Source organism: Pantoea sp. ANP04 (assembly GCF_041982285.1).
Taxonomy (GTDB): Bacteria; Pseudomonadota; Gammaproteobacteria; order Enterobacterales; family Enterobacteriaceae; genus Pantoea; species Pantoea eucalypti.
On sequence record NZ_JAUTYS010000001.1, the window covers coordinates 345,545 to 460,887 of the forward strand.

Consider the following 115,343-nt stretch of genomic DNA (forward strand, 5'->3'; position numbering starts at 1 on the left):
ATCACGCATAACCTGAATATTGTGCGTCAGCTGGCAGATAATGTCAGCGTGATGCGCAACGGTCACATCGTGGAGCAGAATCGCTGCCAGACCCTGATGAACCAGCCGCAGCATCCTTACAGCCAGCAGTTGCTGGCTGCGGAACCGGAGGGAAAAGCCGTTCCGCTGCCCGCAGCGTCGCCCATTCTTCTTCGTGTCGAGCAGCTTCAGGTGAGCTTTACACAGCGGCGCGGGCTGTTCCGTCGCCAGAACAGTGAAAAGCGGGTGCTTTCCGGATTGAGTTTTAGCCTGCGGCGTGGCGAAAGTCTGGGCCTGGTGGGTGAGTCCGGCTCGGGTAAAAGCACCACCGGGCTGGCACTGCTGCGGCTGATTGCCTCACGCGGCGAGATCTGGTTTGACGGTCAGCCGCTGCATCAACTGTCGCGTCAGCAACTGTTGCCGCTGCGTCAGCGTATTCAGGTGGTGTTTCAGGACCCTAACTCCTCACTCAATCCGCGCATGACGGTGCAGCAGATTATTGCTGAGGGTCTGGCGGTATATCAGCCTGAACTCGACAGTGTGCAGCAGACGCAGCGGGTTATCGCCGTCATGGAGGAAGTGGGGCTTGAAGCGGAAAGTCGCCATCGTTATCCGGCCGAATTTTCTGGCGGTCAGCGACAGCGTATTGCTATTGCGCGGGCATTGATTCTGGAGCCGGAGTTGCTGGTGCTGGATGAACCGACTTCATCGCTGGATCGCACGGTGCAAAAGCAAATTCTGACGCTGTTACGCCGTTTGCAGCAGCAGCGGCAGCTCAGTTATCTGTTTATCAGTCACGACCTGGATGTGGTTCGCGCGCTGTGCCACCAGCTTATCGTGCTGTGCCAGGGAGAGGTCGTGGAACAGGGCGAGTGTGAAAGGCTGTTTGCTTCACCCGTGGCAGATTATACCCGCGAGCTACTGCAGTCGGCGCAGCTTAACCTCCAATAAAGGTTTCTGCTATCGCCACGCCCTGATTTTTCAAACAGCAGTTAGTGGCACTTTCGTCACGACGCTGAATGAACAGGCAGGGCTGCCCTTCGCACTCAGCAACTTTGCAATCAACCTGAATATCCGCCAGAACCTCTTTTAACTGCTGCAGAATCTCCCACGCCGGAATGCCGTCATGGCTGATCAATCGCAGCGCCACGAAATCCTGCTCATCCAGCGTTGCATCATCGGAATCAATGGCGCTGTGGTGATCGCTGGCCCAGCGAAAATGCTGTGGCAGACGATGCACAATTGAAAGTTGCAGCATAGTTTACTTTCCCCGGATGAGTTTATGTCGCAACACCGACCTGCCCGCAGCCAGCGGGTCATTCACCGCAGAGTCCGGACAGGGAGGCCCATCCGTGCGGATTGCAGAAGCGCATTTTTGCGACTTACATCGCACTTCAGCCTATATGTACCGCGTTCACTCACCGTTAACAATCATTTTAGACGCATTGTGATTACTTTTTTAACTAAAAATTTTCACAATAAAGAAACAAAACCGTCGGGATATGCATCACTGCGGGCAATCGGGGAAGAAACCACTGCGCCCGGTTAACGGGTCGCAGTGCGGGGACGTGAAGCGTAGAAGAAGAGCAGCAGAGAAATTGTCGCGCACAGGGCAATTGTGCCGACCATCGGCCAGGCGCTGTTGAAACTCACCAGCGACAGCAGTGCACCGACAAAAGCACCCACGCCAAAACGCAGCGTGCCCGCCAGAGAGGATGCCGTTCCGGCCATATGCGGAAACTCATCCAGGATCACCGCCATCGCATTCGATGAGACCATCGACACGCAGCCGATAAACATCGCGATTCCCATCACCAGCGGCAAAAAGCCGAGGCTGAAGGCGCTGACAACCAGCAACCAGATGCCCATGCAGAACTGTATCAGCAGCCCCAGCCGGAACATCGCCACCGGGCCAAAGCGGCGCACGGCACGGCTGTTAATCAGCGTCAGGACAAACAGAAACACCACGTTGAGACCAAAGTAGTAGCCAAAGTTTTGCGGTGAGACGTGATTCAGCTCAATGTAAACAAAGGGGCCGGCATTGAGAAAAGTAAAGAGCCCGGCAAAGGAGAAGCCGCTCGACAGCATGTAACTGAACGCCCGTTTGTGGCGAAACAGCGTCACGAAGTTGCCGAGCGTGGTGCGCAAATGAAAACGCTGTCGCTGCTCCGGCTTCAGGGTTTCGCGGATTTGTGTGGTTACCAGCACAGTGGTCACTAATGCCGCACCCGCGAGCGCCCAGAAAATTGCGTGCCAGCTCCAGAGCACCAGCAGCCAGCCACCGATGATCGGCGCCAGCAGCGGCGCGATGGTGGTAATCAGCATCACAAAGGACATCATGCGCGAGAAGTCCTCTTTCGAGTAACTGTCACGCATCAGCGCGTTGATCACCACACTGGCTGCGGCGGCAGAAAGTCCGTGCAGGAAGCGCATCAGAATCAGCTGATCGATGGTCTGTGACAGTGCACAGGCCGCAGCGGCGCAGGCAAAGATCAGCGTGCCGAGTGCAATTACCGGCTTACGCCCATAGCTGTCTGCCAGCGGACCATAGATAAGCTGGCCAATCGCGAAGCCAAGGATGTAGAGGTTAAGCGACATCTGCACGCTACCGGCTGACACCCCGAACTCACGCGCAATCTGCGGCATGGCAGGCAGATACATGTCAATCGACAACGGCATCAGCATGGCTAACAGACCGAGGATGACGACCAGTCCTGTTGGCGAGTTCTTTTCCTTACGCACACCTTCTCCTGCACAAATGAGTCTGGGTCGGGCCGCCTGGCCCGCCCGGTTATTTTGTCTGCAGTTCTTTCGGCAGACCAATACTGGCGATCTCGTCTTCTGTCAGCGCACGGTATTCGCCCGGTTCCAGATCCTCGTCCAGCACGATGTCACCGATGCGTTCACGATGCAGCTCAATGACCCGATTGCCGACGGCTGCAAACATCCGTTTCACCTGGTGGTAACGACCTTCGCTCAGTGTCAGCCGCACATCTGTGGGGGTAATCACCTCCAGCTGTGCCGGTTTCGTCAGGCTCTTCTCATTGTGCAGCTGCACGCCCGCTGTAAACTGTGCGGCCGTATCGTCACTGACTGGCGATTCCAGTGTCACCCGATAGGTTTTCTCGCAGTGATGACGTGGCGAGGTAATGCGGTGTGACCACTGGCCATCATCTGTCAGCAGAACCAGTCCGGTGGTGTCGATATCCAGACGCCCTGCCGCATGCAGTTTGAATGACATCGGCTCTTCGATGAAATAGATGATGGTGGGATGATCGGGATCGTCGGTTGAGCAGACATAACCCTGCGGTTTGTTCAGCATAAAGTAGCGGGGACCGGTCTGCATCTGCAGTACGTTGCCGTCATAGACGACTTCATGGTCGGGCAGCAGTTTGAACGCGGTATCGCGGACAACTTCCCCGTTAACGGTGACACGCTGGCCACGGATCTCGCGATGAGCGATGGCGCGGCTGATTTCCAGTTGCTGAGAGATGAATTTGTCGAGTCGCATGAATTCGTTTTGCCTGTTACTGCGGAGGGAATCTGAAACGGCCTGGTTAACCGTTGAAAATGTGCGGGAAGTATAACGTGATCCGCGCCAGCCTGACAGCGCGTTTACCGCACTTTCATGGCATAATTGCCGCCAGTTATACAAAAGTGAGCAACATGTCTTTTACCTTACGCCCCTATCAACAGGATGCGGTGAATGCCACCGTGGCGCATTTCCGTCGCCATCAGGAACCTGCCGTCATTGTGCTGCCAACCGGTGCCGGCAAGAGTCTGGTGATTGCCGAGCTGGCCCGGCTGGCCCGTGGCCGGGTGCTGGTGCTGGCGCACGTCAAAGAGCTGGTGGCGCAGAACCACAGTAAATATCAGGCCTACGGGCTGGAGGCGGATATCTTTGCTGCCGGACTTCAGCGCAAAGAGAGTCAGCGCAAAGTGGTGTTTGGCAGCGTGCAGTCAGTGGCGCGTAACCTCGACCAGTTCGACAGCGCCTTCTCGCTGGTGATTGTCGATGAGTGTCACCGCATTGGCGATGATAAAGAGAGTCAGTATCAGCAGATCTTTAATCATCTGCGTCAGCACAATCCGCAACTGCGTTTACTGGGACTGACCGCTACACCGTTCCGTCTGGGTAAAGGCTGGATTTATCAGTTCCACTATCACGGCATGGTGCGTGGCGATGAAAAATCGCTGTTTCGCGACTGTATCTATGAACTGCCCCTGCGCTACATGATCAAGCATCAGTTTCTGGTGCCGCCGGAACGACTGGATATGCCGGTGGTGCAGTATGACTTCAGCCGTCTCACGGCACAGTCCAACGGCCTGTTCAGCGAAGCCGATCTGAACCGTGAACTGAAGCAGCAGCAGCGCGTGACGCCCCATATCATCCGCCAGATCGTGGAGTTCGCTGAAGATCGGCTGGGCGTGATGATTTTCGCCTCGACGGTGGAGCATGCGCGTGAAATCCTGCGACTGCTGCCAGAAAAAAGCGCGCTGGTCTCGGCCGAAACGCCAGCCAGAGAGCGCGATGCCCTGATTCTGGCGTTTAAGGCGCAGCAGCTGAAATTCCTGGTGAATGTGGCGGTGCTGACCACCGGGTTTGATGCGCCGCACGTTGACCTGATCGCAATCCTGCGCCCGACCGAGTCGGTCAGCCTCTATCAGCAGATCGTCGGACGCGGCCTGCGGCTCTCACCGGGTAAAACCGACTGCCTGATTCTCGATTACGCGGGTAATCCGCACGATCTCTTTACGCCCGAAGTTGGCGCCCCCAAAGGGGCCAGCGACAATCAGCCGGTTCAGGTTTTCTGTCCCGCCTGCGGTTTCGCCAACACCTTCTGGGGCAAGGCGACCGAAGATGGCATGGTGATCGAGCATTTTGGCCGGCGCTGTCAGGGCGTACTGGAAGATGACGAAGGTGAGCGCGAACAGTGTGATTTCCGCTTCCGGTTTAAAAGTTGTCCCGACTGCGGCGCAGAGAATGATATTGCCGCCCGACGTTGTCACCAGTGCGACAAAATTCTGGTCGATCCGGACGATATGCTGAAAGCGGCGCTGAAACTGAAAGACGCACTGGTGCTTCGCTGTGGTGGCATGACGCTGGAACAGGGCCATGACGCCAAAGGGGAATGGCTGAAGGCGACCTATTTTGATGAGGAAGGCACCAGCGTCAGCGAACGCTTTCGTCTGCAGACGCCGGCCCAGCGTAAGGCGTTTGAACAGCTCTTTATGCGTCCCCATCAGCGCGCCCCCGGCGTGCCGCTGGGCTGGCAGACCGCCGCTGACGTCCTGGCACTCCAGCCGCTGCTACGTCATCCCGATTTTGTCGTCGCACGGGCCAAAGGCCAGTTCTGGCAGATCCGCGAGAAAATGTTCGATTATCAGGGCCGCTATCGCCGCGCCAATGAGCTGCGTTAACAGGTGATGCCAGCGAGGGCTGACCGGATGCTGAACCCGGCGAGCGGGTATATCGTTTGCTACCACCCGGCATAACGGCTATACTGCCGCCCGCTTTTGCATGTGCATCAGCGGTATTGAATAACCTGCCTGTTACTGGGTCGCCTGTAGCAGGATTTAAATAAAGAGATATATTAATGCTCACTATCAATGCAGTAGAACGTAAAGAGCAGGGTAAGGGTGCGAGCCGCCGCCTGCGTACAGCAAACCGTTTCCCGGCCATCATCTACGGTGGTTCTGAAGCGGCTGTTGCCATCGATCTGGATCACGACTCAGTAATGAACCTGCAATCTAAGCCAGGTTTCTACGACGAAGTTCTGACCCTGTCAGTTGACGGCAAAGAAACTAAAGTGAAAGTTCAGGCTGTTCAGCGTCACCCGTTCAAGCCAAAACTGTTCCACATCGACTTCGTTCGCGCTTAATCGCGAATTACGTTGAAATGTAAAAGGGCCGGTTGAGAAACCGGCCCTTTTATTTTGTCCCTGATACACAGAGATAATCGACGTGTCAGAGAACAGAAGCCGGGCTAAGCCCGGCTTTTTTTATTTGCTGCTGGTACGGCGCTGAAGCTGGTCCCGCAGATTGGGTGGTGTGCCCTTAATCGTCAGGGTGTCCGTGGCCGGATCCCAGAAAATGCGCTCGCCCAGTAACATCGCATCAAAATTCAGGGTCAGTCCCCCGCCGCTGCCGGCAAACTTCGTCAGCTGACGCAGCGTACTGCGATCCGCCGGGAAGCTCTCTTCCAGCTCGTAGCCCTGCTCCTGGGTAAAGGCCTGGAAGGTTTTCTCGCCCAGTGGTGGCAGCTCGCTCGACAGATCTTCCAGTGCAATTTCCTCGCCCGCCTGCAACTGTTCGTTGCAGTAGCTGTAAACCTGCTGGCGATAGTTCTGCCGTTCCTGCTTATCCAGTTCGGATTCGTTGCAGTAATCATCAACGGCCTGCAACAGACCGCGGTTCTGCGCCTTCGTGTCTAATCCCACTTCGGCACCCAGGAAGTCCATAAAGAAGTCAGCCACTTTACGTCCGACGCGGCCGCGCAGGAAGGTCAGGTAACGGGTCGATTCCGGGTTGGTTTCCCATTCGGTTAAATCAATTCGCGCCACGATATCCGCATGATTGATGTCGAGATAGTGGGTGCTGCTGATATCCATCTGCTCATTGACGCGCATACTGGACTGGCTGTTCAGCACCGCAATCAGCAGATATTCCACCGCCAGATAGCGATAGTGAATAAACAGCACCACGCCGCCTTCAGCGAACGGATATTTGGCCAGCTCGTCGCGCAGACGACCTGTTGCAGCGCGGCTAAAAGCGAGAAAATCATCGTTGCCCTTACGACAATTACGCAGCGCTTCTGCCAGTTCACTTTCTGCATTGAACAGGCCATAGGCTTTGCTTTTTGCGCTGTAAACCCGGTGTAACTCCTCCACCATCGCGTTAACCGTGTTGGTGGCAGGCAGCAGTGAATCGCGCAGCGCCAGTTCAAGCTGGTTTTCATCGCGTTTGATTAACTGATGCAGGGCAATCTGGTCGATATCCAGACTCATGGTAGACTCTCCTTTTAGCACAGGCGCGTATTCAAACACCGCCAGCATCGGCTTTCAACTCTATGCGTGAAGCGAACGTACTGCTTTCGATAAAATTGCGGTAAAAAGTGCGCTATTCCGGTAATATATCGCCTTTTGAAATGAGCTTAGACGACGATATGGCACAATCATCCCGTTACAGTGACGAACGCGTGGAACAACTCCTCGCGGAAATGGCCCAAATCCTGCACAAGGACAAGGCCCCCACCGATCTCTCCCTGATGGTTCTGGGAAATATGGTGACCAACTTAATTAACAGCGATGTCGCTCCGGCGCAACGTCGTTCACTGGCACGTTCTTTCGCCGATGCCCTTCAGGCATCAGTGCGTGACGATAACGCCCATTAATTGGCTGATTTGATTTCATAATATGGTAACCAACCGGCAGCGCTACCGCGAAAAAGTCTCCCAGATGATCAGTTGGGGGCACTGGTTTGCTCTGTTTAACATCTTATTCGCGCTGATTTTAGGCAGTCGCTACCTGTTGGTCGCCGACTGGCCTTCTTCGCTGGCGGGGCGCATCTACGCCTATACCAGCTGGGTTGGCCACTTTAGTTTTGTCGTTTTCGCTGCCTATCTGCTGATTATCTTCCCGCTGACCTTTGTGGTGATGTCGCAACGGCTGATGCGGGTGTTATCCGCGGTGGTCGCCACTGCCGGACTGACGCTGATAATGGTCGACAGTGCAGTGTTCAGCCGTTTCCACCTGCACCTTAATCCTGTGGTGTGGGAGCTGGTCATTAACCCCGACCAGAGCGAGATGGCGCGCGACTGGCAACTGATGTTTATCAGCGTGCCGCTGATATTCCTGGTCGAGATGCTGTTTGCGACCTGGAGCTGGCAGAAGCTGCGTAGCCTGAATCGCCGCTCGTTTGGTAAACCTGTCGCCGCTCTGTTTATCAGCGCCTTCTTTGCCAGCCACCTGATGTATATCTGGGCCGATGCCAACTTCTATCGCCCGATTACCATGCAGCGCGCCAATCTGCCGCTCTCTTATCCGATGACGGCCCGTCGCTTCCTTGAACGTCACGGTCTGCTGGATGCGCAGGAGTATCAGCGCCGGTTGATTCAGCAGGGCGATCCGGAAGCGGTGGCGGTAGAGTATCCGCTGAGCGATATCACCTTCCGCGATGCTGGCACCCGTAACAACCTGCTGGTGCTGACTGTTGATGGTCTGAACAATGCTACGCTTGCCAAAGCGCTGCCGCAGCTTAATCAGTTCGCCAGCGAAAACGTGCGTTTTACCCAGCACTACAGCGCCGGTGATACACCTGAGAAAGGGTTGTTTGGCCTGTTCTATGGCATCTCCTCCAGTTACATGAACGGTATTCTGGCATCACGAACACCGTCGGCACTGCTGGGGGCACTGAGTACTCAGGGTTATCAGTTTGGCCTGTTCTCCTCGGAAGGCTTTAATCCGCCGCTCTACCGTCAGGCGCTGCTGACCGACTATTCACTGCCTGCGACAACCAGCCAGCCCAACGCCAGCACCGTGGCGCAATGGCAGAACTGGCTGGAGAAACAGAAAGCTTCGCAGGCGCCGTGGTTCTCATGGATTGCTCTGAACGGGCCTGATGTCACCGGCGACAACAGCAAAGCGCGTCAGCGCAGTTATCTCCGTCAGGCACCTGCTGTTGATGAACAGATTAGCGCCGTGCTAAGCAGCCTGCAGGCGCGTGATTTGCTGAAGAACACCGTCGTAGTGATTACGGCGCAGCGTGGTCTGGCACTGGATGGCGATCCTGACAGCGCCGGAAACCGTCAGACGCTGCAGGTGCCACTGGTGATTCACTGGCCTGATACACCGGCGCAAACTGTTGATCGGCTCTCTGATCATCAGGATGTAATGGCAACGCTGATGCAGCGACTGCTGCATGTGCGGACCAATCCGGTGAACTATTCACAGGGTGAAGATTTGTTTGCTGCACGTCGCCGTCATGACTGGGTGGCGAGCAGTGAAGAGAATAAGCTGGTGATTACCACGCCGCAGGTGACGCTGGTGCTCAACAACAACGGCAGCTATCGCGCTTATGATGCACAGGGCAACGCGCTGAAAGATCACAAGCCAGAGCTGGCGCTGCTGTTGCAGGTCCTGACTGAGGAGAAGCGGTTTATCGCTAACTGATTAATTATCAGGCAAATAGTCGGCAGGTATCTTGCATTAATGACGATAACCAGTAGACTAATCCTCCAGTGTTCGGCACGTAGCGCAGCCTGGTAGCGCACGGTCATGGGGTGTCCGGGGTCGGAGGTTCAAATCCTCTCGTGCCGACCAAATTCTCCCAACGTTTTGTCTGGTGAAGTCCAGAGAGAACCATAAAAAACAGTTTAAACAGTAGGTTGTTGAAATCTGCTGTTTTTCTGTTGTCTAGTGAAATCCTGATTGATACAGTGGAATCCACCTGATTTAGGCATACTCATGGGCATACGTTTCTAAGACTGCCTTTTGATATGCCTAAGCCTTCCGAGGAACAGAATGGAGACTGCTCATGGCAAGACAGACCAAACCCTTAAACAATACCGAAGTGAAGAACGCCAAAGCTGCTGAACAAGCATTGGTTCTTTATGACGGGGACGGTCTGGAACTGCAGGTAACTCCCGGAGGCTCAAAACTCTGGCGGTTTCGTTATTACAAACCCTTTACTCGTAAACGGGCCATGATCAGCTTTGGTTCATACCCTTCCGTTTCGCTTTCTGAAGCCCGCCAAAATCGTGAATCAGCCCGCGCTCTTCTCAGCAAAGACGTCGACCCTCAAGAGCACAAAAAAGCAGAGCAACTTCGTCAGAAGAGTGTGAGTGAAAGTACGTTTGAAAAAGTTGCAGCTGAGTGGTTTAAGACCAAAGAGGCAGCAGGATTAACAACTCACACTCTTAACGATATCTGGCGTTCAATGAGTAAATATGTGTTCCCACATATTGGCTCCATGCCTATTTCCAGCATTACAGCCCAACAGTTCATTGGATCCCTTAGCCCAACTCATGCGGCAGGCAAACTCGAAACGGTTAAAAGGTTGAGTCAGCGTATCAATGAGGTTATGGATTACGCTTTGAATTCTGGCTTAGTCACTTCAAACCCAGCGGCAAAAATCGGTAAGACGTTCCATAAGCCGAAAGTAAAACACCGCCCCGCCCTCTTACCTGAACAGCTACCTCTGCTTATGAAGAATCTCGCCTTTGCGAGTATTGGCAAACAGACGCGCTGTCTCATCGAATGGCAGCTCCTTACAATGACACGACCGGCAGAAGCGGCGATGACACGCTGGGATGAGATCAACTTCGAGACAAAGGAATGGCACATTCCTGCCGGGCGCATGAAAATGAAACGTATGCATATTGTACCGCTGTCTGAACAGGCACTTGCTGTGCTAGAAGTTATGAAGCCAATCAGCCAGCACAGATCATACGTTTTTCCCGGTTACCGCAATCCCCTGGAACCAATGAACAGTCAGACGGCAAACATGGCGCTGAAACGTATGGGCTTCAAAGATATCCTGGTTGCGCATGGTATGAGATCCATAGCCTCAACTGTTCTCAACGAGAAGGGATTTCAACCTGACGTCATTGAAGCAGCACTGGCTCACATTGATACCAATGAGGTCAGGAGAGCTTATAACCGTTCTCAGTATCTCGAACAACGAAGAGATATGATGGCTTGGTGGGGTAGGCATGTTGAACAATCAGCAAGTGGCAACTATAGCTTTTCATCAGGATTGGAAAATGATTCAGTAAATCATTACCATGATGTGAAAGTATGAAAAGTATTTGCATCTACTATTATACTCAACTAAAAGAGTAGCCACTAAACCTTAAGATCCAAAGACCGTGACTAAGCCTAATAATTTCAAAAGGAAATAGCCTAATGATTTATCAGTGTTACTCATGCAGCAAGACATCTTTCGAAATTATTTGTCCCTGGTGTTCTGGCGGAGTACCAACTGCAACGAATTCATGGGGCACAAAAACGCCTCCCCCTATCACCTCAGAACAAATGATTCCTCTTAATCCCTCTTTTTATCCAGAGTTTCAATATCAGTCAAAAGGAATCATAAAAGACTTATTCGGAAAAAAGAAAGAGCAATCCCAACTCAATAGTCTCCTGCAAAATGTCCTAGATAAATATGCAACATTTAAGGATCCTTACTTCACCAATTTCATCTACACGACAAAATTTTCACATGATAAGCGGTCAGAGAATAATCTGACTGAAGATAAAAGTACCTACTCTGATTTTGTTTTGTTTCGCGAAGTACTTGTTCGGAAGGGCTTTGATGAGTTAGAAGAGCTGCCAATGCTTTTGGACAAGCTTTTACTTACCACATCATTCAACGCTTTATATAGTGGATTTTCGAATGAGATCAAAAGGCATATCAAACCTACACTCACAGAATCTTTAAAATCATGGATTGAAGAAGCAGGAACAACCTTTAGAGCGGATCTATCTTTATTTCTATATTTTGTCTGGAACAATAAAATAACCTTCCCTGCATTAGATTTCAATGAGAATGCTCAAAACACTCCAGGCACACCATTAATGTCGATTGATAATGTTAGAAAATATATATCAATCTGTGAAACTATATACTTTGACATTTTAGTCGAAAGATTGGCTACACGCCTTGAGCACTTCAATCCCGATAAATATGTTAATATGTACTCAGTGGACTCAATGAATGGTTTTGAATTTGAAGACTTCTTAGTCAAAATTTTCCAGACTCTTGGGTATGATGTTAAAGAAACCAAGAGAACCCAAGATCAAGGTGCAGATCTATTTGTCACTCGCTTTGACAAAAATATTGTTATCCAGGCAAAAAACTACTCTGGCTCAGTTGGTAATTCAGCAGTACAACAAGCTATCTCCGCTAAAGCATTTTACTCATGTGACGAAGCAATGGTTATTACAAATTCATATTTCACTAATTCGGCTAAAGAACTTGCTGAATCAGCAAAAGTACGTTTGATTGACAGAAATGAATTACAAAAATACTTAGAAGACTACAATCAAAAAATAATAGAAGAATTTAAATGATTTTAAATCTTCAAATATTAAAAAATCGCTACTGTTAATTATGTATTGTGTTCTGATTTAAATCACGAAAATAGATTGACTAGATCAATAACATTTAAATTTAGACGTGCGAGAACAAAATGAATAGAGTTAATCAGATAGTTAGCATTCTTAGTAAAATGGAATCACACACTCCATTTGCGTTGATAAAATCCAAGAAAAAAACCTCAATAAAAATACAAAATTACTCTTTGCTTGGATGCCTTCTATGTCTTCTGCTGTTGGGGGCACTAATTATTCTATGCTTAACTTTTAATATTGATAAAAAGAGCGTAGAAATTTACGCTTTATTGCTACTTATAATGAATCATATCTTTGGAATTATATGCTTATCAACACCTATAGTCGCTGATATGAAATTCTTCTTTAATATGCGAAAGGAAGTATTAAACGACTTTCAAATAGAAATCAATCACGATGAGAAGAATGTTGAACAACTCGATCACTATTCTATTCCCGAGTTGGAATATGCAACATATTGGTTAAATCTTAAAATTGAACGATTTAAAGCACGTATATCAGATTTCTTTGGTACTAAAACTGCCATTATATCTATTTTAGGATTATCATACTCTGCTGTACAATCTCTAGGTGGATTTGAAAAAATAGGCAGTATTTTATTTAAAGGATTATTCGACACTGACGTTGCCAATATAATTTCGATATTAGGTTTGTTTTTTCTTCTTGGCATTTCCCTTGGAGCCATTGTAATGAAAAATATCATCAACCATTTTGAATACTTAAAAAACATTCTAGCACTGGCAAAACAGCGAAAAAAAGAGTTCTCCTAAAAAAATACATCGGTCTGAATAATGAATTATTATATCTTTAAGCCTCAATTAAAATTTAATAGTAGGAGAGTATTTAGAAGCATATCCAAGATAAAGACTATCATTTAGGAAACAATTGAAGTTACCATCTGTAATATGGTTCTGGGCTACTGCCTCATGAAAGCGGGTCAGGGAGATATCAGTTCCTGCCTGTCATGAGTGTCAGTGGGTATGACCATGCTATGCATAGGGGGCTATGCAATGAGCGCCGCTCCGGTGGTCTGGGTACTGTGTTCTGAAATACAACCTCTGAAATGCCGGGACTTCGGGATTACCTGCTCAACGACTACTAACTGGGTTGCCAACATGATAATCGGAGCAACCTTCCTGTCACTTCTGGGTAGTATTGGGCCTGCAGGAACGTTCTGGCTTTATACCGGCTTCAACCTGATCTTTATCGTGATAACTTTTCTTCTGATCCCTTAAACCAAAGGAGTCATTCTTGAGCATATCGAAAAGAATCTCATGTCTGGCAACAAGCTACGTGATTTAGGCCAATAAATTTCATTATTCAACAAAAAGCCAGCCAACTGGGTCTGGCTTTTTTCGTACTGGACTATGGCTTCCAGTGCATTGATTGAATCCGGGCTTTGGTCAAGAGACGCCGTACAGAGACAAATAAGCCATCAAGAGCGTAATAGCGTTAGAGCAGCTTACATTCATAAAGCACAGCATTTAGAAGAACGGAAGCTTATGTTGCAATGGTGGGCTGACTATCTGGAAGCCTGAAAGGTTAGAACTCTGACGCCTTACAACTTCTCTAAAAATTTGTAATGAATTTTAAGACAACTTGGGAGATAGCTATACTCACTTTATAAGCCTCAGAAGCCATAAATAAAATATCTTTATTATTAATATAGTGCAACTAATTTATTAAAATTCTAAATTAATTTTTATTAACCCCTACTCTATCATATAAATCATCCACATAAGAAATATTAAAAACCAGTATAAATATTAACTCACGAACTTTCTCTCTATAGCAAAGCAAAGAAGAAAACAGACGCTCATTCATTCCACCATGATTTATTATAAATCAAAAAAGTAAAAATTAAATTAATTCGATTTTATTTTTAAGCATTTTATTTATTGCCTCGTAACCTCGTCTAATTGTTACTGCCGAAAAATTTGATTTGTCAATTTTATAGTTAACTGTAAGCTCCTCTGATAAATTAGAATACAAATTATCCAGAGACAAGCCACCTTCATTTTCAAAGAGGTACCGATTTAAAATGATCAACCCGCAAAGATAGTTCTTTACAATGATTTCGCCTTTAATTTCAGGTAAATGTGACATATGTAACCTCTCAAAAACTATAATATTAGCTTTACTTATTTCAGGAATTTTAGAGGCCTCTTCTAATTCATTTAAATTTTTTGCCAAAACATATCTGGCATTTTTATTATCTTTTTGAACCGTAGATAACTCATATCTGATCATCTCCAAAAGTTTATCAACAACTAGGTTATCGAGCGAAATAGTAGTATCAATACCTATTCTGAGTTCTTTTGTTAAACTTACAGTTTCACTATCAGGCAATAAAGACGTATAGAAAAACTCTTGTATTAAGTCATCCTGAGTGTTAGAAAAATCTAAAACCCCATCACTTGCTTTCATTTTTTTTCTTAAACTTTCTTTTGGAACATATATTTCGACCTTTTCCTTTCGGGTTCGGTAAAGATCACGCCCATAACTCCTTCGTATTTGGAATGGTTCTCGGACAGAGGTAATCGTAACTTTTTTATTTTCTTGCTTTATCTTTGGCAGGTACTCTTTACCATAGTAATATAGCAATGCAAATACGTGATTATTGCAAAGACAAAAAACAAAGGGCGGAAACTCGTGAGAAAAATTAAAAGAATGACCTGTAGTTACTAGAGAAATATCCTCTAAAGAAATTAACATCCTTTTTTTCAGATTTTCTAAAACGTTAATAATCTCATCATCATGTTCATATTCATCGGCTGGATATATGTTATATAGCCAATTTATAACCACGTCTTTTTTAACATTATAACTAGCACAATGAACTACACTATTTAACATTGTTTCTATGAAATATTCAAATTCATTCGAGATAATATCATCATATTCAGTCTTAATATAACTAAATCCCTCTCTAAGTTTGAAATTAATTTTACATATATAATCGTATACAGAAGGATACTTCTTCCTTACAGCCATTATGTATACTTCTTGAGCAATAAAGTTTTTTATTCTTGTAAAAGCATAGCTCTCGTAATCCGTTGTCTTCATATGACATCTCCTGAAAAATTATTGTTCGATATTAGATGTGACATAAAAAATCAACTATATCAATAGGTTGACTAGTCCAGATCATTTCCTACAGAATTTTATGATCGTGTTTTAGTAATCAGGTTGAGTGATGATGAATTCCCATCCTAATTGGAGTTGATAAAATGTCCCATAAAAGGTTTTTTATATATATTCTAATTGCATTTTCTCACATATGTGAGCCAGAACATCCAGTTATAAACGTTCTTTCAGGAAATCAGACTACCATAAGTATCGAGCATAAAATAAATTAACACTAAAATTAATTAATTAACTCATTAGGGCTGCTAAAGCAGCCCTAATAGATGAGAATTTTATAATAATTATTTTCCCTTCTCCACCCTATAAGAAATATAAAAGAAACAAATAAAAAATAATGAAAACACATACTAAAATCTCAATAAACTCTCCCCAAAATAAAAACAGCAATGTTAGTTGAAGGCTTAAATCACATCCTCAAAAATAATATAATAAACATTAATATTTGACATATCTGTAAAATCTTTCACTACTTACTTATCACTTTTACGAACTTAAGCCCTGCTATTGTTGATGTTAATGTAACTATTTATAATCATTCAATTATTAATCGCGCTGAAACCAAACATCCAACTTGTGATTCAGGTTTAAAATTACCGGATGAAGAAATAAATATTAAAAATAGAAGCACCCTTGTTAAATTATGATACGTAATACGACATTACGAAATGACTGGTAAGGCTCAGCGTTAAGTGGTTCAACATGTTATTTTGATTAAAGCAAACAGAACATATTATTAAAATTATGTTAGCCCGTAAAACAACGCCGTGCATATTCATAGTATATATGGGTTACGTTGTAAATTAGGATCATGCTTAAGTTTTTGACTGAATCCACCAAAACTAATTCAACTAAATATGTAGAAGGCTACCAGAGAAAATATAAAAAACCAGATACCCCCCTTGACATATGATAGTAAATTTTGCACAGCATTAGTTACATCAGAAAAAATGTGTGATTTTCGAGAGTCAACATTTGCCACATCCCCTTCTGCTGTTAATAATGGCATCCAATATTGTTCAATAAAGTCATCTTTTTCAAAATAAACAGAATGACCACCTTTGAAATATCTATTGGTAAAACATTCGTCATTAGGTTCCTTAAATCCTTTTCGCCCCGCATCTCCCAGTCCTAAAACTAAAGAGTTACATGCTAATAAAATATAATCTTCGACAGCACAATCATTGACTATCCTTCTAGTAATTTTTTTTAATGGTTCCATAGAAACATCTCTTCTTAATACGCTACCTGAGAATATTACGCATTCAATTTTAACATCAGACCCATAAAACCTTCTTAAAGCATGGTATGTTAAATAAGTTCCGAAGCTATGGGATATGATAAAAATCCTCCTTTTAGAGTTATTTTTTACTACTAATTCCAAATCATTTATTATTTTTTTTGAGAACAGATAGCGAGTCGGAGGAAGCATAAAACAAACAACATTTAAAAAACCATAATTAAAATGAGTAAACTTAAAATTATTTGTTAAACTTTTTAATTTGGTTTCAATATCTTTTTGCCATGGTGCTAGCGTTCTGATTCCATGAACGGTAATTAATATATTATCTTCTTTTCTTAGATAGACAGCCGCGTCTGATTCGACATCTTTATGAATTATTTTTTTTAACGATTCAACCCAACTTATATCATTAATTCTTGCTTCAAAAATAATTGATGCATAATGCCTAAATTCAGCTTCATACTTAATTATATCTTTTAAGTGTGCGGTTATTCCAACTATTTTTTTTGGAGAATATGAATATTTATCAGAATTAATATACTTTAAAAGTTCCAATCCGTTTTTTTCATCTGGTGTGTATTTTTCTTTTTTTGGTAAAAAGACATCGAGTATTAAATAATCGTATTGCTTTAATCTGAGTGCGATTTTTGCTGAGTCGCTCGTAAAAGCTTCATCCACTTCTATAGCGTTTTTATCTAAAAGATCAGTTAATGCATTTTTAAATTTGTTGATTCTTGGGATGCTGTCATCAACAATAAGAATTTTAATCATATCAAACCCTGTACAATTTTGTTGAGTTCTTCTTTCCACTGCGGTTTAGTTGAATCATATTTTATGATCCCCAAAAACTTATCTCCTATTAATGCTTCAATTTCTTCTGAGAGCGTATCTGTAGTCTTTTGATCCCCAACTTCTCCAAATGTAGTATGCTGTGTTAAAATAACGATTCTCGGTATATCATTTTTCCGCAAAAGCTTACGAATAATATCTTTACCTCCATAAACCCTAAATCTGCCACCATTTTCATTAGGTCCTTTATCATAGGTAGGTATGCTCATATCGAGTATTATTAGTTCATATTTATTATCATTAGCCAAGTTCACAGCCGATGAAAAGGACTTTGCTACATCAATTACAATTCTTGAGGACATGTTAAATAAGGAGCTAATTACTTTCTCACGCTTATATTCAATATCCTCGACAATTAAGATATTCATTTTTTCACCATGATTCTTAAAATAAAATAATCTTTTTGTATTTCATGCTCAACACTGAATCTTTCTGGAATAGAATTCAGCAAATCATAAATTTTATAAATTCCAGCACCACCTTCTTTAGTGTTCAAGCTTGAATCACCTTTTTTGATTTTCTCTTCAATTTCAGACAAAATCCCTGAGTAACTCATACCTTTTTTTTCTACTATGATATTTTTTATATCTATAATACATCCATGGATAGTAGTAGTTATACCAATACAAATCTTTTTATCCCCATAAGACATAGCATTATTTAACGCAGTAATTATAGATGTTATCAGAGGTTTGGCTTCTTTATAAGATAATCTGGCATCATCTTCATCATGAGCAAAACTTATACTTATCGCGTCTTCTTCGCAATGATGAATGCTGAAAAAGGTTTTTTTGCAAGCAAGCATTACCGAAGATATTTTATATATTTTTTCTTCATTATATTCTAAAACATTTAGCCATTCGCACACTGTCGAAACTTCTTTATTGATGTCCTCTGCCAATGCATCTAATTTTTCCTGTATTTCTATCATTGGACTTCTGCGCCGGTAAATATCAACCTGATGCTTAAGAGTTAAGATTAAATCTAAAACATTATGCCTAAATTCAAAGTGCAAACGCTCTTTGATTAATTTCAATCGATTAAATGTTATATCCCACATGAAGGCTATACATGCATCAAAAAAATACTCAAAATTATTTGCTATAACGACTTTACTTTTGAATGTTTCAAACATATTAACCGAAATTATAAAATCAATCATTCCTTCTTCTGACTCACTTGCCAGTGTAGTTTTTACATTGAACCATGAATTTGCCTTAGATAGCTCAGTGTCAAACCGCTTTGAAAAATTTGCTATAGCATTTCCAATTTCATTACTTATAACTGAATTGATTAAAGGGTATGTTTCAGCAATCAAATTACTAATTAAGTAATTACCTTCACTATCCATGTCAGTTATTAATTGATTTTTTTCAGCACTAGACCGGAATTGATTTTCGAAAATACCATGCCGAATGTCCGCACTTAAATACTTATCGAGTCCATAGTTCTCATTTTTCACGAAGTCAGTAATGAGTTCTTTCAATAATTCAACTAATAAAGAGTTAGTATCTCCAGCTGGAATAGCTGTGACATTGCCTTCATCAGAAATTAAAGTAAATTCCTCTGGAGGCTTTAGTTCCAGTAATAACGAATCTTTGAGTGTGTCATAGTAGTATTTATATCTTTCTAGCTTTGACCTTTTTAGACTTTCAATATCAACAAATATCTTGCCAGTTTCATATCTTGTCTTTATGTCTTCAAAAGAAATCTCATCGATAATTTCATCTCGTTCTTTCTTAAGATCAATATCTTCTTTTTGAGAAAGTAGTAAATCTATAATGGCTATTCTTTCTTTTTTTAAATCTTCTGTCCCCGTAAAATTAGGATCAGAATCTAATACAGAGGGTATACAAACAAACTTTAAGAAATACTTTTCAAGTGAGTCTAATCCTTTATTAAGAAAGAATTCAGATGGCCTTTCAATCTGCATTTTATCAGCAAGGCTCTCATAACTCTCCAAAAGAAATTCGTTTGTCAAACAGTTTGTACGCTTAATATCAATATCAATAAGGATACATAATGCAATTGATGCATATTCATCTAAATTTTCTTTAACACGGCTTAAAACATTTTTGACGGGAAAAAAATAATAGCTTACTGGATTTAAAATGCAGTTAGTTGCAATAAATCTAATGCACAAATCAAGCAAATCTGAGTTTAATAAAAAAATCGAATAATCTTTTGCAAACTCTGATTCAATTACTACTTTTTTTGAATAATCTTCGTAATGGGCAATTAAACTTTTGCTATCAAAATTGACGATCTCTTTAAATTTCAGCCTTCGATATTCAGGTATATCCTTCTCATTAACGCTCAATATAGTCCATAACTCATTCATATCGAAATCAAGATGAGCAGATGTAACATTACAACCGTTTTTCTTCATATTCTTTTTTGAAATCTGAAGTTTATTATCATTATCACTAATCAGATTAAATAAAGTAAAAAGAAGAGCTGCAGATGAATCATTAAAATACAATTTAGCAGCTAAGAGTTCAAACTCATCGATATTTTTTATTGCTTTCCTGTCACATTTAATGATATCTATAAGAAGAGCGGCTATTTTTTCGAACAAACATTTATTTTTTGGCTCTAACCCTAAATACACATGGGATTTAGCATAGATTTCAATTAAAGAGAGTATGTCTTTCCTCCACTTTAGAGCATCTATTTGTTTTAGCGTTTTGTGGTAATCACCAACTGTGTAAGATTTAATTATTTCTTTGTATTCAGAATCGATGTCGACAATTTCAACATTCTTTTTATTTACTACTTGCTTCAAACTTTTATCATCTATCTCATTACAGATCTCCAACACTATATTCAATTCAGTTTTACTTAAACCACGCCCATGAATTTGAATATCTGTTATCATTCGATGGAAAAGCAAATACTGATCAATTAATGGTAAGACCGTAAAAGGAGAAAGACTGCGTTCATTAACATCAATTTTTTTATCAAACTCTAAGGGAATCAGATATGCAGAAATGCCATCTGCAAGAAACTTTGCATAACCATTGTCGTTAGTTGTGCGCATATCATCTAGGATTTTGTTAAGGTTTTTAGAAAAATCATCAAAGTTATTTACTTGATGTTTGAAGAGCAGCTGCTGTATTAAAAACTCAGATAATTTAAATTTATTTTCAGCCAAAATTGTTTTGATGTATTGTGTATTGCTTTCGTTGAGCAATACTTTATTAACTAAAAGACGACAATCCACGCTCCAAAAAGTAACTCCATACAATTTTTCTATTTCATCAATATGCTTAATGCATTCTTCTCCTGATGAATAGAGAATCATATTGTCGAGTGTTTTCTTTGACAGTAAAATCCCATTTAGGAATTTTTTATGCTTTAAAAAAAGGTGCTTATACCATATAAGTTGAGAATTAAAATTTTTGAATTTAATGTCATGTGATTGATCTAAATTAAATATGTTCCTCGCAGAAAAGTCGAGATTAACTGGATAATTGGGGTTACTTGTAGCTCTCATCAAAAACACATCCAAATCAAACCCACTTAATTGCTCTAATGTTTTGATGAAATTTGATGTTATAAAAGAGTGCGATTTACCTCCGTTGAGAGATTTTGCTGAAAAAACATTATGAAGTAATACGCTCAAAGAAACTTTTTTCATATAAAATCCTACTAAGTTCACGTCACCCGCTTCATATTGATAACTTGAAGCGATGCTTATGTCATTAAAACCAATCTCATCGATACTGTATATAGTATAATGGAAATTAATTTTTTACAATTCCCGCAGAATAGTGCTAACAATTTTGTTACTACTAAATTATCAGCAAATAATAATTGCATAAAAAAACAAGATATGCTAAAGATTAAAGCTATTTTAAGTTAATAAAAATAGTGAGAATATACTATGCCAAGTGCCACTAAGACAAAAACAAAACGATACCCTGTTCAAAAAAAAATTGATGCTAATATTCGCTCAGCTATTTATTATAAAATTGTCTTTGCTCCTCTTATAATTTTGACGTCGTTAATGTTTTTAATAATGAGCATGTTGATATTGGGCTATCCCCTTTCCATTTATTACATTTTTACATTCATAGCTCTTTTTATTGGTCTGCTTATATCATTCACTTGCATCCCAGAATTTAAAGATACATTAAAGCCGCTTGTTGATCTTTTAATTTATATCCCTGCATCGATCTCAGGGAGTATATTGATATTAACTTCTTTAAGAATACCAACAGATTCTCAAAAATTGATATTAACAAATAATGTATTTGCATATTTCATTTATACTGTCATAGCTACTGCGACTATCATTAAATGCTCTCTAACATATAATGAATATTTTGAAAAATATATATTGCAATGTAAAAAATCAACTCATTACAACTTTTCAGCATTAGTAGTCACTAAGGTAAAAATCTACTTCATGAAGAGACGCAAGAGTAAAACTGAAACGAAAAATTAAACATTAGCAAAATCTTTTTTATCATCGAAAAACAAAGCAGTATACAATGCCAGGGTACTTATTAAAAAACTTATTATGAAAGAAACGAAAGAAAAATTCAGTGCATAGCTGCCACTTAAACACTTGAATATTAAGTAAAAGAAAACAAAATTCACTGCCGTTACGACTATTAAAGTAGTCGAAAAGCAAGGCTTTTCTTTAATTAATTTAAACATAAAATATCTCCATTTTCAGTAACAGTAACAAACTAATTAGCACAATTTCATGGCATGTCAACTTTCTCTTAACAGCAAGGGCTAACTCAGCGAAGCTGAGTTGCCTTGCTTTTTCTGCCCTTCGGTTGAAAAAGGGAAGTCAAAACCCACATCGTTGACATAATTTAGCTATCGGTTATAAATAGATCAGGCATAAGGAATATGCTTATTTTTAGAAATGGAGCTTCTATGAGAGATATATACTACCCTCCCCTTGCAGAAAATCTACGTATTCATTGTGTCAGCGTCAGACTCAATAACTCAGAGCTAAATATTTTGGATCAAGAGCGTAAGCATCACGCTAAGGGCGAGTGGCTTCGCATGTGCCTTTTGAAGACCCAACCTTCTATCGTTCCTGAGATAAACAGAGCGGCATGGAAAATGTTTGGCGAGATAAATCACAGGCTCAATGAGATTGTTAACCACCTTAACTCAAAGCAGTCGTGTACCCCTCTTACTAAGACAGAATTGTTCGCAGTAAAGCGGCAAATCAGTGAGCTTCGCTCTCGCCTACTTACTGCTGATCTATGGAGTATCCCCTCTAATGAAGGGCATGCAGAAGATCAAGCGAGGTAAGAGCTTCGCAGGAGTTGTTCTATACGCGTTGAAACCTGGAACACATCATAAAACTGATCCCGTAGTCATAGGGGGGAACCTGCTGGGAGATTCAGCAGCTGAGTTGATAACTGAGTTCAACGCTTCTGCTTCACTTCGTTCAGACGCGGCGAAACCGGTGTGGCATAACTCGCTTCGCCTGCCACAGGGTGAATCCCTCACAGCGAAGCAGTGGGTTGTGTTTGCCGACGACTATATGACACGTATGGGATTCAGTGACACTCACCTACGTTGTTATGTCCTACATGACGATGAGGCCGGTCAGCACATTCATATCATTGCCAGTAGAGTAGACCTCATCAACGTAGGGAAGCTCTACCTGGGAAGGAATGAAAACCTAATCAGCACGCGAGTAATTCAGGAGCTTGAACTGACTCATGGCCAGACCAGAACCAAAGGTCCCTCTCCTTCACATAGCACTTCCCCTGTCAGAGAGCGCAAGAAGCTATCTCGTGGCGAGCAACAGAAGGAGAAGCGTGAAGGTCATCCAACTCCTAAAACGTTCCTGCAGAACACTATCGATGAGCTTCTTATAGCTGCCAATGATATTCCTCGCTTCATTGAAGCACTTCGCGAGCACGGCATAACGCCAGTTCCGAATATTGCCACTTCTGGCCGCATGAATGGTTTCTCATTCGAATACTCCGGTATAGCTTTCAAAGCTTCGCAACTGGGAAAGACGTACTCATGGGCCAACCTTCAGGAGAAGCTTCACTACGAACCTGAACGTGACAATCCTCTGCTCTTTGATTTGAAAGCTACGGCTATGGGAGGTAATAAGACGAGTGATCCAAAGATAGAAGCTACTAATGTAGTAATCATACCGTCATTACCAGTTGCTTTAGAATCCGAAAGTACGCCTCCTCCTGTGTATGAACATAGAGTTGAAGCGCCAGAGGCAACTGAAGCGCAGACACTGCTCGACATGACGCGTATGCCAAGCGAGCAAACCAGAAGTGCTGACTTCTTTATGACAAGGGTATTGAAATGGCTGCTGAGCATTCCTTACCTGGCCGCTTTCATAAACCTGCTCAAAAAGGCAGGTAAGACGTTTCTCCACGAAAAATCCTCATTTTCGACAATTCATAAAGTCCTCTCAGCTGAGCCTGAGTTATCTGAGCCACTAGTCAGCAGCGAAATACTGACTGAACGCACAGCAGTGCCCTTTCGATAACCGCCTGCCTCAACACAACTTTCAAGCCTAAGTCCTTATTTGAACAAATAATTGATCGTTTTTACAGATCGATAAATCATATACGATAGTCAATACCTATCAAAACAGGATCATCGATCGGTACAAGTGATTTGCTTAAGTTTTGAACTCGTTCAAAAATGCGTCGTAAAAGCAGTTACCAATCAGCTAGTTATGAGTCCCATAACGTCAAAGGTATATAAAATGGACACAGCGGCTTTGAATAGTCAGAAAGTACGTAAACCTTCTTTCTTTCGTTCTATCAGGTTATGGATTGTTGTATTGGTGATTGTCTGGATACTGACTGATTCAAACCCCAGGGACACTGCAGGGTTCCTGTTCATGTGGACATTACCTGCCTTCTTCTTACTCCTCACCGCATATGTGTCATACACACATAAAAGAGCTAACGCCTCGACGATTGATCTGTTGAACGTCAACAATAGCGGGATCTGGAGTCATGAATTCCAGGACAGTAAAATGACCATTGATACCAACCGAGAGCTGCTGACACTGGAAGCTGGCAAGCGCAAAAAAGCTTACAAGTTCAATGAGGTTAAAGGCTGGAGATACCACCTGGCTAATGGAGGGGAAATCGTAGCTCTTGATTTAGTCGGTATGGCGGGGGCTAAAGGTCACAACAACCTTACTCGCCTTAAAAACTTCGAGAACTCAGGGTTCTTCATCCAGGTGAGAGACATTGAATTACCGGAGTGGCAAATCAAATTTCACCCCCGTAAAGGCCGTTTCCACCATGAACGCGGGATCCGCGATACAGAAATGCAGTTGAAACAATGGTGCGAAATTTTCGACCAGACACTCAACACACCCACGACAAAACAATGATTATCAATATCTAATAAGGGATTAAGAAATGAATAAAATTTCAGCAATTGCAGTTGTTTTTTTGGCAGCATTACTCACAGGTTGCGATAGCGAACCTTCATCTGCAGAGATTCAAAAGGCTATGCAAGACAACATTGATCACACAAACCAGCAAGCCAGACAACGGTTCGGTGAGAACAGCAAAGACATGCTCACGACTCTGAACAAAGCTGAGAAGGTTTCCTGTAAGGAGTCAGAGGCAAAAGGTACATACCTATGCAAAGTGGATACTGACATAACACTACCATTCATGGGCGAGAAGCAAACTGTTGCTGAATTCAAATTCACGAAAAATAATGGGAACTGGAAAGTGTCACCTTAATTAAATCCAAAAAATGCTGAATGAGGCTACATAGTTTGAGTTAAGTAGCCATCATTATCTTTTTTCTAATGACCTAAAATCTCCTGCATCCCCCTACCTCATCTTAAAGATACATAATACTCAACAATGTGGCCCTAGCACTCATACTAAACTTTAGTTCCAGCAGAAAACCGATATCTTTTGCCTAAATCATTAGGTTTATTTACAATACATGGCAAGATTGGTTTAGGTATCAGTGGAGAAATAAGTTTATTTAGCTAAGTACTTGTTTCATTTGATAAAATCAAATACTACAGAATGTGGAATTCGAAGGGATACCTGGCCATTCAAGTTATGAATGTAATGCAGAGAAATCTGTAAAATTTTGAAATTAGATAGATACTTATGTTTATGATTTTCTTGTCAAATAATGTTAAAGATAACAATAAGTTGCATGACGTAGCTTAACATTAAAAAATAGAGAGAACACAATGTCTACTAGTAAAGCTTTCACAGCATTCCTCAATAATATTAAAGTTGTTAATTCTGGTCAAATCAACAAAAGATTTGGACGAATAACTCGTCAACTTAATAACTTTTTTTATGATTTAGACTCCAAAAACTCTAACTCCCTACAGGTCGGATCTTATGGTAGATATACAGGCATAAAGGATATTTCAGACCTTGATATGCTATTTATTCTGCCTAATGAATGCTGGGACACATACAAAGAAAATCAATCGTATCTACTTCAAAGGGTTAAAGATAAGTTAAAAGAAAATTTCAAATCAACAAATATCAGAGGTGATGGGCAAGTTGTTGTCATTAGTTTTGGCAACCAAGATTTTGAAGTCTGCCCTGTGTTCCAAAAAGAAGAAGGCACTTTCAAATACCCAGACACAAACAATGGTGGCAAATGGAAAAAATGTAATCCAAGAGATGAAATCGAGTCTTTCCGGGAATTAAACGCCACACGAAAGGGGCATTTGAGGAGACTTGCTAAGATGATGAGAGTCTGGAGGACACATAATGAAATTGAAATGAGCGGATTTTTAGTAGATACATTGTGTTATAATTTTTTTCTAGAAAATGATGACTATGATGATAAAAGCTATCGCAGCTATGATGAGTTGATTAGAGACTTTTTCCGCTTCCTTGAAGATGAAGGAGAGAGAGAGTTTTATTATGCCTTTGGTAGTAATTCCAAAATACCCGTAAAAGCACAATTTTATAAAAAGGTAAGAAAATCAAGAGAAGCATCCGAAAATGCAGTTGATGAAGAAAGCTTCAATGCAAAAATGAAGGAGTGGAAGAAAATATTCGGTCGTAGGTTCCCTAACAGTGATTTCTCAAAAGAGTCAGCGTCAACTTCTGAAATGCATATTGAAAACCTTTATGAGGTTAAAGAGAAATATCAAATAACTATCGATTGCAAATTAAAAGATGAAAATTTATTTGAAAAAATGCTTTCTAAAATAATAGGAAACTCTGAGAAAATAAATAAAAATGTCCAGTTAGAATTTTATTTAGAAGAATCTAATGTACCACACCCCTTTGTCCTTAAGTGGAAAGTAAAAAACTCGGGAAGTGAGGCACTAAAAAGGAACTGCATTCGTGGTCAGATTATTAATGATGATGGTAGCCATAAAATTCTCGAGAGGGCAGATTTTACAGGTGAGCATTATGTTGAATGCTATGCAATATATCAAAATGAGGTAGTGGCGAGAGATAGGATTCAGGTTCCAATTGATATAAAAAATGCATAAGGAGGACATGATGATTGATAAATACGAATACTTAGAAGCTCAAATAAGAGAGTGTTTCGGCAGAGTGGTTTATACTCATAAAACTCATGAGAAACTAGCTGAAATATTTCTTGATAGACTTAACTTATTCAAAAATGCACAGATAATTTTATTGACAATATCCACCGGTTCTTTTCTAACTTCTATTTTTGGAAACTCAAAGTGGGGTGCTATTGTAGGCTCTTTAATTTCAGCCATTCTTCTATTCATAAATACATACCTTAAAAATTATGATCTTGGCTCATTAACTCAGAAGCATAAACAAGCAGCTAATGAAATTTGGTGCGTCAGAGAAAAGTATTTATCTTTACTTACTGATATTAAGATAAAAGATAAAAGCATCGACGATTTACAAAAAGTGAGAGATGAACTTTTGGCAGAGTTATCTTCTATATATTCAAAAGCGCCTCCAACTAACAGTAAAGCATACACGCTTGCTAGTCGGGCTTTAAAGGAACTTGAAGAAATGACTTTTAATGATAGTGAAATAAATGCTTTCCTACCAGAGTCCCTTAAGAAAAAACAAAAAACTTAAATCAACCAAGGTCTAGTTATCATTTCCTCGGGTCACTTGGTAACTAAGACTAAAAAACAATTATTCAAGATTAATTATTGGCAATATGAATTAAATTCTCCTTTTTTTTCTCTTTCTTCTGGCAGCAACAACCTGATTCAGGAGTACAGCTTTCTCATATTTTACCCTTTCCTCACGATAAATATTTTCCGCCTCTTCTTCATTGTCAATGGCATAATGAATCATAAAGCGAAAGAAAAACGTAATCTCATGTTCATAGCCAAGGTGCTGAATGATTCTTGGAGAACTTGATTTTAGAGCGTTTGATAGCATAGATATGATAGTAAAACGATCAGCGAGATCTGTTTTAGATTGTGGAAGGTAGTACTTAATGTAGTAGCCGACACAGAATAGCCAGATATATCTAATTATCTTGTCCTGAGCAAAACCTGATTTTTTTAATCTCTCAATAAACATTTGCAAAAGCAAAAGTAACTTTTCTTCCCTTGAAAGAGCGTCTGTATTTTTCATAGATTGCGTCCTTGCAAAATTGATCAACCACTCCTTGGTTGTATATACAAGATAACATATAATTTAAATTGCGCAATATCTGCGCAACTAAATATTTAATCAGCATTCGTTTCCCTGTCTATCCTGGGCAATCCATTATTAAGTTGTTCAAAACTGATTCCGTGATTTATAGCATTAAACTGCCATACAACAAACCTCTCTTCCAGACTCCTTAGCTCTTCTGCCAATACTTTATTTTTGAATTCGAGATTACTGATACGCTGTGAGGCCATTTTTAAATTAGCTGGCCGTTTTTCTTCATTGTTTCCAGACTTAATATTTTCCTTCTTAATATTGAAAGCCATGACAATATCTTTGTGAAGCCCCAGTGACTGACGGGTTGGTCGCTTACCAATCAGAGGTTCAAGCCTGTCACAAAGATATTCCCATGAAAGCTTACCTGACTTCTCAATGTCCCAACCTGCTATTGTGTTTTTAATTATGCTGATATCTTTATTATCTAGATGTTTAGCCATATGACTCTCCTTTTAATTATGATTTATCCTTTCATTTCCAATCAGTTCATTTCTGCTCGCGCCTGTGAGATTTTTCATATGTGTAAAATCATCACCCTCCAGTCTTACCAGCGCCCCGTCCTCAAGATTTTTGCTTTTGAGTAACGCTATCAAATCCAGAAGTCTTGCTTGAGTTTTTTCGTGATAGGCCGCCCACTTGTCAGCCCCGTATTCCTCTTCCATATCAACCTTTGCCTTTTCAAGAAGCTGCTCTGTGTAGGCCGCAGTAGCTTCCAGCCTGCTTAGCGAGGCTTTGTCCCCTTTCACGCACACATGATTGCTGCAATTGATACAGTCCCTGAACTTCGTACACGGAGAGATTACGTAGTCATGAGTGCAGTAGCCAAACTCTGTCACGTGAATGGCTGCGTGGCCTGTATCTTTGACATCAATACGCCATGAAGGGTTTGCTATAGCTCTTGGGGTGGTGTTTTCTGGTTTAATGCCAATATTCTGCACACCACGCTTAACTGACTCCTGGACCTTCTCTTCCTGGCTGACGTGGTTATAGGTCCTGTTTTGTGTCTCCCTCACTCGTCCTGACCACTTGGCTAGTTCAAAATCTCCAAGCCCACCACGTTGTGCAATCGTATTAAGTAAGTGTCTTGCCTGATGACTTCTGAGTGAAAGGTTATTCCCCTTTGACCCTTTGTAGCCGTGCCTGTCAAAAATCGTAGAAATGGAGTGCGTCCTGCGATACTCAGTGCTTCCCAGATTGGCGCTGACCAGATTGGCGGTTGGTCTGAAAAGAGATCTTTGCGTCGTTAAACTTGCACTGAGCTGATACCGGAGCAGAAGACATAGTGCGTTGCTGTATCGAATGTTCTTTTCTTTATCGTACCAGGGGAAGTCTAGGTAAAGCTCACGGCCCTCACCAGAAATCTCAATCTCTCTGGCATATGTCCGGGCGTTTTCTGAAAGAGTTCTCAGCCTCCTGATAGCTATCTCAGCAACCGGGACCATGACTTCAGGTATCCATTTCACATTTCCACCAAAGCCTTTTTCAGAATAGAATCTCAGCCCATACCTCAGCTTTCCTTCCCTGTCCGCCTCACGGATTTCACAATCCGCAGGGAGCGTCAGGATTTCAGTTACTCTGGAAGGCGCACACATAAGCAACGCAAAGACAGAGCTTATGAACACGTCCATTTCTGAAAGCTGATCGTCTGGAAGTGCGAAGATTTCAGCGATAGCATTCAATGACTCTTCGTCAGGTAACTTTGCCTCACGAGCCTCTTGTGCAGTTTTAGTGAGCCTGTGGCTTGCTTCCGGCGCTTTAAGCGGGCTCTTCCAGAGCAGTGAATGCGTGATCAAGAATTCTTTTTCTCTGAGAAATGAAACCAGTCCTTCCAGTACTTTGCCGCAGGCGTGCGCTACTGCTTTGGTGTATGTGCTTTTTAAGGTGACAATGCACTGGTCCAGAACAGTGAGGTTAACGTACTGAATATGACTCCGCCCATTGACCTGCAATAGGGCTGCCTCAAGTGTCCTGAAAACGATATTAAGACGCTGATTGATTTTCTTGCCCCCATTCATGTAGTGGTAAAGGACATAGCTTTTAGCGAACTCAATAAAATTCTTGTCTAATAGCTCATTTACGATAACAGAACTTTTTTTAACGCCTTTGACAGGGGTTTTAGTGAAAAGGAAAACTTTTGGCCAGTTAACCTCCTCCCAGCTCACAAGGGCGTTTTTATTGAGAGTGAACCGACAGTAGCTCACAAAATCATCTATCTTCTGCGCGCAATATTTTTCCCTGCGCGTTTCGAGTACTCTAACTTTATCATTTTTGATATTATCCATTTGACACCTCCGGGTTTGATTTAATTTCTTTGCACTTATTTATCACCTCTGATACTGCAATAATTGTTCTGTCCAGTATTTGTGTAGTCATAGGATCAGCCACTATGCACTGAATCCTGTTACGCTCATTGAGTAAATATTCGAGTAATTTTTCATGCGGCCCTTCAACAAAAGGTCTGAAATGCATGCAGGTGTAACAGGGGATGGGCACACATGCTGTGCAGGATTTGCAACTGGCGCATTGCCCTGACTTTTCACCAGTATTAATTCTGATATTGCCGCCGGGATATTTATCCTCACTTTTGTTAATCAGCACTCCCTGAAACATCTTTGCATAGTAGCCAAGCTCAGCGGAGACGGCATCTTCGATTTTATTTAAACTATCTGGACCTGACTGAACATAAACGCCTGTATACATTAAAGTGGAATGATCAAGTAATTCGCCTATAACGACTTCTCCATAACCCTCTCTGGCAAGCCGGGTACCTAACGTATAGCGAAACCGCCTGGCATTCATATTTATTACTTCACCCGTCCTTTCTGAGATCACGTCCTCTGTTGTAGCTATTCTTTTGAGCGTTTGAGTGCACTTTATCGCATAGGCATGAAGTCTGTCTGAAGAAAGAATCTCATGTAAATTCTCACACTCAACAACCCCCTCAAGCCTTTCCTTACAGACAAACAATGGTAATTCAAACATTTCTTTCTCAGAGAGTTTTCTGCCGAGCTGCTTGCTAAAAGCCTCAGAGACAATACGTGCCTGCTTTTTAAATATATCGAATAGTTCATGTGTGATCCTGAATCGCCTGAATGAGGCTCTATACTTTTCACCTTGCTTTATTCTGGGGATATTTATATAGCATTCGTTTATAGCTCTTTCGTTTATGATGTCTTTAGTTTTTATCTGTGTAATTTGTAAACTTCTTCTTCCCGTATGAATGGTAATTAAGGCCATTGCCAGATCAGAATAGGATATCGTACCCTTCTGGTATGCACGTGAGACAGCATCGTAAAAATTATCAAATTCCATGTCTGTCAAAGGGCCCTGATAAGGGTCTCGTCTTTTAACAACTTCCCCCTTTTTGTTGTCTTTTATCGTCCAGTTATCAACGAGGTCTACACAATTTTTGGTAATCCCCTCAAAACCTAGTTCATACCATTTTTTGATTAGGATCCTGAGGCAAATGAGATCCTGATTCGAGAACTTATCACTTGATTTTGTTGTTAGCATTACAGCTTCGTCAATTGAATCAAAACTCATAAACGAAATGAATTTCATGAAAACCCTGTTAATTTGCTTAACAGAACCGGGGCTGATTTCTTCTGCGAAATATTTCAGTGTATTCACATAGCCGAACCTGAGGTTACCTGACAACCTTTTAGTGACCTCACCCACATTCAGTTTTATATTTCTACTTAACTCCCAGAATTCATCATCCAATCCAAATGTGTAACTTTCATTTTTTGCATGAAAGATATCTCGATGCGCGTCCAGAAAATTTAATTTATTCATAAGACACCCCACTCCGCTTTTGGAAAATAACTTTCTGAACTGCCAAGGCTGCTTCCTCTGATTTTGAAACGATAAACCGTCTGTTGTAGGTTTGTGCTGTTCCAGAACCCGGCTCCCAACCCATATGGTTGGAACGCATTTTCTCTTGCATCTCTTCACTCACATACTCGGTACTTTCATCCATCAGTTTCGAAAATAAATAGTTCCAGGTATGTCTGAACTTATGCCCAGTCAACTGGCTTAAACCTGAGTCAATGCCTCTGAGTCTGTAAATTATCTTATGGTATGAAGGAACAGACAAAGGATCGCCGCGTGTCTCTCCTTCTTTGTGCGTAATAAAAAGGTATCCATGCTTTTTCTTTTTGATGTTGGCTTTTCTTTCCCCTGTAATATAAGAATGGAGAAGTCTGGTAAGTTCGTCAGACATGGGTAAATTTCTTTCAAGCGTTTTTACGAGAGGCTGATTGACTCTTGTGTCCTCAATACTGTCAGCCCTCCTTCTTATGAAAAGCATTTGCGCTGCAAAATCAATATCTTCTACTCTCAGGTTCAATAACTCGCCACATCTTATTCCTAGCGAATGTAATATCATGACTATAAGCTGATTTCTTAGGCGAACTTTTTTGTCGAATGGATTGAATTCACATTGAGGATCAATAACAGAACGAAGGATATCCAGATCTTCTTCTTCAATTGTTTTATAGACATTACCTTCTGAATTCCTGTATTTTATCCTCGGTCTTCTGGCTTTTATCTTTTTCACAAAGTAGGAAATTTTCCTATATCCATCATCTATATTTTTGATAGTTAGCTGACACAACCATTCGAGATATTTTGCTATGGTCGTAAGCCGTATGTACTTTGTCGCACTGCATACCCCAGGATGAGGATCTTTGATACTAATCACTTTCGCAGTTCTCATCCTGTTACCGACAAAATCCCGCAGAAGATCAATTTCGTTGTTATCCAGGAATCTTGCTGTTTTAATTCGCTCTTCAATGTCTATGTTTCGTATAAAAAGAAACCGATAAAAAAGTGCGATACACCCTGCCTGAGTCTCAATTGTTTTTATCGATTCACTACTGTTTCTCAGTTGTGTAGTAATAAATAAACATGGATAAAATACCGGAATACCTGTTTTCTTGTTTTTTATAATGCAATAGCGCTCACCATTTTTCATTCTAAACGTTTTAATACCAAATCTTTCCATAAACTCTCCTTTTTTTCAGTTAAATTCTTTGCAAAACAGGTATAGGTTAAATATTCAAAAACAATGACCTACAATAATTTTGCAAGAATATTTTATTAATATACCGCTTAATAACTGTCAATAAAGGATGGTACTAAATATTCTTTCCAAATGTTAATAAGGTATATATTAGGAATGTTCTATTTACCTGATACCTTAAAAACACTCTGCGCAGCTTGATATAACTGACTTCGCATTATTACCGTAAAGAATTTTGCAAATTTTATCTTATTTTTACGCTTAATTCTTTCCATTTTTATCAACAACTTTCACAGCATTCACTCTAAATAACACAACTGTTTAACTAGTCAATAGTTGCTTTTATTTTATAATTAGTTATATATAAATAAAAAATTATGGAGAGCCTATGATTGACATTAAAAACAACCTGGAAATTATGTGGATATACTTTCTTGAAAATGAAAATGAAATCTTGCAAGAATTACATGAATCATCTTCCTTCGAGTTCTACGAACGCTACCTATTGGAGTTATCAGCAAGGGAGTTCCTTGATTTCTTCCAATATTTATTAGACTACAAAATCGATAATAATCTTGATGATAAACATTCAATATCTCAGCTCATTAGCTATGGCTTTGATCAAAAATCCACTCTCGACGGAGAACCACAATTCGAAAACTTTCTGTCTATTCAATCACGTGTTGCCGATCTTAGAAGCGAACATTTAACCCAAAGGATTAAAAATGAACAGCAACTATTGGGTTCCAATATTGAACAACTAGCAGAAACCATAAAAAAGCAAGATAGGTTGTAATTCATTTATATGAAGGGTCATGCATATGATACATGGCCCCATTCCTATCACTGCTAAATTAACCCTCTAAAAATACGATTTATTTAAAATAATTTCACAATTTAAAATCCTTGAATTCATGTTCAGATTTAAACAAAAGGATCATTTTGGCCAGATTCTCAACATCTTCTTTCTGCTTAAACAAAGTCATCCATATTGAAAAGACTGCGTACTGTAATTTAAACTCAAATTCAAAAATAGTAGATACTGCACCCTTTATATTTCCTGAGAGATATTCTCCCAACCAGAAAGCAATGCTTTTAGAAAATTCATCATTACACATGGCTGTAACTGCATCATGATCGAATTTTTTATCAAATGATTGTTTTTTCATAGACTTAAAATATTTATTAGTACTAATAAAATCGTTTAGCTTCATATTAAATTCCTCTTAAATGGTTTCGTTTCGTGATTTAGAAATTAACACCTCAATCCATTCATCAATCTCCCCCTCAATAAACGCCACCGCACGAGAGCCAATCTTGATAGGTTGAGGAAACTGCTTTTGATTGATCAACTCGTAGATCCAGGAACGGCTGTAGCCGGTTCTCTCAATCACGGTAGATAAACGGATTAGTTTCGTATTATGTCGGTTCATGGTGCTCTCCTCTGTTGGTTTCGATGAGAGCAACTGTAACTAGGACTGGAAGGCATGAGTTAGCGTGGTCCCTGACAGCAGGACCATTGAAGACTGGGTCAGTTAGAATCCGAGAGTTTCATGACCTCCGAAACTCTCATGTTTTTTAGGTGTTGGTTTCGATTTATGAAGAAGTTGAACTGCCTAATGAAATCTATGGTTGCAGCTTTCATCGCAAGGGGTCTGTCTGCGTCTTTAATATGGTAGTGCAGACGAATAACTGCCTCATCGTCTTCGTCTGTGTACAAAAGTCTCGACAACCTGTCGTCAGAAAGACGTAGATCATTCATTTTTGCCCACAAAAGCATGTCGAGCATGGCGATAAGCCTATAGGAGATAATCTTCTTTATCGTCCCATATCCGAAGCGTACCGCTCCTGACATGTCTGCTTTTATGCCTTTTACGCGCCGCCATTGCGGGAGTGCTGATTTGATAGACTCTGCAATTTCATCGTCTGTACCACTGGCAAGATCGATCTCTAGAAGAACTGTCTTCTCACTTATTGCTGACATGACAGTTGAAACATAAGCATCATGTTGAGGCAGATTAACGCCATATTCATCACTTCCCTGCTCCCATGAGATTAGATTAACTCTCAGTGCAGTTATGCTGAATTCAGCAAGCCTCGTTATATCTGTAATGAAGATATGAGGGGGACTCTGAAGGGTGTGGTCATCTTCCATGTAGTCGAGTTGATCAGATCTGAATAACATGGGCTTACCGTTGAAGATCTGTCGCATGTATCCCCCAAGACCGACCTTTTCCTCTTCAGTAGGCCATGGCTTGAAAAGAAGGGCTCTTGCCCATAACTCGTGATAAAGCGCATTGAGCGTTGTATCTTCAAAACTTTTATAGTTTTCTATGTTCATCCAAGCTTTGACTGCTCTTGTATCTTCAGTAGACCAATTTTTCATAATTTTCCTATTTGGTAACAAAGGTCGACTCACGATTAATGCCTATACTTATTAATAACCTGTCTACTGAGAATTCATATGAATATTTTCATAAGTTCGTTGATATCGGGTTTTGAAGATAAAAGAAAAGCTGTCAAGGATGCCGTTTGTGTTCTTGGGCATAAACCACTTATGGCAGAGGATTTTGGGGCTAGAGCAAATTCGCCACAAATCACTTGTCTTAACGGTGTTCGTGAATCTGATGCTGTAATCTTGATTTTAGGCTCTCGATATGGAGCGAAACAACAGTCAGGCCTGTCAGCAACCCACGAGGAAGTTATTGAAGCTCGTAATACCAAGCCATTGATTATCTTCATTGAAAGTGAAATCAGCGAAGCGGAACCTGAACAGGATAAACTGATAAAAGAAGTAAGTACTTGGGAAAAAGGTCTTTTTAGAGGAGAATTTTCTTCAGCTGAAGATCTAAAAGCTAAAGCTCTTAAAGCAATTCATGACCTTGTACTTGCCCGTGCAGTAGCACCTCTTGATCCAGTGGGCCTTAAAACTAGAGCAGTTGAGAATCTGCCGCGCAGTAACCAAACTTTTTCACAAAGCGCAATCAATCTGGATATCTCAATTGCTGCCGGCCCTGATTCAACCATTATCCGTCCTGCTCAAATGGACTCTAAAGAGCTTGAGGATAAGTTATCAAAAGAAGCTCTTTTCGGCAGGCATGCTATCTTCGACAAGCAATTTGGCACAAATGTATCGCTTGAAAACGGAGCGCTGTGTATATGTCAGACGCTAAACCGGGATCTTAAGAATCTTGTAAAGCTACATTCTAATGGCGATCTACTGATCTCATTACCTTTGTCTTCACCTTCAGGAGGCCTTCCCGCCATCATCGAAGAACAGGTAACTGAGCAGCTCTCAAAAGCTTTAGATTATGCTTTATGGATCTACTCTGACATCGATCCTACACAACGATTAACTCATCTCGTGCCTGCGCTAAGCATATCAGGTGGCTCCTCAGCCTCATGGAAAACTCAGGCTGAGTACCTGGCTAGTCCCAATACTATGTATTCATCATTCTCTATGGGACAAGATAAAGCTCCGGTCTTCTTGAACCCAGCTCATGTTGGAAGACAGGCATTTACCTTAGATAAGCTTTTATATGTCGAAGATTTCATAGCTCTCTTACGTCGACAATGGAAAAGTAAGTAAATTTCACAAGCATATGTTTTAGGCATATGCATAGGCATATTTAACATAAATATCATTCTAAAATACCATTAAACTCATAATGTTAAATGAACTATTCAAATCCTCTCGTGCCGACCAAATTCCCTGAAAAGCAGCCCAAAAGGCTGCTTTTTTCGTTTCTGTCATCAAAACATAACTTTCATCACATCTCCTGCAAAGCGTTCTATACTTAACAGCGTGTGGGTAACAAGAGGAGAGTTCATGACATTAATCGAAAAAGATGATCCATCCGAAGCACCCGAGTCCGGCGATAAGCAACCTTCCCCGCCAGACCAGAAGTAACCCACAGGGCCGCGTATGACGCGGCCTTTCTGTTTCTGTTATCTCTGCCCACTCTCCGGCTTAACATTCAGAATTGTCCGCTGAAGCAGTTAACATTTCTCTTACAATCAGCAGGTTAACGCGGGCGCCCGAAACTGATCTGCCTCACAAAATCGGCCATCAGTCGCGTCTTTTCATCAAACTGAAACAAAAATGTCACAAAAATTGCCTACTCTAAACTCCCCAGAAATTGACGGATAATTTTTATGGCGATCAAAGCGAAAAGCCTGAAAGATGCGGAGGCTTTACTGCATTCAGGCATTAGCAAAGTGGAACTGGCGTATGACATTGGTAGCGACGACTTCTTTCGTCTGGCGAGCCACTGGTGCGACCGGGGTGCACGCATCAGCAGGGGTCACCACCATTTTGTTGTTTCTCTGAAGAGTTTTGCCATTCCTCCCAACGACTGATTACGGCGGGCTGCTTGCCCTGATGCATCGTGCCTGATTTAATGCCTTTTTGGCTTAAATGGTTTCGCATGCGCTATCCCGACCTGCCGCTGCCGCCTGTTCCAGGCGGCTTTATTCTTTCCAGCCACCTGAACCACAGCGATTATTTGCTGGCGGTGAGTCGCTTTGACCCGCAAAAGTATCATGACGTGCTGGCTGTCGAATGGGGTATTCCCTTACCCGCCCGACTGCAGCAGGCTGTCACTAAACGGCGTGCTGAATACCTCGCCAGCCGTTTACTGGTCCGGTCGGTAATGAAAGAGCTGGGCATTGCCGATTTCATCCTGACCAACGCACCCGATCGCTCCCCCTGCTGGCCCGCTGGCGTTCAGGCGTCGCTGTCGCACAGTGCCGGTGTGGTCGTGGTAGCGGCAACCCGGCAACGCTGTGCGGTTGGCGTCGATGTTGAGCAGTTGATGTCAGAGACGACGGCGCAGGAAACGGCAGAGTTGTTGATGAATGCGCAGGAACAGCAACTTTTGCAGACGCTGCCCGTCTCCTTCAGCACTGCCGCGACGCTGCTCTTCTCTCTCAAAGAGAGCCTTTATAAAGCGCTGTGGCCACAACTGCATCAGCCGATGGATTTTCTGGATGCTGCACTGGTGTCGGTAGATTTCGCGCAGCAGCGCGCGACGCTGCAACTGGCTCAGGACTTCGGTGGCTGTTTTGCGATGGGGACGTTACTGGAGGCGGAGTTTATGTGGCGCGATAATCAGGTGATCACGCTGATTATGCATCGGCTTTAAAAGCGTTCTAAACAGAACGCCAGTATGTTTTTTCCTGGCCTGTCACCTTGTGATTTGCGACCACCACTAAATCAGAATTCACAATAAGCAGAGGCACAACAGGGTCGATGCGTTCCGCCAGCCACAGGCATATTTCACCACCAAAAAAGAGTAACACGCGATAATGGCTGGATTTGTGCTGTTTTGTGAGCCAGACATGAGTGGGTATTGCGACACTTCAGGTATAAGAAATATTTCCCTGGAACAAGGTACGCATGAAAAATTCTCTGTTCAGATTGTCCCCGACTTTTTTACTCTTTTTGCTTGCCTCATCAGCCACTGCACAAACGATCTCCCCTGAAATTACGACGCAGTCAGGCAAAGTCAAAGGCGCAGAGCATCAAAACACGCTGTCCTGGACCGGTATTCCTTATGCAAAAGCACCGGTCGGGGAACTGCGCTGGAAAAAACCGATTTCCCCTGACGCATGGCAAACCGTTTTCGATGCAACCCGGCCCGCTACAGACTGTATCCAGGTTTCCCCGGACGGAGCCAAAGGTGATGAGGATTGCCTGAATCTCAATATCTATCGCCCGACAGAGAGCAGCACACCGCTTCCGGTGCTGGTCTATATTCATGGTGGCAATAATCAGCTGGGCAGTTCCACTGAGTTCGCGCCGGCGTTTATCGCTGAAAAATACAATGCCGTGATTGTCACCGTAAACTACCGTCTTGGCGCACTCGGCTTTAATCCATTGAAAGCACTGAACGATGGCAACCCGCTGGATGACTCCGGGAATTACAGCTTACTCGACATCAAACAATCGCTGGCGTGGATCAAAGACAATATTTCGGCTTTTGGTGGTGACAGAAATAATATTACCGTTTCCGGATTTTCAGCGGGTGGCAGAGACGTGATGGCGATGCTTATATCGCCCCTTTTTAAAAATACTTTCAACAAAGCCATCGTTTTCAGTGGTGGCATGACCACCTCTGACAAACATGAAGCGGAAAGCATCTTCGCGCAAAGAATAGCGCCTCTGGTCGTTAAACAGGGCATTAAACCGGATGCCGGCGCAGCGAAAAGCTGGCTCCTGTCGGGCTCACCAGAGGTTCGTCATTTTCTCTATCAGCTTCCGGCAGCAGATCTGGCAATGCTTTTTGGCGATGCGGGAATTCGCATGAATCAATTCCCGCATCTCTACCGCGATGGTGTGGTGATCCCGAAGGATGGATTTGAGACCAAAAATTATAATGCCGTCCCCGCCATCATGGCCACAGGACAACAGGAGTTTTCTTTCTTCGCCCGTAACGACCCACTGTTTGCAACACAGGTGAAAGACGGTTCGCTTAAAAATGATACCGCGCTGCTGAATAAATACACCTTTGCAAATTATTATGGCGGGCTGCTATATAGCCTGTTTAATGTTAACCAGTCTGCTGAGCGCATGTATAAAAATTATAACGCGCCGCTGTATGGGATGGAGTTCCGTTATGGCACGGATGCGTTTGTCACAGGTGATAAACTATCGGCCATCGGTTCTTTCCACGGCGTGTTTATGCCTTTTTGGGATAAAAATAAGTATGCTGAATTTACGCAGGATGCGCTGAAGCTAAAAGGCTCTCAGGCATTAGGTGAATTTTTTAATTCCTACATTAAAAACTTCCTGGCAACAGGGTCACCCAACGATCAGACCCTGCCGGAATGGAAGAAATGGACACCGGAAAATGCCGCAGCGGGGGAATCGCTGCTGGTGATGGATGCTAACAAGCAGAAAGCCATTATCTACATGAGCAATAAGACTTATAGCTATAACGATATTCTCACCCGCATTGAACAGGACAACGCCCTGTCAGCGGCAGACAAAAATAGTGTTATCAAAAACGTGCTGAACAATCGCTGGTTCAGCGCACCGCTTGATCAACATTTCGCCCACTAATCCGCTGCCTCCTGCGCTGGCAGGAGGCAAACTTTAACGCATCGACTTCACTGCAGATGACCTGCCGTACAGGGCTGTTATCTGTGATTTACTGCGTATGAGGCACACCTGCCAATGGATTGTTCAGTCAGCACGGCTGCCTGCTGCTGACGCTTACAGAAGTGTTAACACCGTGTTCAGCGACCTGCACGGCAATTAACGCGGTAGCTGCTGAGTGTTGCCATCTGCCGTCAAAGCCCTGTATCGGTGCGTTTAACCGAGTCGAGCGTGGCGAGGTCGCGTTCATTACCGGTCAGCTCCGTCAACTGGCCTTCGCGCATCTCCAGCAGCCGATCGGCATGAATGAAGTAGTGATCGTCATGGCTGATAGCAAACACCGTTTTACCCGCCTGCTGCAACCACGGCAGCAGCTCACGATAGAAGATGCGTCGGAAATGTGGGTCCTGATCTGCCGCCCACTCATCCAGTAGCAGCACATCGCGTTCTTCTGCCACCGCCAGCAACAGCGCCAGTCGCTTACTCTGTCCTTTTGAGAGCCGCAGATTGAGCACTTTATTGCCTTCAATCTTCAGCTTGTCCTGCATCTTCAGCCTTTCCAGCCACTGCTGCACCAGCGCCGGATTGGCGGCAACGCCTTCCCGCCCGATTAACCGGTCAAACAGATGCAGGTCGGTAAAGACCGCGGAGAACTGACTGCGCCAGACATCCAGCTCGTCTGCCGTGATCGCTTTACCATCCAGCAGCAGCGTGCCGGACTGCGGTTGATACAGCCCGGTCAGCAGCATCGCCAGCGTCGATTTTCCGCTGCCGTTGCCACCAATCAGAAACACCAGTTCGCCCCGGCGCAGCGTCAGGTTAATCGGCCCGACCTGGAAGCCGTTGTCACCATAGTGAAAAGAGACGTCGCGCAGCTCCAGAGTTTGCCAGTCTGACGACGCCGAGGGCGCGTGAAACCCTGCCTGATAAGGCGCGAGGTCAAAGGCGTTGAGCTTACGGAATGCGACCTGGGCGCTGAGCAACGTGGGTAACGCGCCCACTGCAGAAAGCAGCGGCGTGCGTAAGAACAGCAGCGTCAGGGAGAAAGTCGCGGCCACAGCAGTATTGGCCCAGCCCAGGCTGTTAGCCATGAAAAAGACCATGCCGATAGCGCCCAGGGTCATGATATTTGACCAGTTGACCGCACTCAGATGATAAGTATCGGCACGCACAATATGGTGACGCCAGGCGCGGGCATCTTCCTGATAAACTGTGTCATAGACCTGTTGCGCACGTGAGCGGTTAAGCTGTAACTCTTTACGCCCCTCAATCACCGTCTGGTAATCACGATAGAGGTTGTCTTCGATTTCGCGCAACTTTGCCATGTGCTGGTAAACCCGCGAGACCAGCATCCAGCCGCCCACCAGCGTCACACCCAGCCAGAGACTGGTCACCAGCAGCATTTTTGGTGACAGCCACGCGAGATAGATGGCTGAGCCGAGGGTAATGATTACGCCCTGAAACAGCTCCGGCAGACGCACAAAAGCCAGCGTAATTGCCCGCACGTCGCTGGTCAGTCCCGCCAGCAGTTGTGCACTGCCGAGTTGCTCGATGCGTTCAACCCGGCTATCAAGGATTCGCTTGATGAACTCGCCACGCAGTCGCCAGACAAACTGATGCCCGAGCATCGTCAGTGCCAGCTGCGAAGCCAGCGTCACCGCCATCAGCACCACCAGCTGCAACAGGAACTGCGGCAGCACCGCGAATGAGGTGTTGATGGCGACAATCATTTCGCGGTTGATAAAGGCGATCATGCCGATACCCAGCACGGCGCTTAACAACGTCAGGGCAATGACCCCGATAAAAGGCCAGCGAAACTGGCGAAAAACAACGCTTAACAACGTCATGCAGGCAATCCATCAGCTAAAAAACAGCCTGCAGTTTAATGGGATGCCAAATGATAGCAATAGTTATTCTCACCACGCCGTGACTGCCGTAGTGGGTTAAAAGGCGCGACGAAATGTCAGGTTATAACGCCAGGCGCCGGCCAGCGGATGCACGCCTGGCTTAAGCGGCAAAATGCCGTGGTAACGCAGGCGCGACGGCCCGCCCCACACCACAATATCACCATGCTCAAGCAGCACACGCTGGGTGCTGTCGCCCCGTTCGAAGCCACCGAACTGAAACACGGCCGGCAGACCCAGCGACACCGAAACGATGGGCTGGTGCAGGTCTTTCTCATCTTTATCCTGATGCAGCGTCAGCTTCGCACCCGGTTCATAGCGATTAAGCAGACAGGCATCCGGATTAAAGCCAGGAAAGCCCGCCTCCGCCGCGGCCTGCTGCGCCAGCTCGCGAAACAGCGGTGGCATGGGCGGCCATTTGCGGCCATTGAGGTTATCCTGCTGCTGATAATTGTAGCCGCGTGAATCCACCGACCAGCCAAAATCGCCGCAGTTGGTCATCGCCACCGACATGCGATGGCCACCCGGCGTAATGCGATGGGCAAAGGGGTTCTGATCCGCAATCGCCAGTATCTGCTGATACAGCGCCTCTGCGTCATCACGTGCGCGGCGCCGCAGGATCACGGCCCCCTCCGCCAGCGGCTCCTGCCAGGGTTGCTCTTCACTAAAAAGATCTAACATCAGGGTTCTCCGGATTCAGCGGGAATCAGAAAAGCAGCAAACTGCGGCGACATCCAGCTGACAAATTTATCGCCCTGCTTGCTGATCAGATAGACCGCCAGATGCTGTTCAATTGCCAGCGCTTTGGCTTTCTCGGTGCCGAGCACCATCAGTCCGGTGTCCCAGCCATCGGCTTCCAGCGCCGTGGTGGCAATCACCGTGGCAGAAACCAGTTTATGCTCAATGGGTCGTCCGGTAACGGGATCGATCACATGAGAAATGCGCTTGCCGTCCAGTTCATAATAGTTGCGATAGCTGCCGGATGTACTGATACCGTGTCCCTGCAGACTCACGCGTGCCTGAACCGCATTCTCCTGATCGGTGGGTTTCTGGATCGCCACCCGCCACGGCTGCTGTTGCGCATTAAGACCCCGGCTCAGCACGGCACCGCCGACTGACACCAGATAGTTGTTGATACCGAGCTGCTCCATCAGCCGTGCCAGATGATCGGTGGCAAAGCCCTCACCCACCGTCGAGAGATCGACATAGAGCTCTGGCAAATCTTTCTGCAACCATTGTCCATCCGCACCCTGCAGCACTCTCAGATGCTGCAATCCGGTCTGCGCACGGGCGGCGGCAATTTGGGCTACATCCGGTGTATGGATGGGCTGTTTCGTCGGGCCAAAGCCCCATAAATTAACCAGTGGACCGACGGTAATGTCCATCGCCCCGCCGGTTTTACGGCCAATCCGCAGCGAGGTCGTGACAATGTCCGCCATGTTTTCACTCACCGGCTGCGGTGACAGGTCACGGCTCTGGTTAAAGCGCGATAACGCAGAGTCCGGCTTCCAGGTGGAGAGCTCGGCATCATCCGCGTCCAGCTGCTGCTGAATCCGCTGCTGTAAGGCCGCTTTACGCTTACTCTCAACACCCGCCAGGCTCACCCGCCAGACGGTGCCCATGGTTTTTCCTTCCAGCACCATCGCTGTTGTCGGTGCTGATTGATCACAGCCCGCCGCCGTCAGAATTAAAATCGACATAAACAGCAGATTAATCTTATAACTCATCATTCCTCGCCTGTAACACTTTATGAATAGCCACTACAAAGCATAAAGTTTGGGTAAATTCGCTTAAATAGAGTTGAATATTTCACTGAATCACGAGAGCATTCCCCGGTCATCTATCCTGATCCCGCCTCGCGACAGGGGATTAACATTAATCAAAGTAAGGAGCTACAGATGATCTATGCGATTCTGGTCGTTGCCCTGGGTCTGTTTGTTTACGGCAGTTATAAAGTTGTCGAACAGCGTCGTCATCGTCACATGACCCCTTCCCGGCCGCGCCAGTAACGGGCTTAACTGCACCTGATTGGGGCAATCGCTCCCTGACGTGCGCGGCAAGTGTATCAAAACGGGCGTAACGCCTGTGGCTGTGAGAGCGGTAAAGCTGGCATGAATTCTGCACTGTTGAAACAGTGTTTATCTCTGAGAGGTGCAGAATGAAAAATTCACAGAAGTGGCAGTCAGCATGGCATCACTGGTTGAGCTTTTCTGCTTTTACTCTGGCAGGCGTGGCATTTGAAGGCGCGCGGTTTGGCAGCGTTATGTCATCAGAAACAACGGCGCCGGAAGCAACGAAGTGGCCAAAGGCTGATGCGTTTAGCCCGGAAGATAACGCAGGAGCGCAGCCGTAACTGCGCTCCCTTATCACTTAGAACTGGTAAACCAGGCCTACACCCACCACGTCGTCGGTATTGATACCGGCCGCGTCGGTGAAGGCGTTGTCGTCCAGCAGGTTGATCTGGTAATCAACATAGGTAGACATGTTTTTGTTGAAGTAATACGTCGCGCCAACATCGATATATTTTTTCAGATTCTGTGTGCCCCAGTTCTGAACATCGGTGCCACGTGAGGTCACGTAGGCCAGAGATGGGCGCAGACCAAAGTCGAATTGATACTGCGCAACCAGTTCCCAGTTATCCGCTTTATCCGCATAACCAAACGCTGAAGAGTCGGTGCTGCCGAAGCGGGTTGCGTTGAAGGAGCGTGAGTACATCGCTGCCAGATAGACGTTGTTCGCGTCATATTTCAGACCGCCAGTATACACTGACGCTTTATCGCCATGGCCGAGGATACCTGATGTTTCGCTGTTCTGGTCGTTGGTACGGTCAGACTGGAAGGTTGCCGCACCAATGCCGAAGCCTGAACCCAGATCATAGGTCGTGCTCAGACCCCAGCCGTCGCCGTTCTGGCCCAGCACGTCACGACCATTCGGTGACTCGCTGCTGTTGCCATTCTTACCCTGATACTGGACTGCGAAGTTCCAGCCATCCACCAGACCGAAGAAATTGTTGTTACGGTAGGTCGCCATGCCGTTACCGCGCTGATACATGAAGTTATCCGCGCCATAGGTATCGCCGCCGAACTCAGGCAGCACGTCAGTCCATGCGCCGATGTCATAGGCTACGCCGTAGTTACGACCATAGTCGAAGGATCCCGCATCACCAAATTTCACACCGGCGAACCCAACACGGGTAAAGCTGTCTGCTGTCCCCTGGTCTTCAGAGTTGTTTAGTGCTGCCTGGTATTCCCACTGGCCGTAACCGGTCAGCTGATTGCTGATTTCTGTTTCGCCTTTGAAGCCGAAGCGAACGTATGACTGGTCGCCGTCGGAACTGCTGTTGTCAGAGAAGTAGTGCAGGCCGTCAACTTTACCGAAGAGATCTAATTTGTTGCCGTCTTTATTATAGATTTCAGCTGCGTTTGCTGATCCTGCTGCAACCAGCAGTGCAGGAATCATCAGGGAGAGAACGCGACGTTTCATTTTATTACCCTCTGTTATATGCCTTTATAATTTGCCACTGCTAACTGAATGATTAAAAATTCAGCCGGCAGGTCATTGTTGTTTTATAGCGGGTAATAATCCACCAGGAAAATGCTACTAAATTTCCAAAACTGTTTCATCCATCGAAACAGTTATTTCATAATGTAAATAGCGGGGAACTAATAACCAGCACAGATCGGTAAAAAAAACCGCACAAATTGATACACCCCTTCCGATATCTTTGTTATCAACAGTTTACATCAGAGCATTCTGAAGCACTGAATGATAAAACTTATACGACATCTGATAATAGAATAGACCCCGCTATCATCATTTATTCCATTATTACCTTCATTCTCCCCGAATGAGATGTACAACTTATTATTTCCCGCCGGACAATCTGTCCGGCATTTTTTTGCCTGTCATTCGCCGTCGCACTATATCTTCGTAAACATTTTTAACGTGGTTAAATTAACTTCACTCTGCTTCCGCACAGTTTGTTAAATTGCGCACACTTTGTGCCCGGATAGTCTGAATATCCGCCATGTTAATTTATCACCGTAATTAAGCAAATAAGCCTCTCAGCTGGACCGCATTTTCAGCGCTCGCGCAGCGATTCTTTGACTTTATTCAGTGGTTTAATCAGGTAATCCATGACGGATTTCTGACCGGTTTTAATCTCCACATTGGCCACCATTCCGGGCACAATCGGGAATTTTCGGCCAGTGCGGTTGGTCAGCTCGGCTTTCTGGGTACGAACGTAGACACGATAATAATATTGATCACGTTTCACCTCATCCTGCAGCGTGTCTGGCGACACCGTTTCCACTTCGCCGTGCAGATCGCCATAAATAGAGGAGTCATAGGCGGTGACTTTCACGGTGGCGGCCAGTCCGGGCCGAATCCAGGCGATATCGCGTGGATTGATACGCGTCTCAATCAGCAGTTGATCCTCCAGCGGCACAATTTCCATCAGTTTACCGCCCGGTTCCAGTACACCACCCACCGTGGTGACCTGAATATCTTTGACGATGCCGCGCACCGGCGAGTAGAGCGTCGCGCGCGTCAGCTGATCCTCTTTGCCTGCGGCAACCTGCAACTGCGCATCCAGTTCCGCATTGTTTTTCACCTGCTCTTCGTGAGCGCGCACCAGATAGTCATTGCGCGCTTCGTCGATTTTGCCACGTAGATCGCTGACCTGACGACGCAGACGGATCACCTCAACCTGCCCTGCCGCGCCTTTCGCCACCAGCGGTTCGGTGAGCCGCAGCTCATCCTGCACCAGTTTCAGCGACTGCTGCAGGTTACTGATGGTTTCAGTGAGATTACGACGTCGCGACTCATAGAGCTGCCGCTCGCGCGTAACCAGATTCGGCTCCTTCAGCGTTTCGGCACTGAACTTCAGCGGCGTGCCCGACAGCTCCGCTTCCAGCCGCTCGGACGAGGCACGCAGCGTGCGCACTTTAGCCTGCGCTTCACCGAAATTTGACTGAAAGCGCGTTGGATCGAGGGTCGCCAGCACCTGCCCTTTCTCAACAATGTCACCTTCATGCACATTAAGCTGTTTGACGATGCCGCCATCCAGGCTGTCGATCACCTGCGCGCGGCTGGAGGGCGTCACTTTACCGGTGCCCACTGTGACCTCATCCAGAATGGCAAAGTGCGCCCAGATCAGAAATATCGCCAGCGCGGCGGTGCAGAGCCAGATAATCGCTGATGTCCGGCGCTCATGACGGGCAAGATCTTTATCAACAATCACCAGACTCATGCCACATCTCCTTTACCTGCCGTAGCAGGTGCAGTCGCGCGGCGCAGGATCTCGTCGCGCGGACCATCAGCGACAATGCGCCCGTTATCCATCACCACAATACGATCGACCATTTTCAGCAGTGCCGGACGGTGCGTCACCAGCACCAGCGTCCGGCCGCTGATCCAGCCCTGCAGCTGACGAATCACATGCTCCTCCAGCTGTTCATCCATTGCCGCAGTGGGTTCATCCAGCAGCACCACCTGCGGCTGACGCAGGATCAATCGGCTCAGCATCACCATCTGACGTTGCCCGCCAGAGAGCCCGCGACCGCCTTCATTGATAATACGATCCAGGCTGGCGGCGTCCTGCTGGATCAGCGACAGTGCGCCGCTGATACGCAGTGCCTGCAGCATCTCCTGTTCGCTGGCATGGGGATTGCCCAGCATCAGGTTCTGCCGCAGCGTGCCAAAGAAGAGGCGGGAGTCATGCGACAGCCACCCGAGCTGACGGCGTAAATCAGTGGGATCGATACGCTCAATATCGACACCATCAACAATCACCTTGCCCTGACTGGCCTGTGCCTGACCGGCAAGAATCTTCAGCAAGGTCGACTTCCCTGCCCCGACCTTACCCAGAATGGCAATCTTCTCGCCGGGCTTGATCTGCAGCTGCTGCACGTTGAGCACATTTTTTTCATTCTCTTCGTCATAGCTGTAATGCACATTGCGCAGATCGTACTGGCCGGTGAGCGTCGGACAGTGCGCCAGCGTGGCGGCTTCAGGTTGATCGAGCGGCTTTTTCAGCAACTCATCCAGCCCTTTCATCGCCATTTTGGCGTGCTGCCAGCGTGAGAAGACCATGGTCAGCTGCATCAGTGGAGCGATAGTGCGGGATGAGAGCAGGCTACAGGCGACCAGCGTACCGGTGGTGATGTGTGAATCGAGCACCAGGTAAACCCCAAACACCAGCATCCCTGCATAGGTGAGCTGCTGCACCGTCGATGCCCAGCCGGTAAGGCGCGCGCCCCACAATCGCTGCTGATTGCTGATCGCGGCGCTGACTTCATGCGTCTGCTCCCACTGACGCTGGAAATAGGGTTCGGCCTGAAGCGCCTTGATATCCTCAATGCCTTCAATGGTCTCCACCAGCACGGCATTACGCAGCGCGCCCTCACGCAGCCCCTCTTTAGCCAGCCGCGCCATGGGAATCTGAACCAGCAGACCCGGAATGACGATCAGCGGGATCGCCGCCAGCGGAATCAGCACCAGCCAGCCGCCTATAAACGACATGATGAACAGGAACAGGATAACAAACGGCAGATCGGCCGCGGCACCAACCGTGGTCGAGGTCAGCAACTCGCGCACCTGGTCGATCTCACGCAGTTGCGAGATAAATGAGCCGGTCGATTTCGGCCGCGCCTCATTACGGATGCTCATCGCCCGGGCAAACAGCATGGCGGAAACTTTCAGGTCGATGCGTTTACCCATTAAATCTGAGACCTGGGTTCGCATCAGCCGGATAAGATATTCAATCGCCGCAGCAATCAGTACCCCGACAAACAGCACCCACAGCGTGGACTGTGACTGCGCCGGAATCACCCGATCGTAGACCTGCATCGAAAAGAGAATTCCGGCCAGTGCCAGCACATTACCGATCACCGACGCCAGTGAGATCTCGGTGATACGACGCCCCATGCCGCGAAAGTTTTTCCAGAACCAGTGTGGCTCATAAGGCTGAATGAATTCGTCGATGCGCGCATCACGGCCACGCGCCGCCACCCCAATCACGCCAACATCGCCCTGAGCACGTGTCAGCAGCTCCGATAAGGCGCTTTCACGCACCACATCGCCGCCTTCACTGAGCCAGTAACGCGCGCTGCCGTCCGCATCGATATTCTCCAGCACCGCTACGCTGGCATTTTCCAGCACCAGCACCACCGGCGTGATCTCCTGACGCCAGCGCAGTTTGTTCTGCGGCACCATGGTCAGATGCAGTCCCAGCAGGCCGGAGAGCCGCTCCAGCTGCTGTGACACCGGCAGATGTTCAAACCAGCGCATCTGCTGACGCAGGGTTTTGCCATCGGCAGGCTTACCGAATCGCGCGGCGACGCGCAGCATGGCGGCAATCCAGTTATCGGTGTTCAGGGTTAACGTACTCATGATTTTTGCCTTATCGCTATTGCAGCGAAGGAAGGAGATCGCCGCTGCTTTGCTGGCGATCGATACCCATGATATCGAGCAGATTGTCTACTGCGGCGGCATAGCGTACGGTGGCGTCCCAGCCATCGTAGAGCGCGGTGATACGTGAGCTGTCAGCCTGAAACACATCCTGTTCTACACTCAGCAGATCGTTCAGGCTGCGCTTGCTCAGACGATATTCATCGGCATAAACATTGCGGGTATGGTCGGCGCTGGCCAGCTGCACTTCCCCGGCAGCCTGCCGTTGCTGCGCGCCAATCATGTCGGCATAGGCGGTTGAGGCGTTCTGATTAATGGCGAGTTTGGCTTGCTGCACTGCAGCCTGCGCTGCCTCACGGTCGCCCTCCGCTGATTCAGTTTTGGCATTGACCATGCCACCCTGATAGAGCGGCGCTTCCACCTGCAGCTGCACTTCATCATCCCAGTAAGACTGGCGATCGTTTTCATAGCGGGTCCGGCCCGCCTGCACTTTGATGGTTGGCCAGTGACCGGACTGTGCCTGGCGTACCCGTTCACGGGCGGCCTCCTGTTTAGACTGTGCGCTGCGCACCGCCGCGCTGCTTTCATAGGCAATTTTGTCGAGGGTGATCTGCTGTTTCAGGAGTGCCTGGGGCAGTTCTGGCAGTGTGGCGGGCACCACGCCGGTCAGTACAGTGAGTTGGGCGGTAGCGGAGCGCAGCTGGGCGCGATACTGCTCAAGCGTGGCTTGCATTGCGGCGATGCGGGTTTCCGCCTGCAGCACGTCTGACTGTGAGTTGAGCCCCGCATCGGCGCGCAGTTTCGCGATATCCCGCACCCGCTGCAGTGAAGCGATATTAGTGTGCGCGATGTCTGCCAGCGCCTGGTAGCGTTTGACTTCGAGGTAGGCCTGCAGCGTATCTTCCGCCACGGTGGTCATGGAGTCGAACAGGCCGAAGCGATAAGCCTCTGACAGTGCATGCTGTTCATCGATGGCGCTGCCGGTACGCCCAAAGTCGTAGAGCAGCTGGCTAAGCGTGATACCGCCGGAGCCATTGTTGTTGAGGCTCCCGGCGGAGTCAGTCTGATGGGAGCGGCCCGCCGCACCCTGTAGTGAGATTTGCGGATACCAGGCGCTGCGGGCGGCATCAAGATCGCCCTCGCCAACGTGGATCTGTGCCGCCGCTTCCGAGATTTTCGGATTACGGGCGAAGGCCCGGAGAATGGCGTCGCGCAGCGTTAAGCTGGCAATCTGTTCTTCGGTCGGCGCTGCGCGCCAGTTAAATTCTGCTTTGGGTAAGGGTGCGGAAAAGACCGCATTCACTGACACGCCGCTCAGGGCGCACAATAAAAAAGTTAACTGCGCTTTGTTCATTATCCATACCAACAGGGGGTTTTATCATCATGATGTTTTTCCTGGTGAACAAAGCGAGCAAAAGGGATGACGATCAGATCCTGACAGAGTTATTGCATTATTTTATTTATGATTAACATCAGAGACACTAAATAACTATTAACATTATTAGATCATATTCTGTACTTATTCCTGTTAAATAGTGATGAAATCTTTAATATTCCGCCTGAATGAATGAAAATTAACCACCCAGCCACGCCTGACCACTCCAGACAGGCTTAACAGACCTGCCCGGAAATCAGTACTTTTACTAATGATTTAGCGTCACACTATCGACTGTGCTGCCGGATGCTGCAACAGGTGATCGGCAAGCGTATAAGGCACATCTGAGAAGAGATGGCTCTCCTGAGGGAGGACAGCAACAGATGCCTGTGCCACATGCCCGGTCTCTGCCTGCTGAGTCTGACTAACGGTTTCCAGCAGCTGATCCAGCGTCTGCCCCTCTGTCAGGCTCGCCGTTTCGGTATGCGATGCCACCTGCACCGTCTGGCTGGCCGTCGCGATATTACCGGCGCTGTCTTTGGCGCTGACCGTCATCGGATATTCCCCCTCATCCAGTGGAGCCAGTTGTCCGGCCAGAATGGTCAGGGACCAGCCACCATCCGCTTTGACACTGGCGCTGTAATGCTGATCGCCCAGCGTTAATTCCACCTGGCTCCCCGGTTGCAGATTGCTGGAACTGCCCTGAATCAGATGCCAGCTGTTCACATCGGCAGCATCGATTTTGTTGTCGCCAAAGGCGATGTCCAGCGTCAGGGTTGGCCGCTGATGTACGGCAACGGTAAATAGCGTGTCCCAGCTTTGGGTATCGCTGTTGCCATAGTCATCCTGGCGATGGAAAGTGGCGGTGACCGGACCATCCGGCAGCGCCATAAGCTCGCTGGAGGTCATCGTGACCATGCCTTTTGCGTCAGGCTGGTAGGTTATCCCATTGATTTCCAGTGTTCTGCAACCCTCAATATAGAAGCTCAGATCGTGCTGCGCTTCCTGATAGTTGAGGATCATGTCACCACCGATATCCATTTCGGTGTAGACCTGCTGTAAATCCGTGTGGATATTCAGTTCATGGGTGACGTCGGTGTAGTTTTTTGCCCCATCAATGGACCAGGCACGGATTTCCCCGGCGCTGATAAAGGCGTTCACCTCCGCTGCCGGGATGATCACCTGCCAGTGTCCTTCCTGGCCCAGGGTGGCGTTATAATCTTTTCCGTTGGCGCCGCTGATAACCAGCTGATGGCCCGGCATGACGGTGGTCAGCATGCCGCTCAGCAGCAGATCCTGCTGGCTTTCCGCAAGGTTAATCACATCGTCCGCAGTAATCTTATCGAAGGTTATCTGTGGCAGGCTGCTCTGATGAGTGATCAGCGTCAAATCGTGAGAGTCAGTTGCCGTTTTTCCGTTGGGATCGGTCGCCGTGACGTTGAGGCTGTAAACGCCATCCGGCAGCGCGGTTAAATCACTTTCAGCAAAAGAACCGTACCATTTGCCGTCACTTTCCATGTGCGCGGTGGTGGTTTGCGTGCCCAGCGTTAGTTTCAGCACCGACCCCACCGGCAGGTGTGTTGCGCTGCCGCTGATCTCAACACCATAAATGCTCTCGGCAATACTCACCGCGTTGTCACCACTGACCGTATCCACGGTCAGTGTCGGTTTGATGGTGCGATCAGCATAGAGACCAAAATCGACGTCGGTAGTGGTACTGTGGCCCGCTTTATTGGTGAGGGTCAATTGCAGGCTGTGATTGCCATCCGGCACCCCTTTTAGCGCCTCAGCGGGCATAGAGGCGTTCCAGTAGCCCCACTTATTGACCGTACTGTGCCAGCTCTGGTCGTTAAAAGTCAGTGTCACTGTTGAACCCGCTTCACCTTCAGCACGCCCCCGCAGATGTACTGGCTTATGCGCTTCCCAGCTGGCGATAACGCCGTCCATGGCGATGGGTTCGTAAGGCCGTAGTGCCGGGGGAGATGAACTCTTCACCGTGGACAGCGTGTTGTCATTAACCGGGCTGCTATGCAGCGATTCCGTGGAGAAAGTGCTGATTGGCAGGTTCAGGCTTTGCGCAGCCACCGGAAGGCTCAGGCTTTGCAGGGGAAGTGGCACGATGGCTGGCAGCGTGCTGTCGGTAACGGCAAAGTCGCTGACTGCCGTCTGGAAAATGGATTCAAGCCGGACAGAACGAAACGTATCACGTGTTGACATAGGTAACCTCAGTTCAGAACAGAAACGCAGACTAAAACGCCCGGATAAACCGGACGTTAAGGCTGTCGACAGGTGGTGGGTCAGCTGATGCTGCCCGTTTCCGCTGGTCGGAACTGGTTACCCGCAGGTAACAGGGATGGAGAAAGAGGACGCTGATAAAGCGACAAAGGGAGCCAGAATAATGATTCACGGCGTGACGCCGTTTGTTGCACCTACCCTAATCTTTCATTCTGCTAATGAATATTGGCGATTATCTGGAAAATAAATTATCACGTGACTAAATAAAAAAGCGGGTGCTTTCGCACCCGCTTCTCCGATCAGCCTGACCGACGTTATTATTGCTACACCACATGAACCTGCAGATTCTGCTGCACCAGCACATCACCCAGGGTGTTCTCACTGGTCAGCGCCGAGTTGTGGTAGATCTCAAAGACTCTGCCCTCTACCGTGCGCTCGCCAGTCACTTCCCAGATACCGCCGTTGCTGTTTGCCAGGGTGACCTGACTGCCATCCGCGCCTTTGATCATCAAATCGTCACTCTGTTTGTCCGTAATATTGAGTGCCTCATTGAGATCGAGTTTCACGGAGTTGGTGCCGGTTTTACCCAAATCGAGCACTTCAATGTGTTCAACTTTCAGGCCCAGCGCGGTGAGGTCCAGACTGAGGTACTCACCGTTAAGCACAAGTGTATCCGTGCCTGCGCCGCCATCAATATGGGTAAAGTTAAGGTCACTGACCGTCACGGTATCCGCGCCGCTGCTGCCGGTAACCGACGCCCCTTCTGCCGTCGTGCCATCAGCCAGCGTAATCACTACGCCGCCGATGGTATAGCCCGCCTCCTCTGCCGGTGCCGCTGCCACCGCGGTGTCACTCGCTGTGGCGGTTTCACTGCTGACCGGCGTTACGGTATCCGCTTCGGTAATCAGCGTCGAGGTCACTGCGACATGGGCGCTGTTATCGTCGCTGCTGGTGCTCGTATTGTGCTGCGTTTCCGTGCTGGCACTGGCGACCGTGGCGCTGTCATCCGCTATTGAGAACAGCGCAAGCGACTCGGATGCCGCCAGCGTGACCGGCAGCACAGCACCCAGCAACAGCGTGTTTGTGGTGGTGTAACTGTTACCGGCTGCGTCGGTAATCGAAACTTTTGCCAGCGTACTCAGCGACAGCAGCAGGCCACCCACCGACAGCAGTGACGGTGAGAAGTTAACCGCATAACGCCCCAGCGCATCGGTTGTGGTGTTCAGCGTCGGACCGTTGTTGCCGTTGGCCAGAAGCAACGTTACGCTGACTTTTGAGCCCTGCGCGGCATTCAGCGATCCGCCCTGCACCACCAGACCGCTGAGCAGAGAACCCACAATGCTGAGTACAGGATCAACACCCACCAGCGGCTGATTATGCGACAACGCGGTAAAGCTGCTGGTACTGGTCGCGGTGTTGCCACCAATATCCGCCACCGTCACGGTCAGCGGATGGCTGCCGTCCGGAATGCCTTTCAGCGTCGCTGATGGCACGCTGATGCTCCATGCGCCGTTCGCACCGATGGTGGTGGTGAGGATGTTGCCCGCCACGTTCACCGTTACCGTGCCACCCGCCGCGTTAGTGCTGGTTCCTCTGATGGTCTCAGGGGCATTGGCCTCTGAGATGTTGAGGTAGCCATCGCCACCAAAGAAGCTGTTCACGCTGACCGTCGGCGTGGTGTGACTCACTACGCCCAGCGACGCCGAAGTGGAACCACTGGTACCTGCACCGTTGATGACGCTGGCGGTGACAGTCTGTAGTCCATCTGCAATGGCGGCGAGGTTAGCTGCCGGAACAGAGAGACTCCAGTTGCCATTGCTGCTCACGGTAGTGCTGTATGTCTGCCCACCCAGCGTCACCCGCACCGCCGATCCCTCAGCATTGCTGGCGGTACCTGAGATAGTCTGTGCGGTTTTTACATCCACCGCGCTCAACGCACCGTCTCCAAACAGTGAGGTAATGGCGACCACTGGCGTCGACTGGCTGATGGCGTTCAGCGTTCCACTGCTGTTCACCACATTTCCGTAGGCATCGGTGCCAGTGACCGTCACGGTTTTAATGCCGTCAGTGATCAAGGCAAGGTCCGCTTTTGGCACGCTGATGCTCCAGTTGCCGCCACTCACTACTTTGGTGGTATAGGTCTGGCCATTCAGTGTGGCGCTGACGACAGAACCCGCTGAAAGGCTGGAGGTCCCGCTCAGGGTCTGGCTGGAAGCCAGATCCAGGGCGCTCAGCACACCGTCGCCAAACACCGTATTCACTGTCAGGGTTGGCTGGACCAGTCCCAGGGAGACGCCCGCGCTGGTGCTGCTGACGTTACCGACCGTGTCGGTGACAGACGCACTGACGGTGAAGTTACCGTTAAGCAGCGTCGAGAGCACCGCTGGCGAGATGGCAGTAGAGAACGTACCGTCGGCGTTGACCTGCGCGGTGACGTTGGTACTGCCAATCGCCAGCCTGACGCTGCTGCCCGCCGCCAGCCCGGAGACGGTGCCGCTGATAGTCTGCGTGACCAGCGATTCCGCCACGTTAAGCACGCCGTCACCAAACAGCGGATTGAGCGTCACTTTCGGCAGATTGTGAATACCCACCAGCGCCCCGGCAGTGGTGCTGGTGGTGTTACCGGCGCTGTCGGTGACACTGAATCCGACCGTCAGGTTACCATCGGCAATCCCCTGCAGCAGCGCAGGCGTCAGCGAGACGGTAAAGTTGCCATTCGCATCCGTTGCCGTCACAAACTGCTGTGCGCCCACCGACACCACCACACGCGACCCCGTTTCCGCACCGCCCACGACGCCGCTGATGATCTGCGTCGACAGCGCATCTGCCACGTTCAGCAGACCGTCGCCGAACAGCGGATTCACCGTGATGGTCGGCAGCAGCGTATCGACGCGGACACCGGCGCTGGTGCTGGCGGTATTGCCCGCTGCATCCGTGACCGAAGCCCCTACCGTCACGTTGCCCTGTGCCAGCGTGCCCAGAATATCCGGCGTTACCGTGGTGCTGAAGGCGCCGCCCGCACCCACGGTAGCGCTGAGCTGGCTGTTGCCCACCGAGAGTGTGACCACACTGCCCTGCGCAACGTTATTTACCACGCCGCTGATCACCTGTCCGGTGGCGATATCGGCCAGATTCAGTACCCCATCACCAAACAGTGACGTCAGCGAAATGGACGGTGTCTGGGTAAAGATACCAATTGAGGCGCTGTTAGAGGCAACGTTACCCACGGCATCCCTGACACTGACGCCCAGCGTCAGATTGCCATCCAGCAGTGAAGTCAGATCGCTGCCCGGCAGGTTAACGCTCCACCTTCCGCCCGCCTGCACCGTTGTACTGTACGTCTTGCTGCCAAAGGTCACAGTCACCTGTGAACCTGCAGCTGCATTGCTGATGACGCCACCGACCAGCTGTCCGGCTGCGGCTTCTGCAATGTTCAGCAGGTTATCGCCGCCAAACAAGCCGGTGAGCGGACCAACGACCGGCACCGCATCGACAATCGCCGTAGCGGTTTCACCCACCGTGCGGGTGTTGCCTGCGGCATCCGTCAGGGTGACGTCAATATCCAGCTGACCATCGGTGAGCAGACCCAGTACCGACGGTGGCACCACGATAGCCCATTTACCATCCTGACCCACTGAGGCAGAGAGCGTGGTCCCGCCCAGCACCACGGAAACTGTGGCACCGACGCCCGCGGAGAGTGCGGTCCCGGAGATCGTCTGCGCGACGGTGGTATCCAGCGCACTGAGCGTGCCGTCGCCGAACACCGAATCAACCACCAGCGTCAGCGCACTGTTGACCACTTTATTGACCGTTAGCGTGGCGTCGGTCTGGTTGCCTGCAAGGTCATTGATCCGCACGCCAAACACCAGCGCGCCGTCATTGAGGCTCGACAGGACGTTCGGCGCAAGATCGATGCTCCAGCGTCCGTCAGCCCCCACCGTCGCGGTGGCGATCGGGGCGGCATCGCCCAGATAGAGGCTGATGGTCTGGCCTTCGGCTCCCTGCGCGCTACCGGTCAGCACCTGACCGAGCACCAGGTCTGCGGCGTTGACCACGTTGTCGCCGAGGAATGCGTCCACCAGTACCAGTGGCGCGGCGGTATCGACCGTCACTGTCTGGGTAGCCGCCCCCACGTTGCCGGCGGCATCCGTCAGCTGCGCGGTGATTGGCGTGGTGCCATCGGTAAGTGCCTGCATTGCGCTGGCAGGAACGGTAGCAAACCAGGTGCCGTTGGTTTGCACCACCGCGTTGTAGGTCTGGCCATTGAAGGTCACAACGACCGTGCGGCCAGCCTCAGCGATATCGGCGGTGCCGGTAATCGCCTGGCTTAGGGTGCTTTCATTGCCATTAACCTGGTTATCACCCGCAAAGGTATTGATCGACAGGGTTGGTGCAGTCAGATCGATCAGCACGTTACCGCTGGTCGTCACCGGTGTTGTGCCATCTGTGGCCGTCACGGTGATGCCGACGCTGCCGTCCGCATTGCCAAAGGCGGTGACGGGCAAGGCCCCGGTCGACCAGTTGCCCGACGCATCCAGCGTGGTGGTGTAGGGAACACTATTGATCACCACCTCCACTGACCCGTTCGCGCCGAGGTTAGCCGAAGTACCACTTACCGCTACCCCACCCGCCACATCCTGGGTGCTGATAATGTTGTCGCCCGAGACTGTGTCCAGCGTTACCAGCGGGCCTGGTGGTGGCGTCAGATCGACGGTCAGCGAGACAGGCACGGTTGCGGTATTGCCAGCCAGATCGGTCACTGCCAGCGTCAGCGTGGTCGATGGCGTAAAGGTGGCCATCTGCTCTGGCGTCAGCGTCACGCTCCAGTTGCCGTTACCGTCAACAATTGCGGTGCCAAGGATGGTGGTATTCAGCGAAACCGTGACGACAGAACCGGTTTCTGCGCCGGTCGTGGTGCCGCTGAGTATCTGCGGCTGAATGCTCTCGGCGTAGTTAACGACGTTGTCGCCAGTGAAGTCGGTAAAGCTAAGCACCGGCGGGGTTTTGTCGAGCACCAGCGAACTGGTAATGGTGGTGCTGTTGCCCGCTGCATCGGTTGCTGTCACGCTGACCGGATAGGTGGCATCCGGCAGTGCTGAAAGCTGCGCCTGAGTCAGGGGCACCGTCCAGTTGCCATTCGCATCCACTGTTGCGGTATAGGTCGTGCCGTCAAGCGTGAGCCCCACCGTCTGATTCGCGCCCACCTCACCGGTGGTGCCGCTCAGGGTAATGCCCGCGGCAACATCGCTACTGTTTACATAGCTGCCGAGGAATTCCGGATTGACTGCAGGCTGTGGCGCGGTGAGATCAGCGGTGAATGGCAGTTGCGCTGATGCGCTATTGCCCGCTGCATCCACCACGTTGACCGTCAGCGTCTGCGGCCCGCTACCCAGTGAACTCAGGGCATCCGGCGGAATGTTTACGGTCCAGTTACCGTCGCCATCCACTGAGCCAGAATAGCGACTGCCGTTAACATCGACGGTGATGCTGACCGCCTGATTCGCCCCCACACTGCCGGTGGTGCCGGTCAGGGTCACGCCTGCCGCCGCTTCACTGATGTTCAGCAGATTATCTCCGCCAAATGCACCAGGGTTAAAGCCGGGTACCGGCACGGCCACTTCGGTGACCACATTCAGCGCCGTGTTATCGCTGTTACCCGCGATGTCGATTGCGGTCACGGTAATAGTGTGAGTGCCGCTGGTGAACGTGGCCAGCTGCGCTGGCGACAGGGCCAAAGACCAGCTGCCGTCGGTCTGCACCGTTGCAGCCAGCGGCTGATCATTATTGAAGCCGGAGATCAGGACCGATACAGTCTGACCGGCACCGCTAATGCCGGTGGTACCCGTCAGGATCTGTTCCGTTCCCGCCTCGGCAGCGTTCAGCGCACCGTCACCAAACGGCAGATTCAGGGTGACATCCGGCAGCGAGTTAATCGCCACCAGCACCGTACCGCCGAAGCTTCCGGTGTTGCCGTTCACATCGGTGACGGTCACCGTCACCGGCCAGTTGCCATCCGGCAGTGACTGCAATACAGCAGGTGGCAGGTCCAGTGACCAGCGGGAACCATCCTGACTGAGCGTTGCGGAATAAACAGTCCCATTGAGCGTGACGGTGACCCCCGCTGCGTTATCAACATTCACCGCACCGGTAAGCGATCCCCCTGCGGCCGCCTCTGCGGCGTTAATCCGCCCATCAATAAAGGGTGTATCCAGCGAGGGGTCAGCAATCGGTGTAATCGCAGAGATAAATGTTTTGGTCGCCTCGGTCGTGTTTCCTGCCCGATCCGTGGTTGTGAGGGTCAGGGTATGTTCCCCGCTCCCCAGGCTGGCGATTACCTCTGGCGTCAGGCTGGCCGTCCAGTTGCCACTGGCATCGACCGTGACGGATAACGGGATAGCGTCATCACCTGCCGTGACGCTCAGCGTCTGACCCGCCACGACGGTGGAGGTGCCGGTAACCTGCTGAACCGAGGCGGCTTCACTGATATTAATGACGTTGTCGCCGAACTGCGTAACAGCAAAGTCAGCGGAAACCGGTGGGGTTTGCAGGATCTCAACGCCTGCAGTGGCCTGCGCCGGATTTCCGGCAGCATCAACAGCAGTGACCACCACCTGTGTCAGTCCATCGTCAAGGCCTGTGAGCGCACCCGATGCCAGGTTCAGCGTCCAGCTGCCGCTGACATCCGTGGTGGTGCTGAACGTCAGCCCGCCAAGAGCGATGTTTACTACACTGCCTTCCGGCAGGTTGGTACTGTCACCACTCAGCGTTATCGGGCCTTCGGTTTCTGCCAGACTGAGCAGCGAATCGCCAAACGGTGTGTTCAGGGTCAGCGCTGGCAGGGTGTTAAACGCCACATCCAGTGAGGTGGTGGTGTCCGTGGTGATATTGCCCGCCGCGTCAGTGACAGAAACGATGATCGCATTGGGGCCATCCGCCAGTTGTTGCACGTCGGCCGTCGGAACAGTAATTGTCCAGTTTCCGTCGGCATCTGCCGTGGCGGTGTAGCTGACATTATTCAGCGTTACCGTCACGGGTATTGCGCCCGTGGTGGTGCCGCTGATGGTGAGATCCTGCAGCGACTCCGACAGGTTAAGGGTGTCGCCCGCACTGACCGTAATATCCGTCAGCACAGGGCGTGTGGTAATAAAATCAACCTCCTTCGTGGCGGTTGCCGGATTACCCGCGACATCCGTTGCGCTGACGGTAAAGGTCTGGCTGCTACCTGGCACCACATCGGCAAAGGCCGTGGACGGTACATTCACCGTCCAGATGCCGTTCGCATCGAGAGTGGTCGTCGTCGTGTAATCCGTGCCGCTCAATGACACCGTTACGACAGTACCCGCTGCCAGCAGCGTGCTGCTGCCGCTGACCGCAACCTCTGCAGTGGACTCGGTGGCATTGATCACATCGTCACCGGCGACCACGTTCATGGTCAGCGTCGGCTGAACCTGCGCGCTGGCCAGCACAACCAGACTGCCACTGGCACTGGCCGGGTTACCAGAGGCATCGGTTGCCACCACCTGCACCAGTTGATCGCCATCCGGCAGATTACCCAGCGCGGCGGCCGGAACGGTTACCGCCCAGCTGCCATTCGCGGTCACCGTGCCGCTGTACTGCAGGCCGTTCAGCGTCACCGCCACCAGCTGGCCCTCAGCCAGATTGGTGCTGGTGCCGCCGATGCTCAGATCCTGCTGCGACTCGGCCTGGTTAAGGAAGTTATCCTCACTGAGCGTCCCGAGGGTCAGGGTCGGCAGATTCAGACTGTCAGCATCGCGCGTCAGTGTGGTCTGAACCGCAACCGCCGGGTTGCCCGCTGCATCGGTCATTGAGACAACAACCGGGTAGGTGTTGTCCGCCAGCCCCTGCACAACGCTGGCAGGCAGCGTCACCTGCCAGGTGCCGTCAGAGAGCACCAGAGTGGTGTAATCGACATTCTGGAAACTGACCGTCACTGTCTGCCCGGCATCCGCCACCGTTGCCGACCCACTGATGGCGACCGCTTCCAGTACCTCCAGGGAATTGATGATGTTATCGCCGCCGATGGGGTTGACGCTCAATACCGGCGGTGTGAGATCAACGGTGACGGCGCTGGTCAGCAGACCGCTGTTACCGGCCGCATCGCTGGCATTGACCACCAGGGTATTGATCCCCTCGTCCAGCGTCTGCACCTGCGCAGGTGTTAAATTCAGCGTCCAGTTGCCCTGCGCATCCACCGTGGCCGGGTAATCATTCCCGCCTAGCGTCACGGTGACGGTCTGGCCGTCGCCCGGCACACCGGTGCTGCCGGTCAGTGTCTGGCCGACACCCTGCTCAGCCAGATTCAGATAACCATCACCAAACGGGGTGTTTATGCTGACCGACAATGCCCCGGTTGCCACGGTGATTTCACGCGTTTCCGTGACCGGGTTACCCGCCGCATCACTGACTGTCACAGTCAGGATGTAAGCGCCGGCCTGAATACCGGCCAGCGAACCGGCAGGCAGTGTCAGGCTCCAGTCGCCCTCCTGGGTAACGGTAGCCGTCCAGAGCTGATTGTTCAGGGTAATCGTGACCTGCTGCCCGGCTTCAGCATTGCTGCTGCCGCTGAGGACAATCGGAGCGAGGCTTTCGGCGATATTAACGCTGTTATCGCCCGCAACGGCGTTCAGGGTCAGCGTCGGTGGCGTCAGATCCACCGTTACGCTGCCCGGTGTGCTGCCGGTGTTACCCGCCGCATCCTGCACCGTGACGGTATAGCTAATAACATCTTCTGGCAGGTCAGCCAGCGCCGTAGCAGGCACGTTGATCTGCCAGTTGCCGTTGCTGTCGACCGTACCGTTATACGTGACGCCATTCAGCTGCACGCTGACGCGCTGTCCGTCACCTGTTACACCTGTGGTGCCGCTCAGGGTTTGTGCTGTGGCGATCTCGCTGCTGTTGAGCACTCCATCGCCAAAGGCAGAGAGGATTTGTGGTGCCGGCAGAGTGGTCGCCAGTACGTTAAGCGTCGCCTCACTGCTCAGGGTCGACCCGCCGCTGTCTGTCGCGGTGACGGTCACGGTGTAAGGCCCATCGGCGAGCGCCGTGAGTGCCTCAGCCGGCACGATCGCACTCCAGCGGCCAGTGGCCGAGACCTGCGCGGTATAGCTGATGTTGTTAAACAGCAGCGTCACCGTACTGCCCTCAGGCACATTCACCGAGGTGCCGGTCACGATCAGCGACTGACCCAGCTCCTGTGCATTCAGGTAGTTGTCCTGGCTGATGGCGTCCATCGCCAGGCCAGAGGCGTTGCTGTTCACGTCAAAGTTGAGATCACGGCTAGTGGTGTTGCCTGCCACATCGCTGACCGCCACAGTGAAACTGGCGCTACCGTCATTAATGGCCGCCAGCGCACCGGCTGGCACGGTCAGGCTCCACGCGCCGCTCGCCTGCACGGTGGCGCTGTAAACCGTCCCCTCAATGTTCACAGTGACCAGCTGGCCCGCTTCAACATTGGTGGTGGTGCCCGAGAGACGCTGATCGGTGAGGCGTTCCGCGCCATCAACCACGTTGTTACCAGCAAACGCATCCAGCGTCAGGGTTGGCAGTGTGCCGGGTTCCACTTTCAGCGCCAGGTCACGGCTGGTGGTGGTGGCATTGCCTGCCGCATCGCTGGCGGTCACGGTCAGTGGATAGCTACCGTTGCCCAGCCCGGTGTAAACCGTGGCAGGCAATGCCAGCGACCAGCTGCCATTAACGTCAGCGGTGGTGCTCAGCGTGGTGCCGTTGAAGCTGGCCACAATCAGCGCGTTTGCTTCGCTGCTGCCGGTCAGCGTGAGCGGCTGCTGACTTTCGGCAGCATTGATAATGCCATCGGATGGCGTGATGAAGTTCAGCACCGGAGGCACGGTATCCACCACAATGTTGCCATTCGCCTGGCTGGTGTTGCCTGCTACATCACTGACAACCACGGTGTAAGGCGCATTGCCCTGTGGCAGCGCAGCCAGAATATCGGCCGGAACCGCGACCTGCCAGTTGCCCGTGGCATCCACCGTACCGCTGTAGTTACTGCCGCCCAGCGTCACAACGACCGTCTGGCCGTCACCGGTTACGCCGGTGCTGCCGGTGATCACGCCACCTGCCGAGGCTTCCTCACCGTTGAGAATGCCATCATTGAATGCCACACCGGGAGTGGCCACTGGCAATGCGCTGGCGACAATCGTCAGCGTGGCGTCACTGGTCGCAAACTCTGTTCCGTTAGCGTCGCTGGCGGTGACCGTGATGATTTGCGGGCCATCCGCAGTGCCGGTAAAGGTGCCAGCCGGTAAGGTGAGGCTCCAGCTTCCCTCTGCCGCCACGGTGACACTGACCGGCGTCCCATTAGCCACGACGGTGACAATGCTGCCGTCCGGCAGACCACTGGTGCTGCCGCTCACGACGATGGCGCCATTCACTTCCTGTGCATTGAGGTAGTTGTCGTCGCTAATCGGTGCCAGCGCAATCGACGGCAGGGTGTTGTCCACGCTGAAGTTAAGCGGGCTGCTGGCCGTATTACCCACGACGTTAATCACACTGACGTTCAGTGTCTGATTACCCTCCCCCAATTCAGCCAGTGCACCTGCAGGCAGAATGATACTCCAGTTGCCACTGGCCGCGACCACGCCACTGTATTCGGTGCCATTCAGAGAGATGATGACCTGCTGGCCCGCTTCAACATTGCTGCTGCTGCCGCGGACCGTAATCGGCTGTAGCTGCTCTGCCGCCGTCACGATGCCATCACCGGCAAAGGTGCTGCTATCTATGGTCAGCGCAGGCTGTATCTCCGGCGAGGTAGCCACATTCAGATCAATCACCTGGCTGCTCTGATTACCGTTCGCACTGGTTTCCGTCACCGTTACCAGATTACTGCCTGACGGCAGTGCTGCTAGCGCTTCAGAGGCGATCTGCAGCGTCCACTGTCCATTTACGCCAACCGTGGTGCTGTAAATCTGGTCATTAAGCTGGACCGTGACAATATCGCCATTCTGACCGCTGCCACTGACGACCAGCGGCTCCGCCAGTTCACCTGTGTTCAGCGCATTGTCGCCGCTGATCGGTGCGACCACCAGCGGAGGCGGCGTTGTGGCAACTGTCAGCGCACTGTTCTGGCTGTTGCTGTTCCCCGCCTCGTCGGTGACGGTGATCACCACGGGATAGCTGATGCCGTTAGTCAGACCGGCCAGTGCCGCTGGCGGCACAGCCAGCGTCCAGTTTCCGCCCGCCTCAACGGTGCCTGTGTAGGTGACGCCATTCAGCGTGACACTCACGCTGTCGCCTTCAGTGCCTGCACCGCTGAAACTGAAGCCGTTGGCCTGTTCTGCAATGTTCAGCACGCCATCGCCAGCAGGCGTATCAAAGCTGAAGTCGGGTGGCGTGGTATCCACGGTAACCGGGAATGGCGTGGTGGCGACGTTGCCGCTCAGAGTCGTGACAGTCACGTTAAGATCGTAACGACCCTCTGGCAGCAGTTGCAGACTGGCAGCAGGCACGGTAGCCGTCCAGCTGCCGTCGGCGGCAACTACTGCCTCATAGGTCTGGTTATTCAGTACAAGGCTGACGCTGCCGCCGGGCGCAACGGTGCCGCTCAGGTTCAAATCCGTGGTCGTTTCAGTCGCATTGATAATGCCATCGATGGCAATCGGATTAACGGTCAGCGCGGGTAAGCCGGTATCAACAATCAGCGGTTCACTGATGCTGGTGCTGTTACCTGCCACATCGCTTACCGTCACGGTAACCGGATTGCTGCCCTGCGGCAGTGCCTGTAGCGCATCTGGCGGCAGCGTGACGCGCCATTCACCATTTGCTGCGACCGTTGCCGGATAACTTATGCCGCCCAGGGTCACGCTGACGGCCTGGCCTGGCTGGACTGAGCCGGTCAGCGTCTGCGCCACGCTGGCTTCATCCGTGTTGAGAATGCCGTCAGTGAAAGGCGTATTGATTTCCGGGTCTGCCAGCGGCGTAGTCGCCACCAGCAGCGGCTGATTGATCTGCACATCACCCGAAGAGACGGTAACCGTGGTGTTACCCTGCGGCAGATTTACCAGGTCAGCAGCGGGCACCGTCAGGGTCCAGCTGCCGTTTATATCGGTTGTGGTGGTGTAAACCGTGCCGTTGGGTTCCAGCGTCACGCTGATCGGACTGTTAGCCGGCAGGTTTGCCGAGCCGCCACTTACAGTGAGATCACTCTGTGCTTCCAGCCCATTCAGCGCATTGTCACCACTGATCGGGGTCACCGACAGCGACGGTTCGGGTAAGATAACCACGCTGAATTGCCCTTCAGCAGGCAGCGCCGGGTTACCGGCCTGATCAGTAATCGCTACGGTAAAGGTTTTTTCGCCCAAACCGCCCAGCGATCCGGCGGGCAGCGTCACACTCCAGCTACCGTTCGCCAGTACCTCACCGTCGTAAGACTGCCCGTTAATGGTCAATAATACCGGCGAACCGGCCGGTACGCCGGTGACATTGCCGGTGACCAGAATGTCGCTGAGCTGTTCCGCGCTATCGACCTGATTGTCGCTGGTGACGGGATCAATGGTCAGGGCGGGTGACGTGGCCGCCAGCACGGTAACGCTGGTCAACTGTGTGGTGGTGTTGCCATACGCATCGCTGATGGCAACGTTGATCGGATAGATCTCATCGCCCAGCTGGCTGACAATCGCGGCGGGAACCGTTACGCTCCACGCGCCGTTGGTATCCACGGTGGCGGTGTAGGTTTCATTATTGAACGTTACCGTGACCGTATCGCCCTGCGCACCGCCACGCCCGTCGAGAGTGAGATCCTGGGTGTGCTCAGCGATATTGATATAACCATCGCTGCCCGGCGTGGAGACTTCCAGCAGCGGCGGCGTGGTGGCGAAAATCAAGGGACTGCCGGTTTGTGTGGTGTTGCCATCGGCGTCCGTCGCCACCACCGTTACGGTCTGGGTGCCATTCGGCACATTCGCCAGATCAGAGGCAGGAATATTGACGCTCCAGTTGCCACCCTGCGCCACCACGGCGCTGTAAGTCACGTTATTCAGCGTGACGCGAATGATGTCGCCTTCGTCGCCAGTGCCGCTGACGATCAATGGCTGCTGCGCATCGCTGTTGTTGATCGCGCCATCATTAGTGAGATCGTTGATCGTCAGAGCCGGTACGGACGTGGCGACCCGCAAAGACGTATCCTGCGAGCTGCTGTTACCGGCCGGATCGGTCACCGTAACCGTTACCGGATAAGTCTGATTGGTCAGCGGGCCCAGATCGGCAACCGGAACGGAAGCACTCCAGGTTCCGTTTTCATCAACAACGGCGTTATAGGTCTTGCCGTTTAACCCCACCGTTACGGTGTCGCCCGTGGTGCCGGTGCCGCTGATCAGCAACGGCTGAGTCAGTTCGTTGCTGGTCAGAACCCCATCACCGCCCGGTGCGGTCACGGCCGCAACCGGAAGTTGTGTGTTGACTAACAGCGGTTGCGTCTGGGTGGCGATGTTCCCGCTGGCGTCGGTCAGCGTGACGGTCAGCGTATAGCTGCTGCCATCAGACAATGCCTGCAATGCTGCTGGCGGCAAATCAACCGTCCAGTTGCCCTGCTCATCGACTGTGGCGCTGTAACTCTGGTTGTTCAGCGAAACAGAAACCCGCTCGCCCGGCAGTGCACCTGAACCACTGATCGGCACACCCGCCGTCACTTCACTGCTGTTGAGAATGCCATCGCCACCTGCGACCTCAGCCACAATCAGCGTCGGTGGCAGCGTGTCGACGCTGAAATTCACCGTCTGGTCCGCGCGGTTGCCCGCCTCGTCAATGGCGGTAATGATCAGGCTGTTAGCGCCCTGCGCCAGTAAAGCGAGATCGCTGGCAGGCACTGGCAGGCTCCAGCTGCCGTCGGCATTGACAGTGGTGCTGTAAGTTTTGCCGTTAAGTTCCACTTCAACCTGCTGGCCCGCGACGGCCTTGCCGGTGCTGCCGCCGATCAGCAGATCGCTATCCGCGTCCGTCCGGTTGAGAACACCATCGGTGATCGCACTCTCGTCCAGCGTGATTTGCGGCAGCGCAGAGGCGACCACATTCAGCGGAGCGGAGGCGGTCAGCAGCGTATTGCTGGCATCGACGGTCGTCACTGAAATCTGTTTCACACCGTCGGTGATATCGGTGAGTGCACTTGCCGGAACGGTGACGCTCCAGACGCCATTGCTGCTCACCACTGCGCTGTAATTACCGCCGTTAAAATTAAGCTGCACCGTCTGGCCTGGATTAACACCCACCGCCGAACCGCTGATGATCAGATCGCTGCTCAGCTCCTGCAAATTGAGGAAGCCATCCGCGCTGACCGGTTCATTGATTGAGACGATGCCAGGTTCGCCTGCTGCTGGCGCGACGTTAATGTCACGGGTGTCAGTGGCCACAGCACCGGCTACCGTCGTGACGCTAACCGCAATGGCGGTGCTGCCCGCTGCCAGTGCGCTGAGCGCTGCAGACGGGATCTGTGTACTCCAGCTGCCATCAGGATTGACCGTGGCACTGTAATTCTGACCGCCCAGGGTGATGGTGACCGTCTGGCCCGCCTCCACATTGCTGGTGGTGCCGGAGAGCGTCTGATCCAGGGCTTTTTCGCTGTTATCCACCAGATCGTCACCGGCGAACAGGGCAATAGCCACTGTCGGCGTTTCCAGTTGCGCCGGGGTATCCACCACAATCGCCCGATCTTCGCTGGCGATTATGCCCGCCTGACTGGAAACCGTGGCCGCGATAGTTGCACTGCCCGCCGCCAGTGCTGCCAGTGCGCTGGCTGGGACATTCAGGCTCCAGCTGCCATCCGCGCCGACCGTGGCGCTGTAAGTCTGGTCGCCCAGCGTGACTGTGACGATTTGACCCACCTCGACATTGGTACTGCTGCCGCTCAGCAACTGGTCGCTGGTTTTCTCATCGTTGCTCAGGACGTCATCACCGGCGAACTGATTGATGATGAGGGTGGGCTGGCCCGGCTCAGTCACCGGTGGCTCGACGGTGATCGCCAGCGTGTCGCTAACGCTGGTGCCCGCTGCGTTGCTGACCGTCACCACCAGCGAGGCAGATCCTGCGGCCAGCGCACCGAGTGCATCGGCCGGAATCGCGATATTCCAGCTGCCGTCAGGATTGACCGTGCCGCTGTAGCGCTCTCCGCCCAGGGTTACGGTCACAACCTGGCCCGCTTCGATGTTGGTGGTGCTGCCTGAGACCGCCTGAGCCTCCAGCTTCTCATCGTTGCTCAGGATGTTGTCTTCAGCGAAGGCATTGACGGTTAACGTTGGGGCATTCGGTGAAGTGCCCGCTGACGCCACCAGGAAGTCACGGGTTTCACTGACGGCTGCGCCGAGCGTATCGGTGACTGTAGCGTTCAGGGTCGTGCTACCGGCGGCCAGCGCCGCCAGCGAACTGGCTGGGATCGAGACGCTCCAGTTGCCATCCGCGCCAACCGTGGCGGTAAAGGTCTCACCATTCAGGGTGATAGTGACCTGCTGGCCCTCAGCAATATTGGTGGTGGTGCCGCTCAGCAGCTGATCGGTGGCTTTCTCGCTGTTGCTGAGGATATCGTCACCGGCAAAGGCGTTGATGGTTACGGTGGCTTCACCCGGCTGCGTCGCCGGGGCTTCGACGGTGATCGACTCCGAAGTTGTCGCGGTGTCGCCCGCCGCATTGCTGACCGAGGCGGTCAGGGTAGTGGTGCCTGCTGCCAGTGCGTTCAGCGCGGCGGATGGCACGGTGACGCTCCAGCTGCCGTCACCCTGCACGCTGGCGCTGTAGGTCTGACCACCGAGGGTCACGGTGACGATCTGTCCGGCTTCAACGTTGGTGACCGTGCCGCTGACAGGCTGATCGGACGCTTTCTCGGCGTTGCTCAGGTCGTTATCGCCAGCAAATTCATTCAGGGTCAGCGCCGGCACGCCCGGCTCAGTCACAGGTGCCTCAACCGAGATATCGCGGGTTTCGCCTGCGCTCACACCATCGACGTTGCTGACGGTGGCGCTGATGACATTGGATCCCGCAGGCAGGTTGCCCAGCGCACCAGCCGGAACAGTCACGCTCCAGTTACCACTGCCATCCACGATGCCAGCGTAAGTCTGGCCACCAAAGGTGATCGTGACCGTCTGGCCCGCTTCGACGTTGGTGGTGGTGCCAGAAAGCGTCTGGGCGGTCCCTTTTTCGTCGTTGCTGAGGATGTCATCCCCGGCAAATTCATTGATGGTAACGGTCGGTTCGCCCGGTTGCGTCACCGGCGCTTCCACGCTGATGGGCAGGCTGCTGGTCACGGTGTTACCGGCCGCATTGCTGACCGAAACCGTCAGTGTCGTTTCACCTGCCGCCAGTGCGCTCAGGGCCGCTGAGGGTAGCGTGATGCTCCAGTTGCCCTGCGCATCTACGCTGCCGCTGTACGTCTGACCGCCCAGCGTGACCGTCACAACCTGACCCGGTTCGATATTGCTGGTGCTGCCGGTCACCGTCTGATCGGTGGTTTTCTCTGCGTTGCTCAGCTGGTTGTCACCGGTAAATTCATCCACCGTGACCGCAGGCGGACCCGTAACGACAGGCGTATCGACGCTGATTGCGCGGTTTTCACTGGCTTCAATGCCAGCCTGATTAGTGACGACCGCAGAAATCGCAAGTGAACCGGCATTGAGCGCATTCAGCGCCGCAGGTGAGAGCGTGACGCTCCAGTTGCCCTGCGCATCCACGACTGCGCTGAAGGTCTGATTGCCCAGCGTGATGGTGACAACCTGACCCGCTTCCACATTGCTGGTGGAGCCGCTCAGCAGCTGATCGGTGGCTTTCTCGCTGTTGCTGAGGACATCATCACCGGCAAACTGATTGATGGTGATAACCGGCGTTCCCGGCTCGGTCAGGGGCGGCTCGACGTTAAAGGTCAGGCTGCCACTGGCGGCGGTGCCTGCCTGGTTAGTGACGGTTGCTGTGAGGGTGGCGTTGCCGGTGGCCAGCGCGCTCAGCGCATCCACAGGCACAGTAATACTCCAGCTTCCGTCCGCGGCTACGCTACTGCTGTAGCTCTGACCGCCCAGTGTCACGGTGACCACCTGCCCGGCTTCAACGTTACTGGTGCTGCCGGACAGCGTTTGTGGCGTTGTTTTTTCGCTGTTATCCAGCAGGTTGTCGCCGGCAAAGGGATTCAGACTGATAACCGGTGTCGCGGGTGTACCGGGATCGGCGGCAGCGACGGTAACCGGCAGGCTGCCCGTAGCGCCTGTGCCCACCGCGTTACTGACGCTGACGTCGATGGTGGTGGTGCCTGCGGGAAGTCCCGCCAGCGCGGCGGCAGGGATCGTAACGCTCCAGCTGCCATCGGTGCCGACTGTGGTGTTGTAGGTCTGTCCGCCCAGCGTAACCGTGACAATCTGACCGGCTTCGACATTGCTGGTCGTGCCGCTCAGCACCTGATCGGTCGTTTTTTCCGCATTATCCAGCACATTATCGCCAGCGAAGGCATTCAGGGTAATGGCAGGTGTCCCGGGTGTGACCGGTGTTCCCGGATCGGTGCCACCGGCGTTGCCGCCGCCGTTACCTCCACCCCCTCCGCCACCGCCGCCGATGCCCACTGCCAGTCCGGCTAAACCGAGCACACCCAGACCGCCTGCGGTGATGACGCCCATTGACGTATTGGCGTTATCCGCCAGCAGCAGCGGCTCTACGCTGTCGAGTGATTCATAGGTCGGTGTGATCGAACGGGAAGCGAGTTCAGCCCCTTCTGCGGTCTGCGGGAAAAGTGCATGTTCCGGTGGATTGACGCCATCATCGAACACCAGTTCGCTGTGCTGACCATCGGCGTCATCAAGAAAGAATTTTTGGTAGCGTACTGTGCTGCCGTCACGCATTTTCAGCACCAGATCGTTACCCTGGCGCTCAAACTGCGTCACCATGTCTCGCGTGCCGCTGATACGTACAACGCTGGGTTCGGTGAGGTTAATGGACTGTGATGAACCGCCAGTGGTCTGTGAGAGGAGTGTACCGTTTTCGCGCGAGATGATATCTACACGGCTCTGTGTGAGTTCTGCCATTTATAACCTCTGTTACACCAGATTAGCTAATATACTGAATCCTTAAACATAAATTTATTTTATGCTTAAAGTCTTCACGCATCATTTCACCTTCTGAGATGAAGAAGGTGTCTTAACCTGGCGCAGGTAAAAATGGCGAAACTAAGCCGCGTCACTAACGCACATAAAATAGGCGCGCAGCGGTATTATTATTAGTTTTTGAGTGTTTTAAGCTGTACAGACTTTCACACAACATAAAGGTTGTGACTGATTAACTTTTAGCGTAACCATGTTAAAAATCAATTTCAATGTACAGATTTGGTTATGATTAAAACATTATTACATTAGCCATAACCGAAAATTCGTTTTCAGGTAATGCGCTTTGTCTTTGTTTTTTCATGTCAATTTATTGCTGACTGTTTCCATAAATGATGCGATGAGGCTTAAAACCACTGCGTCATTAACGTGAGGGCCATGACAGGAATTTTTTTAATTGTGTGATTCAGTCAGCATTTACAGGTGGTGCTGTTTTGCGTTTTTAACAGCAAGCCCTTGAAAAAAGGCAGGGAAATTTGAGTTAAGTACTCCCGGGTGAGCGGTGGTCATACCAGGAAAGTTCTGGAAAAAATTTGCGATGCAACAAAAGTCGGTAAACTGCCGGTTTTGCCATTTATGCGATGTGACTGCACCACTTTTGACAAGAGGCGCAACGGCCACTGACTCGCGGCCAGTGCTACACTTTTCCGCTTTAACATTGATGAATCCGACCTATGACCGCACTGGACGCTTCACAACAACATAAACATCAAAGCCGCCTTAACTGGGGTACACGCACTATCTTTTTAATTAATGGCTTAGGGATGTCAGCCTGGGCTCCGCTGGTGCCGTTTGCCCGGGATCGTCTGCAGCTCAGTGGCGCGTCCCTGGGCGCCTTGCTGCTCTGTCTGGGTATTGGTTCGCTGGCGGCGATGCCGGTGACCGGCACGCTGGTGGCGCGTTTTGGCTGCCGTCGCGTGATGTGCGTCTCCACCCTGTTAGTACTGATGATGATGCCGCTGCTGGCGACAGCAGACTCTCATCTGGTGATGGCGGCTGCGCTAATGCTTTTTGGTGCCGGGCTGGGCATGCTGGATGTGGCGATGAATTATCAGGCGGTTCAGGTTGAGCAGGCTGCAGATAAACCGATGATGTCGGGCTTTCATGGTTTCTTCAGTCTTGGTGGTATTCTGGGCGCAGGAACCGTCAGCCTGTTGCTGAGCCGGGATTTCACTCCACTGACCGCTACGCTGGTGGTAATGGCAATAATGCTCTTGCTGCTGCTGTGGCGATTGCCGGTCCTGATGAATGCGCGTCTGCATCAGCCCGATCAGCCCTGGCTGGTGATCCCACGTGGCTGGGTTGCGTTCCTTGGCCTGCTCTGCTTTATCCTTTTCCTGGCGGAAGGGGCCGTACTGGACTGGGGCGCGCTGCTGCTGCTGCAGAACCCGGCGATGTCACCCGCCTATGCCGGACTCGGCTATGCCGTCTTTTCCGTCGCGATGACGCTGGGCCGTTTTAGTGGCGACAAGATCATCCAGCGTTTTGGCCGCTATCCTGTGATGCTCTCCGGCGCCCTGACCGCCGCAGCGGGTATGTGTCTGGCCGTCTGGCTGCCGTGGCCGGAGATCGCTCTGCTGGCTTTCCTGCTGGTCGGCTTTGGTTTATCCAATACGGTGCCGATGTTGTTCAATGCTGCCGGGAATCAACAGGATATGCCTGCGAACCTGGCGATTTCTGCCATGACAACGCTGGGATATGCGGGTATTCTCTCAGGTCCGGCTTTAATCGGATTCATTTCGCAATGGATCAGCCTCAGCGGCGCATTTTTACTGATCGCCCTGTTGCTGTTAGCGGTAGCCGCCAGTGCGCGAAAAGTTGCGCGATAATTCAGGTACCTGACACGCTATGTTGTATAAGTTTCCACTGACCTCCGGCAATGTCACCCGCTTTTTTGTGGTTTTCAATCTGGTGCTCCTGCTGGCGCTGGGCTTTATGGTGCATAACTCGGTCAATGCCTGGCTGACCGGGAAACGCTATGCCATGGACGATCTGGCGCGTGACGTACAGAAACGTATTGATGCCTATCGCTTTGCCACCTGGCAGATATATGAAAACCTCTCAACCAGCGCAGCCGGTGCGCCACCTGGCAGTAACCTGCAGGAGACGCGGCTGCGTCCTGATGTCTATTATCTGGAAAAAACCCGGCGTAAAACGGAAGCACTGATTTTCGGCTCACATGACAGCAGTACGCTGGATATGACCATGCGGATGTCGAACTATCTCGACACGCTGTGGGGCGCGGAAAATCCCACGTGGTCGATGTACTTTTTAAATGGTCAGGACAACAGCCTGATTATGATTTCGACCCTGCCACTGAAAGATATGGCAACGCGCTATAAAGAGAGCGCCATCAGTTCAATGGTGGATAGCCGTCGCGCTGAGATGCTGCAGCAGGCCAATGCGCTGGATGAACGCGAGAGCTTCTCGCCACTGCGCCACCTCGCCTTCCAGAACGATCACTATTTCACGCTGCGCACCACCTTTAACCAGCCGGGCCATCTGGCCACTGTTGTCGCCTTTGATCTGCCGGTTAACGATATTGTTCCGCAGAACATGCCGCTGGAAAACTTCCAGCTGCGTCAGGACACCTCAATGCCTGCCAGCAGCAGTGAACAGCAGGATGTGGAAAATACCCGTGTCTCACTGGTTAATCCCAATATTGAGATTGCGGCCACCCTGCCAAGTACGCCGTTGCAGCTGGTTTATCAGGTGCCGATTACTCGCCTGATTATCGACAGCCTGCATAATCTGCTCTGGCCGCTCCTGATCAACCTGCTGCTGTTCCTGCTCTCGCTGGCGGGGATCGTGCTGCTGCGTCAGCAGTCACTGCGTCCCAGCGAAAACCAGAGCGCTGAACTCGATTCACTGCGGGTGCTGAATGAAGAGATTGTGGCCAGCCTTCCGGTCGGTCTGCTGGTGTATGACTTTGCCAGCAACCGTACTCTGCTGAGCAATAAGATTGCTGAACATCTTTTGCCTCACCTCAATCTGCAGAAGATCATTAATATGTCCGACCAGCATCAGGGCGTGCTGCAGGCCACCATCAACAACGAAGTGTATGAGATCCGTCACGCCCGCAGCGTGCTGTCGCCGCATACGCAGCTGTTTATGATGCGTGATCAGGATCGCGAACTGCTGGTTAACAAGAAATTGCAGAAAGCGCAGCAGGTGCTGGATCGCAATCATCAGATGCGCCAGCAGCTGCTGCATAATCTGGGCCATGCGCTGAATCAGCCACTGGAAAAAATGGTGGCGCAGCTGGTGCAGCTCAGCCAGCGTGATGCCGATGAAACCGTACTGGACCTGCTCGACGAGAGCCAGGGCCTGGCGCGACTGGTAGATGATATCGTGCTGCTGAACCGGCTTGAAGCACACGACTGGTCACCGGATGCGACCGTCTTCAACCTGCAGGAACTGCTGGATGAGATTGCGCTGGAAAGCCTGCCGTTGATGCGCCGCAAAGGGCTGTCGCTGGTGGTGAATAATCATCTGGCGAATGACGAGACGCGCTTTGGCGACCGTCGCGCCCTGCGCAAAGTCCTGACCACGTTGATGCACTACGCCCTGACCACGACCCGCTGGGGGAAAATTACCCTGGAAGTTAAGGCTGCGGAGAAGCAGGCCGACAGAGTGATCATCGAACTGGTGGATACCGGTGCGGGCCTGACGGTGGATGAACTGGCGAATGTCGACTTCCCGTTCCTGGGGGATACCAGCCAGGATCGTTACGGACAGGCCTCCGGCATGGCGTTCTTCCTGTGTAAGCAGCTCTGCAAGCAGATGGGTGGCAGTCTCGATATCGTGGCAAAAGCGGATATCGGCACGCGCTATAACATGCAACTGCCGCTGGTGCTGGAAGAGAAGCGTGAGGAAGAAGAGGAAAAAATTCTGGATGGCGTGACCGCGCTGGTGGAGATCACCGTGGAGGACGTACATAAAATCGTCTGCCGCCATCTGGAGAACTGGGGAGCGCGTTGTCTGACACCTGATGAGCGCATTTCCGGTCAGGATCACGATGTCATGGTGACCGACGATCCCTCGAAGCTTAGCGGCTGGGCACTGCTGCTGGCGGAAGATGAATTGGGTCATCATGCACTGAACGACCAGCAGTATCGGGTCAATTTCAATCTCAGTAATGCGATGCTGGATGCATTGCTGGCCCTGATTGAGAAACAACTGTCGCATGATGTGATGGATAACGACATGGAAGACGACGCGGCCACGCCATTAATGAGCGGCGGCTATTTCCAGCTGTTTACGGAGACAGTACCGGTTGATGTGAAGAGACTGTATACTGAGTCGGCGGAAAAGGACTACGCCTCGCTTGCTCAGACAGCGCATCGCCTAAAGGGCGTGTTTGCCATGCTCAATCTGACTCCCGGCAAACAGCTTTGTGAAGAGTTAGAACACCACATTAAAGCGTGTGACGATTCAAACATTACAAATACCACCAGTGATATTGACGCTTACGTCAATCAACTGCTGCAGCAAGGTAACCAATAAGATGAATAACTTAAACGTAATTATTGCCGATGACCATCCAATTGTCCTTTTCGGTATCCGAAAGTCTCTGGAACAAATTGAATGGGTCAACGTTGTAGGTGAGTTCGAAGACTCAACAGCACTGATCAATAATCTGTCCAAGCTTGATGCCAACGTCCTGATCACCGACCTCTCTATGCCAGGTGAGAAGTATGGCGATGGTATTACGCTGATTAAATATATTAAACGCCACTACCCGGATCTCTCGATTATTGTTCTGACCATGAACAATAACCCCGCGATTCTGAGTTCAGTCCTTGATCTCGATATCGAAGGGATTGTCCTGAAACAGGGCGCGCCTACCGATTTACCAAAAGCACTGGCTGCACTGCAGAAAGGCAAGAAATACACGCCAGAAAGCGTTGCGAAACTGCTGGAGAAGATCAGCGCGGGTGGTTATGGCGACAAGCGCCTGTCACCGAAAGAGAGTGAAGTGCTGCGTCTGTTTGCAGAAGGTTTCCTGGTAACCGAAATCGCCAAGAAACTGAACCGCAGTATCAAAACTATCAGTAGCCAGAAGAAATCAGCGATGATGAAACTGGGCGTGGATAACGATATCGCACTGCTGAACTACCTGTCCTCTGTCAGCCAGAGTCAGGTCGAAAGAGACTAAGTTCCTCCTGAAGCGGTGCAGCTGCACCGCTTCGCCTCTGCCCTTTCCTGCCCTATCCCCGCCGCGTTTTACGAACCCGTTCAGCATAGATTGCCAGCGTCACTTTCAGCACGTCTAACGTCACCGGCTTCGACAGACAGTTATCCATACCTGCATCCATACAACGCTGTTTCTCTTCTGCCAGCGCATTCGCCGTTACGCCCACAACCGGGAACAGATGGCCCAGCTGACGTAATCGCTGCGTCAGGCGATAACCATCCATGTTCGGCATATTCACGTCGGTGAGCACGATATCAATCTCATTACGACTCAGGACATTCAGGGCATCAACGCCATCCTGGGCCGTTTTCACCTGATAGCCCAGCGTGCCAAGCTGTTCAGACAGCAGCATGCGGTTAATAGGATGGTCATCGACGATCAGCACCATGATGTCATCGTTATGAACTTTCTCTTCTACCGGGGTGGCCAGCAGCAGCGCATCGGCGGCGTCATTGCCCAGTGCAATCCGGTAGATGCGTGCCAGCAGCGCCGGCACCTCGTGCAGTGTGGCGGTGGAGTGGATCCAGCGTCCGGGCTGACGTTCACGCGGCATATCGACATGGGATCCGTCAAACGTGACCAGTGCGCGAAGCGGTGCATCAGTCTCCAGTTCGTAATCCGTCATGACCACATCATCCGGGCCTGGCTTACCGTTATACTCCGCAACCTGAATACCCTGCTGCTGAATCTGACGCGTGATAAACGCCGCAAGATACTCATTGCGCATCGCCAGCCAGATTTTCTTATCCTGTAAGTCCTCCAGCAGCATCAGTGACGGCTTCTGTCCCTGGTAGATCGGAATACGCACAATAAACTGGCTGCCCATGCCTGGCTCTGAGTCGACCTCAATGTCGCCATCCATCATATTGATCAGCTTTTCACAGATCGCCAGTCCCAGTCCGGTCCCCTGGAAATTACGCTGTACGCCATTTCCCACCTGGAAGAAAGGATCAAACAGGCGTGGAAGCTCTTTCGCCGGAATGCCGACACCGGTATCACGAACGCGGAAAGCCAGATAGCCCTGTGCAACGTAGGCGTGCAGAATAATACAGCCGGTATGCGTAAACTTAATCGCGTTGTTAAGCAGGTTCGAGATCACCTGCTGCAGGCGCAACGGATCGCCGTCCAGCACCTGCGGAACGTCATGTTCGATAAAGCAGTAAAGCGTCAGCCGCTTCTTCACCACCAGCGACAGATAGTTGCCGACAATGTGCGTGACAATTTCGCGAGGGGCAAACGGACGTGGCTCAATTTTCAACTGCTCTGACTCGATTTTCGAGAAGTCGAGAATATCACTGATGATCTTCAGCAGCAGGCTGGAGGAGTTATTCATGGCCGTCACCAGCGAGTCGATACCGCTGGGTAGCTCTTTGGTCTGCAACAGATCGAGGTTACCGATAATGCCATAGAGCGGCGTGCGCAGTTCATGACTGACGGTGGCAAGGAACATCGATTTTGACTGGCTCGCCTGCTCTGCCGCGTGGGCCATCTCCTGCAGAGACTGCTCCATCCTTACGCGCGCCGAGACATCAACCAGCACACAAATCGCGACGTTCTCATTACGATAGCGCGAATGCACAAAGCTGATTTGCAGGTTGGTATTGCTGCCGGTCAGCACATCGACAAAGTTAACCTGCTGCCCGCCAATGATTTCATTCAGCCGAAGCCGGTCCTCCTGCGTCAGCAACGTCAGATAATTATGTGCCAGCTCATTACTCAGAATATTGGTGCCGTCGCTGGTGCGTAAGATACAGATCCCCACCGGCGCCGAGGCGACAATCTTACGGTTAAACTGCTCATGCTCTTCCAGACGATGTGCATTCTCCTCTGCCGGCAGGAACATCCGGCGCTCGAATACCCAGGCGAGAGTAAACAGGATAACGGCACTGAAAATATTGAGCAGCAGCGCATTGATGATCATCAGCTTGAGCTGATCCACCATGACATCGGTAGGTACTGACCACACCACATTCAGATCGGAGGGCGGAAGTGGCTTTTTCAGCACCAGCTGACGATACCCATTCAGGTAACCGAACCAGGTTTTATCATCAGGCAGATTGTCGAGCGAGAAGCCCAGGCCGCCGCGCCGCGAGTTAAGCAGTGGACGATAGTTCTCATCGGTAATCGACGCAATGATCGGCAGGCTGCCCGGCTGAATAAACTCATCCAGTCGGATATTTTGCTCAACACCCAGCAGTGCCTGTAACTTGTTCGCGACGTAAACCGGCACCACCATATAGAAAGTGCCGACGCCAGGCTGAGCACTGCTGTTGATCCAGTACATCGGATTTCGGCGCTCTTCTTCACTGCTGTTGCGATAACGCAGCACATTCTCACGCAGCGATTTCAGGCTGCGTTCCCGATCAGCGTTGCTGCTGCCAATCGTAAAGTCGGCCAGACACTGACTTTCTCCACCGATAAAGAACACCCGATTCAGTTCATACGACGAGGCGAAGTTACTTTTCCAGTAATTGATGTAGTAGCTGAGAGAATCGAGCGAGTTGCGCCAGGTATTGCTCATTGAGGTACAGTCGCCATCCGAAAAGAGTGGCGTAAACTGCGGCTGGGTTGTTTTGCCTGGCATCATGCCGGTCAGTACATCCAGGCCACTGCTGGCATTGGTTAAGCGGTTCTCGGTGATATATTTCAGTTCACGCACCATGTCCGCCGAATGGCGCACATACCACTGAATCGTGCCGTAGTTGCTGGCAAACTCCTGCCGAACCTGCGTCTCTTTATTATGCAGTACGCTGATAATATAAAACGCTGTCAGAACGGCGCCCAGCGTCCAGATTAGCAGCGCCAGCGCGCGGAAAAGGTAGCGCGAGATGCGAAGCGTAGTGCGGAAAGAGACAGGATATTTCAAAGGTGACTCGCAGTTGGCAAGGTTAGTCGCATCATCGATTTTTAATGCCCATACACTAGCTTTATCGGGCGAAAAAAGCCAGCCAGCCGCAGGTTTAGCGGAAAGTTTGGGAATCTTTTAAGACAGTGAAAGCGACACGTTAACTCCAGCATCCAGTGGCCGCTTCTGCGCACTCAAACAAACAGACGCTCACAACATTGAAAAGCGACGCCGCTGACTAAACAAGAAAGGCCCGCACTGCCCGAAGAGCAAAGCGTCCACGCCAGGGATGGCGTGGCCGATCCGCAGGGATGCGGGAATCCTTTGCGATCGGGCAGTGCGGGCCTTTCGACGGCTCCCCTCTCACAGCCACCAGCTCCCGCCCCTCTGCCACCTCTGTCCTGCAACCCACTTAACGCGACGCCGCTGCCTGAACAAGAAAGACCTGCACTTCCCGAAGAGCAAAGCGTCCACGCCAGGGATGGCGTGGCCGATCCGCAGGGATGCGGGATTCCTTTGCGATCGGGCAGTGCGGGTCTTTCGACGGCTCCGATTTCGCAGCCATAAGCTCCCTGCTCCCTGCAATCCTCCCCATCACATCAAAAAAAACGGCAGGCCGGGTTTCCCCTGACCTGCCGTTTCTGCAACGAACCTCAGCTCACATCAGACAAATTATTCTTCGTCTTCAGCCGCGTCGTCTTCGTCTTCTGCATCCGCTTCCGGTGCAATCTCTTCATCGTCGATCTCTGCTTCTGGCGCGATATCATCCTCGCCTTCCGCTACGCTACCGTCGATTGAATCCAGCTCTTCTTCTTCAACCGGCTCGGCAACACGCTGCAGACCGACCACGTTCTCATCCTCTGCGGTACGAATCAGAATCACACCCTGGGTATTACGACCCACGACGCTCACTTCTGACACGCGGGTACGCACCAGCGTACCAGCATCGGTGATCATCATAATCTGATCGCCATCGACAACCTGAACCGCGCCAATCACCGGACCATTACGTTCGGTCACTTTGATGGAAATAACACCCTGCGTCGCACGCGACTTGGTCGGGTATTCGCTGTTGGCAGTACGCTTACCGTAACCATTCTGGGTCACGGTCATAATTGCACCCTCTTCACGCGGTACAATTAGCGAGACCACACGATCGCCTTCAGCCAGCCTGATGCCGCGAACGCCAGAGGCGGTACGACCCATCGCACGAACTGCGGTTTCTGCAAAGCGCACCACTTTACCGGCCGCTGAGAACAGCATCGCTTCGTCATTACCATTGGTCAGCGCCACTCCGATCAGCTCATCATCGTCACGCAGGTTCACGGCAATTATACCGGCGCTGCGCGGACGGCTGAACTCTTTCAGCGCGGTCTTCTTCACGGTTCCCAGCGCGGTCGCCATAAAGATATTGAAGCCTTCGGTATACTCACGTACCGGCAGAATCGCTGTAATACGCTCGTTGGCTTCCAGCGGCAGCAGGTTCACGATCGGACGTCCCCGCGCACCACGACTCGCTTCCGGCAACTGATAAACCTTCATCCAGTAGAGACGACCACGGCTTGAGAAGCAGAGAATCGTGTCATGGGTATTGGCCACCAGCAGACGATCAATGAAGTCCTCTTCTTTAATACGTGCGGCTGACTTGCCTTTACCACCACGACGCTGCGCTTCATAGTCGGTCAGCGGCTGATACTTCACGTAGCCCTGATGCGACAATGTCACCACAACATCTTCCTGATTGATCAGGTCTTCGATATTAATATCAGCGGTATTGGCAGTAATCTCTGTGCGACGCTCATCGCCGAACTGATCACGCATCAGCTCCAGCTCTTCGCGAATCACTTCCATCAGACGATCGGCGTCAGACAGAATGCGCAACAGCTCTGCGATCTGCTCCAGCAGACCTTTATACTCATCCAGCAGCTTCTCGTGCTCAAGACCGGTCAGTTTCTGCAGACGCAGATCCAGAATCGCCTGAGCCTGCTGCTCGGTCAGATAGTACTGACCGTCACGGATGCCGTACTGCGGATCCAGCCACTCCGGACGAGCGGCATCGTCGCCCGCACGTTCCAGCATCGCTGACACATTACCCAGATCCCACGCCTGCGCAATCAGACCCGCTTTCGCTTCTGCCGGGTTAGGTGCACGACGAATCAGCTCAATAATCGGATCGATATTCGCCAGCGCAATCGCCAGACCTTCCAGAATATGCGCACGGTCACGGGCTTTACGCAGTTCGAAAATGGTACGACGCGTCACGACTTCACGACGATGGCGAACGAAGGCGTCCAGAATCTCCTTCAGTGCCATAATCTTTGGCTGGCCCTGATGCAGCGCCACCATATTGATACCAAAAGAGGTCTGCAGCTGGGTCAGTGAATAGAGATTATTCAGAACCACTTCGCCGACGGCATCGCGCTTGATCTCAATCACGATACGCATGCCGTCTTTATCAGACTCATCGCGCAGTGCGCTGATGCCTTCAACGCGCTTCTCTTTCACCAGCTCCGCAATCTTCTCAATCAGGCGTGCTTTGTTAACCTGATACGGAAGCTCATGAATGATGATGGTCTCGCGGCCCGTTTTCGCATCGGCTTCCACTTCGCCACGCGCACGGATATAAATTTTACCGCGACCGGTGCGGTACGCTTCTTCAATACCACGGCGACCATTGATGATGGCGGCTGTCGGGAAATCTGGCCCCGGAATGTGCTCCATCAGCTCTTCGATGCTGATGTCTTCATTTTCAATATATGCCAGGCAGCCGTTAATCACTTCACGCAGGTTATGCGGTGGAATGTTGGTTGCCATACCCACGGCGATACCGGAAGAACCGTTCACCAGCAGGTTAGGGATTTTGGTTGGCAGAACTTCAGGGATCTGCTCAGTGCCGTCATAGTTCGGGACGAAATCGACGGTCTCTTTTTCCAGGTCAGCTAACAGGTCGTGGGCAATTTTCGACATGCGAATTTCGGTATAACGCATCGCCGCGGCGGAGTCGCCGTCGATGGAACCGAAGTTGCCTTGTCCGTCCACCAGCATGTAACGCAGGGAGAAAGGCTGGGCCATACGTACAATGGTGTCGTAAACGGCGGAATCACCATGCGGGTGATATTTACCGATAACGTCACCGACGACGCGGGCAGATTTTTTATAGGGTTTGTTCCAGTCGTTACCCAGTACACTCATCGCAAAAAGAACGCGACGGTGAACCGGCTTCAGGCCATCACGCACATCGGGTAAAGCTCGGCCAACGATGACCGACATGGCGTAACCGAGGTAAGAATTTTTTAATTCTTCTTCGATATTGACCGGTGTAATTTCTCTCGCAAGGTCGCTCATGGAGCCGCTATCCCTCTACTTAATCCCGGATTTTAAAGGTGCGAAAGTATATCACACTGCAATGCTCTGGTGAACGTTAACCACCGATTTCCCCCGCTTTTCATTGTCCCTGAAAGGTGTGCCAACTGCGGTTAAGCGTTTATACTGTGGGCACATTTTGTCAGGAGTTACGATTCAATGAATGCACAACCGCAGAATCATCAGCATAACGTCGATGCGCAGGAAATTGCCAAGTTTGAGGCCGTTGCCTCGCGCTGGTGGGATCTGGAGGGTGAATTTAAACCGTTGCACCGTATCAACCCGCTACGCCTGGGCTACATCGCGCAGCACAGCAACGGTCTGTTCGGTAAAACCGTGCTCGACGTCGGATGCGGCGGCGGCATTTTATCCGAAAGCATGGCGCGTGAAGGCGCCGTCGTGACCGGTCTGGATATGGGTGCGGAACCGCTGGCCGTGGCGCGCCTGCATGCTCTGGAGAGCGGCGTGACGCTGGACTATGTGCAACAGACCGTTGAAGAGCATGCCGATCAGAACGCCGGAAAGTATGATGTGGTGACATGTATGGAGATGCTGGAGCACGTGCCGGATCCGCGCTCGGTGATTCACGCCTGTGCGAAGCTGGTCAAGCCCGGCGGCGAAGTCTTTTTCTCAACGCTGAACCGCAATCCAAAGGCCTGGCTGCTGGCGATTTTCGGCGCGGAATATGTGCTGCGCATGTTGCCGCGCGGCACCCATGATGTGAAGAAATTCATCCGCCCATCCGAACTGCTGGGCTGGGTCGATGAAACGCCCCTGCGTGAACGCCACATTATTGGCCTGCATTACAACCCGGTGACCAACCGCTTCAAACTGGCGCCCGGCACTGATGTGAATTATATGGTGCACACTCACCACGCGGGTTAAGTCATCTGCCCGCCTGAATCCGGGCGGGCACTTTTTCCTCTGCCTGCTCTTCCTGTCAGAGCGGTCACTGCCCTCGCCTGGTGGCAGGCATTCCGATGGCTGCCAATAGGTTACGTCAGCCATGCCCGCATCCGCTCAACGTCGCGGCCCCCTGCTAGCGGCTTTTATCCATTTTTCATCCCTTTTCTGGCTGAATCCTGAGGATTGAATAAGAAACACGCGCCCGATCATAATAAGAAAAAAAAGTGTGATCCGGTTGACATGTTGCCAGGCCTTACAAGGCGTGGGCTAAGAAATTTCGCAAGAATTACAACCCCTCCAGCCATCATTTTTTGCTCTTGTTAAGCGGCCGTAAAATACTAAAATATGCCCCCATGTAGTTATGACTTTTCTCTTCACCCCCTAGATGTAGTGTTTATCCACACATTATTCACAATGAATAGGCTGTGTATAAACCGGGATTTCTTTTAATTTTTGGATACTCACGCAAAGGTAAATACGCGACATGAACCAGAGTCTGCTCGTTACTAAACGCGATGGCCGCCAGGAGCGCATTGATCTCGATAAAATTCACCGTGTGCTGGACTGGGCAGCTGAAGGGCTGAACAACGTCTCAGTGTCACAGGTGGAACTGCGCTCTCACATTCAGTTCTATGATGGAATCAGAACGTCTGACATTCATGAGACTATCATCAAGGCCGCAGCAGACCTCATCTCTCGCGATGCCCCTGACTATCAGTACCTGGCTGCCCGCCTGGCGATCTTCCACCTGCGCAAAAAAGCGTATGGTCAGTTTGAGCCGCCGAAGCTTTATGATCAGGTCGTTAAGATGGTCGACATGGGCAAATATGATCGTCACCTGCTGGAAGATTACAGCCAGGAAGAGTTCGCGCAGATGGACGAGTTCCTCGACCACTGGCGTGACATGAACTTCTCCTATGCCGCCGTGAAGCAGCTTGAAGGCAAATATCTGGTGCAGAACCGCGTCTCGGGTGAAATCTACGAGAGCGCGCAGTTCCTTTACATTCTGGTCGCGGCCTGCCTCTTCTCTGGCTACCCGCGCGACACGCGTATGGATTACATCAAGCGTTTCTATGATGCGATCTCAACGTTTAAAATCTCGCTGCCGACGCCAATCATGTCAGGTGTGCGAACCCCGACGCGTCAGTTCAGCTCCTGTGTGCTGATCGAGTGCGGCGACAGCCTGGACTCCATCAACGCCACCTCAAGCGCGATTGTGAAATATGTTTCTCAGCGTGCTGGTATCGGCATCAACGCCGGTCGTATCCGTGCGCTGGGCAGCCCGATTCGCGGCGGTGAAGCGTTCCACACCGGCTGTATCCCGTTCTACAAGCATTTCCAGACTGCGGTGAAGTCCTGTTCTCAGGGCGGCGTGCGTGGCGGTGCAGCGACGCTGTTCTACCCGATGTGGCATCTGGAAATCGAAAGCCTGCTGGTGCTGAAAAACAACCGTGGTGTTGAAGGCAACCGCGTGCGTCACATGGACTACGGTGTACAGCTCAACAAGCTGATGTATCAGCGCCTGCTGAAAGGCGAAGATATCACCCTGTTCAGCCCGTCTGACGTGCCAGGCCTGTATGATGCGTTCTTCGCCGATCAGGATGAGTTCGAACGTCTCTACACCAAATATGAGCAGGATCAGAGCATCCGTAAGCAGCGTGTTAAAGCGGTCGATCTCTTCTCGCTGATGATGCAGGAACGTGCTTCAACCGGCCGTATCTACATTCAGAACGTCGACCACTGCAACACCCACAGCCCGTTTGATCCGCGCATCGCACCGGTTCGCCAGTCTAACCTCTGCCTGGAAATCGCCCTGCCGACCAAACCGCTGGAAGATGTTAACGACGAAAACGGTGAGATTGCCCTGTGTACGCTTTCTGCGTTCAACCTCGGCGCCATCGAAAGCCTCGACGATCTGGAAGAGCTGGCTACCCTGGCCGTTCGTGCGCTGGATGCGCTGCTCGATTATCAGGATTACCCGATTCCGGCTGCGCAGCGTGGCGCAATGGGTCGTCGTACCCTGGGTATTGGCGTGATCAACTACGCCTACTATCTGGCGAAGCACGGTGTGCGCTACTCCGATGGCAGCGCCAATGGCCTGACGCACAAAACCTTTGAAGCCATTCAGTACTACCTGCTGAAAGCGTCCAATGAGCTGGCGAAAGAGCAAGGTGCCTGCCCGTGGTTCAATGAAACCACCTATGCACAGGGCATCATGCCCATCGACACCTACAAGAAAGATCTGGACGCGATCAGCAACGAACCGCTGCATCTCGACTGGGAAAGCCTGCGTGAAGAGATCAAAACGCACGGCCTGCGCAACTCGACCCTGTCTGCGCTGATGCCGTCTGAGACCTCGTCGCAGATCTCCAATGCCACCAACGGCATCGAGCCACCACGCGGTCACATCAGCATCAAAGCATCGAAAGATGGCATCCTGCGTCAGGTGGTGCCGGAGTATGAGCGTCTGAAAGATCAGTACGAACTGCTGTGGGAAATGCCGAACAATGACGGTTACCTGCAACTGGTGGGTCTGATGCAGAAATTCATCGACCAGGCGATTTCGTCTAACACCAACTACGATCCATCACGCTTTACTAACGGTAAAGTGCCGATGAAACAGCTGCTGAAAGATCTGCTGACCGCGTACAAGTTTGGCGTGAAAACGCTCTACTATCAGAACACCCGTGACGGTGCGGAAGATGCGCAGGATGACCTGGCACCTTCTATCCAGGATGATGGCTGCGAGAGCGGCGCCTGTAAAATCTAATGGTCAGGCGGGAGATTCTCCCGCCTCATTCATTTCACGAGGCCTGGCTTCGTCTACTTTTGGACAACTTTTATGGCTTACTCCACTTTCTCACAGAACAAAAATGATCAGCTGAAAGAGCCGATGTTTTTCGGTCAGTCCGTAAACGTGGCGCGCTTCGATCAGCAAAAATATGACATCTTTGAAAAGCTGATCGAAAAGCAGCTCTCCTTCTTCTGGCGTCCGGAAGAGGTTGATGTCTCACGCGACCGAATTGACTACCAGGCGCTGCCGGACCACGAGAAGCATATCTTTATCAGCAACCTGAAGTATCAGACACTGCTGGATTCCATTCAGGGTCGCAGCCCGAACGTCGCCCTGCTTCCGCTGATCTCGATTCCTGAGCTGGAAACCTGGATTGAAACCTGGGCGTTCTCCGAGACGATCCACTCCCGTTCTTACACCCATATCATCCGTAATATCGTTAACGATCCGGCGGTGGTATTCGACGATATCGTCACCAATGAGCAGATTCTGGCGCGTGCCCAGGATATCTCACGCTATTACGACGATCTGATTGAGATGACTAACTACTGGCATCAGCTGGGCGAAGGCACGCATAAGGTCAACGACAAACAGGTTGTGGTCAGCCTGCGTGCCCTGAAGAAGCAGCTCTATATCTGCCTGATGAGCGTCAATGCGCTGGAAGCGATCCGTTTCTATGTCAGCTTCGCCTGTTCATTCGCGTTCGCCGAGCGTGAACTGATGGAAGGCAATGCCAAAATCATCAAACTGATCGCCCGCGATGAAGCGCTGCACCTGACCGGCACCCAGCATATGCTGAACCTGCTGCGCAGCGGCGAAGACGATCCGGAAATGAAAGAGATTGCGGCAGAGTGCCGTGAAGAGTGCTTCGAGCTGTTTAAGAAGGCAGCGCTGCAGGAGAAAGAGTGGGCGGAATATCTGTTCAGCGGCGGTTCAATGATCGGCCTGAACAAAGACATTCTCTGCCAGTACATTGAGTACATCACCAATATCCGTATGCAGGCAGTTGGCCTTGATCTGCCCTTCCAGACGCGCTCTAACCCGATCCCATGGATCAACTCCTGGCTGGTGTCTGACAACGTGCAGGTTGCGCCACAGGAAGTGGAAGTGAGCTCCTATCTGGTGGGTCAGATCGATTCTGAAGTGGGCGCTAACGACTTCGACGACTTCCAGCTTTAATCATGAGCCGCGACGTTGTTATTCTGCGCAGTTCCGGCGCCAGGCTGGAATGCGCAGAAGATCACCCCAATCTGCTCTCCCTGCTGGAAGCCAATAATCTCTGCGTGGAGTTTCAGTGCCGCGAAGGTTACTGCGGCTCCTGCCGGATGCGGCTGCTGAAAGGCGAAGTGCATTACCCACAGCGGCCGCTGGCCTTTGTGCAGCAGGATGAGATTCTGCCCTGCTGCTGCAAAGCTAAAGGCGAGATTGAGCTTGAGTTGTAGCTGAGGCTGAACAAGTCTGGCTTGATTTGCGGTTGGATCGAGTCAGCTTATTTATTGCTATGAGAATGCTCCTGCAAAGGGTCATTCACAGTCACATACAAAACGGGCGCCTCTGGCACCCGTTTTGTTTTCACTGAAATTACTGTCTGACAGTTTCAACCACATCAATCCAGCCGTGACCGGTGCTCACTTCGCTGCCGTGTAACCAGCGGCGCAGCATATTCATTGCCATCATCGCCACCACCTTCTGGCGCGTCTCCAGGTTATGACGACCGGTGCTGAATTTCACGCGCTGACCAAAGCCGCCATCCGGCGTATGTAACGCTACCGAAATCGTTTCCTGTTCCAGGCTGCCAACAGAAAGCGCCAGCGCTGCCTGCTGCTGTGCGGCAAGTTCGCGGGTGCGCGTCACCTGCTGCTCCAGCGTCTCCTGCGTTGATGGCAGAATGTCAGCGCCCCGCAACGGCACGCTGGCGGCAGCCAGCTGCCAGTAAAGCAGCCCGGCAGTATATTGCTCGCTGACCGCCAGTTGCTCACCACGCTGCGTCAGCTCGCCTGCCAGCAGAGCTGGTAAGCCTTCCGTGCCTTCAAAGATAGTGCACTCCGCCAGTAGCAGACGCACCTGCTGCCACACCTGCTCCATCGCGACACGCTGACTGGCCGGGCCGGTCAGTTTGATCTCAATGATCGGCATCGACGAGCGATAGCCCATCACCACACCTTCCGGCAGCGCCAGCGGCTCCAGCTCAGCGGCAATATCACTTTCACCGCGACCAAAGGTGGTCAGTCGCAGACAAATCGGCGGTTCGGGCGGCGAGAATTTTGCTTTCAGACGGGGAATGATCTGCTGCTCCACCATCACCTTAAATTCAGATGGCACGCCAGGCGTGAAGAATATCCAGCAGCGGTTGAGTTGCAGGGCAAAGCCACAGGCGGTTCCAACCGGATTATCAATCAGCTCCGCATTGGCCGGAATTTCAGCCTGCTTGCGATTGCTGGCGGCCATCACCCGGCCACGGCTGGCGAACCAGGCTTCCATTTGTGCCAGCCAGTCCTGCTGCATCTCCAGTTCAACCCCACAGGCGCGAGCGGCTGCCAGCGCGCTGAGATCGTCACTGGTGGGACCCAGGCCGCCATTCACAATCAACACGTCGGCCTCATGGCTTCGTGTCTGCAGGGTGTCGATGAGCGATTCCAGTGAATCCCCAACCGTGGTTCGGCTGGTCATGGGCAAACCTTGCTGGAATAAAATATCAGCCAGCCAGGCGGCATTGGTATCGACGATTTGGCCATGCAGCACCTCATCCCCGGTAGACAGCATCTCAATTCTAATCACGTCCGGTTCTCCTTTTCACGTTTATTTAACTGTATGAAGTCCACCTGCGAAACACAATCTGTGTGACCCGTGTTTGTTACTGGTTTATCTAAAGCAGCACGTTGCGCATAAAAATGAATGAGGGCGAAGCAGGCTCAACAGAAGTGAATCAATGAGGGGTTGAGAAAAGAATAAAAAACGGCGGGATTTCCCCGCCGCAGGTTTACTGCTGTCGTCTGTTACCGCGCTACATCAGCGAATCGCGATTAGCGACGCGCCAGCAGCAGGCCGAGAACCAGGCCCGCGGTTGCACCAATACCTACGCCCTGCCACGGTTTTTCGTGCACGTAATCGTCTGCACGGTATGCCGCTTGTTTAGCGCGATAGTAGTAACTGTCGGACGCCTGGCTGACACGGGATTTAACATCGTTCAGCGCCTGTTCAGCTTTGCTTTTAAGCTCAATGTATTTCTGATCGGCCGGATCGCCTGATGCCTTAAGCACTTCTTCCAGGGTTTCGGTCAGTAACGCAATATCGTCATCGAGGCCCGATTCGAATTGATTTGTCTGATTTACCATCATTTCCTCCGTGTGAATTGCAAAGCAGTTCATTAACTATAGCCATAATCTGGCGCTCTGCTGATTTCCTGCTCCAGGAATCACCTGATTTTTCATCTGTTAATCTTACTCAGTGCAGGCGGTGCGCCGCTTCGTTGCGCAAAGAAGTGTAAGACGCAGCGGCAACCGCCGAATTTCGCTTCGCTTCTTTGATTAATCTGATAAATTTTGTCGTGACTGAATTTTCCAGTAACCCTACTGTCGTACCTCTCTGTTGCCTGTGATTATCGGGCCATGAAAGTGCATGTTGCACAACAGTCACGACACCCTCGAACAGCTAAGGAATGATCTCTGGCATGAATCGAAGAATGTTTATGAAAGCGTCAATGGCCTTCTCTGCCGTCAGCGGCATGACCGGCCTGTCAACGCTGTTTGCGCAATCCGCATGGGCAGAAGATGGCATTGCTGACGGAACCGCCGTACGCTTCGATTTCGACGTATTGAAGAAAAACGCGGCTGCGCTGGCGAAGAAACCCTGGGGCGGTGCACCAGGTGCACTGCCGGAGACGCTGGCCACACTGACCCCACAGGCGTACAACGAAATTCAGTATGACGCCAACCACTCACTCTGGAATAACCTGCCCGATCGTCAGCTGGACGTGCAGTTCTTCCACGTCGGCATGGGCTTCAAGCGGCGCATCCGCATGTTCTCTGTTGACGGCGAGAGCCGTCAGGCACGCGAAATTCACTTCCGCCCTGAGCTGTTCAACTATAACGACGCGAAGGTTGATACTAAGCAGCTGGAGGGCAAAACTGACCTCGGCTTTGCCGGTTTCCGCGCCTTCAAAAAACCGGAACTGGCCCGTCGCGACATCGTATCCTTCCTGGGCGCAAGTTACTTCCGTGCGGTTGACGATACTTACCAGTACGGCCTCTCGGCCCGTGGTGTCGCCATCAACACCTTCAGTAATGGCCAGGAAGAGTTCCCCGATTTCACCGCTTTCTGGTTTGAAACGCCAAAAGCGGAAGATACCACCTTTACCTGCTATGCCCTGCTGGATGGCGCGAGTGTCACCGGTGCCTATAAGTTCATCATCCACTGCGAAGAGAAACGCGTGGTGATGGAGGTGGAAAACCACCTGTTCGCCCGTAAAGAGATCCGTCAGATTGGCATCTCGCCAATGACCAGTATGTTCAGCTGCGGCACCAACGAGCGCCGCATGTGCAACACCTACCATCCGCAGATCCACGACTCCGATCGTCTGGCGATGTGGACCGGTAAAGGCGAATGGATCGCCCGCCCACTGAATAATCCGCAGCGTCTGCAGTTCAATGCCTATGAAGATGAGAATCCGCGAGGCTTTGGCCTGCTGCAGTTAAATCACGACTTCAAAGATTATCAGGATGTGATTGGCTGGTATGACAAACGTCCGAGCCTGTGGGTGGAGCCGGTCGGCAACTGGGGCAAAGGCGCAATTAACCTGATGGAGATCCCGACGACCGGTGAAACGCTGGATAACGTAGTCTGCTTCTGGCAACCGGCTGAGCCGGTCAAAGCGGGCAGCGAGCTGAACTTCTCTTACAAGCTCTACTGGAGTGGTCTGCCGCCAGTACGTAGCGGTCTGGCACGTGTGGATGCGACCCGTACCGGTATCGGTGGTTTCCCGGAAGGCTGGGCGCCTGGCGAACACTTCCCGGAAACCTGGTGCCGCCGCTTCGCCATCGATTTTATTGGTGGGGATTTGCAGGCTGCTGCGCCGAAAGGCATTGAGCCGGTGATTACCGTTTCATCCGGCAGCGTGAAGCAAGTTGAAATTCTGTATGTCGATCCGCTCAAAGGATACCGCATCCTGTTTGACTGGTATCCGAACAGCGATTCCACCGAGCCAGTGGAGATGCGTCTGTTCCTGCGCAGCAAGGATGAAACGCTGAGTGAAACCTGGCTTTATCAGTATTTCCCGCCTGCGCCGGATCAGCGCAAATATGTCGATGACCGTCAGATGACGGTGGGTTGATAGAAAAAGGCGAGGCTCAGGCCTCGCTTTTTTTTATGGCGCATTCTTCAGCATATCGACGTGCGGAATGCCATCTTCCAGATAGTTCTCCCCCACCGCCACAAAGCCGTGCTGCCCATAGAAGTTTTCAAGATGCGCCTGCGCAGAGAGAAATATGTCACGGCCCGGCCAGTGCTGCTGACAACTGCTGATCGCCTGTTCCATCAGACGATTGCCCAGACGCGCACCGCGCACCCGATCTGAAACAATGACCCGTCCAATTTTCACCGGGCTGGTTTCATCTTCCGGGGAAAGAAGTCGCGCATAAGCCACCAGCTGATCATCCACCGTGCCCAGCAGATGCCTGTTTTCGGCCTGTAAATCTTTGCCATCCACATCAAGATAAGCACACTGTTGCTCCACCACAAACACCTCACTGCGCAACGCCAGCAGCGCATAGAGTTCCGGGGCGGTAAGTTCGCTATGGTGTTTATCCTGCCAGTCAATGTTCATGGTCTCTCCTTACTAAACCAGACACTCTACATCATCGCGAGGTCGTCAGCACCAGCTGGTCACCTCATCTGACAGACAAAAAAAATCAGGCCCGGAGGCCTGATTCATTATTCGCAGTTATCAGCTTACATCAGTGGCTGAGCCATCTGGACCAGTCTGATGAGCGGCTGCGGGTAAACCCCTAACAGCAGTACCAGAATGGCAGAAATCAGAACCACGACACCACCGGCGGTGAATGCCCAGTTAGCCGGGGTATCACGGGTGTGCAGTTCCGGCGGGCTGAGGTAGAGACTTACCGTTACGCGCAGATAGTAGTAAAGGCCAATCGCACTGCCCGCTACCACCGCACCGGTCAGCCACCAGAGATGCGCACTGACGCCTGAAGCAATCACGTAGAATTTACCGATAAAGCCCAGCGTCATCGGGATACCGGCCAGTGACAGCATCATCACTGTCATGACCGCTGACAGGATAGGACGATGCCAGAACAGACCACGATAAGAGTAGAGTGAATCTGCATCCGGGCCACGATACGGGCTGGACATCAGGCTCACCACACCAAAGGCACCCAGGCTGCTGAACAGATAACCGGCCAGGTAAACACCGGAAGTTTCCAGCGACAGCTGATGATCTTTCACTGCAATCAGCGCGACCAGCAGATAGCCGAGGTGGGCGATAGAGGAGTAACCCAGCAGACGCTTGATGTTGCTCTGCGAAATCGCCATCAGGTTACCGAACAGAATCGACACAAAGGCGATCATGGCCAGCACGGTGCGCACCGCTTCGCTGTCGGTCACCGGCGCGTACATAAACAGACGCATGATGACACCGAAGATCGCAATCTTGCTGGCCGTCGCCAGGAAGGTTGAAACCGGCGCAGGCGCACCCTGATACACATCGGGCGTCCAGAGATGGAACGGAACCAGTGAAAGTTTGAAGCCCAGGCCGATGATCATCATGCCCAGACCCACCAGCAGCAATGGCTCATGGATCATGCTGTCAGTCAGGCTCTGACCCAGCGCAACAAAGCTCAGATTACCGGAATCGGCGTAGATCAGCGCAATACCAAACAGCAGGAACGATGAGGCCGCCGCAGACAGAATGGTGTATTTCAGTGCGGCTTCCAGCGAACGTTTCTGGCGGAAAGCGTAGCCAATCAGACCAAACAGCGGCAGCGACAACAGCTCAATGCCGATGAACAGCGAGGCCAGATGGTTAGCACTGGCCAGCACGATGCCACCGAGGGCCGCAATCAGCACCAGCAGATAGAACTCATCTTTGTTGTCCGGGTAACCCGCCAGCCATGGATAGGCAAAGGTACAGGTCGCCAGACTCGCCAGCATCACCAGCGCGGTATAGAACATCGAATAGCCATCGACGCGCAGCAGCGGCGTGACATCCATCGCCCCGACCTGACCGACAAAGTAGAGCGAGAGCAGCGCCAGGTTCAGGCCAACTACCGTTAGCGTGGCGTTAACGAAGTGGTTGCGTCGCCAGGCAATGGACAGCATCACAACCACCACCGTCAATCCGACGATTAACAGCGGTAGTAACGCAATCAATTGGTGAGGAGTTATTGTCATGGCGAATTACGGCCTTGTAGTTGAAATTGAAGCGGTAAACCACTGCTGAATATTGCTCATGGCAGCGTGCGAAGTATCCAGAATCGGCTGTGGATAGACGCCCAGCAGTACCAGCAGCACCACCAGAACACCGATGGTCATGAACTCGCGCGGCGACATGCCTGGCAGCGGATCTTTCGATTTCGCTTCGCCATAGTAAGCGCGCTGCATCATCACCAGCGAGTAAATCGAGGCGAACACCAGACCAAAGGTCGCGATGATGATAATCATCGGCACCACCTGGAAGCTGCCGGTCAGAATCATAAATTCGCCGACGAAGTTACCAGTACCCGGCATACCGAGGTTGGCGACAGCAAAGAAGAGCGACAGACCCGGAATCCATTTGATGCGCGACCACAGACCACCCATCTGACGCATATCACGGGTATGCAGACGCTCATACAGCTGACCACACAGAATGAAGAGTGCCGCTGCGGACAGACCGTGTGCAATCATCTGAATCACCGCACCCTGCAGCGCCAGCTGGCTGCCGGTGTAGATAGCAATCAGCACAAAGCCCATGTGCGAAATCGAGGTATACGCGATCAGACGTTTGATATCGGTCTGCGAGAAGGCCATCCAGGCACCGTAGAAGATCCCAATGATGCCTAACCACATAGCGATTGGCGCAAACTCTGCTGACGCGTTCGGGAACAGCGGCAGACTGAAACGCAGTAAGCCATAAGCCGCGGTTTTCAGCAGGATACCTGCCAGGTCAACAGAACCCGCAGTCGGCGCCTGACTGTGCGCATCCGGCAGCCAGCCATGTAACGGCACGACCGGCATCTTCACCGCAAAGGCGATAAAGAAGCCCAGCATCAGCAGATATTCAACACCGCTCGACATTGGCGTCTTCAGAAGCTGTTCATAGTTGAACGTCCAGACACCGGTCGCGTTGTAGTGGACAAACACCAGGCCCAGAATCGCAATCAGCATCACCAGACCGGAAGCCTGGGTGTAGATGAAGAACTTGGTCGCAGCGGAGATACGGGTTTTGCCGTCAGACGCTTTGTGACCCCAGAGCGCGATGAGGAAGTACATCGGCACCAGCATCATTTCCCAGAAGAAGAAGAACAGGAACATGTCGATGGAGAGGAACACACCGATTACGCCGCCCAGGATCCACATCAGGTTCAGATGGAAGAAGCCCTGATACTTTGAAATCTCATTCCATGAACAGAGCACCGCCATCAGACCGAGCAGGCCTGTCAGCACTACCATCAGCAGCGACAGGCCATCAATGGCTAAATGGAAGCTGATGCCGAAGCGTGGGATCCACGGAACGGAGAAACTTGACTGCCACTGCGGAATGCCCGCTGCCTGCGTCAGTGAATAGCCTCCCTGCAACCAGAGTTGCAGCGAAAGCGCCAACGTCAGCCCCATGGTGATCAGCGCGATCCAGCGTGGCACCTTCGCGCCAAGGCGCTCAGTGAGCCAGCAGATCAGACCGCCGACGAAGGGTATGATAATTAGCCAAGGTAATAACACGGCACACTTCCCTTTTCTTTGTCTTAGTTCGGGCTATCTTACTTGCCAGTTTGATTCCCGGCAGTGCTCGCAATCCTCACATACCTCGGTATGCTCCGGTTGCTGCGCGCTGGCGGTAACCAGACTGGCTGCGACGATAACGCCCTTGCTCAGGACAATTTTTGACATTCTCAATGGGCAGATTAACTAACCTGCCCCGCTCATCAATCTTTAAATCACCAGCAGCAGAGCCAGCACCAGTACTGCACCCAGGCTCATTGACGCAACGTACCAGCGCAGGTAGCCGTTCTCACTGACAACCAGGCCTTTGTTGGCAATGCGTGACAGCAGCGCAGGCAGGTTCATCAGACCATTCAGTGGGTCGCGCTTCAGCAGCCACGCAATGCCCAGGTAGGGTTTAACGAACACTTTATCGTAGAGCCAGTCGAAGCCCCAGGCCGCAAACCACCAGGTGCCGAAGAAGCGGCCTGGCGCACTGTTTGCGATACGGGTAACCAGCTCACGTTTGCCCAGCCACAGCGCAGCAGCGATCAGAATGCCGACAATCGCTACGACGCCCGAGGTGATTTCCAGTCCCACTTTGCCCGCTTCACCAAACTCACTGGCTGGCAATACACCCGCCAGCGGTGGCGTAATCAGCGCACCAATGAAGGTAGAGAGCAGCAGCAGTACAATCAGCGGCAGATGATGGGTAATGCCTTTACCGGCGTGCGCATGAATTTTCTCTTCGCCGTGGAACACGATGAAGATCATGCGGAAGGTGTAGATAGAGGTCAGGAACGCCCCTACCAGACCCGCAAACATCAGGTTGATGTGACCGTTAGCCAGTGCGCCGAACAGAATCTCATCTTTACTGTAGAAGCCCGCCGTAATCAGCGGCAGTGCCGCCAGCGCCGCGCCGCCAACCAGGAAGCAGGTGTAGACCAGCGGAATGCTCTTGCGCAGGCCACCCATTTTGAAGATGTTCTGCTCGTGATGGCAGGCCAGAATCACTGAACCCGAAGAGAGGAACAGTAACGCTTTAAAGAAGGCGTGCGTCATCAGATGGAAAATCGCCGCATCCCACGCCTGAACACCCAACGCCAGGAACATGTAACCAATCTGGCTCATGGTGGAGTAAGCGAGAACACGTTTGATGTCGGTCTGTACCAGCGCGGCAAAGCCCGCCAGCACCAGGGTAATTGCCCCGACGATGCCGACCAGATGCAGCACTTCCGGCGTCAGCAGGAAGAGACCGTGGCTGCGGGCAATCAGGTAAACACCCGCTGTCACCATGGTCGCGGCGTGGATCAGTGCTGAAACCGGTGTCGGACCGGCCATCGCATCAGCCAGCCAGGTCTGCAACGGCAACTGTGCCGATTTACCGACCGCGCCACCCAGCAGCATCAGCGTTGCCCACTGCAGCATATGGTTGTCTGCGGCAAAGTGCGCCGGCGCCAGTTCCATCATCTCGCGGAAGTTCAACGTGCCCAGCTCGTTGTAGAGAATGAACAGGCCGAATGCCAGGAAGACGTCGCCCACGCGGGTGATGATAAAGGCTTTCATCGCCGCTTTGCCGTTTTCCGGATTGCTGTAGTAGAAGCCGATCAGCAGATAAGAGCAGAGCCCTACCCCTTCCCAGCCCAGATACATCAGCATCAGGTTATCGGCCAGCACCAGAACAACCATGCTGGCGATAAACAGGTTGGTATAGGCGAAGAAGCGGGAGTAGCCCTCTTCTCCACGCATATACCAGGAGGCGAACATATGAATGAAGAAGCCAACACCGGTGACGACTGACAGCATGGTCAGAGACAGGCCATCCAGCGTCAGGTTCACTTTCATGTCGAAGTTGCCGACATGCATCCAGGTCCAGAGTGACTGGGTATAGGCTTGCTGACCACTGGCGAAGAACTCGAATCCGAGCATCACTGTAGTCAATGCTGCCAGACCCACCGATCCCATACCTACCGTGGCCGACAGGTTCTCAGACCAGCGACCGCGGGAAAACGCTAACAGCAGAAAGCCGATCAGCGGAAACAAGACAGTTAAATAGAGAAGATTCATCCGCGCATCTCGCTCACAGTATCAATGTTCAGCGTCTGACGACGACGATAGAGCTGAAGCAGCAGCGCCAGACCAATACTGGCTTCCGCTGCCGCCAGGCTGATCGCCAGGATATACATCACCTGTCCATCGGCCTGACCCCAGTAGCTCCCGGCAACCACCAGAGCTAAGGCGGCGGCGTTGATCATGATTTCAAGGCCGATCAGCATAAACAGCAGATTGCGGCGTATCACCAGCGACGTCAGTCCAAGGACAAACAGCACGGCAGCAAGAATCAATCCATGTTGTAACGGGATCATGCGTTCTCCTTTTTCACCTGAGCGGCGTCAGCATTACGGTTACTCAGGACTTCGCCCTGACGCTCTTCACGACCGATATGGAACGCCACGACCAGACCTGCCAGCAGCAGCATAGAAGCCAGTTCAACCGCCAGCACATAAGGACCAAACAGGCTGATGCCGACCGCTTTGGCGTCGATGATGGTGCCATCAATGCCCTGGTCATTCGCCGTCAGGATGGCGTAAATCATCACCACCAGCAGCAGCAACGAGACGATGCCGGGACCAATCCACAATGACGGGCTGAGCCACTCACGCTCCTGCTTCTCCGTCTGCTTGCCCAGGTTCAGCATCATAACGACGAAGACGAACAGCACCATGATGGCGCCAGCGTAGACGATGATCTCCAGCGCACCCGCAAAATAGGCACCCATAGAGAAGAAGACGCCCGCGATCGATAACAGCGAAACGATCAGGTACAGCAACGCATGTACCGGATTGGTGTGGGTAATGACGCGCAACGTCGTCAGCACCGCCACCAGTCCGCAAAGATAAAACGCAAATTCCATGCCTTGCTCCTTAAGGTAATAAGCCTTTGACGTCGATAGGCTTGGCTTCGTTTTCCGCTTCGCCCTTATCTTTACCGTCAATCGCCATACCTGCCATGCGGTAGAAGTTGTACTCCGGATATTTACCCGGTCCCGAAATCAGCAGATCGTCCTTTTCATACACCAGATCCTGACGCTTAAACTCACCCAGTTCGAAATCCGGGGTAAGCTGAATCGCGGTGGTCGGACAGGCTTCTTCACACATGCCGCAGAAAATACAGCGTGAGAAGTTGATGCGGAAGAACTCCGGGTACCAGCGGCCATCTTTGGTCTCGGCTTTCTGTAGTGAAATACAGCCAACCGGACAGGCAACCGCACACAGGTTACAGGCGACGCAACGCTCCTGACCATCCGGATCGCGGGTTAACACGATACGGCCACGATAGCGTGGCGGCAGATAAACCGGCTCTTCCGGGTACATCTGCGTTTCACGTTTGGCAAAGGCGTGCAGCCCTATCAGCCAGATACTGCGAACTGTCGTGCCAAAGCCTACGACAATATCTTTCAAAGTCATTTGTTAACCCCTTACGGCGCTGTGTAGAGAATCACTGCGGCAGTCGCCAGCAGGTTCAACAGCGTCAACGGCAGACACACTTTCCAGCCGAATGACAGCACCTGGTCGTAGCGTGGACGCGGAAGCGCAGCACGAATCAGGATGAACATCATCATAAAGAACGCCGTTTTCAGGGCGAACCAGATGAACGGCGGCAGGAAAGGTCCGTGCCAGCCACCAAAGAACAGCGTTACGATCAGCGCTGAAACGGTGGTAATCGCCACATATTCGCCGACAAAGAACAGGCCAAACTTCATGCCGGCATATTCAATGTGATAACCATCTGCCAGTTCCTGCTCCGCTTCTGGCTGGTCAAAGGGATGACGGTGACACACCGCCACGCCAGCAATACAGAAGGTTACGAAACCAAAGAACTGCGGAATGATGTTCCACAGGTGCGTCTGGCTGTTGACGATATCGTTCATGTTGAACGAGCCCGCCTGCGCCACCACACCCATCAGCGACAGACCCAGGAACACTTCGTAGCTCAGCGTCTGCGCCGAGGCGCGCATCGCACCCAGCAGCGAGTATTTGTTGTTACTCGACCAGCCAGCAAACAGCACGGCGTAGACCGCAAGGCCCGCCATCATCAGGAAGAACAGCAGACCGATATTCAGGTCTGTCACCATCCAGGTTGGCGACACTGGCACGATAGCAAAGGCCAGCAGCAGAGAAACAAAGGCAATAACCGGCGCAAGGGTAAAGATAAAGCGGTCGGTAAATGGCGGAACCCAGTCCTCTTTAAAGAACATTTTGATCATGTCCGCAACCAGCTGGAGCGAGCCGCCCCAGCCGACGCGGTTAGGTCCGTAACGGTTCTGGAACAGGCCGAGCAGACGACGCTCGGCGAAGCTCATGAACGCGCCGCAGGCCACAACCACCAGCAGAATCACAATGGCTTTAACAATGGCCAGCAGAATGTCGATAACGTCCGGTGTTAACCAGCTCATTGCGCCGCCTCCTGCAGAGTGTCGATTTTACCGTTCGCCAGGAATGGCGGAACGCCCGGCATACCCAGCGGCAGACCAATCTGACCCGCCTGCAGTGACGCCGAGAAACGGACCGGCAGACGCACTGTCTCGCCGGCACAGCTGAATTCAACCGCCGCGCCATTGTTGACGCCCAGCTTCGCTGCATCCTCCGGGTTAATCACCAATGCAGGCTCTGTCATGCGCTGCTGGAAGACCGGTGAACGCTGTGACATCTCTTCGCTACCGAACAACCGGTGGAGAGGCGCCACACGCCACTTCGCATCACTGACAAACGCGGCAGGAACGGTTGTGAACCATGGCAGCTCACTGTTGCTGGCTTCAAACAGGCGTACGCCCGGATCGCCATGACGCAGTTTGCCGCCCACTTCAGCCTGGAACTTGTTCCACGCCTGCGGTGAGTTCCAGCCTGGAGCCCAGGCAAACGGAATCTGCGAACGCGGAGCTGATGGCTGGTTGTTCCCTTCCATAGAGAAGGCGAACATGGTGTCCTGGTCCTGCGGCTGACGCGGTTCATGAACGCTGATATTCGCGCGCATCGCAGTACGTCCACTGTTACGTATTGGAGAACGCGCCAGTTTCTGACCACGGATGCGGAAGCTGGCGTCAGGTGCCGCTTCTTTAATACCCGCGAGCTGTGGCAGACGGGTCACCACGGCATCGATCACGTGATCGAGCTGCGTCCAGTCCACGTGACGGCTTTCCAGCGTGCTGTGCAGCGAGTGCAGCCAGCGCCAGCTTTCCAGCATCACAACGTTGCTGTCGTAATAGGCAGGATCGTAAACCTGGAAGAAACGCTGGGCGCGGCCTTCATGGTTAATAGACGTCCCGTCGCTTTCAGCGAAGCTGGCGGTGGATAACACCAGGCCCGCTTTCTCCAGCGTGGCTGTACGCTGATGATCAACCACAATCACGTTCGTGGTCTGCGCCAGGGCTGCATCCACCACAGATTTTGGTGCGTGACGATAGAGGTCATTTTCCAGCACCACCAGCGCATCGGCTTCACCGTTGCTCAGTTGCTCCAGCGCATGCTCCAGTGGATTACCGCCGATCATGCCCAGACCGATGCTGTTGGCGTGACCCGCCAGCAGAGTAATGCCGACATCTGCGCCGCGTGCCTTCAGGGCTTTCGCCACGTTCGCTGCGGCTTCAATGACTGCGCTGCTGCCTGAGTGAGTACCGGAAATGATTAATGGCTTTTTCGCGCCGGCCAGCGCCTGAACGACAACGTCCATTTTCCCGTTGAGCTTGCTGTCGAAATCGGTCACTGCCGGAGCAGATTCATCCAGTGCACTGGCGATAGCGAAGCCGAGGCGCGCCTGATCTTCAACCGGCGCACGATAGCTCCATGCCGCGATATCATCCAGACGGGTTTCATCAACATGGGTAACGAACAGAGGATGTTTCGCGTTCTGACCGATGTTCATAATGGCGGCGATCTGCCAGTCTGCGACTTTCTGCGCAGCGGCCATATCACGCGCTTTGCCTTTTACCGCCTGACGGACAGAGAGTGCCACGCGAGCACCAACCTGTGTAAGGTCTTCACCCAGCACCAGCACCGCATCGTAGCTTTCAATTTCACGCAGCGATGGCGTATAGACACCGCTTTCGCGCAGGACTTTGAGCATCAGTTCAAGACGGGCCTGCTCGTCCGCTGGCATACCGGTTGAGAAGTTCTCTGCGCCCACCAGTTCACGCAGTGCAAAGTTACTTTCAACGCTGGCGCGCGGCGAGCCGATACCGATCACTTTCTTCGCCTGACGCAGCAAATCTGCACCGGCATTGACCGCCTGCTCTGCGTTCAGCGTAACCCAGTCATTGCCGCGCAGCAGCATCGGCTGGCGTGGACGATCTTTGCGGTTCACGTAGCCATAGCCAAAGCGGCCACGGTCACACAGGAAGTAGTGGTTTACGGTGCCGTTATAGCGGTTTTCAATACGACGCAACTCACCATAACGCTCACCCGGGCTGGTGTTACAGCCGACACTGCACTGCTGGCAGATGCTCGGCGCAAACTGCATATCCCATTTGCGGTTATAGCGTTCAGAGTGAGTTTTATCCGTGAAGACGCCGGTCGGGCAGATTTCAACCAGGTTGCCAGAGAACTCGCTTTCCAGCGTGCCATCTTCCGGGCGACCAAAGTAGACGTTGTCATGCGCGCCGTAGACTCCCAGATCTTTGCCATCGGCATAATCTTTGTAGTAACGCACACAGCGGTAACAGGCGATACAGCGGTTCATCTCGTGGGAGATGAACGGACCGAGATCCTGATTACGGTGAGTACGTTTGGTGAAGCGATAGCGGCGGAAGCTGTGGCCGGTCATTACTGTCATATCCTGCAGGTGACAGTTACCGCCCTCTTCGCACACCGGACAGTCGTGCGGGTGGTTGGTCATCAGCCACTCCACCACGCTTTCGCGGAACTCTTTCGCTTCGCCATCATCGATGGAGATGAATGTGCCGTCAGAGGCCGGTGTCATGCAGGACATGACAAGACGGCCGCGGGTATCTTCGGCATTCTGGAATTGCTTTACCGCACACTGGCGGCAGGCCCCAACGCTTCCCAGCGCCGGATGCCAGCAAAAGTAAGGAATATCAAGGCCCAGAGAGAGACATGCCTGTAGCAGGTTGTCCGCTCCGTTCACATCATACTCTTTACCGTCTACATGAATTGTAGCCATAGTGACATGCTTCCGTAAGGCTCGTCAGAGACGAGCGTTAATCATATTCTTGCCCCGACGCACGACATTGTCGGGGCGGCGGCACCAGGCCTGTTCCGTTTTTGGTGAATTACCAGCGCGCTTTCAGCAGGTTTGGCTGGATCCCGCCAATGGCACGGGTATTACCAAACACCTGCGGCGCCATGCCGGCTTCAAACTCTTCACGGAAATATTTAATCGCACTTTGCAGCGGCTCAACCGCACCTGGCGCATGCGCACAGAAGGTTTTGCCTGGGCCAAGCTGACGGCAGAGTTGCAGTAAGGTTTCAATATCGCCTGGCTGGCCCTGTTTCTGCTCCAGCGCACGCAGAATTTTCACGCTCCACGGCAGACCGTCACGACACGGAGTACACCAGCCGCACGACTCACGGGCAAAGAACTCTTCCAGGTTACGCACCAGGGAAACCATGTTGATCTCGTGATCAACGGCCATTGCCAGCGCCGTACCCAGACGACTGCCCGCTTTGCCAATGCTGGCAAATTCCATCGGCAGATCCAGGTGCTGGTCGGTCAGGAAGTCAGTCCCTGCGCCGCCGGGCTGCCAGGCCTTGAACTTCAGTCCGTCACGCATGCCGCCTGCATAATCTTCCAGGATCTCACGTGCGGTGATACCGAATGGCAGCTCCCAGACGCCGGGATTTTTAACCCGCCCGGAGAAGCCCATCATTTTGGTACCGGCATCTTCACTTTTAGAGATGTTTTTGTACCACTCCACACCGTTGGCCAGAATCGCCGGCACGTTCGAGAGGGTCTCTACGTTGTTCACGCAGGTTGGTTTGCCCCACGCGCCCGCACTCGCCGGGAATGGCGGCTTGGAACGCGGGTTAGCACGACGGCCTTCCAGTGAGTTAATCAGTGCCGTCTCTTCGCCGCAGATATAACGCCCTGCGCCGGTATGGACGATCAACTCAAAGTCGAAGCCGGTACCGAGAATATTTTTACCGAGATAGCCCGCTTCCGTGGCTTCAGCAATCGCACGGCGCAGATGCACCGCCGCTTCAATGTATTCGCCACGTAAGAAGATGTAGCCACGGTAGGCCTTTAGCGCAAAGGCGCTGATCAGCATTCCTTCCACCAGCTGGTGAGGCATCTGCTCCATCAGCAGGCGGTCTTTATAGGTGCCTGGCTCCATTTCATCGGCGTTACACAGCAGGTAACGGATGTTCATCGACTCATCTTTCGGCATCAGGCTCCACTTCAGACCGGTAGAGAAGCCTGCACCGCCGCGCCCTTTCAGGCCGGAGTCTTTGACTGCCGCGACAATTTCATCCTGTGACATGCTTTTCAGCGCTTTTTCCGCACCGGCATAGCCGTTCTTGCTGCGATATTCATCTAGCCAGACAGGTTGCTTGTCGTCACGCATCCGCCAGGTGAGCGGATGGGTTTCAGCAGTACGAATGATCTGTTTGATTGTCATTGATACTGCTCCAGCAAAGAGGGAATGCCTTCTGGCGTCAGATGAACATGCGTGTCTTCATCCACCATCATCGTTGGGCCCTTGTCACAGTTACCCAGGCAGCAGGTTGGCAGCAGCGTAAAGCGGCCATCAGCAGTGGTTTGACCCGGTTTGATATTCAGCTGCTGCTCCAGTGCGGACTGGATGCCCTGATAACCGGTGATGTGACAGACCACGCTGTCACAATAACGGATCACATGACGGCCAACCGGCTGACGGAAGATCTGGCTATAAAACGTCGCCACCCCTTCAACATCACTCGCCGGGATACCCAGTACGTCGGCAATCGCGTTGATTGCGCCGTCCGGCACCCAGCCGCGCTGTTTCTGCACGATCTTCAGCGCTTCAATGGAGGCTGCACGCGCATCTTCGTAGTGGTGTTTTTCGTGCTCAATAGCGTGATGCTCTTCCGCGCTCAGCACGAAGACCTCGTTAGGGTCGATCGTTTTAATGGCAATGTGTTGATCGTGCATAATTAGCGGTCCACGTCTGACATAACAAAATCGATACTACCCAGATATACGATCAGGTCGGATACCAGGCTGCCACGGATTACTGAAGGAATCTGCTGCAGATGCGGGAAGCTCGGCGTACGCACGCGGGTGCGGTAGCTCATGGTGCTGCCATCGCTGGTCAGGTAGTAGCTGTTGATCCCTTTCGTCGCTTCAATCATCTGGAACGATTCATTGGCTGGCATCACCGGTCCCCACGAAACCTGCAGGAAGTGGGTGATCAGCGTTTCGATGTGCTGCAGCGTACGCTCTTTCGGTGGTGGCGTGGTCAGCGGATGATCCGCTTTAAACGGCCCCTCTGGCATATTGTTGAGACACTGCTCAAGGATACGCAGGGACTGCCACATCTCTTCCATCTTCAGCTGAACACGGCTGTAAGCATCGCTGACGCCGTCGCCGACCGGGATTTCGAAATCGAAATTTTCGTAGCCTGAGTATGGACGCCATTTGCGCACGTCAAAGTCGAGACCCGTGGCACGCAGGCCGGCACCGGTCGTGCCCCACGCCAGCGCCTCTTCCATATTGTAAGCAGCAACGCCTTTTGAACGACCAATCAGCACGGTGTTACGCAGTGCCGCTTTGTCATATTCCTTCAGACGCTTCGGCATCCAGTCCAGGAAGTCACGCAGCAGACGTTCCCAGCCTCGCGGCAGGTCGTGTGCTACACCACCGATACGGAACCAGGCCGGGTGCATACGGAAACCGGTAATGGCTTCAACCACGTCATAGATTTTCTGGCGATCGGTAAAGGCAAAGAACACCGGCGTCATCGCGCCGACGTCCTGAATAAAGGTCGAGATATAAAGCAGATGGCTGTTAATGCGGAACAGCTCAGAGAGCATCACGCGGATCACGTTTACGCGATCGGGCACCACGATACCAGCCAGTTTTTCTACCGCCAGCACGTAAGGCATTTCGTTTACGCAGCCGCCGAGGTACTCGATACGGTCAGTGTAAGGAATGTAGCTGTGCCAGGACTGACGCTCACCCATCTTTTCGGCACCACGATGGTGATAACCGATGTCAGGTACGCAGTCGACAATCTCTTCACCGTCCAGCTGCAGGATGATGCGGAACGCACCGTGCGCCGACGGGTGGTTAGGCCCGAGGTTCAGGAACATGAAGTCTTCGTTGGTGGTGCTGCGCTTCATGCCCCAGTCTTCAGGCTTAAAGGTCAGCGCCTCCATCTCTAAATCTTCTTTCTGCTTAGTCAGCGTGAAAGGATCGAATTCGGTGGCGCGCGCCGGGTAATCTTTACGCAGCGGATGGCCTTCCCAGGTAGACGGCATCATGATGCGCGTCAGGTGCGGGTGACCATCAAAGGTAATACCAAACATCTCCCAGGTTTCACGCTCATACCAGTTGGCATTCGGGAAAAGACGGGTGATGGTCGGCAGATGCATGTCGTTTTCAGAGAGTGCCACCTTGAGCATGATGTCGCGGTTGCGTTCAATCGACAGCAGGTGGTAGAAAACGGAAAAATCCGCCGCAGGCAGGCCTGCACGGTGGGTACGTAAACGCTCATCCACGCCATGCAGGTCATACAGCATGACGTAAGGCTTCGTTAATTTACGCAGGAACTCGGTAATTTCCAGTATCTGTTCACGCTTAACCCAGACCACCGGAATGCCGGTGCGGGTTGGCTGTACAGTGAAGGCATCCGGCCCAAAACGGTTACGCAACTCGCCGATCACCGGGTCATCAAGGTGATCACGGGTTTGCCATGAAGGCTGAGCGAGATCTTGCGTGGTCAAATCTGTCATACGTTACTCACCATTCCGGCCTGGTCTCAGGCACTCAAATGAAGGCGTCAGGATGGGGCCATGCATTAAATTGTGATGTTCTGCTGCAGGCGCTCTTTTCCATCCATACGGTTTTAAACTTCGTCCGGGCTGCGCAGGTTTGTGACTGCGATGCGCTCGCCGCGTTTTCTTTCACGCTCTGAAGGCATGTTAGCGCGGTAAACGCCCTGGTCGCCGACAACCCATGAAAGCGGACGGCGCTCTTTGCCGATCGACTCCTGCAACAGCAGCAGTGCCTGCATGTAGGCTTCAGGACGTGGCGGGCAGCCAGGAATATAGACATCTACTGGCAGGAATTTATCGACGCCCTGCACCACCGAATAGATGTCATACATGCCGCCCGAATTTGCGCAGGCACCCATTGAGATCACCCATTTTGGCTCCAGCATCTGATCGTATAAACGCTGAATAACCGGAGCCATTTTGGTAAACGGCGTGCCGGCAATAACCATGAAATCCGCCTGGCGTGGCGAGGCGCGCATAACTTCAGCACCAAAACGTGCCACGTCATGGACCGCGGTAAACGATGTGGTCATCTCAACGTAACAACAGGACAGGCCAAAGTTATAAGGCCAGAGTGAGTTTTTACGTCCCCAGTTCACCATGTCATGCAGGGCATTTTCGAGTTTGCCCATATAAACGCTGCGATGAACGTGCTGCTCCAGCGGATCGCTGACGATTTCCTGCTTTTGCAGAGGATAACGGTCGTTCTCACCACCGTTCGGGTCTATGCGGGTGAGCGTATAGTCCATCTTATTGCCTCTCTTTTACTGCTTATGAGGATTGGTGTGGCTGACCGTAGTAGTTTTCACCACTACGCGACGGCGAGCTGGAGCCCAGTCCAGTGCGCCAATGCGTACCAGATAGACCAGACCCGCAAGGAGCACCAAAATGAAAATTGCGGCTTCCACAAAGCCGACCCAACCGCTTTCGCGGATTGAAGTCGCCCATGCGTATAAAAAGAGGGCTTCGACGTCAAAAATGACGAAAAACATCGCAACCAGATAAAATTTCGCCGACAGGCGGATATGGGTGTCACCAACGGATTCAATGCCCGATTCGAATGGCGTGTCTTTATAGCGGGCGCGCGCTCTGCCGCCAAGCAACCATCCTCCGGTCAGCATGAAAGCACACAAGCCAAAGGCAATAACGATAAATACGATAAACGCCCAGTGCTGAGCGATGATTTCGGTGGTAGTTGACATACTCATTGCTTACTCATCAAAAGTGGCGCTGGCATCCTGCACGCGTTTCCCGCAGCAAACTGACCACATCGATTCAAGGGAAGGGTAAAAACCTTTTAAATGTCACTGTTATTACGGAATAAACAGCAATTTAATGGGGTTTTTTACTCCTTTCTATAACCTTTTGTCAACTTTGACAAAAGTATCCAAACATTATTTCACACCTGCATCATATTATTAACAAATGATGCCCCGCTTTCCAGCTAAATCGCTTCAGTCTGTAGGGTTAATTTTAGTGTAGCGGGTAATCACACGCATGGATCGTGCGTTTAACAAACATATTTTGACAGGTATGACTCTTTTTTCCTTCCCCTTAGCAGGGGTATTTTCTTGATCCAGAACACACTTTTGCCCTTTTTGCGTTAATTTCCTCCACCTGAAGCCTTGATACGGAACAAAAGGTTCGTTTTTATGGATTGCAGATTTCAGTTTGTAATGGAGTGAAATACAGTGAGGGATTTACATCAGGGAGGTTATCGTCGGGGCGAGTCTGACAAGGGTCAGATCGTAAAAAAGCCCCTCGTTCTGTTCAAAAAATGAGAGGCTTATTTATAAGCGTTTGTTAAGGCAATGGCGCTGATGTTGAGTACAACACGTTAGCGCTATTACTCTTCGTCATCCAACAGCAACGCACCGTCTGGATTGTTGCTCAGATTGTACGGATCATTAGTAGACTGCATGGCATTAAAGATAGCCAGCGCCAGCTCATTATCACTGTCAGGATTACGGCACAGCAGATACTGCGTATCCGGGAGAACCGGCAGACCTTCAGCCGCACCCATAACACGCAGTTCCGGGCTCATCATCTCGACCGGGCGCGCTGTTACGCCAAGACCCGCTTTCACTGCAGCTCGTACGGCAGCCAGAGTAGAAGCGACGTAAGAGATACGCCATGGGATACCGGCTTCATTGAGATGATCAATGGCCATATCACGGTAAGGACTTGGCTCATCCAGCAGCACCAATGGAATCGCTTCGCCGCGCTGGAAGATATAGTCCGCTGCGCAGTACCACAAGGTGGGTGAAGTACGCAGTACCTGATAGGTAAAGTTGCCCGGGCTGGACGTTGTCACCACCAGGTCAACTTCACCCTGATTGAGCATTTCCATCATGAATGGATTACGTTTAACCCGCACATCAATGGCCAGTTTCGGATAAACCGAGGTCACCCGGTTTAACAGGAACGGCAGAATAGTGTCAGAGGTGTCATCAGAGGCACCAATAGTCAGTACGCCCTGAATGTTGCTGTACATCAGAGATGTGCAGGCTTCGTCGTTAAAACGAAGAATTTTTCTGGCATAGCCTAAAAGCTGGATCCCATGCTCTGTTAAAAGCTTATTACGTCCATGTCTGGCAAACAGCTCTTTACCTACCAATTGCTCCAGACGCTGCATCTGCTGACTGACTGCTGACTGGGTTCTGCAGACCGCTGCAGCGGCGGCTGCAAAGGTATTCAAATCCGCAACGGCAACGAAAGTTCTCAGCAGATCGAGGTCGAGATTCAGTATCGGACGATTTGCATTAGTCATGTTTTTTCTTCACTTATAAGATTTTTACGAACTACTACCCTGGTGTTATTACAAGCTTATCAAAGTGATAAGCGGTAATGGTGCTTAATGACAGTCCTGTGTGAAGACTGACATAAAAAATTTTATGTGGAACCTGCACCGTTGACTCACCCGAAGGGAGCACGATGCTTTAAGACAGAGACAACTTCTTCTGTACCGATGGCGCTGGGGTGCGCAAATGCAGGAAGCTGTTTAGTTGTCTTATTCCCACCGGAATGAATCGGGCGGGATAAAAACTACACTTAGCGGGCTATCAAGGCGAAGCGGCTAAATGCACTAAATAATAAATTATACTTAATCATTTTTGACTTCAAAATGGAAATGATTTTGTGAAAAGCGCTGTAAATTTTGTGACAAAGGCATTTCGTGACCCTTATGCCACATTATTGATCACTTTTTAAGCCTTCAACGTTCTGAAAGTTAGTGAGGAAGTGTTAAGTAGTGCTCACTATCCTGTATTTAAGGTGCCGAATGAAACGCCTTTTTTGGTACTTTTCCGGCGATCACAAGGCCTTAAACAGCACACTCTTAAGCAGTGTTAAGGCGTAAATAGTTCTCATGTTATAAAACTGGCCATAAAACGAACATTAATAAAATAAATTTTAACTATTCCTCAAAGTGTATATTTCAGCGGTAAAGAAAATATCTCTCCGTATTGAGTCCACAAACCTTTTTAAATTCCAGAGGCAGATGTTGGCTCGCTACGGTTTTGGGTGGATTAAAATTCTAAAAATTTCTTTATACATAGTTTTATTAACCACCCTCAGCGAGAGCTGTTACTTTTTACGCTACGCATTCTGCAAAAAGTTGTTGAACCCGCCAAAACGGGGCGGCACCCTTCTTTTGTGACCGTGAGGAGAGTACATTGTGCTGGTTCGATTTCTGTGGCAGCCACAAGGATTCTGCCCATCAAGGCGGTAACAATGACTTTTCAAATTGATAAATCCGGAAAACTCGATAACGTCTGCTATGACATCCGTGGACCGGTACTGAAAGAGGCTAAGCGCCTTGAAGAAGAAGGTAATAAAGTTCTCAAGCTGAACATTGGCAATCCGGCGCCGTTTGGTTTCGAAGCACCGGATGAGATCCTGGTTGATGTCATTCGTAACCTTCCCAGCGCTCAGGGTTATTGCGACTCCAAGGGCCTCTACTCCGCCCGTAAAGCAATCATGCAGCACTATCAGGCACGCGACATGCGCGATGTCACGGTAGAAGATATTTATATCGGTAACGGGGTATCAGAACTCATCGTGCAGGCGATGCAGGCGTTACTGAATAGCGGCGACGAAATGCTGGTGCCCGCGCCCGACTATCCCTTATGGACAGCCGCGGTTTCTCTCTCCAGCGGTAAAGCGGTGCACTATCTGTGTGATGAGTCTGCCGGCTGGTTCCCTGATCTGGATGATATCCGTAGCAAGATAACGCCTCGTACCCGTGGCATCGTGATCATCAACCCGAATAACCCTACCGGCGCGGTCTACAGTAAAGAACTGCTGTTAGAGGTGGTTGAAATTGCGCGTCAGCATAATCTGATCATTTTCGCCGACGAAATCTACGACAAGATCCTTTACGACGACGCCCAGCATCACTGCATTGCGGCCCTGGCGCCCGATCTGCTGACCGTGACGTTCAATGGCCTCTCCAAAACCTATCGCGTGGCCGGTTTCCGTCAGGGCTGGATGGTACTGAACGGGCCGAAGAAACATGCGAAAGGCTATATTGAAGGGCTGGAAATGCTCGCCTCAATGCGTCTGTGTGCCAACGTACCGGCGCAGCATGCGATTCAGACGGCACTGGGCGGCTATCAGAGCATCAGCGAATTTATCATGCCTGGTGGTCGTCTCTACGAGCAGCGCCAGCGTGCATGGGAGTTGATCAATGATATTCCTGGCGTCAGCTGTGTGAAGCCGCAGGGCGCGCTCTACATGTTCCCGAAAATCGATGCCAAAAAATTCAATATCTTCGACGATCAGAAGATGGTGCTGGATTTTCTGTTACAGGAAAAAGTGTTGCTGGTTCAGGGCAGTGCGTTCAACTGGCCATGGCCCGATCATCTTCGCATCGTTACGCTGCCACGCGTCGATGACCTGGAGATGGCGATTAATAAATTTGGGCGTTTCCTGCAAGGCTATCGTCAGTAATCACGCCCGCGTATACTGACGTTATTTGGGGAGAGCCGGTCTCTCCCCTGCCTGCCAACAGGAACGCGCATGACACAAAGCCACTTCTTTGCTCACCTCTCCCGTCTTAAGCTGATTAATCGCTGGCCGCTGATGCGCAATGTGCGCACCGAAAATGTCTCGGAACACAGTCTGCAGGTCGCTATGGTGGCGCACGCCCTGGCGGTGATCAAAAATCTCAGGTTCAGCGGGTCGCTTAATGCCGATCGTATTGCCATGCTGGCGCTTTATCACGATGCCAGTGAAGTGCTTACCGGCGATTTACCGACACCGGTGAAGTATTACAACGCGCAGATCGCCCACGAATATAAGAAAATCGAAAAGATTGCTCAGCAAAAGCTGATTGAGATGCTGCCGGAAGAGTTTCAGGAAATCTATCGCCCGCTGATCGATGAGCATCTGCATAGCGAAGAGGAGCAGGCCGTTGTGAAACAGGCGGATGCGCTCTGTGCCTATGTTAAGTGTCTTGAAGAGTTGTCTGCCGGGAATAATGAATTTTTACTGGCGAAAGCGCGGCTGGAAAAGACCCTGGCGCAGCGTCGTTCGCCGGAGATGGATTACTTCGTTGACGTGTTCATTCCGAGCTTCAGCCTGTCACTGGATGAAATCTCGCAGGATACGCCTTTGTAAGCCCGGCGAACTGGCCGCCGGGCGGACCCTTAAGCCTGCTGACTAAAGGTAAAACTGCCGTCAGACTCGCGGGAAACTACCAGCGATGCCAGCGATTCGAGCTTAAGCGCCACGTCATCCAGCCGGGGTGTCTCCGCCGCAGGATTAATAGCAATCACCGTGCAGCCCGCATTCAGGCCGGATAAAATTCCGGCGGGAGCATCTTCTGCCACTACGCACGATGTCGCCGCTAACCCCAGTTTCTCCGCACCCAGCAGGTAAGGATCGGGTTCAGGTTTACCTTTCGCCACCTGCTCAGCCGTAATGAACACAGCAGGCTTTGGTAACCCCGCGGCTTTGTGACGGGCATGAGCGACCGGCACCGAGCCTGAGGTGACAATTGCCCAGGGAATATTCAGTTCGTTCAGCCGGTTCAGCAACGCGACGGCACCGGGCAGCGCCTGCACACCGTCGGTGTCCGCCGCTTCAGCCTGCTCCAGCGCGGTAAACTCCGCCTGTATAGCCTCTTCCGACTGACCTGCCATAAAATGACGCAAAGAGGTGATCGCCTGTTTGCCATGGATAAAATCCAGAATCTCATCAGCGGCGATACCATGACGGGCACCCCACTGGCTCCAGGCTCGTTCAACCGCTGGCAGCGAATCCACCAGCGTGCCGTCTAAATCAAATAGAAAACCTCTGTAGGTCACGCGCTCCTCCTCTTCAGGCATTGATCACTTGTGCAATTTCATTTGCACTTAAATGGTACTGGCGCGGACAAGTCTGCCACAAAGCTAACATGCGTTGATACTTTTCCCACATTGGGGTCTGGGCATTGAAACCGTGAGTACCGGAATCGAAGTGGGTATACCGCCCTTCTGTATTCACCATAAAACGGACGTAGCCCAGCAGCCGCGCTTCAGTTGCCGCATCAAAGCCCAAAAAGGCGAGACGGCGCGCTTCAAGCTGACCTTTATCTTTAAGGTTCGACCAGGAAACATGGAGGGCATGATGCATCTCCATAATATCGATCACCGTCCGGCAGATCGCTTCGCTGAGTTCGCCAAACTCTTTGTCCAGCTCACGCATCTGCAGCGCATAGCCGCGTTCGATGATGGTCTGGTAACGGCGGAAGCGTTCAGCATTTTCAGGCTCAAGCATCGCCATGATTTTATACTGGTTAGTGAGAATCAAACGCTGTGCATGGGTCATTTCCATCATTGACTCCCGGTCAGAGACCGCTCAGTTAATCGACAATGGAGAAATGATTGCACAGCGTTAACGACACGGAAACCGCCGTCTCGCCTTTTTTTGATTTGGCCGCAGGTTAGCGGTAATTATTTTACCGCCAGCCTGGGTTTGCCTAGAGATCGTCGAGGAAGGTGCGGTCGAGCTGTTTAAACGCCCGCTTAAGCAGATCGGCCAGTGCCTGATAAGTCGGCTTGCCTTCAACCGGTGCTATCGCCTGCCCGGCTTCTTCCAGTCGGGTACGCACCTCATGAAACCAGTTAAGCAGCGTTGGCGGCAGTGGCGTCACTGAACGCTTGCCCAGCCACCACAGTCCCTGCATCGGCAGGCTGCAGGCAAACAGCGCAGTCGCCACGGCCGGGCCTAACTGACCGCCCATCGCAATCTGCCAGGTCAGCGTAAAAATCGCCAGAGGTGGCATAAAACGAATGGCAAAACGGGTTGCCGATGAAACCCGGTTTTCCGGGAACACGGGGGCCAGGCGCTTATCAGCAGGCCAGGTCTTCATATAGTGTTGGCCGCGCTGAAACATCCGAAACCAATTGGTACTGCCAGATTCATTCGCCATGGCTCACCTCAACTAATACTGCAAAGATTAAAAAATAGTTATAAAGACACAACTTTACGTAACAACCTTCAATTATTTTTGTCTTTAAAGATGACTCCAGCTATTCTGACGCCGTTTTAACACCTCTCCGGAAGCGGAATGCGCCTTTGGGAAGAGGCCTGAGCCAAGTTTCGACAAGGCAATCTTAAAATTTTCGCGTAAGATTACCGAAATTTTTTGCGGAATCGCAGATTTCTGTCTACCGCATGATGTTTGTCATTAATCTACCAGCTTTCATGGGCTACGCTGATAGTCTGATTGCGTTTAATTTAGCCACTCTCAAAAAATAGGTACTTCCATGTCGAGTAAGTTAGTTCTGGTTCTGAACTGTGGCAGCTCTTCCCTTAAGTTTGCCATTCTTAACCCTGCCAGCGGTGAAGAGTTCCTGTCAGGCCTGGCGGAATGTTTCCATCTTCCTGAAGCCCGTATCAAATGGAAGCTGGAAGGCGAAAAACAGGAAGCGCCTCTGGGTGCTGGCGCAGCGCACAGCGAAGCGCTGAACTTTATCGTTAAATCCATTCTGGCACAAAAACCTGAGCTTTCGGCACAAATTGCTGCAATCGGCCATCGTATCGTTCATGGCGGCGAAAAACTGACGCAGTCAGTCATCATTACTGAAGAAGTCGTACAGGGCATCAAAGACGCCTCCTCTTTCGCACCGCTGCACAATCCGGCTCATCTGATCGGTATTGATGAAGCGATGAAAAATTTCCCTCACCTGTCAGACAAGAATGTCGCGGTATTTGACACCGCTTTCCATCAGACAATGCCGGAAGAGTCCTATCTCTATGCGCTGCCGTACAAATTGTACAAAGAGCATGGCGTTCGTCGCTATGGCGCACATGGTACCAGCCACTTTTACGTGACTCACGAAGCGGCCAAAATGCTTAACAAGCCACTGGCGTCACTGAACATCATCACCTGTCACCTCGGCAACGGCGGTTCGGTCTCTGCGATTCGCAACGGCGAGTGCGTGGACACCTCAATGGGTCTGACCCCGCTGGAAGGCCTGGTGATGGGTACGCGCAGTGGCGACATCGACCCGGCGATAGTCTTCTTCCTCCACGATACGCTGGGTATGAGCGTTGATGCCATCAATAAACTGCTGACTAAAGAGTCTGGCCTGTTAGGTCTGACCGAAGTCACCAGCGACTGCCGCTACGTTGAAGATAACTACACCACCAAAGAAGATGCGAAGCGTGCAATGGATGTCTTCTGTCATCGTCTGGCGAAATATATCGGCAGTTACACCGCGCTGATGGATGGCCGTCTTGACGCCGTCGTGTTTACTGGCGGCATCGGCGAAAACGCCGCGATGGTGCGTGAACTCTCACTGAAAAAACTGGCGCTGCTGGGCTTTGAAGTTGACCACGATCGCAACCTGGCCGCCCGTTTCGGCAAATCTGGTTACATCAATAAAGAAGGCACTCGCCCGGCGCTGGTGATTCCGACCAACGAAGAACTGGTCATCGCCCAGGACGCCGCGCGGCTGACTGCGTAAAACACTTCTCTCCGTCAGCTCAGGCTGACGGAGTTGTTTTTGACACCCTGCCATTACTGAGAGGTTCAAACGTGTCACGTACAATTATGCTCATTCCGACCGGCACCAGCGTCGGCCTGACCAGCGTCAGCCTCGGCGTTATTCGCGCCATGGAGCGCAAAGGCGTCCGTCTCAGCGTCTTCAAGCCAATTGCTCAGCCGCGTAGCGGCGGCGATACGCCGGATCAAACCACCAC

Annotated in this window: 78 protein-coding genes, 1 tRNA gene and 2 pseudogenes (2 of these 81 running past the window's edge); 34 read left to right on the forward strand and 47 right to left on the reverse strand. The window is 51.0% G+C overall.

Annotated elements, in window-relative coordinates; translation table 11 throughout:
• Positions 1 to 969: the 3' portion of a microcin C ABC transporter ATP-binding protein YejF gene (gene yejF / locus Q7C21_RS01525; RefSeq protein ID WP_008926120.1), read on the forward strand. Its footprint begins 636 nt before the window's first position; the window shows 969 of its 1,605 coding nt (coding positions 637–1,605); its start codon lies off the left edge, out of view; its stop codon occupies positions 967 to 969.
• On the opposite strand, the gene Q7C21_RS01530 is transcribed toward yejF, so the two are convergent.
• From Q7C21_RS01530 to rsuA, 3 genes are all read right to left on the reverse strand, one after another.
• The gene (locus Q7C21_RS01530; RefSeq protein WP_003854157.1) at positions 956 to 1,276 is read right to left on the reverse strand and encodes a hypothetical protein; all 321 of its coding nucleotides are present in this window, start codon (positions 1,274 to 1,276) and stop codon (positions 956 to 958) included. The genes yejF and Q7C21_RS01530 overlap by 14 nt on opposite strands.
• Positions 1,277 to 1,563: 287 nt before the next feature.
• Positions 1,564 to 2,760: a Bcr/CflA family multidrug efflux MFS transporter gene (locus Q7C21_RS01535; protein WP_008926121.1), complete on the reverse strand. Its 1,197-nt coding sequence runs from the start codon at positions 2,758 to 2,760 to the stop codon at positions 1,564 to 1,566.
• Between the two features lie 49 nt (positions 2,761 to 2,809).
• The gene (gene rsuA, locus Q7C21_RS01540) at positions 2,810 to 3,529 is read right to left on the reverse strand and encodes a 16S rRNA pseudouridine(516) synthase RsuA (protein WP_105098965.1); all 720 of its coding nucleotides are present in this window, start codon (positions 3,527 to 3,529) and stop codon (positions 2,810 to 2,812) included.
• A 155-nt stretch (positions 3,530 to 3,684) separates the two neighbouring features.
• Between rsuA and Q7C21_RS01545 the strand changes: the two genes are divergently transcribed.
• Together Q7C21_RS01545 and rplY are read left to right on the forward strand one after the other, a co-directional pair.
• Entirely contained in the window at positions 3,685 to 5,439 is a 1,755-nt protein-coding gene (locus Q7C21_RS01545; protein ID WP_110411767.1) for a DEAD/DEAH box helicase, read from the forward strand.
• Between the two features lie 176 nt (positions 5,440 to 5,615).
• Positions 5,616 to 5,900, forward strand: a complete 285-nt coding sequence (rplY, locus tag Q7C21_RS01550) for a 50S ribosomal protein L25 (protein ID WP_003854168.1) — start codon at positions 5,616 to 5,618, stop codon at positions 5,898 to 5,900.
• A 120-nt stretch (positions 5,901 to 6,020) separates the two neighbouring features.
• Here rplY and yejK read toward each other — a convergent pair whose 3' ends face one another.
• The gene (yejK, locus tag Q7C21_RS01555) at positions 6,021 to 7,025 is read right to left on the reverse strand and encodes a nucleoid-associated protein YejK (protein ID WP_033743236.1); all 1,005 of its coding nucleotides are present in this window, start codon (positions 7,023 to 7,025) and stop codon (positions 6,021 to 6,023) included.
• 158 nt (positions 7,026 to 7,183) lie between these two features.
• On the opposite strand from yejK, the gene Q7C21_RS01560 reads away from it, so the two are divergent.
• The 8 genes and pseudogenes from Q7C21_RS01560 to Q7C21_RS01595 form a co-directional block, all read left to right on the forward strand.
• Entirely contained in the window at positions 7,184 to 7,411 is a 228-nt protein-coding gene (locus Q7C21_RS01560; RefSeq protein ID WP_010248348.1) for a YejL family protein, read from the forward strand.
• Between the two features lie 22 nt (positions 7,412 to 7,433).
• Positions 7,434 to 9,188 carry an LPS biosynthesis-modulating metalloenzyme YejM gene (yejM, locus tag Q7C21_RS01565; RefSeq protein ID WP_003854173.1) on the forward strand — a complete coding sequence of 585 codons (1,755 nt, stop codon included), beginning with the start codon at positions 7,434 to 7,436 and terminating at the stop codon, positions 9,186 to 9,188.
• A 73-nt stretch (positions 9,189 to 9,261) separates the two neighbouring features.
• Positions 9,262 to 9,338: transfer RNA gene (locus Q7C21_RS01570), tRNA-Pro, on the forward strand.
• A gap of 214 nt (positions 9,339 to 9,552) precedes the next feature.
• On the forward strand, positions 9,553 to 10,818 hold the full coding sequence (locus Q7C21_RS01575; protein ID WP_375150288.1) for an integrase domain-containing protein: 1,266 nt from the start codon (positions 9,553 to 9,555) through the stop codon (positions 10,816 to 10,818).
• Positions 10,819 to 10,922: 104 nt separating this feature from the next.
• The gene (locus Q7C21_RS01580) at positions 10,923 to 12,089 is read left to right on the forward strand and encodes a restriction endonuclease (protein ID WP_375150289.1); all 1,167 of its coding nucleotides are present in this window, start codon (positions 10,923 to 10,925) and stop codon (positions 12,087 to 12,089) included.
• A gap of 119 nt (positions 12,090 to 12,208) precedes the next feature.
• The gene (locus Q7C21_RS01585) at positions 12,209 to 12,919 is read left to right on the forward strand and encodes a hypothetical protein (RefSeq protein WP_375150290.1); all 711 of its coding nucleotides are present in this window, start codon (positions 12,209 to 12,211) and stop codon (positions 12,917 to 12,919) included.
• 135 nt (positions 12,920 to 13,054) lie between these two features.
• Positions 13,055 to 13,459 (forward strand): annotated as a pseudogene (locus tag Q7C21_RS01590) (MFS transporter); the annotation flags it as partial.
• A gap of 54 nt (positions 13,460 to 13,513) precedes the next feature.
• A pseudogene (locus Q7C21_RS01595) lies at positions 13,514 to 13,687 on the forward strand (integrase); the annotation flags it as partial.
• A 322-nt stretch (positions 13,688 to 14,009) separates the two neighbouring features.
• On the opposite strand, the gene Q7C21_RS01600 reads toward Q7C21_RS01595, so the two are convergent.
• The 4 genes from Q7C21_RS01600 to Q7C21_RS01615 all read right to left on the reverse strand — a co-directional run bounded on the left by Q7C21_RS01600 (position 14,010) and on the right by Q7C21_RS01615 (position 21,025).
• The gene (locus Q7C21_RS01600; RefSeq protein ID WP_375150291.1) at positions 14,010 to 15,215 is read right to left on the reverse strand and encodes a hypothetical protein; all 1,206 of its coding nucleotides are present in this window, start codon (positions 15,213 to 15,215) and stop codon (positions 14,010 to 14,012) included.
• Positions 15,216 to 16,140: 925 nt separating this feature from the next.
• On the reverse strand, positions 16,141 to 17,307 hold the full coding sequence (locus Q7C21_RS01605; RefSeq protein ID WP_375150292.1) for a hypothetical protein: 1,167 nt from the start codon (positions 17,305 to 17,307) through the stop codon (positions 16,141 to 16,143).
• Positions 17,304 to 17,753 carry a hypothetical protein gene (locus Q7C21_RS01610; protein ID WP_375150293.1) on the reverse strand — a complete coding sequence of 150 codons (450 nt, stop codon included), beginning with the start codon at positions 17,751 to 17,753 and terminating at the stop codon, positions 17,304 to 17,306. Before Q7C21_RS01610 ends, Q7C21_RS01605 begins: the two co-directional genes overlap by 4 nt.
• The gene (locus Q7C21_RS01615; protein ID WP_375150294.1) at positions 17,750 to 21,025 is read right to left on the reverse strand and encodes a hypothetical protein; all 3,276 of its coding nucleotides are present in this window, start codon (positions 21,023 to 21,025) and stop codon (positions 17,750 to 17,752) included. The genes Q7C21_RS01610 and Q7C21_RS01615 overlap by 4 nt, the downstream gene beginning before the upstream one ends.
• A gap of 1,617 nt (positions 21,026 to 22,642) precedes the next feature.
• Between Q7C21_RS01615 and Q7C21_RS01620 the strand changes: the two genes are divergently transcribed.
• The 5 genes from Q7C21_RS01620 to Q7C21_RS01640 all read left to right on the forward strand — a co-directional run bounded on the left by Q7C21_RS01620 (position 22,643) and on the right by Q7C21_RS01640 (position 27,422).
• Entirely contained in the window at positions 22,643 to 23,878 is a 1,236-nt protein-coding gene (locus Q7C21_RS01620; RefSeq protein WP_375150295.1) for a relaxase/mobilization nuclease domain-containing protein, read from the forward strand.
• Between the two features lie 222 nt (positions 23,879 to 24,100).
• Positions 24,101 to 24,742 (forward strand): DUF4755 domain-containing protein, encoded by a 642-nt coding sequence (locus Q7C21_RS01625; protein ID WP_375150296.1) that lies wholly within the window; start codon positions 24,101 to 24,103, stop codon positions 24,740 to 24,742.
• 28 nt (positions 24,743 to 24,770) lie between these two features.
• Entirely contained in the window at positions 24,771 to 25,103 is a 333-nt protein-coding gene (locus Q7C21_RS01630; protein WP_375150297.1) for a hypothetical protein, read from the forward strand.
• A gap of 470 nt (positions 25,104 to 25,573) precedes the next feature.
• Positions 25,574 to 26,848 carry a nucleotidyltransferase gene (locus Q7C21_RS01635; RefSeq protein ID WP_375150298.1) on the forward strand — a complete coding sequence of 425 codons (1,275 nt, stop codon included), beginning with the start codon at positions 25,574 to 25,576 and terminating at the stop codon, positions 26,846 to 26,848.
• 7 nt (positions 26,849 to 26,855) lie between these two features.
• On the forward strand, positions 26,856 to 27,422 hold the full coding sequence (locus Q7C21_RS01640) for an SLATT domain-containing protein (protein WP_375150299.1): 567 nt from the start codon (positions 26,856 to 26,858) through the stop codon (positions 27,420 to 27,422).
• Between the two features lie 90 nt (positions 27,423 to 27,512).
• Here the strand turns inward: Q7C21_RS01640 and Q7C21_RS01645 are convergent, their stop codons facing one another.
• From Q7C21_RS01645 to Q7C21_RS01665, 5 genes are all read right to left on the reverse strand, one after another.
• A complete protein-coding gene (locus tag Q7C21_RS01645) occupies positions 27,513 to 27,932 on the reverse strand; it encodes a hypothetical protein (RefSeq protein WP_375150300.1) in 420 nt (139 codons plus the stop codon).
• Positions 27,933 to 28,027: 95 nt separating this feature from the next.
• Positions 28,028 to 28,447, reverse strand: coding sequence for a hypothetical protein (locus Q7C21_RS01650; protein WP_375150301.1), 420 nt, complete (start codon positions 28,445 to 28,447; stop codon positions 28,028 to 28,030).
• Positions 28,448 to 28,459: 12 nt separating this feature from the next.
• The gene (locus tag Q7C21_RS01655) at positions 28,460 to 30,289 is read right to left on the reverse strand and encodes an integrase (protein ID WP_375150302.1); all 1,830 of its coding nucleotides are present in this window, start codon (positions 30,287 to 30,289) and stop codon (positions 28,460 to 28,462) included.
• Complete coding sequence (locus tag Q7C21_RS01660) at positions 30,282 to 31,802, reverse strand: site-specific integrase (protein ID WP_375150303.1); 1,521 nt, start codon at positions 31,800 to 31,802, stop codon at positions 30,282 to 30,284. Before Q7C21_RS01660 ends, Q7C21_RS01655 begins: the two co-directional genes overlap by 8 nt.
• Positions 31,795 to 33,012 carry a tyrosine-type recombinase/integrase gene (locus Q7C21_RS01665; RefSeq protein WP_375150304.1) on the reverse strand — a complete coding sequence of 406 codons (1,218 nt, stop codon included), beginning with the start codon at positions 33,010 to 33,012 and terminating at the stop codon, positions 31,795 to 31,797. The genes Q7C21_RS01660 and Q7C21_RS01665 overlap by 8 nt, the downstream gene beginning before the upstream one ends.
• A 406-nt stretch (positions 33,013 to 33,418) precedes the next feature.
• On the opposite strand from Q7C21_RS01665, the gene Q7C21_RS01670 reads away from it, so the two are divergent.
• Positions 33,419 to 33,826, forward strand: a complete 408-nt coding sequence (locus Q7C21_RS01670; RefSeq protein WP_375150305.1) for a hypothetical protein — start codon at positions 33,419 to 33,421, stop codon at positions 33,824 to 33,826.
• Positions 33,827 to 33,920: 94 nt separating this feature from the next.
• On the opposite strand, the gene Q7C21_RS01675 is transcribed toward Q7C21_RS01670, so the two are convergent.
• The 3 genes from Q7C21_RS01675 to Q7C21_RS01685 form a co-directional block, all read right to left on the reverse strand.
• Positions 33,921 to 34,244, reverse strand: coding sequence for a hypothetical protein (locus tag Q7C21_RS01675; protein ID WP_375150306.1), 324 nt, complete (start codon positions 34,242 to 34,244; stop codon positions 33,921 to 33,923).
• Between the two features lie 12 nt (positions 34,245 to 34,256).
• A complete protein-coding gene (locus Q7C21_RS01680; RefSeq protein ID WP_375150307.1) occupies positions 34,257 to 34,463 on the reverse strand; it encodes a helix-turn-helix transcriptional regulator in 207 nt (68 codons plus the stop codon).
• A gap of 98 nt (positions 34,464 to 34,561) precedes the next feature.
• Positions 34,562 to 35,416 (reverse strand): DUF6387 family protein, encoded by an 855-nt coding sequence (locus Q7C21_RS01685; RefSeq protein WP_375150308.1) that lies wholly within the window; start codon positions 35,414 to 35,416, stop codon positions 34,562 to 34,564.
• Positions 35,417 to 35,494: 78 nt separating this feature from the next.
• Here Q7C21_RS01685 and Q7C21_RS01690 point away from each other — a divergent pair, with 78 nt between their 5' ends.
• From Q7C21_RS01690 to Q7C21_RS01705, 4 genes are all read left to right on the forward strand, one after another.
• Positions 35,495 to 36,619: a DUF4062 domain-containing protein gene (locus tag Q7C21_RS01690; protein ID WP_375150309.1), complete on the forward strand. Its 1,125-nt coding sequence runs from the start codon at positions 35,495 to 35,497 to the stop codon at positions 36,617 to 36,619.
• 566 nt (positions 36,620 to 37,185) lie between these two features.
• Positions 37,186 to 37,389 (forward strand): hypothetical protein, encoded by a 204-nt coding sequence (locus tag Q7C21_RS01695; protein WP_003854174.1) that lies wholly within the window; start codon positions 37,186 to 37,188, stop codon positions 37,387 to 37,389.
• A gap of 68 nt (positions 37,390 to 37,457) precedes the next feature.
• Entirely contained in the window at positions 37,458 to 38,174 is a 717-nt protein-coding gene (locus Q7C21_RS01700; RefSeq protein ID WP_312544006.1) for a 4'-phosphopantetheinyl transferase superfamily protein, read from the forward strand.
• 254 nt (positions 38,175 to 38,428) lie between these two features.
• Positions 38,429 to 40,093, forward strand: a complete 1,665-nt coding sequence (locus Q7C21_RS01705; protein WP_375150310.1) for a carboxylesterase family protein — start codon at positions 38,429 to 38,431, stop codon at positions 40,091 to 40,093.
• A gap of 230 nt (positions 40,094 to 40,323) precedes the next feature.
• On the opposite strand, the gene Q7C21_RS01710 is transcribed toward Q7C21_RS01705, so the two are convergent.
• The 3 genes from Q7C21_RS01710 to apbE all read right to left on the reverse strand — a co-directional run bounded on the left by Q7C21_RS01710 (position 40,324) and on the right by apbE (position 43,763).
• Positions 40,324 to 41,976: a multidrug ABC transporter permease/ATP-binding protein gene (locus Q7C21_RS01710; RefSeq protein ID WP_003854180.1), complete on the reverse strand. Its 1,653-nt coding sequence runs from the start codon at positions 41,974 to 41,976 to the stop codon at positions 40,324 to 40,326.
• Between the two features lie 96 nt (positions 41,977 to 42,072).
• Positions 42,073 to 42,714 carry a DNA oxidative demethylase AlkB gene (gene alkB, locus Q7C21_RS01715; RefSeq protein WP_003854182.1) on the reverse strand — a complete coding sequence of 214 codons (642 nt, stop codon included), beginning with the start codon at positions 42,712 to 42,714 and terminating at the stop codon, positions 42,073 to 42,075.
• Positions 42,714 to 43,763 (reverse strand): FAD:protein FMN transferase ApbE, encoded by a 1,050-nt coding sequence (apbE, locus tag Q7C21_RS01720; RefSeq protein ID WP_003854184.1) that lies wholly within the window; start codon positions 43,761 to 43,763, stop codon positions 42,714 to 42,716. The genes alkB and apbE overlap by 1 nt, the downstream gene beginning before the upstream one ends.
• Positions 43,764 to 43,931: 168 nt before the next feature.
• On the opposite strand from apbE, the gene Q7C21_RS01725 reads away from it, so the two are divergent.
• Positions 43,932 to 44,042: a hypothetical protein gene (locus Q7C21_RS01725; RefSeq protein ID WP_008926126.1), complete on the forward strand. Its 111-nt coding sequence runs from the start codon at positions 43,932 to 43,934 to the stop codon at positions 44,040 to 44,042.
• A gap of 361 nt (positions 44,043 to 44,403) precedes the next feature.
• Here the strand turns inward: Q7C21_RS01725 and ompC are convergent, their stop codons facing one another.
• The 6 genes from ompC to Q7C21_RS01755 all read right to left on the reverse strand — a co-directional run bounded on the left by ompC (position 44,404) and on the right by Q7C21_RS01755 (position 71,076).
• Positions 44,404 to 45,516: a porin OmpC gene (gene ompC, locus Q7C21_RS01730; protein ID WP_039659746.1), complete on the reverse strand. Its 1,113-nt coding sequence runs from the start codon at positions 45,514 to 45,516 to the stop codon at positions 44,404 to 44,406.
• Positions 45,517 to 46,114: 598 nt separating this feature from the next.
• A complete protein-coding gene (locus Q7C21_RS01735; protein ID WP_039659744.1) occupies positions 46,115 to 47,284 on the reverse strand; it encodes an HlyD family efflux transporter periplasmic adaptor subunit in 1,170 nt (389 codons plus the stop codon).
• A complete protein-coding gene (locus Q7C21_RS01740) occupies positions 47,281 to 49,425 on the reverse strand; it encodes a type I secretion system permease/ATPase (RefSeq protein ID WP_140033193.1) in 2,145 nt (714 codons plus the stop codon). Before Q7C21_RS01740 ends, Q7C21_RS01735 begins: the two co-directional genes overlap by 4 nt.
• 16 nt (positions 49,426 to 49,441) lie before the next feature.
• Entirely contained in the window at positions 49,442 to 50,797 is a 1,356-nt protein-coding gene (locus Q7C21_RS01745) for a TolC family outer membrane protein (RefSeq protein WP_003854194.1), read from the reverse strand.
• Positions 50,798 to 51,100: 303 nt separating this feature from the next.
• Positions 51,101 to 53,035, reverse strand: a complete 1,935-nt coding sequence (locus Q7C21_RS01750; RefSeq protein ID WP_375150311.1) for an Ig-like domain-containing protein — start codon at positions 53,033 to 53,035, stop codon at positions 51,101 to 51,103.
• Positions 53,036 to 53,376: 341 nt separating this feature from the next.
• Positions 53,377 to 71,076: an Ig-like domain-containing protein gene (locus Q7C21_RS01755; protein WP_375150312.1), complete on the reverse strand. Its 17,700-nt coding sequence runs from the start codon at positions 71,074 to 71,076 to the stop codon at positions 53,377 to 53,379.
• A gap of 749 nt (positions 71,077 to 71,825) precedes the next feature.
• On the opposite strand from Q7C21_RS01755, the gene Q7C21_RS01760 reads away from it, so the two are divergent.
• The 3 genes from Q7C21_RS01760 to rcsB are packed head-to-tail and all read left to right on the forward strand — an operon-like array spanning position 71,826 to position 76,309.
• The gene (locus Q7C21_RS01760) at positions 71,826 to 72,980 is read left to right on the forward strand and encodes an MFS transporter (RefSeq protein WP_003854200.1); all 1,155 of its coding nucleotides are present in this window, start codon (positions 71,826 to 71,828) and stop codon (positions 72,978 to 72,980) included.
• 19 nt (positions 72,981 to 72,999) lie between these two features.
• Entirely contained in the window at positions 73,000 to 75,657 is a 2,658-nt protein-coding gene (gene rcsD, locus Q7C21_RS01765; RefSeq protein ID WP_008926131.1) for a phosphotransferase RcsD, read from the forward strand.
• A gap of 1 nt (position 75,658) precedes the next feature.
• Complete coding sequence (gene rcsB / locus Q7C21_RS01770) at positions 75,659 to 76,309, forward strand: response regulator transcription factor RcsB (protein WP_003854204.1); 651 nt, start codon at positions 75,659 to 75,661, stop codon at positions 76,307 to 76,309.
• 52 nt (positions 76,310 to 76,361) lie between these two features.
• Here the strand turns inward: rcsB and rcsC are convergent, their stop codons facing one another.
• Complete coding sequence (gene rcsC, locus Q7C21_RS01775; RefSeq protein ID WP_008926132.1) at positions 76,362 to 79,214, reverse strand: two-component system sensor histidine kinase RcsC; 2,853 nt, start codon at positions 79,212 to 79,214, stop codon at positions 76,362 to 76,364.
• Positions 79,215 to 79,865: 651 nt separating this feature from the next.
• Positions 79,866 to 82,538 carry a DNA topoisomerase (ATP-hydrolyzing) subunit A gene (gene gyrA / locus Q7C21_RS01780; RefSeq protein WP_003854208.1) on the reverse strand — a complete coding sequence of 891 codons (2,673 nt, stop codon included), beginning with the start codon at positions 82,536 to 82,538 and terminating at the stop codon, positions 79,866 to 79,868.
• Positions 82,539 to 82,715: 177 nt separating this feature from the next.
• Between gyrA and ubiG the strand changes: the two genes are divergently transcribed.
• The 4 genes from ubiG to yfaE all read left to right on the forward strand — a co-directional run bounded on the left by ubiG (position 82,716) and on the right by yfaE (position 87,698).
• Positions 82,716 to 83,441, forward strand: coding sequence for a bifunctional 2-polyprenyl-6-hydroxyphenol methylase/3-demethylubiquinol 3-O-methyltransferase UbiG (ubiG, locus tag Q7C21_RS01785; protein ID WP_003854209.1), 726 nt, complete (start codon positions 82,716 to 82,718; stop codon positions 83,439 to 83,441).
• Between the two features lie 505 nt (positions 83,442 to 83,946).
• Positions 83,947 to 86,232, forward strand: coding sequence for a class 1a ribonucleoside-diphosphate reductase subunit alpha (nrdA, locus tag Q7C21_RS01790; protein WP_003854215.1), 2,286 nt, complete (start codon positions 83,947 to 83,949; stop codon positions 86,230 to 86,232).
• 72 nt (positions 86,233 to 86,304) lie between these two features.
• Complete coding sequence (nrdB, locus tag Q7C21_RS01795; RefSeq protein ID WP_003854217.1) at positions 86,305 to 87,435, forward strand: class Ia ribonucleoside-diphosphate reductase subunit beta; 1,131 nt, start codon at positions 86,305 to 86,307, stop codon at positions 87,433 to 87,435.
• Positions 87,436 to 87,437: 2 nt separating this feature from the next.
• Positions 87,438 to 87,698 (forward strand): class I ribonucleotide reductase maintenance protein YfaE, encoded by a 261-nt coding sequence (yfaE, locus tag Q7C21_RS01800; protein WP_003854219.1) that lies wholly within the window; start codon positions 87,438 to 87,440, stop codon positions 87,696 to 87,698.
• Positions 87,699 to 87,837: 139 nt separating this feature from the next.
• Here the strand turns inward: yfaE and Q7C21_RS01805 are convergent, their stop codons facing one another.
• Entirely contained in the window at positions 87,838 to 89,034 is a 1,197-nt protein-coding gene (locus Q7C21_RS01805; RefSeq protein ID WP_078804610.1) for a nicotinamide mononucleotide deamidase-related protein YfaY, read from the reverse strand.
• Between the two features lie 245 nt (positions 89,035 to 89,279).
• Positions 89,280 to 89,591 carry a stress response protein ElaB gene (elaB, locus tag Q7C21_RS01810; protein WP_003854223.1) on the reverse strand — a complete coding sequence of 104 codons (312 nt, stop codon included), beginning with the start codon at positions 89,589 to 89,591 and terminating at the stop codon, positions 89,280 to 89,282.
• 335 nt (positions 89,592 to 89,926) lie between these two features.
• Between elaB and Q7C21_RS01815 the strand changes: the two genes are divergently transcribed.
• The gene (locus tag Q7C21_RS01815; protein WP_182629568.1) at positions 89,927 to 91,585 is read left to right on the forward strand and encodes a glucan biosynthesis protein D; all 1,659 of its coding nucleotides are present in this window, start codon (positions 89,927 to 89,929) and stop codon (positions 91,583 to 91,585) included.
• A 33-nt stretch (positions 91,586 to 91,618) separates the two neighbouring features.
• On the opposite strand, the gene Q7C21_RS01820 is transcribed toward Q7C21_RS01815, so the two are convergent.
• The 15 genes from Q7C21_RS01820 to lrhA all read right to left on the reverse strand — a co-directional run bounded on the left by Q7C21_RS01820 (position 91,619) and on the right by lrhA (position 108,924).
• A complete protein-coding gene (locus Q7C21_RS01820) occupies positions 91,619 to 92,077 on the reverse strand; it encodes a GNAT family N-acetyltransferase (RefSeq protein WP_003854228.1) in 459 nt (152 codons plus the stop codon).
• A 125-nt stretch (positions 92,078 to 92,202) separates the two neighbouring features.
• Positions 92,203 to 93,660: an NADH-quinone oxidoreductase subunit NuoN gene (gene nuoN / locus Q7C21_RS01825; RefSeq protein WP_003854230.1), complete on the reverse strand. Its 1,458-nt coding sequence runs from the start codon at positions 93,658 to 93,660 to the stop codon at positions 92,203 to 92,205.
• Between the two features lie 6 nt (positions 93,661 to 93,666).
• The gene (gene nuoM, locus Q7C21_RS01830) at positions 93,667 to 95,187 is read right to left on the reverse strand and encodes an NADH-quinone oxidoreductase subunit M (protein WP_003854232.1); all 1,521 of its coding nucleotides are present in this window, start codon (positions 95,185 to 95,187) and stop codon (positions 93,667 to 93,669) included.
• Between the two features lie 210 nt (positions 95,188 to 95,397).
• Positions 95,398 to 97,233: an NADH-quinone oxidoreductase subunit L gene (nuoL, locus tag Q7C21_RS01835; RefSeq protein ID WP_140916277.1), complete on the reverse strand. Its 1,836-nt coding sequence runs from the start codon at positions 97,231 to 97,233 to the stop codon at positions 95,398 to 95,400.
• Positions 97,230 to 97,532 (reverse strand): NADH-quinone oxidoreductase subunit NuoK, encoded by a 303-nt coding sequence (gene nuoK / locus Q7C21_RS01840; RefSeq protein ID WP_003854236.1) that lies wholly within the window; start codon positions 97,530 to 97,532, stop codon positions 97,230 to 97,232. Before nuoK ends, nuoL begins: the two co-directional genes overlap by 4 nt.
• Positions 97,529 to 98,080 carry an NADH-quinone oxidoreductase subunit J gene (gene nuoJ / locus Q7C21_RS01845; RefSeq protein WP_003854237.1) on the reverse strand — a complete coding sequence of 184 codons (552 nt, stop codon included), beginning with the start codon at positions 98,078 to 98,080 and terminating at the stop codon, positions 97,529 to 97,531. Before nuoJ ends, nuoK begins: the two co-directional genes overlap by 4 nt.
• 10 nt (positions 98,081 to 98,090) lie before the next feature.
• The gene (nuoI, locus tag Q7C21_RS01850; protein WP_003854239.1) at positions 98,091 to 98,633 is read right to left on the reverse strand and encodes an NADH-quinone oxidoreductase subunit NuoI; all 543 of its coding nucleotides are present in this window, start codon (positions 98,631 to 98,633) and stop codon (positions 98,091 to 98,093) included.
• An 11-nt stretch (positions 98,634 to 98,644) separates the two neighbouring features.
• Positions 98,645 to 99,622 carry an NADH-quinone oxidoreductase subunit NuoH gene (nuoH, locus tag Q7C21_RS01855; RefSeq protein WP_003854240.1) on the reverse strand — a complete coding sequence of 326 codons (978 nt, stop codon included), beginning with the start codon at positions 99,620 to 99,622 and terminating at the stop codon, positions 98,645 to 98,647.
• Positions 99,619 to 102,342, reverse strand: a complete 2,724-nt coding sequence (nuoG, locus tag Q7C21_RS01860; RefSeq protein WP_187512881.1) for an NADH-quinone oxidoreductase subunit NuoG — start codon at positions 102,340 to 102,342, stop codon at positions 99,619 to 99,621. The genes nuoH and nuoG overlap by 4 nt, the downstream gene beginning before the upstream one ends.
• Positions 102,343 to 102,451: 109 nt before the next feature.
• A complete protein-coding gene (nuoF, locus tag Q7C21_RS01865; protein ID WP_175501446.1) occupies positions 102,452 to 103,792 on the reverse strand; it encodes an NADH-quinone oxidoreductase subunit NuoF in 1,341 nt (446 codons plus the stop codon).
• Positions 103,793 to 103,794: 2 nt separating this feature from the next.
• Complete coding sequence (gene nuoE / locus Q7C21_RS01870) at positions 103,795 to 104,310, reverse strand: NADH-quinone oxidoreductase subunit NuoE (protein WP_003854243.1); 516 nt, start codon at positions 104,308 to 104,310, stop codon at positions 103,795 to 103,797.
• A gap of 2 nt (positions 104,311 to 104,312) precedes the next feature.
• Positions 104,313 to 106,112 carry an NADH-quinone oxidoreductase subunit C/D gene (nuoC, locus tag Q7C21_RS01875; RefSeq protein ID WP_375150313.1) on the reverse strand — a complete coding sequence of 600 codons (1,800 nt, stop codon included), beginning with the start codon at positions 106,110 to 106,112 and terminating at the stop codon, positions 104,313 to 104,315.
• A 113-nt stretch (positions 106,113 to 106,225) separates the two neighbouring features.
• Positions 106,226 to 106,903, reverse strand: a complete 678-nt coding sequence (locus Q7C21_RS01880; RefSeq protein WP_003854245.1) for an NADH-quinone oxidoreductase subunit B family protein — start codon at positions 106,901 to 106,903, stop codon at positions 106,226 to 106,228.
• A gap of 15 nt (positions 106,904 to 106,918) precedes the next feature.
• Positions 106,919 to 107,362: an NADH-quinone oxidoreductase subunit A gene (locus Q7C21_RS01885; RefSeq protein ID WP_003854246.1), complete on the reverse strand. Its 444-nt coding sequence runs from the start codon at positions 107,360 to 107,362 to the stop codon at positions 106,919 to 106,921.
• Positions 107,363 to 108,000: 638 nt separating this feature from the next.
• Positions 108,001 to 108,924: a transcriptional regulator LrhA gene (gene lrhA, locus Q7C21_RS01890; protein ID WP_003854247.1), complete on the reverse strand. Its 924-nt coding sequence runs from the start codon at positions 108,922 to 108,924 to the stop codon at positions 108,001 to 108,003.
• 962 nt (positions 108,925 to 109,886) lie between these two features.
• Here lrhA and Q7C21_RS01895 point away from each other — a divergent pair.
• Both Q7C21_RS01895 and yfbR read left to right on the forward strand, forming a co-directional pair.
• Positions 109,887 to 111,104: a pyridoxal phosphate-dependent aminotransferase gene (locus Q7C21_RS01895; RefSeq protein WP_003854248.1), complete on the forward strand. Its 1,218-nt coding sequence runs from the start codon at positions 109,887 to 109,889 to the stop codon at positions 111,102 to 111,104.
• Positions 111,105 to 111,173: 69 nt separating this feature from the next.
• Complete coding sequence (gene yfbR / locus Q7C21_RS01900; protein ID WP_003854249.1) at positions 111,174 to 111,773, forward strand: 5'-deoxynucleotidase; 600 nt, start codon at positions 111,174 to 111,176, stop codon at positions 111,771 to 111,773.
• Positions 111,774 to 111,802: 29 nt separating this feature from the next.
• Here yfbR and Q7C21_RS01905 read toward each other — a convergent pair whose 3' ends face one another.
• From Q7C21_RS01905 to yfbV, 3 genes are all read right to left on the reverse strand, one after another.
• Positions 111,803 to 112,462: a sugar phosphatase gene (locus tag Q7C21_RS01905; protein WP_314508868.1), complete on the reverse strand. Its 660-nt coding sequence runs from the start codon at positions 112,460 to 112,462 to the stop codon at positions 111,803 to 111,805.
• A 13-nt stretch (positions 112,463 to 112,475) separates the two neighbouring features.
• Positions 112,476 to 112,970: a YfbU family protein gene (locus tag Q7C21_RS01910; RefSeq protein ID WP_003854251.1), complete on the reverse strand. Its 495-nt coding sequence runs from the start codon at positions 112,968 to 112,970 to the stop codon at positions 112,476 to 112,478.
• A gap of 145 nt (positions 112,971 to 113,115) precedes the next feature.
• On the reverse strand, positions 113,116 to 113,568 hold the full coding sequence (gene yfbV, locus Q7C21_RS01915) for a terminus macrodomain insulation protein YfbV (RefSeq protein WP_008926473.1): 453 nt from the start codon (positions 113,566 to 113,568) through the stop codon (positions 113,116 to 113,118).
• A 337-nt stretch (positions 113,569 to 113,905) separates the two neighbouring features.
• On the opposite strand from yfbV, the gene ackA reads away from it, so the two are divergent.
• A complete protein-coding gene (gene ackA, locus Q7C21_RS01920; protein WP_033763118.1) occupies positions 113,906 to 115,108 on the forward strand; it encodes an acetate kinase in 1,203 nt (400 codons plus the stop codon).
• 86 nt (positions 115,109 to 115,194) lie between these two features.
• Positions 115,195 to 115,343, forward strand: the beginning of a protein-coding gene (gene pta / locus Q7C21_RS01925) for a phosphate acetyltransferase (protein WP_033743374.1). It continues 1,981 nt past the right edge of the window; 149 of the gene's 2,130 nt are visible here — the first part of the coding sequence; the start codon lies at positions 115,195 to 115,197; the stop codon falls past the right edge of the window.

Coding starts and splice junctions, on each gene's coding strand:
- Q7C21_RS01530 (WP_003854157.1), bottom strand. CDS start 1,276: ATGCTGCAACTTTCAATTGTGCATCGTCTGCCACAGCATTTTCGCTGG.
- rsuA (WP_105098965.1), bottom strand. CDS start 3,529: ATGCGACTCGACAAATTCATCTCTCAGCAACTGGAAATCAGCCGCGCC.
- Q7C21_RS01545 (WP_110411767.1), top strand. CDS start 3,685: ATGTCTTTTACCTTACGCCCCTATCAACAGGATGCGGTGAATGCCACC.
- rplY (WP_003854168.1), top strand. CDS start 5,616: ATGCTCACTATCAATGCAGTAGAACGTAAAGAGCAGGGTAAGGGTGCG.
- yejK (WP_033743236.1), bottom strand. CDS start 7,025: ATGAGTCTGGATATCGACCAGATTGCCCTGCATCAGTTAATCAAACGC.
- Q7C21_RS01560 (WP_010248348.1), top strand. CDS start 7,184: ATGGCACAATCATCCCGTTACAGTGACGAACGCGTGGAACAACTCCTC.
- yejM (WP_003854173.1), top strand. CDS start 7,434: ATGGTAACCAACCGGCAGCGCTACCGCGAAAAAGTCTCCCAGATGATC.
- Q7C21_RS01575 (WP_375150288.1), top strand. CDS start 9,553: ATGGCAAGACAGACCAAACCCTTAAACAATACCGAAGTGAAGAACGCC.
- Q7C21_RS01580 (WP_375150289.1), top strand. CDS start 10,923: ATGATTTATCAGTGTTACTCATGCAGCAAGACATCTTTCGAAATTATT.
- Q7C21_RS01585 (WP_375150290.1), top strand. CDS start 12,209: ATGAATAGAGTTAATCAGATAGTTAGCATTCTTAGTAAAATGGAATCA.
- Q7C21_RS01600 (WP_375150291.1), bottom strand. CDS start 15,215: ATGAAGACAACGGATTACGAGAGCTATGCTTTTACAAGAATAAAAAAC.
- Q7C21_RS01605 (WP_375150292.1), bottom strand. CDS start 17,307: ATGATTAAAATTCTTATTGTTGATGACAGCATCCCAAGAATCAACAAA.
- Q7C21_RS01610 (WP_375150293.1), bottom strand. CDS start 17,753: ATGAATATCTTAATTGTCGAGGATATTGAATATAAGCGTGAGAAAGTA.
- Q7C21_RS01615 (WP_375150294.1), bottom strand. CDS start 21,025: ATGAAAAAAGTTTCTTTGAGCGTATTACTTCATAATGTTTTTTCAGCA.
- Q7C21_RS01620 (WP_375150295.1), top strand. CDS start 22,643: ATGCAGAAGATCAAGCGAGGTAAGAGCTTCGCAGGAGTTGTTCTATAC.
- Q7C21_RS01625 (WP_375150296.1), top strand. CDS start 24,101: ATGGACACAGCGGCTTTGAATAGTCAGAAAGTACGTAAACCTTCTTTC.
- Q7C21_RS01630 (WP_375150297.1), top strand. CDS start 24,771: ATGAATAAAATTTCAGCAATTGCAGTTGTTTTTTTGGCAGCATTACTC.
- Q7C21_RS01635 (WP_375150298.1), top strand. CDS start 25,574: ATGTCTACTAGTAAAGCTTTCACAGCATTCCTCAATAATATTAAAGTT.
- Q7C21_RS01640 (WP_375150299.1), top strand. CDS start 26,856: ATGATGATTGATAAATACGAATACTTAGAAGCTCAAATAAGAGAGTGT.
- Q7C21_RS01645 (WP_375150300.1), bottom strand. CDS start 27,932: ATGAAAAATACAGACGCTCTTTCAAGGGAAGAAAAGTTACTTTTGCTT.
- Q7C21_RS01650 (WP_375150301.1), bottom strand. CDS start 28,447: ATGGCTAAACATCTAGATAATAAAGATATCAGCATAATTAAAAACACA.
- Q7C21_RS01655 (WP_375150302.1), bottom strand. CDS start 30,289: ATGGATAATATCAAAAATGATAAAGTTAGAGTACTCGAAACGCGCAGG.
- Q7C21_RS01660 (WP_375150303.1), bottom strand. CDS start 31,802: ATGAATAAATTAAATTTTCTGGACGCGCATCGAGATATCTTTCATGCA.
- Q7C21_RS01665 (WP_375150304.1), bottom strand. CDS start 33,012: ATGGAAAGATTTGGTATTAAAACGTTTAGAATGAAAAATGGTGAGCGC.
- Q7C21_RS01670 (WP_375150305.1), top strand. CDS start 33,419: ATGATTGACATTAAAAACAACCTGGAAATTATGTGGATATACTTTCTT.
- Q7C21_RS01675 (WP_375150306.1), bottom strand. CDS start 34,244: ATGAAGCTAAACGATTTTATTAGTACTAATAAATATTTTAAGTCTATG.
- Q7C21_RS01680 (WP_375150307.1), bottom strand. CDS start 34,463: ATGAACCGACATAATACGAAACTAATCCGTTTATCTACCGTGATTGAG.
- Q7C21_RS01685 (WP_375150308.1), bottom strand. CDS start 35,416: ATGAAAAATTGGTCTACTGAAGATACAAGAGCAGTCAAAGCTTGGATG.
- Q7C21_RS01690 (WP_375150309.1), top strand. CDS start 35,495: ATGAATATTTTCATAAGTTCGTTGATATCGGGTTTTGAAGATAAAAGA.
- Q7C21_RS01695 (WP_003854174.1), top strand. CDS start 37,186: ATGGCGATCAAAGCGAAAAGCCTGAAAGATGCGGAGGCTTTACTGCAT.
- Q7C21_RS01700 (WP_312544006.1), top strand. CDS start 37,458: ATGCGCTATCCCGACCTGCCGCTGCCGCCTGTTCCAGGCGGCTTTATT.
- Q7C21_RS01705 (WP_375150310.1), top strand. CDS start 38,429: ATGAAAAATTCTCTGTTCAGATTGTCCCCGACTTTTTTACTCTTTTTG.
- Q7C21_RS01710 (WP_003854180.1), bottom strand. CDS start 41,976: ATGACGTTGTTAAGCGTTGTTTTTCGCCAGTTTCGCTGGCCTTTTATC.
- alkB (WP_003854182.1), bottom strand. CDS start 42,714: ATGTTAGATCTTTTTAGTGAAGAGCAACCCTGGCAGGAGCCGCTGGCG.
- apbE (WP_003854184.1), bottom strand. CDS start 43,763: ATGATGAGTTATAAGATTAATCTGCTGTTTATGTCGATTTTAATTCTG.
- Q7C21_RS01725 (WP_008926126.1), top strand. CDS start 43,932: ATGATCTATGCGATTCTGGTCGTTGCCCTGGGTCTGTTTGTTTACGGC.
- ompC (WP_039659746.1), bottom strand. CDS start 45,516: ATGAAACGTCGCGTTCTCTCCCTGATGATTCCTGCACTGCTGGTTGCA.
- Q7C21_RS01735 (WP_039659744.1), bottom strand. CDS start 47,284: ATGAGTCTGGTGATTGTTGATAAAGATCTTGCCCGTCATGAGCGCCGG.
- Q7C21_RS01740 (WP_140033193.1), bottom strand. CDS start 49,425: ATGAGTACGTTAACCCTGAACACCGATAACTGGATTGCCGCCATGCTG.
- Q7C21_RS01745 (WP_003854194.1), bottom strand. CDS start 50,797: ATGAACAAAGCGCAGTTAACTTTTTTATTGTGCGCCCTGAGCGGCGTG.
- Q7C21_RS01750 (WP_375150311.1), bottom strand. CDS start 53,035: ATGTCAACACGTGATACGTTTCGTTCTGTCCGGCTTGAATCCATTTTC.
- Q7C21_RS01755 (WP_375150312.1), bottom strand. CDS start 71,076: ATGGCAGAACTCACACAGAGCCGTGTAGATATCATCTCGCGCGAAAAC.
- Q7C21_RS01760 (WP_003854200.1), top strand. CDS start 71,826: ATGACCGCACTGGACGCTTCACAACAACATAAACATCAAAGCCGCCTT.
- rcsD (WP_008926131.1), top strand. CDS start 73,000: ATGTTGTATAAGTTTCCACTGACCTCCGGCAATGTCACCCGCTTTTTT.
- rcsB (WP_003854204.1), top strand. CDS start 75,659: ATGAATAACTTAAACGTAATTATTGCCGATGACCATCCAATTGTCCTT.
- gyrA (WP_003854208.1), bottom strand. CDS start 82,538: ATGAGCGACCTTGCGAGAGAAATTACACCGGTCAATATCGAAGAAGAA.
- ubiG (WP_003854209.1), top strand. CDS start 82,716: ATGAATGCACAACCGCAGAATCATCAGCATAACGTCGATGCGCAGGAA.
- nrdA (WP_003854215.1), top strand. CDS start 83,947: ATGAACCAGAGTCTGCTCGTTACTAAACGCGATGGCCGCCAGGAGCGC.
- nrdB (WP_003854217.1), top strand. CDS start 86,305: ATGGCTTACTCCACTTTCTCACAGAACAAAAATGATCAGCTGAAAGAG.
- yfaE (WP_003854219.1), top strand. CDS start 87,438: ATGAGCCGCGACGTTGTTATTCTGCGCAGTTCCGGCGCCAGGCTGGAA.
- elaB (WP_003854223.1), bottom strand. CDS start 89,591: ATGGTAAATCAGACAAATCAATTCGAATCGGGCCTCGATGACGATATT.
- Q7C21_RS01815 (WP_182629568.1), top strand. CDS start 89,927: ATGAATCGAAGAATGTTTATGAAAGCGTCAATGGCCTTCTCTGCCGTC.
- Q7C21_RS01820 (WP_003854228.1), bottom strand. CDS start 92,077: ATGAACATTGACTGGCAGGATAAACACCATAGCGAACTTACCGCCCCG.
- nuoN (WP_003854230.1), bottom strand. CDS start 93,660: ATGACAATAACTCCTCACCAATTGATTGCGTTACTACCGCTGTTAATC.
- nuoL (WP_140916277.1), bottom strand. CDS start 97,233: ATGAATCTTCTCTATTTAACTGTCTTGTTTCCGCTGATCGGCTTTCTG.
- nuoK (WP_003854236.1), bottom strand. CDS start 97,532: ATGATCCCGTTACAACATGGATTGATTCTTGCTGCCGTGCTGTTTGTC.
- nuoJ (WP_003854237.1), bottom strand. CDS start 98,080: ATGGAATTTGCGTTTTATCTTTGCGGACTGGTGGCGGTGCTGACGACG.
- nuoI (WP_003854239.1), bottom strand. CDS start 98,633: ATGACTTTGAAAGATATTGTCGTAGGCTTTGGCACGACAGTTCGCAGT.
- nuoH (WP_003854240.1), bottom strand. CDS start 99,622: ATGAGCTGGTTAACACCGGACGTTATCGACATTCTGCTGGCCATTGTT.
- nuoG (WP_187512881.1), bottom strand. CDS start 102,342: ATGGCTACAATTCATGTAGACGGTAAAGAGTATGATGTGAACGGAGCG.
- nuoE (WP_003854243.1), bottom strand. CDS start 104,310: ATGCACGATCAACACATTGCCATTAAAACGATCGACCCTAACGAGGTC.
- nuoC (WP_375150313.1), bottom strand. CDS start 106,112: ATGACAGATTTGACCACGCAAGATCTCGCTCAGCCTTCATGGCAAACC.
- Q7C21_RS01880 (WP_003854245.1), bottom strand. CDS start 106,903: ATGGACTATACGCTCACCCGCATAGACCCGAACGGTGGTGAGAACGAC.
- Q7C21_RS01885 (WP_003854246.1), bottom strand. CDS start 107,362: ATGAGTATGTCAACTACCACCGAAATCATCGCTCAGCACTGGGCGTTT.
- lrhA (WP_003854247.1), bottom strand. CDS start 108,924: ATGACTAATGCAAATCGTCCGATACTGAATCTCGACCTCGATCTGCTG.
- Q7C21_RS01895 (WP_003854248.1), top strand. CDS start 109,887: ATGACTTTTCAAATTGATAAATCCGGAAAACTCGATAACGTCTGCTAT.
- yfbR (WP_003854249.1), top strand. CDS start 111,174: ATGACACAAAGCCACTTCTTTGCTCACCTCTCCCGTCTTAAGCTGATT.
- Q7C21_RS01910 (WP_003854251.1), bottom strand. CDS start 112,970: ATGGAAATGACCCATGCACAGCGTTTGATTCTCACTAACCAGTATAAA.
- yfbV (WP_008926473.1), bottom strand. CDS start 113,568: ATGGCGAATGAATCTGGCAGTACCAATTGGTTTCGGATGTTTCAGCGC.
- ackA (WP_033763118.1), top strand. CDS start 113,906: ATGTCGAGTAAGTTAGTTCTGGTTCTGAACTGTGGCAGCTCTTCCCTT.